This is a genomic window from Burkholderia sp. BCC1996 (assembly GCF_905339955.1).
In the GTDB taxonomy this organism is placed as follows: domain Bacteria; phylum Pseudomonadota; class Gammaproteobacteria; order Burkholderiales; family Burkholderiaceae; genus Burkholderia.
The window spans coordinates 1-113,171 of sequence record NZ_CAJPHM010000023.1 but is presented as its reverse complement, the minus strand read 5'-3'; the positions used below and the strand labels follow the sequence as shown (position 1 = coordinate 113,171).

Annotated in this window: 107 protein-coding genes, 1 other RNA gene and 1 pseudogene; 73 read left to right on the top strand and 36 right to left on the bottom strand. The window is 67.4% G+C overall.

Features of this window, described 5'->3' with window-relative positions; all coding sequences use genetic code 11:
• Positions 1-21 precede the first annotated feature (21 nt).
• Positions 22-462: a GNAT family N-acetyltransferase gene (locus U4Z64_RS28745; protein ID WP_044843655.1), complete on the top strand. Its 441-nt coding sequence runs from the start codon at positions 22-24 to the stop codon at positions 460-462.
• Positions 463-490: 28 nt separating this feature from the next.
• Here the strand turns inward: U4Z64_RS28745 and U4Z64_RS28740 are convergent, their stop codons facing one another.
• Together U4Z64_RS28740 and U4Z64_RS28735 are read right to left on the bottom strand one after the other, a co-directional pair.
• Positions 491-1,336 (bottom strand): NRDE family protein, encoded by an 846-nt coding sequence (locus tag U4Z64_RS28740; RefSeq protein ID WP_124520189.1) that lies wholly within the window; start codon positions 1,334-1,336, stop codon positions 491-493.
• A gap of 76 nt (positions 1,337-1,412) precedes the next feature.
• Positions 1,413-2,447: a folate-binding protein gene (locus U4Z64_RS28735; RefSeq protein WP_321821732.1), complete on the bottom strand. Its 1,035-nt coding sequence runs from the start codon at positions 2,445-2,447 to the stop codon at positions 1,413-1,415.
• Between the two features lie 77 nt (positions 2,448-2,524).
• Between U4Z64_RS28735 and mltG the strand changes: the two genes are divergently transcribed.
• From mltG to U4Z64_RS28690, 9 genes are all read left to right on the top strand, one after another.
• On the top strand, positions 2,525-3,544 hold the full coding sequence (mltG, locus tag U4Z64_RS28730) for an endolytic transglycosylase MltG (protein ID WP_044843652.1): 1,020 nt from the start codon (positions 2,525-2,527) through the stop codon (positions 3,542-3,544).
• Entirely contained in the window at positions 3,544-4,164 is a 621-nt protein-coding gene (gene tmk, locus U4Z64_RS28725) for a dTMP kinase (RefSeq protein ID WP_321821731.1), read from the top strand. The genes mltG and tmk overlap by 1 nt, the downstream gene beginning before the upstream one ends.
• Before the next feature lie 19 nt (positions 4,165-4,183).
• Complete coding sequence (locus U4Z64_RS28720; RefSeq protein ID WP_321805516.1) at positions 4,184-5,212, top strand: DNA polymerase III subunit delta'; 1,029 nt, start codon at positions 4,184-4,186, stop codon at positions 5,210-5,212.
• A 79-nt stretch (positions 5,213-5,291) separates the two neighbouring features.
• Positions 5,292-6,071 (top strand): TatD family hydrolase, encoded by a 780-nt coding sequence (locus U4Z64_RS28715; RefSeq protein ID WP_124486262.1) that lies wholly within the window; start codon positions 5,292-5,294, stop codon positions 6,069-6,071.
• 43 nt (positions 6,072-6,114) lie between these two features.
• On the top strand, positions 6,115-6,825 hold the full coding sequence (locus U4Z64_RS28710; RefSeq protein WP_321809175.1) for an ankyrin repeat domain-containing protein: 711 nt from the start codon (positions 6,115-6,117) through the stop codon (positions 6,823-6,825).
• Positions 6,826-6,944: 119 nt separating this feature from the next.
• On the top strand, positions 6,945-7,301 hold the full coding sequence (locus tag U4Z64_RS28705; RefSeq protein ID WP_044843647.1) for a Rap1a/Tai family immunity protein: 357 nt from the start codon (positions 6,945-6,947) through the stop codon (positions 7,299-7,301).
• Positions 7,302-7,395: 94 nt separating this feature from the next.
• Entirely contained in the window at positions 7,396-8,568 is a 1,173-nt protein-coding gene (locus tag U4Z64_RS28700; protein WP_044843646.1) for a mechanosensitive ion channel family protein, read from the top strand.
• A gap of 31 nt (positions 8,569-8,599) precedes the next feature.
• Entirely contained in the window at positions 8,600-9,778 is a 1,179-nt protein-coding gene (locus tag U4Z64_RS28695) for an AAA family ATPase (RefSeq protein ID WP_321821730.1), read from the top strand.
• A 273-nt stretch (positions 9,779-10,051) separates the two neighbouring features.
• On the top strand, positions 10,052-11,116 hold the full coding sequence (locus tag U4Z64_RS28690) for a glycosyltransferase family 4 protein (protein WP_321821729.1): 1,065 nt from the start codon (positions 10,052-10,054) through the stop codon (positions 11,114-11,116).
• Positions 11,117-11,215: 99 nt separating this feature from the next.
• On the opposite strand, the gene U4Z64_RS28685 is transcribed toward U4Z64_RS28690, so the two are convergent.
• The 3 genes from U4Z64_RS28685 to U4Z64_RS28675 form a co-directional block, all read right to left on the bottom strand.
• Positions 11,216-11,803 (bottom strand): YSC84-related protein, encoded by a 588-nt coding sequence (locus U4Z64_RS28685; protein ID WP_044843643.1) that lies wholly within the window; start codon positions 11,801-11,803, stop codon positions 11,216-11,218.
• Between the two features lie 230 nt (positions 11,804-12,033).
• Positions 12,034-12,492 (bottom strand): hypothetical protein, encoded by a 459-nt coding sequence (locus tag U4Z64_RS28680; RefSeq protein ID WP_124833182.1) that lies wholly within the window; start codon positions 12,490-12,492, stop codon positions 12,034-12,036.
• A gap of 320 nt (positions 12,493-12,812) precedes the next feature.
• Entirely contained in the window at positions 12,813-13,103 is a 291-nt protein-coding gene (locus tag U4Z64_RS28675) for a PsiF family protein (RefSeq protein ID WP_044843641.1), read from the bottom strand.
• Positions 13,104-13,366: 263 nt separating this feature from the next.
• Between U4Z64_RS28675 and U4Z64_RS28670 the strand changes: the two genes are divergently transcribed.
• Positions 13,367-14,389, top strand: a complete 1,023-nt coding sequence (locus tag U4Z64_RS28670) for an asparaginase (protein ID WP_321821728.1) — start codon at positions 13,367-13,369, stop codon at positions 14,387-14,389.
• A gap of 119 nt (positions 14,390-14,508) precedes the next feature.
• Here the strand turns inward: U4Z64_RS28670 and lysM are convergent, their stop codons facing one another.
• From lysM to gcl, 4 genes are all read right to left on the bottom strand, one after another.
• Positions 14,509-14,979 carry a peptidoglycan-binding protein LysM gene (lysM, locus tag U4Z64_RS28665; RefSeq protein WP_044843639.1) on the bottom strand — a complete coding sequence of 157 codons (471 nt, stop codon included), beginning with the start codon at positions 14,977-14,979 and terminating at the stop codon, positions 14,509-14,511.
• Between the two features lie 460 nt (positions 14,980-15,439).
• On the bottom strand, positions 15,440-16,333 hold the full coding sequence (locus U4Z64_RS28660) for a 2-hydroxy-3-oxopropionate reductase (protein WP_124486267.1): 894 nt from the start codon (positions 16,331-16,333) through the stop codon (positions 15,440-15,442).
• Between the two features lie 41 nt (positions 16,334-16,374).
• Complete coding sequence (gene hyi / locus U4Z64_RS28655; protein WP_011657073.1) at positions 16,375-17,184, bottom strand: hydroxypyruvate isomerase; 810 nt, start codon at positions 17,182-17,184, stop codon at positions 16,375-16,377.
• A gap of 44 nt (positions 17,185-17,228) precedes the next feature.
• Entirely contained in the window at positions 17,229-19,004 is a 1,776-nt protein-coding gene (gene gcl / locus U4Z64_RS28650) for a glyoxylate carboligase (protein ID WP_044843636.1), read from the bottom strand.
• A 171-nt stretch (positions 19,005-19,175) separates the two neighbouring features.
• On the opposite strand from gcl, the gene U4Z64_RS28645 reads away from it, so the two are divergent.
• From U4Z64_RS28645 to U4Z64_RS28600, 10 genes are all read left to right on the top strand, one after another.
• A complete protein-coding gene (locus U4Z64_RS28645; RefSeq protein ID WP_321821727.1) occupies positions 19,176-20,087 on the top strand; it encodes a LysR substrate-binding domain-containing protein in 912 nt (303 codons plus the stop codon).
• A gap of 162 nt (positions 20,088-20,249) precedes the next feature.
• A complete protein-coding gene (locus U4Z64_RS28640; RefSeq protein WP_044843634.1) occupies positions 20,250-20,891 on the top strand; it encodes an RNA polymerase sigma factor in 642 nt (213 codons plus the stop codon).
• Positions 20,881-21,789, top strand: coding sequence for a zf-HC2 domain-containing protein (locus U4Z64_RS28635; protein WP_321821726.1), 909 nt, complete (start codon positions 20,881-20,883; stop codon positions 21,787-21,789). The genes U4Z64_RS28640 and U4Z64_RS28635 overlap by 11 nt, the downstream gene beginning before the upstream one ends.
• Before the next feature lie 241 nt (positions 21,790-22,030).
• Positions 22,031-22,405 (top strand): 30S ribosomal protein S6, encoded by a 375-nt coding sequence (gene rpsF / locus U4Z64_RS28630; protein ID WP_006755436.1) that lies wholly within the window; start codon positions 22,031-22,033, stop codon positions 22,403-22,405.
• A gap of 40 nt (positions 22,406-22,445) precedes the next feature.
• Entirely contained in the window at positions 22,446-22,745 is a 300-nt protein-coding gene (gene priB / locus U4Z64_RS28625; RefSeq protein WP_031399239.1) for a primosomal replication protein N, read from the top strand.
• A gap of 4 nt (positions 22,746-22,749) precedes the next feature.
• A complete protein-coding gene (gene rpsR / locus U4Z64_RS28620) occupies positions 22,750-23,025 on the top strand; it encodes a 30S ribosomal protein S18 (protein ID WP_004193360.1) in 276 nt (91 codons plus the stop codon).
• Between the two features lie 27 nt (positions 23,026-23,052).
• A complete protein-coding gene (gene rplI, locus U4Z64_RS28615; protein WP_059449913.1) occupies positions 23,053-23,505 on the top strand; it encodes a 50S ribosomal protein L9 in 453 nt (150 codons plus the stop codon).
• Positions 23,506-23,640: 135 nt separating this feature from the next.
• Positions 23,641-25,023, top strand: coding sequence for a replicative DNA helicase (locus U4Z64_RS28610; protein WP_044847233.1), 1,383 nt, complete (start codon positions 23,641-23,643; stop codon positions 25,021-25,023).
• A 146-nt stretch (positions 25,024-25,169) separates the two neighbouring features.
• A complete protein-coding gene (locus U4Z64_RS28605) occupies positions 25,170-25,796 on the top strand; it encodes a DUF47 domain-containing protein (protein WP_044847234.1) in 627 nt (208 codons plus the stop codon).
• A gap of 10 nt (positions 25,797-25,806) precedes the next feature.
• Positions 25,807-26,817 carry an inorganic phosphate transporter gene (locus U4Z64_RS28600; RefSeq protein WP_044847235.1) on the top strand — a complete coding sequence of 337 codons (1,011 nt, stop codon included), beginning with the start codon at positions 25,807-25,809 and terminating at the stop codon, positions 26,815-26,817.
• A 121-nt stretch (positions 26,818-26,938) separates the two neighbouring features.
• On the opposite strand, the gene U4Z64_RS28595 is transcribed toward U4Z64_RS28600, so the two are convergent.
• Entirely contained in the window at positions 26,939-28,012 is a 1,074-nt protein-coding gene (locus U4Z64_RS28595; protein WP_321821725.1) for a C40 family peptidase, read from the bottom strand.
• 238 nt (positions 28,013-28,250) lie between these two features.
• Complete coding sequence (locus U4Z64_RS28590; RefSeq protein ID WP_044847237.1) at positions 28,251-30,071, bottom strand: PhoH family protein; 1,821 nt, start codon at positions 30,069-30,071, stop codon at positions 28,251-28,253.
• On the opposite strand from U4Z64_RS28590, the pseudogene U4Z64_RS28585 reads away from it, so the two are divergent.
• Positions 30,021-30,214, top strand: a pseudogene (locus U4Z64_RS28585) (hypothetical protein). The gene U4Z64_RS28590 and the pseudogene U4Z64_RS28585 sit on opposite strands and share 51 nt — an antisense overlap.
• Before the next feature lie 192 nt (positions 30,215-30,406).
• Here U4Z64_RS28585 and U4Z64_RS28580 read toward each other — a convergent pair.
• The 9 genes from U4Z64_RS28580 to U4Z64_RS28540 form a co-directional block, all read right to left on the bottom strand.
• Positions 30,407-30,868 (bottom strand): peroxiredoxin, encoded by a 462-nt coding sequence (locus tag U4Z64_RS28580; protein ID WP_006756046.1) that lies wholly within the window; start codon positions 30,866-30,868, stop codon positions 30,407-30,409.
• A 103-nt stretch (positions 30,869-30,971) separates the two neighbouring features.
• Positions 30,972-31,868, bottom strand: a complete 897-nt coding sequence (locus U4Z64_RS28575; protein ID WP_124486273.1) for a polysaccharide deacetylase family protein — start codon at positions 31,866-31,868, stop codon at positions 30,972-30,974.
• A gap of 12 nt (positions 31,869-31,880) precedes the next feature.
• Entirely contained in the window at positions 31,881-32,936 is a 1,056-nt protein-coding gene (locus U4Z64_RS28570) for a bifunctional UDP-4-keto-pentose/UDP-xylose synthase (RefSeq protein WP_124486274.1), read from the bottom strand.
• On the bottom strand, positions 32,933-33,880 hold the full coding sequence (locus U4Z64_RS28565; RefSeq protein WP_321821724.1) for a formyltransferase: 948 nt from the start codon (positions 33,878-33,880) through the stop codon (positions 32,933-32,935). Before U4Z64_RS28565 ends, U4Z64_RS28570 begins: the two co-directional genes overlap by 4 nt.
• Entirely contained in the window at positions 33,877-34,899 is a 1,023-nt protein-coding gene (locus U4Z64_RS28560) for a glycosyltransferase (protein ID WP_321821723.1), read from the bottom strand. The genes U4Z64_RS28565 and U4Z64_RS28560 overlap by 4 nt, the downstream gene beginning before the upstream one ends.
• Positions 34,900-34,905: 6 nt before the next feature.
• A complete protein-coding gene (locus U4Z64_RS28555) occupies positions 34,906-36,057 on the bottom strand; it encodes a DegT/DnrJ/EryC1/StrS family aminotransferase (RefSeq protein WP_044847241.1) in 1,152 nt (383 codons plus the stop codon).
• Between the two features lie 139 nt (positions 36,058-36,196).
• Complete coding sequence (locus tag U4Z64_RS28550; protein ID WP_044847242.1) at positions 36,197-36,568, bottom strand: EamA family transporter; 372 nt, start codon at positions 36,566-36,568, stop codon at positions 36,197-36,199.
• Between the two features lie 13 nt (positions 36,569-36,581).
• Positions 36,582-38,258, bottom strand: coding sequence for a glycosyltransferase family 39 protein (locus U4Z64_RS28545; RefSeq protein WP_321821722.1), 1,677 nt, complete (start codon positions 38,256-38,258; stop codon positions 36,582-36,584).
• Between the two features lie 135 nt (positions 38,259-38,393).
• Positions 38,394-38,768: an Mth938-like domain-containing protein gene (locus U4Z64_RS28540; protein ID WP_006754746.1), complete on the bottom strand. Its 375-nt coding sequence runs from the start codon at positions 38,766-38,768 to the stop codon at positions 38,394-38,396.
• A gap of 315 nt (positions 38,769-39,083) precedes the next feature.
• On the opposite strand from U4Z64_RS28540, the gene U4Z64_RS28535 reads away from it, so the two are divergent.
• The 6 genes from U4Z64_RS28535 to U4Z64_RS28510 all read left to right on the top strand — a co-directional run bounded on the left by U4Z64_RS28535 (position 39,084) and on the right by U4Z64_RS28510 (position 45,671).
• Positions 39,084-40,322 carry a pyridoxal phosphate-dependent aminotransferase gene (locus U4Z64_RS28535; protein ID WP_124486277.1) on the top strand — a complete coding sequence of 413 codons (1,239 nt, stop codon included), beginning with the start codon at positions 39,084-39,086 and terminating at the stop codon, positions 40,320-40,322.
• Positions 40,323-40,376: 54 nt separating this feature from the next.
• Positions 40,377-41,705: a homoserine dehydrogenase gene (locus U4Z64_RS28530; protein WP_124486278.1), complete on the top strand. Its 1,329-nt coding sequence runs from the start codon at positions 40,377-40,379 to the stop codon at positions 41,703-41,705.
• Between the two features lie 14 nt (positions 41,706-41,719).
• Complete coding sequence (gene thrC / locus U4Z64_RS28525) at positions 41,720-43,171, top strand: threonine synthase (RefSeq protein ID WP_257771370.1); 1,452 nt, start codon at positions 41,720-41,722, stop codon at positions 43,169-43,171.
• 292 nt (positions 43,172-43,463) lie between these two features.
• Positions 43,464-44,711, top strand: a complete 1,248-nt coding sequence (gene glp, locus U4Z64_RS28520) for a gephyrin-like molybdotransferase Glp (protein ID WP_321821721.1) — start codon at positions 43,464-43,466, stop codon at positions 44,709-44,711.
• A gap of 19 nt (positions 44,712-44,730) precedes the next feature.
• Positions 44,731-44,988 (top strand): molybdopterin converting factor subunit 1, encoded by a 258-nt coding sequence (gene moaD, locus U4Z64_RS28515; RefSeq protein ID WP_006758354.1) that lies wholly within the window; start codon positions 44,731-44,733, stop codon positions 44,986-44,988.
• Between the two features lie 206 nt (positions 44,989-45,194).
• Positions 45,195-45,671 carry a molybdenum cofactor biosynthesis protein MoaE gene (locus U4Z64_RS28510; protein WP_124486280.1) on the top strand — a complete coding sequence of 159 codons (477 nt, stop codon included), beginning with the start codon at positions 45,195-45,197 and terminating at the stop codon, positions 45,669-45,671.
• Between the two features lie 69 nt (positions 45,672-45,740).
• Here U4Z64_RS28510 and U4Z64_RS28505 read toward each other — a convergent pair whose 3' ends face one another.
• Positions 45,741-46,301, bottom strand: coding sequence for a group III truncated hemoglobin (locus U4Z64_RS28505; RefSeq protein WP_321809164.1), 561 nt, complete (start codon positions 46,299-46,301; stop codon positions 45,741-45,743).
• A 265-nt stretch (positions 46,302-46,566) separates the two neighbouring features.
• Between U4Z64_RS28505 and U4Z64_RS28500 the strand changes: the two genes are divergently transcribed.
• Together U4Z64_RS28500 and clpB are read left to right on the top strand one after the other, a co-directional pair.
• On the top strand, positions 46,567-47,085 hold the full coding sequence (locus U4Z64_RS28500) for an Rrf2 family transcriptional regulator (protein WP_321821720.1): 519 nt from the start codon (positions 46,567-46,569) through the stop codon (positions 47,083-47,085).
• 156 nt (positions 47,086-47,241) lie between these two features.
• The gene (gene clpB, locus U4Z64_RS28495) at positions 47,242-49,839 is read left to right on the top strand and encodes an ATP-dependent chaperone ClpB (RefSeq protein WP_044847251.1); all 2,598 of its coding nucleotides are present in this window, start codon (positions 47,242-47,244) and stop codon (positions 49,837-49,839) included.
• A 121-nt stretch (positions 49,840-49,960) separates the two neighbouring features.
• Here clpB and U4Z64_RS28490 read toward each other — a convergent pair whose 3' ends face one another.
• Positions 49,961-50,392 (bottom strand): YidB family protein, encoded by a 432-nt coding sequence (locus tag U4Z64_RS28490; protein ID WP_124486282.1) that lies wholly within the window; start codon positions 50,390-50,392, stop codon positions 49,961-49,963.
• An 88-nt stretch (positions 50,393-50,480) separates the two neighbouring features.
• A complete protein-coding gene (locus tag U4Z64_RS28485) occupies positions 50,481-51,110 on the bottom strand; it encodes a ComEA family DNA-binding protein (RefSeq protein WP_321821719.1) in 630 nt (209 codons plus the stop codon).
• Between the two features lie 286 nt (positions 51,111-51,396).
• On the opposite strand from U4Z64_RS28485, the gene U4Z64_RS28480 reads away from it, so the two are divergent.
• Both U4Z64_RS28480 and U4Z64_RS28475 read left to right on the top strand, forming a co-directional pair.
• Positions 51,397-51,858, top strand: a complete 462-nt coding sequence (locus tag U4Z64_RS28480) for a MerR family transcriptional regulator (protein WP_321821718.1) — start codon at positions 51,397-51,399, stop codon at positions 51,856-51,858.
• The gene (locus U4Z64_RS28475) at positions 51,842-52,276 is read left to right on the top strand and encodes a carboxymuconolactone decarboxylase family protein (protein WP_321821717.1); all 435 of its coding nucleotides are present in this window, start codon (positions 51,842-51,844) and stop codon (positions 52,274-52,276) included. The genes U4Z64_RS28480 and U4Z64_RS28475 overlap by 17 nt, the downstream gene beginning before the upstream one ends.
• Positions 52,277-52,322: 46 nt before the next feature.
• Here U4Z64_RS28475 and U4Z64_RS28470 read toward each other — a convergent pair whose 3' ends face one another.
• Complete coding sequence (locus U4Z64_RS28470) at positions 52,323-54,254, bottom strand: sigma-54-dependent Fis family transcriptional regulator (protein ID WP_321821716.1); 1,932 nt, start codon at positions 54,252-54,254, stop codon at positions 52,323-52,325.
• A gap of 523 nt (positions 54,255-54,777) precedes the next feature.
• Here U4Z64_RS28470 and U4Z64_RS28465 point away from each other — a divergent pair.
• From U4Z64_RS28465 to lipA, 6 genes are all read left to right on the top strand, one after another.
• Complete coding sequence (locus tag U4Z64_RS28465) at positions 54,778-55,836, top strand: ATP-NAD kinase family protein (RefSeq protein ID WP_044847258.1); 1,059 nt, start codon at positions 54,778-54,780, stop codon at positions 55,834-55,836.
• A 59-nt stretch (positions 55,837-55,895) separates the two neighbouring features.
• Positions 55,896-56,672: an SDR family NAD(P)-dependent oxidoreductase gene (locus U4Z64_RS28460; RefSeq protein WP_044847259.1), complete on the top strand. Its 777-nt coding sequence runs from the start codon at positions 55,896-55,898 to the stop codon at positions 56,670-56,672.
• A gap of 76 nt (positions 56,673-56,748) precedes the next feature.
• Complete coding sequence (locus tag U4Z64_RS28455; RefSeq protein ID WP_321821715.1) at positions 56,749-57,732, top strand: thiamine pyrophosphate-dependent dehydrogenase E1 component subunit alpha; 984 nt, start codon at positions 56,749-56,751, stop codon at positions 57,730-57,732.
• A 70-nt stretch (positions 57,733-57,802) separates the two neighbouring features.
• Positions 57,803-58,807, top strand: coding sequence for an alpha-ketoacid dehydrogenase subunit beta (locus U4Z64_RS28450; RefSeq protein ID WP_044847261.1), 1,005 nt, complete (start codon positions 57,803-57,805; stop codon positions 58,805-58,807).
• 4 nt (positions 58,808-58,811) lie between these two features.
• Positions 58,812-59,927, top strand: a complete 1,116-nt coding sequence (locus tag U4Z64_RS28445) for an acetoin dehydrogenase dihydrolipoyllysine-residue acetyltransferase subunit (RefSeq protein ID WP_124570126.1) — start codon at positions 58,812-58,814, stop codon at positions 59,925-59,927.
• Between the two features lie 2 nt (positions 59,928-59,929).
• The gene (lipA, locus tag U4Z64_RS28440) at positions 59,930-60,895 is read left to right on the top strand and encodes a lipoyl synthase (protein ID WP_321800987.1); all 966 of its coding nucleotides are present in this window, start codon (positions 59,930-59,932) and stop codon (positions 60,893-60,895) included.
• A 15-nt stretch (positions 60,896-60,910) separates the two neighbouring features.
• On the opposite strand, the gene U4Z64_RS28435 is transcribed toward lipA, so the two are convergent.
• From U4Z64_RS28435 to trxA, 8 genes are all read right to left on the bottom strand, one after another.
• Positions 60,911-62,275, bottom strand: a complete 1,365-nt coding sequence (locus U4Z64_RS28435; protein ID WP_044847264.1) for an MATE family efflux transporter — start codon at positions 62,273-62,275, stop codon at positions 60,911-60,913.
• A gap of 2 nt (positions 62,276-62,277) precedes the next feature.
• Complete coding sequence (locus tag U4Z64_RS28430) at positions 62,278-64,035, bottom strand: glycosyltransferase family 39 protein (RefSeq protein WP_321821714.1); 1,758 nt, start codon at positions 64,033-64,035, stop codon at positions 62,278-62,280.
• 248 nt (positions 64,036-64,283) lie between these two features.
• Positions 64,284-64,544, bottom strand: coding sequence for a type B 50S ribosomal protein L31 (locus U4Z64_RS28425; RefSeq protein ID WP_044847266.1), 261 nt, complete (start codon positions 64,542-64,544; stop codon positions 64,284-64,286).
• A 161-nt stretch (positions 64,545-64,705) separates the two neighbouring features.
• Positions 64,706-65,536: a M90 family metallopeptidase gene (locus U4Z64_RS28420; protein WP_321821713.1), complete on the bottom strand. Its 831-nt coding sequence runs from the start codon at positions 65,534-65,536 to the stop codon at positions 64,706-64,708.
• A gap of 38 nt (positions 65,537-65,574) precedes the next feature.
• Positions 65,575-67,131, bottom strand: a complete 1,557-nt coding sequence (locus tag U4Z64_RS28415) for an MFS transporter (RefSeq protein WP_321821712.1) — start codon at positions 67,129-67,131, stop codon at positions 65,575-65,577.
• Positions 67,128-67,628 carry a MerR family transcriptional regulator gene (locus tag U4Z64_RS28410; RefSeq protein ID WP_321800997.1) on the bottom strand — a complete coding sequence of 167 codons (501 nt, stop codon included), beginning with the start codon at positions 67,626-67,628 and terminating at the stop codon, positions 67,128-67,130. The genes U4Z64_RS28415 and U4Z64_RS28410 overlap by 4 nt, the downstream gene beginning before the upstream one ends.
• Positions 67,629-67,761: 133 nt before the next feature.
• Entirely contained in the window at positions 67,762-69,024 is a 1,263-nt protein-coding gene (rho, locus tag U4Z64_RS28405; RefSeq protein ID WP_006478662.1) for a transcription termination factor Rho, read from the bottom strand.
• Positions 69,025-69,219: 195 nt separating this feature from the next.
• Positions 69,220-69,546 carry a thioredoxin TrxA gene (gene trxA, locus U4Z64_RS28400; RefSeq protein WP_006402348.1) on the bottom strand — a complete coding sequence of 109 codons (327 nt, stop codon included), beginning with the start codon at positions 69,544-69,546 and terminating at the stop codon, positions 69,220-69,222.
• Between the two features lie 425 nt (positions 69,547-69,971).
• Here trxA and ffs point away from each other — a divergent pair.
• The 10 genes from ffs to U4Z64_RS28350 all read left to right on the top strand — a co-directional run bounded on the left by ffs (position 69,972) and on the right by U4Z64_RS28350 (position 79,545).
• An RNA gene (gene ffs, locus U4Z64_RS28395) (signal recognition particle sRNA small type) lies at positions 69,972-70,070 on the top strand.
• A gap of 127 nt (positions 70,071-70,197) precedes the next feature.
• Complete coding sequence (locus U4Z64_RS28390; RefSeq protein ID WP_321821711.1) at positions 70,198-72,573, top strand: DNA polymerase III subunit gamma/tau; 2,376 nt, start codon at positions 70,198-70,200, stop codon at positions 72,571-72,573.
• Positions 72,574-72,667: 94 nt separating this feature from the next.
• The gene (locus U4Z64_RS28385) at positions 72,668-72,994 is read left to right on the top strand and encodes a YbaB/EbfC family nucleoid-associated protein (RefSeq protein WP_006755698.1); all 327 of its coding nucleotides are present in this window, start codon (positions 72,668-72,670) and stop codon (positions 72,992-72,994) included.
• Between the two features lie 31 nt (positions 72,995-73,025).
• Positions 73,026-73,622, top strand: coding sequence for a recombination mediator RecR (gene recR, locus U4Z64_RS28380; protein ID WP_124646350.1), 597 nt, complete (start codon positions 73,026-73,028; stop codon positions 73,620-73,622).
• 48 nt (positions 73,623-73,670) lie between these two features.
• Positions 73,671-74,876 (top strand): CaiB/BaiF CoA-transferase family protein, encoded by a 1,206-nt coding sequence (locus U4Z64_RS28375; protein ID WP_321821710.1) that lies wholly within the window; start codon positions 73,671-73,673, stop codon positions 74,874-74,876.
• Positions 74,877-75,093: 217 nt separating this feature from the next.
• Complete coding sequence (surE, locus tag U4Z64_RS28370; protein ID WP_124486298.1) at positions 75,094-75,855, top strand: 5'/3'-nucleotidase SurE; 762 nt, start codon at positions 75,094-75,096, stop codon at positions 75,853-75,855.
• Positions 75,852-76,781 (top strand): protein-L-isoaspartate(D-aspartate) O-methyltransferase, encoded by a 930-nt coding sequence (locus tag U4Z64_RS28365; protein WP_321821709.1) that lies wholly within the window; start codon positions 75,852-75,854, stop codon positions 76,779-76,781. Before surE ends, U4Z64_RS28365 begins: the two co-directional genes overlap by 4 nt.
• Positions 76,782-76,786: 5 nt before the next feature.
• Positions 76,787-77,668 carry a peptidoglycan DD-metalloendopeptidase family protein gene (locus tag U4Z64_RS28360; RefSeq protein ID WP_044848976.1) on the top strand — a complete coding sequence of 294 codons (882 nt, stop codon included), beginning with the start codon at positions 76,787-76,789 and terminating at the stop codon, positions 77,666-77,668.
• 11 nt (positions 77,669-77,679) lie between these two features.
• The gene (rpoS, locus tag U4Z64_RS28355; RefSeq protein ID WP_321821708.1) at positions 77,680-78,765 is read left to right on the top strand and encodes an RNA polymerase sigma factor RpoS; all 1,086 of its coding nucleotides are present in this window, start codon (positions 77,680-77,682) and stop codon (positions 78,763-78,765) included.
• 3 nt (positions 78,766-78,768) lie between these two features.
• On the top strand, positions 78,769-79,545 hold the full coding sequence (locus tag U4Z64_RS28350) for a 3'-5' exonuclease (RefSeq protein WP_044848977.1): 777 nt from the start codon (positions 78,769-78,771) through the stop codon (positions 79,543-79,545).
• A 27-nt stretch (positions 79,546-79,572) separates the two neighbouring features.
• Here U4Z64_RS28350 and U4Z64_RS28345 read toward each other — a convergent pair whose 3' ends face one another.
• Entirely contained in the window at positions 79,573-80,433 is an 861-nt protein-coding gene (locus tag U4Z64_RS28345; RefSeq protein ID WP_321821707.1) for an endonuclease/exonuclease/phosphatase family protein, read from the bottom strand.
• A gap of 228 nt (positions 80,434-80,661) precedes the next feature.
• Here U4Z64_RS28345 and rlmD point away from each other — a divergent pair, with 228 nt between their 5' ends.
• A complete protein-coding gene (gene rlmD, locus U4Z64_RS28340; protein WP_321801009.1) occupies positions 80,662-82,059 on the top strand; it encodes a 23S rRNA (uracil(1939)-C(5))-methyltransferase RlmD in 1,398 nt (465 codons plus the stop codon).
• 62 nt (positions 82,060-82,121) lie between these two features.
• Here the strand turns inward: rlmD and U4Z64_RS28335 are convergent, their stop codons facing one another.
• Positions 82,122-82,820 carry a Bax inhibitor-1/YccA family protein gene (locus tag U4Z64_RS28335; protein WP_006761414.1) on the bottom strand — a complete coding sequence of 233 codons (699 nt, stop codon included), beginning with the start codon at positions 82,818-82,820 and terminating at the stop codon, positions 82,122-82,124.
• Positions 82,821-83,070: 250 nt separating this feature from the next.
• Between U4Z64_RS28335 and ndk the strand changes: the two genes are divergently transcribed.
• The 17 genes from ndk (at position 83,071) to U4Z64_RS28250 (ending at position 101,788) form a co-directional block, all read left to right on the top strand.
• A complete protein-coding gene (gene ndk / locus U4Z64_RS28330; protein ID WP_006478674.1) occupies positions 83,071-83,496 on the top strand; it encodes a nucleoside-diphosphate kinase in 426 nt (141 codons plus the stop codon).
• A gap of 55 nt (positions 83,497-83,551) precedes the next feature.
• Positions 83,552-84,691, top strand: coding sequence for a 23S rRNA (adenine(2503)-C(2))-methyltransferase RlmN (rlmN, locus tag U4Z64_RS28325; protein ID WP_044848980.1), 1,140 nt, complete (start codon positions 83,552-83,554; stop codon positions 84,689-84,691).
• A 163-nt stretch (positions 84,692-84,854) separates the two neighbouring features.
• Positions 84,855-85,874: a helix-turn-helix domain-containing protein gene (locus U4Z64_RS28320; protein ID WP_321821706.1), complete on the top strand. Its 1,020-nt coding sequence runs from the start codon at positions 84,855-84,857 to the stop codon at positions 85,872-85,874.
• Between the two features lie 106 nt (positions 85,875-85,980).
• A complete protein-coding gene (ispG, locus tag U4Z64_RS28315) occupies positions 85,981-87,285 on the top strand; it encodes a flavodoxin-dependent (E)-4-hydroxy-3-methylbut-2-enyl-diphosphate synthase (RefSeq protein WP_027787235.1) in 1,305 nt (434 codons plus the stop codon).
• A gap of 21 nt (positions 87,286-87,306) precedes the next feature.
• Positions 87,307-88,647, top strand: a complete 1,341-nt coding sequence (gene hisS / locus U4Z64_RS28310) for a histidine--tRNA ligase (protein WP_044848982.1) — start codon at positions 87,307-87,309, stop codon at positions 88,645-88,647.
• Positions 88,648-88,702: 55 nt separating this feature from the next.
• The gene (locus U4Z64_RS28305) at positions 88,703-89,332 is read left to right on the top strand and encodes a tetratricopeptide repeat protein (RefSeq protein ID WP_044848983.1); all 630 of its coding nucleotides are present in this window, start codon (positions 88,703-88,705) and stop codon (positions 89,330-89,332) included.
• Between the two features lie 40 nt (positions 89,333-89,372).
• On the top strand, positions 89,373-90,518 hold the full coding sequence (bamB, locus tag U4Z64_RS28300; protein ID WP_044848984.1) for an outer membrane protein assembly factor BamB: 1,146 nt from the start codon (positions 89,373-89,375) through the stop codon (positions 90,516-90,518).
• A 247-nt stretch (positions 90,519-90,765) separates the two neighbouring features.
• Positions 90,766-92,103: a ribosome biogenesis GTPase Der gene (der, locus tag U4Z64_RS28295; RefSeq protein WP_044848985.1), complete on the top strand. Its 1,338-nt coding sequence runs from the start codon at positions 90,766-90,768 to the stop codon at positions 92,101-92,103.
• 141 nt (positions 92,104-92,244) lie between these two features.
• Positions 92,245-92,484: an RNA chaperone Hfq gene (hfq, locus tag U4Z64_RS28290; RefSeq protein ID WP_006399927.1), complete on the top strand. Its 240-nt coding sequence runs from the start codon at positions 92,245-92,247 to the stop codon at positions 92,482-92,484.
• A gap of 72 nt (positions 92,485-92,556) precedes the next feature.
• Positions 92,557-93,732, top strand: coding sequence for a GTPase HflX (gene hflX / locus U4Z64_RS28285; RefSeq protein ID WP_321821737.1), 1,176 nt, complete (start codon positions 92,557-92,559; stop codon positions 93,730-93,732).
• Between the two features lie 47 nt (positions 93,733-93,779).
• A complete protein-coding gene (gene hflK / locus U4Z64_RS28280; protein WP_321821705.1) occupies positions 93,780-95,147 on the top strand; it encodes an FtsH protease activity modulator HflK in 1,368 nt (455 codons plus the stop codon).
• A gap of 15 nt (positions 95,148-95,162) precedes the next feature.
• Positions 95,163-96,062: a protease modulator HflC gene (locus U4Z64_RS28275; protein ID WP_321821704.1), complete on the top strand. Its 900-nt coding sequence runs from the start codon at positions 95,163-95,165 to the stop codon at positions 96,060-96,062.
• Positions 96,063-96,098: 36 nt separating this feature from the next.
• Positions 96,099-96,290, top strand: coding sequence for a DUF2065 domain-containing protein (locus U4Z64_RS28270; protein ID WP_009687995.1), 192 nt, complete (start codon positions 96,099-96,101; stop codon positions 96,288-96,290).
• Positions 96,291-96,391: 101 nt separating this feature from the next.
• Entirely contained in the window at positions 96,392-97,540 is a 1,149-nt protein-coding gene (locus tag U4Z64_RS28265) for an ATP phosphoribosyltransferase regulatory subunit (protein ID WP_044848882.1), read from the top strand.
• A gap of 113 nt (positions 97,541-97,653) precedes the next feature.
• Positions 97,654-99,000, top strand: coding sequence for an adenylosuccinate synthase (locus U4Z64_RS28260; protein WP_044848883.1), 1,347 nt, complete (start codon positions 97,654-97,656; stop codon positions 98,998-99,000).
• 8 nt (positions 99,001-99,008) lie between these two features.
• Entirely contained in the window at positions 99,009-99,605 is a 597-nt protein-coding gene (locus U4Z64_RS28255) for a phosphoribosyltransferase (protein WP_044848884.1), read from the top strand.
• A 269-nt stretch (positions 99,606-99,874) separates the two neighbouring features.
• Positions 99,875-101,788, top strand: a complete 1,914-nt coding sequence (locus U4Z64_RS28250) for a potassium transporter Kup (RefSeq protein WP_321821703.1) — start codon at positions 99,875-99,877, stop codon at positions 101,786-101,788.
• A 114-nt stretch (positions 101,789-101,902) separates the two neighbouring features.
• Here the strand turns inward: U4Z64_RS28250 and U4Z64_RS28245 are convergent, their stop codons facing one another.
• Entirely contained in the window at positions 101,903-104,230 is a 2,328-nt protein-coding gene (locus U4Z64_RS28245) for a Tex family protein (protein ID WP_321821702.1), read from the bottom strand.
• Between the two features lie 158 nt (positions 104,231-104,388).
• Between U4Z64_RS28245 and U4Z64_RS28240 the strand changes: the two genes are divergently transcribed.
• From U4Z64_RS28240 to U4Z64_RS28230, 3 genes are all read left to right on the top strand, one after another.
• Positions 104,389-105,141 (top strand): hypothetical protein, encoded by a 753-nt coding sequence (locus U4Z64_RS28240; protein WP_044848887.1) that lies wholly within the window; start codon positions 104,389-104,391, stop codon positions 105,139-105,141.
• Between the two features lie 77 nt (positions 105,142-105,218).
• A complete protein-coding gene (locus tag U4Z64_RS28235; protein WP_006755091.1) occupies positions 105,219-105,434 on the top strand; it encodes a YdcH family protein in 216 nt (71 codons plus the stop codon).
• A gap of 55 nt (positions 105,435-105,489) precedes the next feature.
• Positions 105,490-107,727, top strand: coding sequence for an ATP-dependent DNA helicase (locus U4Z64_RS28230; protein WP_321821701.1), 2,238 nt, complete (start codon positions 105,490-105,492; stop codon positions 107,725-107,727).
• Between the two features lie 82 nt (positions 107,728-107,809).
• Here U4Z64_RS28230 and U4Z64_RS28225 read toward each other — a convergent pair whose 3' ends face one another.
• Positions 107,810-108,634 carry an outer membrane protein assembly factor BamD gene (locus U4Z64_RS28225; RefSeq protein WP_044848889.1) on the bottom strand — a complete coding sequence of 275 codons (825 nt, stop codon included), beginning with the start codon at positions 108,632-108,634 and terminating at the stop codon, positions 107,810-107,812.
• Between the two features lie 41 nt (positions 108,635-108,675).
• On the opposite strand from U4Z64_RS28225, the gene U4Z64_RS28220 reads away from it, so the two are divergent.
• The 4 genes from U4Z64_RS28220 to phaC all read left to right on the top strand — a co-directional run bounded on the left by U4Z64_RS28220 (position 108,676) and on the right by phaC (position 112,982).
• Positions 108,676-109,884 carry an RluA family pseudouridine synthase gene (locus U4Z64_RS28220; protein ID WP_124570098.1) on the top strand — a complete coding sequence of 403 codons (1,209 nt, stop codon included), beginning with the start codon at positions 108,676-108,678 and terminating at the stop codon, positions 109,882-109,884.
• 6 nt (positions 109,885-109,890) lie between these two features.
• Positions 109,891-110,730 (top strand): peptidoglycan editing factor PgeF, encoded by an 840-nt coding sequence (gene pgeF / locus U4Z64_RS28215; RefSeq protein ID WP_321821700.1) that lies wholly within the window; start codon positions 109,891-109,893, stop codon positions 110,728-110,730.
• Positions 110,727-110,975: a hypothetical protein gene (locus U4Z64_RS28210; RefSeq protein ID WP_135801101.1), complete on the top strand. Its 249-nt coding sequence runs from the start codon at positions 110,727-110,729 to the stop codon at positions 110,973-110,975. The genes pgeF and U4Z64_RS28210 overlap by 4 nt, the downstream gene beginning before the upstream one ends.
• A 132-nt stretch (positions 110,976-111,107) precedes the next feature.
• On the top strand, positions 111,108-112,982 hold the full coding sequence (phaC, locus tag U4Z64_RS28205; protein WP_044848892.1) for a class I poly(R)-hydroxyalkanoic acid synthase: 1,875 nt from the start codon (positions 111,108-111,110) through the stop codon (positions 112,980-112,982).
• Positions 112,983-113,171: the final 189 nt, after the last annotated feature.

The window sequence follows — 113,171 nt, the reverse complement described above, 5'->3', positions numbered from 1 at the left end:
CGGCGCCGCGCGGAGGAAGCGATGACCGACGGCTGGGTGGAAACGGGCGACTGGGCCGTGCTGGGCGGCGATGCCGCACGGATTCGCGATGCGGTGTTCGTGCGCGAGCAGCGGATTCCGCCGGAATGGGAACTGGACGACGAGGATCCGCTGTCGTTGCACGCGGTTGCCTACCGGGTCGATGCGGCGACCGGCGCACGCCGCGCGGTCGCGACGGGACGGCTGCTGCGCACCGGCACGATCGGCCGCGTCGCGGTGCTGGCCGACGCGCGCGGGCAGGGCGCCGGATCGGCCGTGCTGCATGCGCTGCTGGACGCGGCGCGGCATCGCGGCGAGCCGGTCGTGCGGCTCTACGCGCAGGATGCCGCGGTGTCGTTCTACGTGCGGCACGGCTTCGCGGCAATCGGCGAGCCGTTCGTCGAAATCGGCGTGCCGCACGTCGAGATGGCGCGCGCGCCGTAGCGCCGCCCGCGCCGCTCCCGCCGCTGGCTCAGCGCGGCGGCGTCGCGTCGATGTCGAACGTGAACGCACGCTCGAAACTGCCCGGGCGAACGGTGCGGTGCGAGCCGTCGTCGTCGCAGCGTTCCTTGATGTCGACTGTCAGCCGTACACCTTCCTTCATCGTCACGCGCAGCGCGGTCGTGCCGCGCGTGCCGTATTCGGGTGTCTCGATGAACGCGGCCGACAGTGCGCGCTCGCGCTCGATCGGAATGCCGGTGTGCGGCAGCGCGTCGTCGTCCGCGACATGCGGATCGCGCATCAGCTCGATCAGCTCGTCGAGCGACGGGGCCGGGTTGTCGGTCAGCAGCGTGCCGAGTTCCGCGCGCTTGCGCACGACTTTGGGCCAGGGCGTATCGAGCCGGGCATTCGACAGCGCATGCACGCCGGCGGCGATCGCGACCGGCGCGGCGACGCGGGTTTCGCCTTCGGCCGCGCGGTTGCAGAACCACGCGAGCTCGCGCCGCTTCCAGTCGCCGACCAGCAGGTTGAAGCCGTTGTACACGGCCGCGTGCTCGGCCAGCTCGCCGAGATAGTCGAGCGGCGCGACGGACGGGCCGCGGAGGAAATCGGACACGAGCTTGCCGCGGGTCGGCGCGCCCGCGCGAATGTCGAACGGCGCGCGGTAATTGGTCAGCGCCGCGAAGCGGCCGTCGCGCGATACGCCGAGCCACGTGCCGCCCGCTTCGAGATCGCGGCCGGCCAGCACGCCCGGCACATCCTCCCACCACGAAAGCGGCGCACTCGTACGGCGAAAGAACTCGTCGCGGTTGGCGGTCAGGGTAAAGACGGGACCGGCGGCGGCATCGGGCTGCCAGTCGAAGGCAATCAGACACATCGGGCGAATCTCTCGCAGGAAACATCGGGCGCCGGCTGCATCGTGCGAGCCGGCGTGCGACCGGGTTGTCAGTGCGTCACGCTTCCGTCGGCCACGCGTACGGCAACGCGTCGAACGCGAGTGCCGGACCGTCGGCCGAACCGAGGTGCACGGTGCCGCTGTCGAGCGCGGCCAGCTTGATCTCGACCAGCGTGTCGACGCCGCCCGCGGGCGCGGCCGCCGCGTTGACGATCATCCCGCACGGCTGGCCCGGGTCGTCGCTGTGGAACAGCTCGACGCCGGCATGCACGGTGTCGGTCTCGCCGGCGACGTGCGCGAGCGCGGTACGGCGCTTGATCGTGCCGCGGTACTGGCTGCGCGCGACGATTTCCTGGCCCGGGTAGCACCCCTTCCTGAAGTTAACGGCGCCGATCACGTCGAAGTTGACCATTTGCGGCACGAACTGTTCGACGGCCGGCTGCGTGATGCGCGGCTCGCCCGCGCGCACGTCGAGCCAGTCCCAAACGGCCGGCGACACGACCGGCAGCGTGCCGGCGAGCGCGGCGAGACGCGCGTCGACTTCCGCGCGCGGCCCGATCCACAGGTAGCGCTTGCGGCCGGCCGCGTCCGGGACGCGGATCAGCGCCCCGGCCGGGCCGTCGACCTTCACGTGCACGCCGTCCGGCAGCGCGTCGAAGATGCCCGACAGCGCTTCGCGCACGTCGCCCGCGAAGCCGACCACCGCGAGCGTGTCGCTCGCGTCCGTCAGTTTCGCCTTCGCGCGCAGCACGAACATCGACAGCCGTTTCTGCACGGCGGCCTGGACGTCCTTCGAGACGAGCAGGCGCACGCCGTGACCGGCGCGCCAGGCGAGGAACGACGCGAGCAGGCGGCCCTTCGGCGAGCAATAGCCGGACAGGCGCGCGCTCGCGGCATCGAGATGCTCGATGTCGTTGGTGAGCTGGGTGTGCAGGAACGTCGCGGCGTCGTCGCCGGCCACGTCGATCACGCCGAACTGCGCAAGCGGCATGCAGGCGCCCGGCGCGTCGAAATCGGCGGCGGACGGGCGGGGGAAAACGGGGAGCGAGACGGGTGCGGGCTGGGCAGCCGGTGAAGCGAATGGTGTGCTCATGGAATGAGGGAACAGTCAACCCTGACTTTGACGGAGGCGAGCAAGTATTATATGGGTCTTACCTGAGTCTCGTTTCCATGTCCCTACTGAAGAAATGCGCCGCGACGGTCGTGGCGCTGGCCGTCGTTGTGGCCGCTGCCGGCGCGGGCGGCGGGTATTACTGGGCGACCCGGCCGCTGCTGCTGGGCGCCGCAACGCTCGACGTCACGATCAAGCCGCGCAGCAGCGTGAAGAGCGTCGCGCTGCAGCTCAAGCACGGCGGCGTGCCGGTCGAGCCGTTCGGCTTCGTCGCGATGACGCGCCTGCTCGGGCTGTCGAGCCGACTGAAGTCCGGCAACTACGAATTCAAGACCGGCATCACGCCGTACGACGTGCTGCAGAAGATCGCGCGCGGCGACGTGAACGAGTACGTCGCGACGGTGATCGAGGGCTGGACCTTCAAGCGGATGCGCGCGGAACTCGACGGCAATCCCGATCTCGCGCACGCGACGGCCGGCATGAGCGACGCCGAGCTGCTGCGCGCGATCGGCGCCCCCGACAACGCGATCCAGCGCGGCAGCGGCGAGGGGCTGTTTTTCCCCGACACCTACCTGTTCGACAAGGGCACGAGCGACCTGAACATCTACCGGCGTGCCTACCACCTGATGCAGACGCGCCTCGACGAAGCATGGGCCGCGCGCGCGCCGGGGCTGCCGTACAAGACGCCTTACGAAGCGCTGACGATCGCGTCGATCGTCGAAAAGGAAACGGGCCATGCGGCCGATCGCGCGTTCGTCGCGGCGGTGTTCGCGAACCGGCTGCGCATCGGGATGCCGCTGCAGACCGATCCATCGGTGATCTACGGCCTCGGCGACGCGTACGACGGCCGCCTGCGCAAGCGCGACCTGCAGGCCGACACTCCTTACAATACCTATACGCGCCGCGGCCTGCCGCCGACACCGATCGCGCTGCCGGGCGTCGCCTCGCTGCAGGCGGCGATCAATCCGGCGCCGACGAGCGCGCTCTATTTCGTCGCGAAGGGCGATGGCACGAGCGTGTTCTCGGACACGCTCGGCGATCACAACAAGGCCGTGGACAAGTACATACGAGGTCAATAATGCCGAGCGGTAAATTCATCACCTTCGAAGGCATCGACGGGGCGGGGAAGACCACCCACCTGCAATGGTTCTGCGAACGCCTCCAGGCGAGGCTGGCCGCGAGCGGCCGGCAGGTCGTCGTCACCCGCGAGCCGGGCGGCACGCAGCTCGGCGAGAAGCTGCGCGAGATCCTGCTGAACCAGCCGATGGATCTCGAGACGGAGGCGCTGCTGATGTTCGCCGCGCGTCGCGAGCATCTCGCGCTCGTGATCGAGCCGGCGCTCGCGCGCGGCGACTGGGTTGTGTCCGACCGCTTCACCGACGCGACCTTCGCCTACCAGGGCGGCGGCCGCGGGCTGCCGCGCGACAAGCTCGAGACGCTCGAGCGCTGGGTGCAGGGCGGTTTCCAGCCCGACCTGACGGTGCTGTTCGACGTCGCGCCGCAGGTGGCGAGCGAGCGCCGCGGCGCCGCGCGCATGCCCGACAAGTTCGAAAGCGAATCGGACGCGTTTTTCTCGCGTACCCGCGCCGAATACCTGCGGCGCGCGGAAGAGGCGCCGCACCGCTTCGCGATCGTCGACGCGACGCAGTCGATTCCCGAGATCCGCCAGCAGCTCGAACGCGTGCTCGCCGCGCTGTAACCCGCAAGGAACGCACCACATGATCTATCCGTGGCAGACCGACGACTGGAACCGCCTGCAGCAACTGCGCGCGCAGTGGCCGCATGCGCTGCTGCTGCACGGCCAGGCCGGGATCGGCAAGCTGCAGTTCGCGCAGCATCTCGCGCAGGGCTTCCTGTGCGAGGCGCCGCAGCCGAACGGCGAGCCGTGCGGCACCTGCGCGGCCTGCACGTGGTTCGCGCAGGGCAACCATCCGGACTACCGGATCGTGCTGCCCGAGGCGCTCGCGGGCGAAGCGCCGGGCGCGGCCGACGACGCGAAGCCGGCCGACGCGGACGAAGGCGGCAAGAAGACGCGCGCGCCGAGCAAGGAAATCAAGATCGAGCAGGTGCGTGCGCTGCTCGACTTCTGCGGGGTCGGTTCGCACCGCGGCGGCGCGCGCGTCGTCGTGCTGTACCCGGCCGAGGCGCTGAACGTCGCCGCGTCGAATGCGCTGCTGAAGACGCTGGAGGAGCCGCCGTCCGGCGTCGTGTTCCTGCTGGTGTCGGCGCGCATCGACCGGCTGCTGCCGACCATCATCAGCCGCTGCCGGCAGTGGCCGATGACCGTGCCGGCGCCCGATGCGGCCGCGGCGTGGCTCGCGGCGCAGGGCGTCGACGATGCGCGCGCGCTGCTCGCCGAAGCCGGCGGCGCGCCGCTCGCCGCGCTGGCGCTCGCGAGCGACGAGAACCGCCCGCTGCGCGATTTCACGCTCGGCCAGCTCGCCGCCGGCGCCGCGTGCGATCCGTTCGCGTGCGGCGAGACGCTGCAGAAGCTGCCGGTGCCGCTGGTGCTCGGCTGGCTGCAGCGCTGGCTGTACGATCTGCTCGCGCAGCGGATGGCGGGCGCGCCGCGCTACTTCCCGATGCAGGCGGCCGCGCTCGCGCGTTGCGCGGAAGCCGTCGACGCGAATGCGTTCGCACGCTTCATGAAGGCCGTGACGCGCCAGCGGACGGTCGAGAACCATCCGCTCAACGCCCGGCTCGTCTTCGAGGAACTGTTTCTCGGTTATCGGGAAATGTTCGCGTGAGCGCGTATTGTTTCCTTGAAGAGGGGAAACGGCTGCCGGCGAGCGCATGAGCGCCCGCCTTACGTATTCAGGAAACACGATGTTCGTCGATTCTCACTGCCACATCAATTTCAAGGGTCTCGCCGACCGCCTGCCGGCCGTGCTGGAGAACATGCGCGAGCACGACGTCACGCATGCGCTGTGCGTGTCGGTCGACTTCGAGACGCTGCCCGACGTGCTCGCGATCGCGCAGGCGCACGACAACGTGTACGCGTCGGTCGGCGTGCATCCGGACCACGAGGACGCACGCGAGCCGACGCTCGCGGAACTGATCGAGCTGGCCGCGCACCCGAAAGTCGTCGCGATCGGCGAGACGGGCCTCGACTACTACCGCCTCGAAGGCCGCTCGATCGCCGACATGGAATGGCAGCGCGAACGCTTTCGCACGCATATCCGCGCGGCGACCGCGACGATGAAGCCGCTGATCATCCATACGCGCTCGTCGTCGGAAGACACGCTGCGGATCATGGCCGAGGAACGCGCGGACGTGCCGGGCGGCGTGATGCACTGCTTCACCGAGCCTTGGCCCGTCGCCGAGCAGGCGCTCGCGCAGAACTTCCATATCTCGCTGTCGGGGATCGTCACGTTCAAGAACGCGACCGACGTGCAGGACGTCGCGCGGCGGGTGCCGCTCGAGCGGCTGCTGATCGAGACCGACTCGCCGTACCTCGCGCCGGTGCCGTATCGCGGCAAGCCGAATGAACCTGCGTACGTCAGCCATGTCGGACGCTTTATCGCATCCGAGCGCGGCATCCCCGTCGAGGCGCTGGCCGATGCGACGACCCAGAACTTTTTCCGGCTGTTCAAGATCGCCCGCTAACGACGCGCGCCCAGCCGACAACCCAGGGAAGGAGCCCACAACAATGACGAAGCCGACCACATACCTGCCCAAGCGCGCCCTCGTCGCCGCCGCGCTCGTCGCGAGCGGCCTGTTTGCCGCCGCCGGCGCGCATGCCGAGTCGCTCGACGCGATCGTCAAGGCGGTCAAGTTCGACGACATCGCCGACATCGGCAAGCAGCTCAAGAGCGGCAAGCTCGATCCGAACACGATCGCACCGAACGGCGACCCGCTGCTCGTGATCGCCGCGCGCGAGAAGTCCGACAAGGTCGCCGCGGCGCTCGCCACGACGCCGAACGTCGACCTCGAGAAGGAAGACAAGGCCGGCGAGAACGCGCTGATGCTCGCGTCGCTGAACGGCGACGTCGGGCTCGTCAAGCTGCTGATCGACAAGGGCGCGGAAGTCAGCAAGAAGGGCTGGGCGCCGCTGCACTACGCGGCCACCAACGGCCAGGACGAGGTCGTCAAGGTCCTGCTCGACCATGACGCGTATATCGACACCGCGTCGCCGAACGGCACGACGCCGCTGATGATGGCCGCGCGCGGCAACCACGCGTCGACGGTCAACCTGCTGCTCGACCAGGGCGCCGATCCGCAGGTGAAGAACCAGCTCGGCATCACCGCGCTCGAGTTCGCGCAGCACTACAAGGCGCCGGATGCGATCGACATCCTGAGCAAGCGGACGGTGCGCGTCGGTGCATCGGCGCCGGCAGATGCGCAAAAGAGTGCAAAATGACGGTTTCGGCGCGGTGGCGCAGCGCCCGGCCGGCCGCAACCCGGCCGGCAGCGGGCGTCCGGCCGCCGCGCCGGTCAGCGCAGCAAGCGGCCCGAGGCCGCATTGACATAAGGAACACCATGTTGCGGGCTATGTTTTGTGCCGCGGCGTTTGCCGTGCCGTTGTCGGCGGCGGCTTTCACGGGCGCGGATCTCGACCGGCTGTGCGCGAAGACGGACGTCAAGTCGCGGGCGTCGTGCGCGGCCTACATCGAAGGCGCCGCCGATGGCGTCTACAACACGATCGACGCGATCGGCGGCACCACCGGGCCGCGCGTCGGGCAGTATTTCTGCCTGCCGCCCGACATCCGGGCGCAGCAGATGACCGACGCGGTGCGCAAGTACATCGCGGAGAACCCGAAGCTGGCCGACTACAACGCGAGCACCGCGGTGTCGCTCGGTCTCGGCAAGGCATTCCCCTGCAAGGGCGGCAGTTGATCTGACACCGGGTCCGGGTGCGCGCTGCCCGGACGTCGCCGACGCATCCAGGACGAGGCCGCCGCGCCTCATAACCGAAGCATCCCGGGCGCCGATGAATTCAATCGAGGAATTGCAGCGCATCGCCGATGCGCCGTTGCATTCGTGGTCCGGCACGCTGATCGTGTCGGTCATGGTCGTGCTGGTCGTCGTGATCGTGCACCGTCTCGGCGCACGCATCGTCAAGCGCATCGCGCAGCCGTATCCGCTGATGAGCGTGATCCTGCGCTACATCGACAAACCTTCGCTCGTCACGCTCGCGCTGCTTGCGCTCGAATTCCTGTGGATCCAGACCGACGAAGGCATGTCGTTCGTGGGCGGGATGCGCGCCGCGGCCGCGGTCGGCTCCATCGTATCGCTGACCTGGCTGCTGGTGCGGCTCGCGGCCGGCGTCGGCGACGCGATCATCCAGGCCCATCCGATGGATGCGGCCGACAACCTCCACGCGCGGCGCGTCCACACGCAGGCCAAGGTGCTCGTGCGGACCGTCATGGTGCTGATCGTCGTCATCGGCACGGGCGCCGCGCTGATGACGTTCCCGAACGTGCGCCAGGTCGGCGCGAGCCTGCTGGCGTCGGCCGGCGTCGCCGGCCTCGTCGCCGGTATCGCCGCGCGGCCGGTGCTCGGCAACCTGATCGCCGGGCTGCAGATCGCGCTCACGCAGCCGATCCGGCTCGACGACGTCGTCGTGATCCAGGGCGAGTGGGGCCGCATCGAGGAAATCACCGGCTCGTTCGTGTCGGTGCGGCTGTGGGACCAGCGCAGGCTGGTCGTCCCGTTGCAGTGGATCATCGAAAACCCGTTCACGAACTGGACGCGCCACAGCTCGGAGATCATCGGCACGGTCTACCTGTCGGTCGACTACCGCACGCCGCTCGCGCCGCTGCGCGAGGAACTCGCGCGGCTCGTCCATGCGGCGCCCGAGTGGGACGGCCGCGTGCAGGTGCTGCAGGTGACCGATGCCACCGAGCGCACGATGCAGTTGCGCGCGCTCGTCAGTGCGGCCGACTCGTCGGCGTGCTGGGATCTGCGTTGCCGCGTGCGCGAGGGCTTGATCGCGTACCTGCAGGCGCGTTTCCCGCAATGCCTGCCGCGCAGCCGGATGGAACTGTATCCGCACGATTCGGCGCCGGGCGAGCCGAGCCCCGAACGGCCGCACGCGCGGCCGCCCGCCGCCAGCACGGCGGCCAACACCGCGGCCGATCCGAAGGCCACCGAAGGCCGCTGAACGCGCGCCGGTACCTGCTGCCATCACCTCCATGACCGCGCTGAAGACGCTTGCCATCGCCAACTACCGCTCGCTGCGCGAGCTGATCGTGCCGCTCGCGGCGCTCACCGTCGTCACCGGGCCGAACGGCAGCGGCAAGTCGAGCGTGTACCGTGCGCTGCGGCTGCTTGCCGACACCGCGCAGGGCCGCGTGATTCCGTCGCTCGCGCGCGAAGGCGGGCTGCCGTCGACGCTGTGGGCCGGCCCCGAGCGCTTTTCGCGCGCGATGCTGAGCGGCGACACGCCGGTGACCGGCACGGTGCGCAACGGACCCGTGAGCCTCAAGCTCGGCTTCGCCGGCGACGATTTCGGTTACGCGATCGATCTCGGCCTGCCGGTGAAGAACGATGCGTCGATGTTTCGTCTCGATCCGGTCGTGAAGCGCGAATGCATCTGGGGCGGCGCGCTGCTGCGGCCGTCGACGCTGCTGGTCGACCGCCAGGGCGCGCAGATTCGCGCGCGCAGCGGGTCGGGCGACTGGCACACGGTGCCGCAGCCGGTCGCGAGCTTCGACAGCATGATGACCGAGTTCGCCGATCCGGTCGGCGCGCCGGAGATGATCGCGGTGCGCGAGCGGATCCGGTCGTGGCGCTTCTACGATCATTTCCGGACCGATGCGCAGGCGCCGGCCCGGCAGTCGCAGATCGGCACCCACACGCCGGTGCTGGCGGACGACGGCGCCGACCTGGCCGCCGCGCTGCAGACGATCCGCGAAATCGGGGATGCCGCCGCGCTCGACGCGGCGGTCGACGACGCGTTCCCCGGCGCATCGATCGACATCGACAATCCGGGCGGGCGCGGCCGCTTCGACGTGCTGATGCGCCAGCCGGGGCTGCTGCGGCCGCTGTCGGCCGCCGAACTGTCGGACGGCACGCTGCGCTACCTGCTGCTCGCGGCCGCGCTGCTGACGCCGCGGCCGCCCGCGCTGATGGTGCTGAACGAACCGGAGACGAGCCTGCACCCCGATCTGCTGCCGGCGCTCGGCCGCCTGATCGCGCAGGCTGCGCAGCATTCGCAGGTGCTGGTCGTGTCGCACGCGGCGCGGCTCATCGCGACGCTCGAACGCGAGGCCGGCTGCGAGTCGCTGGTGCTCGACAAGCAGCTCGGCGCGACCGTCCTCGTCGATGCGGACACGCGCGACCTGCCGCCGTGGAAGTGGCCGTCGCGCTGACGGGCAACGCGGTGCGCGCGCGGCCGCGTCGGCGGCATGCCGCCGGCAGCCCGCCGTCGGGCCCGCGGCGCCGATGCAGGACCGGCGGCCTGCGGCGCGAATGTATCCTGTCTGTAACAACACCCATAAAATGAAAGCCCGGTGCTTTCCGGGCATCGGGATCGCGAATAATAATGAGATATCCGGCCGGCGCGATGCCGGCCGTGTGCTGCACGGAGGGGATTGTGCGCCAGCCCCCGTGCCGGCCGACCGAGGACACAGGAGACGTGGACCATGAGAATTGCCCAGATCGCCCCGCTGACCGAATCCGTGCCGCCAAAGCTGTACGGCGGCACGGAGCGCGTCGTGTCCTACATCACCGAGGCGCTCGTCGACCTCGGCCATGACGTGACGCTGTTCGCCAGCGGCGATTCGACGACCCGGGCCAGGCTCGAACCGGTATGGCCGCGCGCGCTGCGGCTCGATGCGTCGATCCGCGACCGCGTCGCACCGCACATGCTGCTGATGGAGACGGTCGCGCGCCGCGCGAAGGACTTCGACGTGCTCCATTTCCACATGGACTACTACTCGTTTTCGGTCTTCAACCGGCAGGACACGCCGTTCGTGACGACGCTGCACGGCCGGCTCGACCTGCCCGAGCAGCAGCCGGTGTTCGACACGTTCAACACCGCGCCGGTGATCTCGATCTCGAATTCGCAGCGCCAGCCGCTGCCGCAGGCGAAATGGCAGACGACCGTGTACCACGGGCTGCCCGACACGCTGTACCTGCCGCAACCCGTCGAGCCGCGCTATCTCGCGTTCCTCGGCCGCATCTCGCCGGAGAAGCGGGTCGACACCGCGATCCGCATCGCGCACCAGTGCGGGCTGCCGATCAGGATCGCCGCGAAGATCGACGCGGCGGACCAGGAGTACTTCGAACGGGAGATCAAGCCGCTGTTCGCGCTGCCGCACGTCGAATACATCGGCGAGATCGCCGACCACGAGAAGGCAGAATTCCTGTCGGGCGCGCATGCGCTGCTGTTTCCGATCGACTGGCCGGAGCCGTTCGGGCTGGTGATGATCGAGGCGATGTCGTGCGGCACGCCGGTGATCGCGTTCAATCGCGGCGCGGTGCCGGAGGTGGTGGACGAGGGCGTGTCGGGCTTCATCGTCGAGGACGAGATCAGCGCGGTGGCCGCCGTGAACCGGCTGCACCTGCTGCCGCGCACGCGCGTGCGGCGGCGCTTCGAGGAGCGCTTCACGTCGCGGCGGATGGCGCAGCAGTACGTCGACGTGTACCAGTCGCTGATTCGTGCGCAAAAGCGCTCGCGCTTCAAGGTGATCGATTCGACGACCTGACGCGCGGCGGGTGCGGATAAAAGAACGGCGATGTCCGCGAGGACATCGCCGTTTGCACATCGCCCGCGCGCGGTGCGCACGGACGAGGACGCCGCGGCGTCAGATCTTCAGCTTCGTGACCTTCGTGCCGTTGATCGACACGTCGCCCATCAGGCCGGCGTTGGTCAGCACGATGACCTGGACCGGCGCGGTGGCCGTGTTGGAGTCGACCGCGCCGTTCGCGCCCATCTTCACGAGCGCGACGGATGCGCCGGCGCCGGCTGCCCAGCCGTCCGAGCCGCGGAATTCGTCGAGCGCTTCCTGCGTCATGAACAGGAACACGATCGCCTTCGACTGCGCACCGGCCTGCAGGCCGACCGACAGCGACGACGTGTTGTAGTAGCCGACCGTGCTGCCGCCGACGCGCAGCGCGCCGTTGCCCGACTGGCCGCCGACGATGAAGCCGGCCTGCAGCACGTCCGGGAACACGAGCACGCCGCGCGACTTCGCGACGAGTTCACGCGAACCCTTGACCGTGGAATACATGCGCGACAGCGTGGCGTCGACGCTCGAATCGATCGCCTGACGCTTCGACGCGTTGGTCGCGGCGTTGTCGGGCTTGTCGGGGGTAGTGGTGCAACCGGTGAGCGCAAGGCTGCCGACGACGAGCGCAGCGGCGGCTTTCAGCACAAGGTTCCGTTTTTGCATCGTTCTTCTCCATCGGATGACGTTCGGAGTGAGTCTCGCTCACGGAGCGGATCACGTCGGCAGTTATATCACAACGGATTACAACCCCATTTCGTGCGCGCATGAAAAGGCGCCGAATCGGTTTGCGGTGTCGCGGCGCACCAACGGACGGACCGGCGCGCGCACGGCGATATGTCGCTACATCGCGCGACGGCCGGGGTCGGCGGAAAGGCGGTGCGGGCAGGTGCAGGTCAGTGCGTGACGGGCGGCGCCGGCGGGGTCGGCGGCTTGATCGGCGGGCGCCGCAACGCGCGGCGGATCAGCGCGATCACGACCCCGCACGCGAACAGGAACGCGGCCGGCACGACCCAGTAGCCGACGAACGCGTGCCACAGATAACCGGCGAGCGTGTTGCGGCGCACGACGTATTCGTCGCGGGCCGCCTGCTGGCGTGCCGCGTTGGCGGCCAGCACGTCGGCCGGGCAGCCGGCCGCGCGCGCCGCGTCAGGATCGCCGTGGCACTTCGCGGCGGCGCCGGCCGCCTGCTGCGCATCGGTGAGCTGCCAGGTGGTCAGCGCGAGTTGCAGGTCGGCCTTGTTGTACGCCATTTCCTCGCGGATCTCGCGCACGGCGACGATCGCGACGGGCACGGCCCAGAACACGATCACGATCAGCCAGCGGCGGAACCAGCGGTGTTGTCTCCATGCCATCCATGCCTCCGTTTGACGCGGTGTGCGCGTCCGTCTCGAGGGCGGCCCGATGGCGCTTCTTGTACTTGGGTGGGCCGCGTTGCAGCCATCATAGAAGAAATCGCGGCGAATTGCCGCACCATGTGGCGGCATTTGTACGGCGTGCTGGGGAAGCGGGGCGGGCAGGCGGCGCAGCAGGTCGCGACGACGGCAGCGACGGCGCCGCCGGCCGGCGCGGCGACGCATTCCACGTCATCGCGTGCGTCGATGCGCGTGCAACGAAAACAAAAATGCCGCGCCCGCCGAAGCGGTGCGCGGCATTCGTGCGGGAGCGCCGGAACTCAGGCGGCCGGCTGGCTGCTCAGGCAGCTCTTCATGAACGCCTTGCGGTCGTCGCCCTTCTTGTCGGCGGCCTGCGTGTTGCACGCCTTCATCTTTTCCTGCTGCGACATCTTCTTCGCGGGCTTGGCCGACAGGCAGTCCTTCATGAACGCCTTGCGTTCATCGCCCGTCTTGCCGGCGGCCTGCGTGTTACAGGCCTTCATCTTGTCCTGCTGGCTGTTCGCCGCGAAAGCGGGGGAAGCCAGCATGCCGCCGAGAAGCACTGCGGCTACGAGCGATTGGATTTTCATTTCGACACTCCCATGGGGTGAATTGCGTTTTATATCGACGCCGTCACGAAGCCCGGCGCAACGGGAACAGGGCCACATCACGCCGCGCGCTCCGATTATGGCAAATCAATGTGAAAACACCAAAACGGCATTCCTATAACGCGGCGGGCGACGTGGCCGTTGACGGCGTGCGTCCCGCGGCGATCGGGACTAACCATGATGCGCAGCGTCCGGTGCCGGTCGTATCTACCGGATGCCGGCCGCGAGCCATTACAATCGCGGCCATGAATACTCCGAACCCCGCATCCCCTTCGTCCGCGCCGGCCCTGCCGCGCATCGCCGTACTCGCCACCGGCGGCACGATCGCCGGCGCCGCGCCCGACGCCGCCAGCACGGCCGGCTATCAGGCCGGCGCGCTCGGCGTCAATTTCCTGCTCGACGCGGTGCCGGCGCTCGCGTCGGTCGCACGCATCGATGCCGAGCAGGTCGCCAGCATCGACAGCAAGGATCTCGCGCTGCCGCTGTGGAATACGCTCGCCGCGCGCATCGACGCGCTGATGGCCGATCCGGCGATCGACGGCATCGTGATCACCCACGGCACCGACACGCTCGAGGAAACCGCCTACGCGCTGCATCTGGTCGTGACCGGCGACAAGCCGGTCGTGCTGACGGCCGCGATGCGGCCGGCCACCGCGCTGTCGTCCGACGGCCCGCTGAACCTGCTGAACGCGGTGACCGTCGCCGCTCACCCGGCCGCGCGCGGGCAGGGCGTGCTCGTCGCGTTCAACAACCGGATCCACGGCGCACGCGACGTCGTGAAGACGAGCACCTACGCGGTCGATGCGTTCCAGTCGCCGGAACTGGGCGCGCTCGGCTGGGTGCAGGACGGCCGCGTCGAATTCGCGCGCCGCGTGACGCGCGCGCCCGATGCGCGACTGGCGATCGCCGCGGCGTGGCCGCCGGTCGAAGTCGTCGCGAGCTATGCGGGCGTGACGCGCACGGCCGTCGATGCGCTCGTCGCGGCCGGCGTGCGCGGCCTCGTCGTCGCGGGCACCGGCAACGGGTCGATCCATGCGACGCTGCAGGCGGCGCTCGCCGATGCGGTGAAGGCGGGCGTCGCCGTGGTGCGTGCGTCGCGCGTCGGCTCGGGGCACGTGATGCGCAACGGTGCTGCGAACGACGACGCGCTCGGTTTCGTGAGCGCCGGGTCGCTGAGCCCGTTCAAGGCACGCGTGCTGCTGATGCTCGCGCTCGCGAACGGGATTCACGAGCGCGACGCGCTGCAACGCGCATTCGACACGCTGTGACCGCTGGCCGCCGATCGATTCCAGAAAGACGAAACCCCACGCTCCGAAAAACGTGGGGTTCGTCAGCAGTCCGGGCAGGCCGTTGGCCTGCCTTTTTTGCGTCAGTGCCGCGCGAATGCTCAGGACTGCGGCGGAATCACGAGCTTCTGGCCCGGATAGATCCGGTCCGGGCTCGACAGCATCGGCTTGTTCGCCTCGAAGATCGCCGGGTACTTGTTCGCGTCGCCGTACACTTCCTTCGCGATCGCCGACAGCGTGTCGCCCGGCTTCACGTCGTGGTACTGAACTTCCTGATCGTCCGGCTGCAGGTCGTCGTCGTTGACGCCCGCGACGCCTTGCACGTTGCCGGCCGCGACCTTGACCTTCGCCTTCGTGTCGAGATCGGCGACGCTGCCCGACAGCGTGACGGTGCGCGACGCGCCGTCGAACGCGACGCTCAGGTTCGACGTGTCGAGACCTTGCGTGCCGATGTAGTTCTTGATCGCGTCGGCCGCGGTCTGGTTCGCGGCATTCGGATCTTCCGCTGCTTGCGCATCGGCGTGACCCAGCAGTTTTTCACCCGCCTCTTTGATAAACGAAAGAAGACCCATCGCTGCACTCCCTAGGTGGTTGAAAAGAAAACGCGCCGTGAAGTGGCGAAAAAAACACCGCGCTGGGCGCGCTCACCGGAGCGAGCGCCAAGCGCGGCGGTTTTCTCGAAAGGCGTGGCGAAAGTGTAGGCGTTCAGCGCGACGATTGCATGAAAAATCGCGCGCTTGAACGTAAAGAAATGTAATACGCGAAATCCGACAGGCGGACACCCGACGACGACGTCTGACCGACCAAGGCTTCCCCGGCGCCGCCGGGTGCCGCTGCGGACCCCACCACGCCGCTCTCAGCCCAGAGCGGCGTTTTTCGCCCCGTCGCGCACGCGTTTCGGCGATACGCGGCGGGGCGCCCCACCGTGATGCGCGCATCGTCGCGCATCGATGCGACCGGCCGTGACCGGATCGCGTGTATTCGTCGCGCGCGTTCCGCCGTTGCAGCGAAACGCGCGCCGTTGCGTCCGCGTTACGCGGCCGGCGTCTGGCCGATCTCGAAGTTCGACATGATCTCGAGCGCACGCACGAGTGCCGAGTGATCCCATGCCTTGCCGCCGTGCGAGGCGCACACGCTGAACAGCTGCTGCGCGCTCGCCGTGTGCGGCAGCGCGAGGCCGAGCTTGCGTGCGCCGTCGAGCGCGAGGTTCAGGTCCTTCTGGTGCAGCTCGATGCGGAAGCCCGGATCGAACGTGCGCTTGGTCATGCGCGCGCCGTGTACTTCGAGGATGCGCGAGGCGGCGAAGCCGCCCATCAGCGCCTGGCGCACGCGCTCCGGATCGGCGCCCGAGCGTGCGGCGAACAGCAGCGCTTCGCCGACCGCCTCGATGTTCAGCGCGACGATGATCTGGTTCGCGACCTTGCAGGTCTGGCCCGCGCCGTTCTCGCCGACGAGCGTGATGTTCTTGCCCATCTTCTCGAACAGCGGCTTCGCGCGTTCGAACGCCTTCTCCGGGCCGCCGACCATGATCGTCAGCGTCGCTTCGCGCGCGCCGACTTCGCCGCCGGACACCGGCGCGTCGAGGTAGTCGCAGCCGAGCGCGTTGATCTGCTTCGCGAATTCCTGCGTGTCGAGCGGCGAGATCGAGCTCATGTCGATCACGAGCTTGCCGGCGCTCAGGCCCTTCGCGACGCCGTCGTCCGCGAACAGCACGTTACGCACGTCGGGCGTGTCCGGCACCATCGAGATGATGATGTCGGCGTGCTGCGCGACTTCGGTCGAGTTCGCGACGACCTTCGCGCTCGCGCGCAGGTCGTCTGGAATCGGGAACGCACCGTTCACGACGAGCTGATGATCGCCCTTGAGCAGGTTGCGCGCCATGTGCGCGCCCATGATGCCGAGGCCGATGAAACCGATGGTTGCCATGTGAAAGTCTCCTATAGGGCTGAAAACGGGAAGAGCGGATCTCAGGCGGCGCGACGCGCCGAGCCCGGTGCGCAGCCGGCGACGCTTTGCAGCCAGCCGAGCCCTTCCGTCGTGGTGGTGCGGGGCTTGTATTCGCAGCCGACGTAGCCGGCATAGCCGAGCCGGTCGAGCAGCGCGAACAGGAACGCGTAGTTGATCTCGCCCGTGCCCGGCTCGTTGCGGCCCGGATTGTCCGCGAGCTGGACGTGGCCGATCGAGGCGAGGTTGCGTTCGATCGTCGCGGCCAGTTCGCCTTCCATGCGCTGCATGTGATAGATGTCGTACTGCAGGAACAGGTTGTCCGAGCCGACCGCGCGGATCACGTCGAGCCCTTCGGACGAGCGGTTCAGCGCGAAGCCCGGGATGTCGAAGCTGTTGCACGGCTCGACCAGCAGGCGGATGCCTTCGCGCTTCAGTGCGTCGGCGGCGAAGCGCAGGTTGTCGACGATCGTGACGAAGGTCTTGTCGCGCGCGGTGCTCGCCGACGGGATGCCGACGAGGCAGTTCAGTTGCGGCACCTTGAGCGCCTTCGCGTACTCGATCGCACGGCCGACACCTTCCTGGAACTCGCCGACACGATCGGGCAGGCACGCGATGCCGCGCTCGCCCTGGTCCCAGTTGCCGGCCGGCAGGTTGTGCAGCACGAGGCGCAGGCGGTGCGTCTCGAGCCGCTCGGCGAGTTCCTCTTTCGCGTACGGGTACGGGAACAGGAACTCGACGGCGTCGAAGCCCGCGTCCGCGGCCGCCTTGAAGCGGTCGAGGAACGGCACTTCGTTGAACAGCATGGTCAGGTTTGCAGCAAACTTCGGCATGAGCTAAGCCTCTTCGGTCGGTCAGTCAAAAAATGGCGTGCGGATCAGTCGAGCATCGAGATCGCGGTCGGTGCGTGCTCGGCCTTTTCGGCGAGTTCCTCGAATTCGTTGATCGCGTCGATTTCGGTGCCCATCGAGATGTTCGTCACGCGCTCGAGGATCACTTCGACGACCACCGGCACGCTGAATTCTTCCGCGAGCGTTTGCGCCTGGCGCAGCGCCGGCTCGATCTCTTCCGGCTTGAACACGCGCAGCGCCTTGCAGCCGAGGCCTTCGGCCACCGCCACGTGATCGACGCCATAGCCGTTCAGCTCCGGTGCGTTGACGTTGTCGAACGCGAGCTGCACGCAGTAGTCCATGTCGAACGCGCGCTGGGCCTGGCGGATCAGGCCGAGGTACGAGTTGTTCACGACGACGTGCACGTACGGCAGCTTGAATTGCGCGCCGGCGGCCAGTTCCTCGATCATGAACTGGAAGTCGTAGTCGCCCGACAGCGCGACGATCGGACGGCGCGGGTCGGCCGCACGCACGCCGAGCGCGGCGGGGATCGTCCAGCCGAGCGGGCCGGCCTGGCCGCAGTTGATCCAGTTGCGTGCCTTGAACACGTGCAGGAACTGCGCGGCGGCGATCTGCGACAGGCCGATCGTGCTGACGTAGCAGGTATCGCGGCCGAACACCTTGTTCATCTCTTCGTACACGCGCTGCGGCTTGACCGGCACGTTGTCGAAATGGGTCTTGCGCTGCAGCGTCCGCTTGCGTTCCTGGCACTCGGACACCCACGCGCTGCGGTCCTTCAGCTTGCCGGCTGCCTTCCATTCCTGCGCGACCGCGACGAACAGCTCGAGTGCGGCCTTCGCGTCGGACACGATGCCGAGATCCGGGCCGAACACGCGGCCGATCTGCGTCGGTTCGATGTCGACGTGCACGAACTTGCGGCCCTTCGTGTAGACCTCGACGCTGCCCGTGTGGCGGTTCGCCCAGCGGTTGCCGATGCCGAGCACGAAGTCGGACGCGAGCATCGTCGCGTTGCCGTAGCGATGCGACGTCTGCAGGCCGACCATGCCGGCCATCAGCGGGTGGTCGTCCGGAATCGCGCCCCACGACATCAGCGTCGGGATCACCGGCACGCCGATCGTTTCGGCGAATTGCACGAGCAGGTCTTCGGCCGCTGCGTTGAGCACGCCGCCGCCCGACACGATCAGCGGCTTGTCCGCGTCGTTGAGCATCGCGAGCGCCTTCTCGATCTGCGCGCGGGTCGCCGCGGGCTTGTAGACCGGCAGCGGTTCGTACGTGTCGATGTCGAACTCGATTTCGGCGAGCTGCACGTCGATCGGCAGGTCGACCAGCACCGGGCCCGGACGGCCCGAGCGCATCAGGTGGAACGCCTGCTGGAACACGCGTGGCACGAGCGCCGGCTCGCGCACGGTGACGGCCCACTTGGTGACGGGCTTCGCGATCGACTCGATGTCGACGGCCTGGAAGTCTTCCTTGTACAGGCGCGCACGCGGCGCCTGGCCCGTGATCGCGAGGATCGGAATCGAGTCGGCCGACGCGGAGTAGAGGCCGGTGATCATGTCGGTGCCGGCGGGGCCCGACGTGCCGATGCACACGCCGATGTTGCCCGGTGCGGCACGCGTGAAGCCTTCGGCCATGTGCGACGCGCCTTCGACGTGGCGCGCCAGCACGTGGCTGATGCCGCCCGACTTGCGCATCGCGGAATAGAACGGGTTGATTGCTGCGCCCGGCACGCCGAACGCGGTCTGGATGCCTTCCTTCTCGAGCACGAGTACGGCTGCGTCGACGGCTCTCATCTTGGCCATGAATGTCTCCTTGGATAGTTGGATCTTGCGAATCGGTCTGTTGGGAACACTTTAGGGACGCAAGAAAGGTTTGATAAGATCAGCCGAAGTCGCTTATTTCGAAACTAAAAGTATGGAATGACGGCCGGACGGGGCTTCCCGCCGGTGTCGGAGCCGGGACGGAGACGGGAAATGGATCGTTTCAAGCAGATCGAGACGTTCGTGCGGGTCGCGGACGCGGGCAGCCTCGCGGCGGCCGCGCTCGAGGAGGGCGTGTCGCCGGTGGTGCTCGGGCGGCGCATCGACGCGCTCGAGAAGCGCCTCGGCGTGAAGCTGATGTATCGCTCGACGCGCCGGCTGGTGGTCAGCGAGGAGGGCGCCGCGTTCCTCGAGCGCTGCCGCGGGCTGCTGTCCGAATGGGACCAGGCCGAGAACGAGCTGGCCGCCGGCCGGCGCGCGGTCAGCGGGCACCTGATCGTGTCCGCGCCGGCCGCGTTCGGCCGCAAGCACGTCGCGCCGCACGCTCCCGGTTTCCTCGTCGACAAGCCGGAAATGCAGCTGTCGTTCAACCTGACCGACCGCGTCGTGGATCTCGTGCGCGAAGGCTACGACCTGTCGATCCGGATCGGCGGCTCGGTCGATCCGAATTTCGTCGCGGTGAAGCTCGCGTCGAACCGGCGCGTCGTGTGCGGCACGCCCGCGTATTTCCGCAAGCACGGCCGGCCGAAGTCGCTCGACGACCTGCTGAAGCACAACTGTCTCGCGTTCAACCTGCAGGGCGGCCAGAACCGCGGCTGGTATTTCGAGCGCCACGGCAAGATCGTGACGATGCGGGTGGCCGGCAATCTCGACTGCAACGACGGCGAGCTGCTGCATCGCTGGGTCGCGGAAAGCCTCGGGCTCGGCTGGCGCTCGACCTGGGAAATCGCCGCGCAGCTCGAAACGGGCGAACTCGAAACCGTGCTCGACGAATTCGCGCTGCCGGACTACGACATCCTCGCGGTCTATCCGCAGCAGCGCTACGTGCCCGCGCGCGTGCGCTACTTCATCGACTACCTGCGCGAAGCGTATGCGCGCCCCGGCTACTGGAACAGCACGCCGTAACGGGCGCGGCGGTTTCCGGCATTTTTTTGCGCATCATCGGCTTCGTGCGGGAATAAACTCGACGCAGCGGCGGTAAGGTCATCGAGAGCGCCCGCTGCCGGTCTGTCCGGGCACCGGACGCGGAACGGGCGCGGCTTCGGCCGCCGGGACCAGGGAGGTCATGTGGGGCAAGCCGGACAGGCGGTCGACGAACGGGCGGAGGACGACGCGGTCGCGCGCGGCGAACGGTTTCGCGTGCTCGTGCTGCCGCATCTCGACGCCGCGTACAACCTCGCGCGCTGGCTGAGCGGCAATGCGGGCGACGCGGACGATGTCGTCCAGGACGCGTGCATGCGCGCGCTGCGTTTCGTCGACTCGTGCCGCGGCGACAACGCGCGGCCGTGGCTGCTGACGATCGTGCGCCACACCTGGTACACCGAGTGGCGCCGCCGCGCCCACGCGCACGAGGTCGCGCTGCCCGACACGCTCGACGACACGGAGGTGCCGGACGACTGGCAGCCGGCGACGGAGGATCCGCTCACGCACCTGTTGCGCGGCGAGAACGTTCGGCTGGTGAACGCGGCGCTCGCGAAGCTGCCGCCCGAATACCGCGAGGTGCTGGTGCTGCGCGAGATGGAGGATCTGAGCTATCGCGAGATCGCGGCGATCGCCGACGTACCGGTCGGCACCGTGATGTCGCGACTCGCGCGCGGCCGGCGTCGGCTCGCCGCGCTGCTGGCCGGCACGCAGGCGCCGGCACCCGAACCCGCGCCGGGACGTGCGTCGGCAAGCGGAACCGCATCGGAGGCGATCGATGGACTGTAACGAAGCGCGCGCATTGCTGGACGCGGACGTCGACCGCGAGCTGTCGGCGCCCGATGCGTTGCGCGTCCAGCGGCATGTCGAAGGCTGCGACGCGTGCCGCCGCGAACGCGAGCGGATCGTCGCGCTCGGGCGCGTCGTGCGGCAGGCCGATTATCACCGCGCGCCGGAGGCGCTGCGCGCGAGCATCCTCGCGGCGCTGCCGGCGGCGGCCGGCGCGAAAGCGCACGGCCAGGCCCGCGTGGAACCGGCGCCGGACGACGCGGCGGCGCGGCCGCGGGCCCAGCCTCGGCCGACCGGTCGCCGCTGGTTCGCGTGGCTGGGCGGGCGCGGCGCAGCGGCTCGCCCGGCGTCGGCCGGACCGGGGGCGGGCGTCGCCGCGCTGCCCGGGCTCGGCTGGGGCGTCGCGCTGCTGGTCGCGCTCGCGGCGGCGGCCGGGATGGCGCTGTCCGCCCGCCACGCCGCAACCGACCAGACGGTCGACGAACTGGTCGCGAGCCACGTGCGCGCCGGCCTGTCGGCGCGCGACATCGACGTGATCTCGACCGACCGGCATACGGTCAAGCCTTGGTTCAACGGCCGGCTCGACTATGCGCCGCCGGTCGAGGACCTGTCGGCGAGCGGCTTCCCGCTCGCGGGCGGCCGGCTCGACTACGTCGGGCGGCGCCGCGTCGCGGTGCTCGTGTACCGATACCGGCAGCACGTGATCGACGTGTACGTGCAGCCGGCAGGCGTCGGGCGGGAGGCCGCGCCGTACGCGACCGTGTCGCAGGGCTACGCGCTCGACCGCTGGGAGGCGGCCGGGATGACGTGGTGGGCCGTGACCGACGCCGAGCCGTCGGCGCTGGCCGCGTTCAGGACGGCGCTCGACGCGCGGCTGGGCGGGGCGCGCGTCGAGTGACGGCGGGCCGCGTCGCCGGCCCGCAGGCACGCGCCCGACACTCCGCCCCCATTTCCGAACGGTCGCGCCGACGGCGGCTTCAGCTGCCGGCGCCATTCAAGTCGTTGAAAACATGGCCGAATCCGGTCGGAAATCGTCGATCGGTATTGCACGCGCCCCGTATCCGGGTTAGAATCTTCGGCTTCTCACTTGCCACACCGGTTCAGACGCCCGGGTGGCTTTAATCCACAAGGAGTGTGTAATGCGTCATTACGAAATCGTATTCATCGTGCACCCCGATCAGAGCGAGCAAGTGCCCGCGATGATCGAGCGTTACAAGACCACGATCACGACGCACGGCGGCCAGATCCACCGTGTCGAAGACTGGGGCCGTCGCCAGCTGGCCTACATGATCGAGAAACTCGCGAAGGCTCACTACGTCTGCATGAACATCGAGTGCGACCAGACGACGCTCGACGAACTCGAACACGCGTTCAAGTTCAACGACGCCGTGCTGCGCCACCTCATCGTCAAGATGAAGAAGGCCGAGACCGGCCCGTCGCCGATGATGAAGGAAGTTCAGCGCGAAGAAGCCAAGAAGGCGGCTGCAGCTCAGCCGACCGAAGCGCAGGCTTAAGTTCGTCACTCATTAAGCCATCAAGGAGCGCGTCACTCACGTGAACAGGTTGCAATTGACGGCGAGCGTCGTCGAACGCGCACCGGTGCGATATACGCCGGCGGGTGTTCCGATCGCAAGCGCCACGTTGCATCACCGCACGGAAGTCGTCGAAGCAGGCATTCCCCGTCAGGTCGAAATGACGATCGAGGCGGTGGCGGCCGGTGAGGCGAGCGGCAAGCTGGAGCGTCGTGAAATGGGCGTCGAAACGCTGTTCACGGGCTTCCTGGCAAAGAAGAGCCGCAACGCGAGAACCTTGGTGTTTCACATCACTGCATTGCAGGACATAGGAAAGGACTGAAATCATGGCCCGCCCGACTGGTAAGAAATTCGACAAGCGTCGTCAGCAACAAAACCCGCTCTTCAAGCGCAAGAAGTTCTGCCGTTTCACGGCTGCCGGCGTCGAGCAGATCGACTACAAGGACACGGAAACGCTGAAGGACTTCATCGGCGAAAACGGCAAGATCACGCCGGCGCGTCTGACGGGTACGAAGGCGCACTATCAGCGTCAGCTCGACACGGCAATCAAGCGTGCGCGTTTCCTCGCGCTGCTGCCGTACACCGATCAGCACAAGGCGTAACTCGGCGACGCCATAAGGAGAATTCGAATGCAAATCATTCTGTTGGAAAAAGTCGCCAATCTGGGCAACCTGGGCGATATCGTCAAGGTCAAGGACGGTTACGCTCGCAACTTCCTGATCCCGAACCGCAAGGCTCGCCGTGCAACGAAGGAAGCGATCGCCGAATTCGAAGTTCGCCGCGCTGAACTCGAAAAGATCGCTGCTGAAAAGCTGGCAGCATCGCAGGCAGTCGGCGAGAAGCTGAACGGCCAGTCGTTCGAAATCACGCAGAAGTCGGGCGTCGACGGCCGTCTGTTCGGCTCGGTCACGAACGGCGACGTCGCGGAACTGCTGAAGAAGGCAGGTTTCGAAGTCGAGAAGCTGCAAGTTCGCATGCCGGAAGGCCCGCTGAAGATGATCGGCGAGCACGTCGTTCAGATCGCGCTGCACACGGACGTCGTCGTCGACGTCACGATCAACGTGATCGGCGACCACGCGTAAGCGTATGCAAGCTTTCCGGGCGGCTTCCGCCGTCCGGACAAGGGCAGGCGCCCGGGCAACCGGGGCCTGCCTTTTTTATTGCCCGATCGCCGGAGCGGTAGCGCTGCTGCGATCTATTCGCGATAATCCCAACCCATGAACGCGCCGCAAGATCCTCAAATCGAATCGCTGAAAGTCCCGCCGCATTCGGTCGAAGCCGAGCAGTCGGTACTCGGCGGCCTGTTGCTCGACAACGCGGCATGGGACCGGATTGCCGATTTCCTGTCGCAGGGCGACTTCTATCGCTACGACCACCGGATCATCTACGAGCACATCGGCCGGCTGATCGCGTCGACGCGCCCGGCCGACGTCGTGACCGTGTACGAAGCGCTGACCACGTCCGGCAAGGCCGACGACGTCGGCGGCCTCGCGTACCTGAACGCCCTCGCGCAGAACACGCCGAGCGCCGCGAACATTCGCCGCTACGCGGAAATCGTGCGCGACCGCGCGGTGCTGCGCCGGCTCGTGTCGGTCGCCGACGAAATCTCGGCCGACGCGTTCAATCCGCAGGGCAAGGAAGTTCGCCAGCTGCTCGACGAGGCCGAGTCGAAGGTGTTCTCGATCGCCGAAGAGGGCGCGCGCGGCAACCAGGGCTTCCTCGAGATCGGGCCGCTGCTCACGCAGGTCGTCGAGCGCATCGACACGCTGTATCACACCGCGAACCCGAGTGACGTCACGGGCACGCCGACGGGCTTCGTCGACCTCGACCGGATGACGTCCGGGATGCACGGCGGCGAACTGATCATCGTTGCCGGAAGACCGTCAATGGGAAAAACGGCCTTTTCCATGAACATCGGCGAATACGTCGCTGTCGAGTACGGGCTGCCGGTCGCGGTGTTCTCGATGGAAATGCCGGGCACCCAGCTCGTGATGCGTATGCTCGGCTCGATCGGGCGGCTCGACCAGCACCGGATGCGTACCGGCCGCCTGACGGACGAGGACTGGCCGAAGTTGACGCACGCGGTGCAGAAGATGAGCGAGGCGCAGCTCTTCATCGACGAGACGGGCGGCCTGAACCCGATGGAATTGCGCTCGCGCGCGCGGCGTCTCGCACGTCAGTGCGGCAAGCTCGGCCTGATCATCGTCGACTACCTGCAGCTGATGTCGGGTTCGTCGCAGGGCGAGAACCGTGCGACCGAAATTTCCGAAATCTCGCGATCGCTGAAGAGCCTGGCAAAGGAGCTGGACGTGCCGGTGATCGCGCTGTCGCAGCTGAACCGCGGGCTGGAGCAGCGTCCGAACAAGCGTCCGGTGATGTCGGATTTGCGTGAATCGGGCGCAATCGAACAGGATGCGGACGTGATCCTGTTCATCTACCGTGACGAGGTCTACAACCCGGACAGCCCGGACAAGGGCACGGCCGAAATCATCATCGGCAAGCAGCGTAACGGCCCGATCGGGCCCGTTCGGCTCACGTTTCTGGGTCAATACACGAAGTTCGACAACTTTGCGGGGGCGCAGAACTTCTACGGCGAGTAACACTTCTACGCCGGTTGTAAACCCTTATTTCGCCAAGCGTTGTATCCAATCCCGGCGCGCGCATATGCGCGCGTCGCGGCGCAACCGAAAACGGTACAATATCGCCCGTTTTCGTGACAGTCGTTTGACAATCTCTCAGGAATCCCATGTTCGGTCGATTCATGCCCACCGAGGGCAAGTTCTTTGAACTCTTCAACGCGCACGCGAAGCACATCGTTTCCGGTGGCCGCGAGCTCGAACTGCTGATCGACAATCTCGCCGACGCCGAGATTCACAAGCAAAACGTGCAGACCGCCGAGAAGGCCGCTGACAAGCTGACGCATGAAGCGATCGATCTGCTGCACAAGACCTTCATCACGCCGCTCGATCGCGACGAGATCCACAAGCTGATCACGACGATGGACGACATCCTCGACCTGATGGAAGACGTCGCGACGGCCGTGTCGCTGTACGACGTGCAGTCCGTCACGTCCGAGGCGAGCCAGCTCGCGCACATCGTCACGCAGTCGGCGCAGCACGTGCAGCAGGCCGTCGGGTTGCTGTCCGACATGAAGCAGTCGGCACAGATCCTCAAGCAGTGCGAGGAGATCGACCGCTGGGAGTCGGAGGCCGATCGCGTGCTGCGCGCGGCGATGTCGAAGCTGTTCCGCGAGGAAGACGACGTGAAGACGCTCATCAAGCTGAAGGCGATCTACGAACTGCTCGAAGAGATCACCGACAAGTGCGAGGACGTCGCGAACATCATCGAAGGCATCGTGCTGGAAAACGCCTGAGCGGACCACGATGCATTCGATACAACTCGCCCTATGGATGGTCGCGACGCTGGTGCTCGTCGCGCTCGTATTCGACTTCATGAACGGCTTCCACGACGCGGCGAACTCGATCGCCACCGTCGTGTCGACCGGGGTGCTGAAGCCCCAGCAAGCCGTGGTGTTCGCGGCCGCGTTCAACGTCATCGCGTATTTCATCTTTCACCTGAAAGTCGCCCAGACTGTCGGTAAAGGCACGATCGATCCCGAGATCGTCGACCACTATGTCGTGTTCGGCGCGCTGGTCGGTGCGATCGGCTGGAACGTGATCACGTGGTACTACGGGATTCCGTCGAGCTCGTCGCACGCGCTGATCGGCGGCCTCGTCGGCGCGGCGCTCGCGAAGTCGGGCTGGAGCTCGCTGAACATCGACGGTCTGCTGAAGACGATTGCGTTCATCTTCATTTCGCCGCTGCTCGGCTTCATCCTCGGCTCGCTGTTCATGCTCGGCGTGTCGTGGCTGTATTTCCGCACCGCGCCCAGCAAGGTCGACCGGCGCTTCCGGCGGCTCCAGCTGCTGTCGGCCGGCCTGTACAGCCTGGGCCACGGCGGCAACGACGCACAGAAGACGATCGGCATCATCTGGATGCTGCTGATCGCGTCGGGCTATGCGTCGGCGACGTCCGATGCGCCGCCCGCGTGGGTGATCGGCGCGTGCTACCTGTCGATGGGGCTCGGCACGCTGTTCGGCGGCTGGCGCATCGTGCGCACGATGGGCCAGAAGATCACGAAGCTCAAGCCGGTCGGCGGATTCTGTGCCGAAAGCGGCGGGGCGATCACGCTGTTCATCGCGTCGTTCCTCGGCATTCCGGTGTCGACCACGCACACGATCACCGGTGCGATCGTCGGCGTCGGCGCCACGCAGAAGCTGTCGGCCGTCCGCTGGGGCGTCGCCGGCAACATCGTCTGGGCGTGGGTGCTGACGCTGCCGGCGGCCGCGCTGTTCGCGGCCGGCGGATGGTGGCTCGGGCACCAGATCTTCTGATATCGACGCTGTCGGGTCGACACGCGCAATGCGCCGCACACCGAAAGGTTGCGGCGCATTTTCTTTGCGCGGTCGGGAAAGGGGCGGCGCACGGCGGGGCCACCGCCGGGGATGCGCCGGATCAGTAACTGCCGTTCGCGAAGCGGGCGATCGGATCGTCGGCGGTGGCGGTGCGCGGGCTGACCGGCGCGGATTGCGTCGAAGCGCGCAACACCTGCACGGGCTCGGTGTCGCGCAGCGACGGCGCGGCGGCCGCGGGCGGCGGTTCCGCGTCGAACGCGGCAGCCTGGGCGGCCGTCAGCGCGGTGGTCGGAATCTGCGTGCCGGTCTCGGTGGGGCCGGCCGGCCCCGGATTCGCCGTCGTAGCGGTCATGTCGCCATTCACGGACGTTGCCTGCTGCTGCGCGGTCAGCACGCGCGGCGGCGGTTCGTACGGATCGGCGGCGGGGGCGGTTGCCGCGGCCGTCGGGGCAACCGCCGCGGTCGAGACGACCGGAGCGGCTTGCGTGACCGCCGCGGGTGACGGCGCGACGCCCGCCTGAGACGCGGCATACGCAGAGGCAGGCCGCCGCGACGCGGCTGCCGCGACGACAGGCGCCGCCGCCGGCGCATCGCGCCGAGCCTCGTAGGTCGGCGCATCGAACGGCCCGGGCGCACCGCGCGGCGGCGCGACGCGGCGAATGCCGTCGAAGCGCTTGGCCCAGTACGGGTTCGTCAGGTAGTCGAGCCGCACGGTGCCACCGGTCGACGGCGCGTTGACGAAACGCAGCTTGCCGACATAGATGCCGACGTGCGAATGCGGGCGTCCGGTCGTATTGAAGAAGATCAGGTCGCCCGGCGCGACCTGGTCGGGGTCGATCGACACGCCGCGGCTGCTCATGTCGGCGGTCGTGCGCGGCAGGTCCACGTCGGCCGCGCGGCCGATCACGTAACGCACCAGGCCGCTGCAGTCGAAGCCGCTCGTCGGCGTGTTGCCGCCCCAGCGGTACGGCACGCCGACGAGGCTCATCGCCTGGATCGAGATCTCTTCCTGGCCGACGCTGTGGTCGACGAATTTCGGGAAATTGGCGGGTGCCGGGAAGGCGCGCGGCGTCGTGATCTTCATGCCGGAGGTGCGCGAGGCCGACTGCGGCGGCACGCTGGAGCAGGCCGCGAGCAGTGAAACGACGGCGACGGGAACCCAGATTCGAAGCATGACAAGGCGGACGAGCGCAGCGCGCTCGCGAATCGTATGACAACAGACAGACCCGATGGTAGACGTTCCGGCGGGGCTTAGGCAACCATTCCTGAGAATTTACTTGAAGTTTCGCGTGTAAGTGAGGTGGTTGCGTAACGCAGCATGACCAACGTTTCAGACCCCAAAAATGAAAACGGCGCTCCGGAAACCGGAGCGCCGCGTGGCGTCGGAGGCCGGCGGCAGCCGGCGTATCGCGTTACAGGATGTCCGACGCGTAGTCGGCGAGCCGCGAGCGTTCGCCGCGCGCGAGCGTCACGTGGCCGCTGTGGCCCCAGCCCTTGAAGCGGTCGACGACGTAGGTCAGGCCCGAGCTGCCTTCGGTCAGGTAAGGCGTGTCGATCTGCGCGATGTTGCCGAGGCACACGATTTTCGTGCCCGGGCCCGCGCGCGTCACGAGCGTCTTCATCTGTTTCGGCGTCAGGTTCTGCGCTTCGTCGATGATCAGGTACTTGTCGACGAACGTGCGGCCGCGCATGAAGTTCATGCTCTTCACCTTCAGGCGCGAACGGATCAGCTCCTGCGTCGCCGCACGGCCCCATTCGCCGGCTGCGTCGTCGGTTTTCTGCAGCACTTCGAGGTTGTCGTCGAATGCACCCATCCACGGCTGCATCTTCTCTTCCTCGGTGCCGGGCAGGAAACCGATGTCCTCGCCGACGGGCACGGTCGCGCGCGTCACGATGATCTCGTTGTAGCGCTTGTCGTCGAGCACCTGCGCGAGGCCGGCCGCGAGCGCGACGAGCGTCTTGCCGGTGCCGGCCTGGCCGAGCAGCGTGACGAAGTCGATCTCGGGGTTCATCAGCAGGTTCAGCGCGAAGTTCTGCTCGCGGTTGCGCGCGGTGATGCCCCACACGTTGTTCTTGTGATGGCTGTAGTCGCGCAGCGTCTGCAGCAGCGCCGTCTTGCCGTTCAGCTCGCGCACGATCGCGTGGAACGTCGGCTCGCCGTTCTGCGGCTCGAGATAGACGAACTCGTTGACGAGCATCGACCCGCAGAGCGGGCCCGTCACGCGATAGTACGTGGTGCCCGTCTTCGTGTCCTGCCAGCTCTCCATCCCCTTCGCGTGTTTCGTCCAGAAGTCCTGCGGCAATTCGCGCACGCCGCTATAGAGGAGATCCTTGTCCTCGAGGACCTGGTCGTTGAAGTAGTCTTCCGCGGGCAGGCCGAGCGCATGCGCCTTGATGCGCATGTTGATGTCTTTCGACACCAGCACGACCTGGCGGTCCGGCCGGTCGCGCTGCAGCGCGCGCACGACGCCGAGGATCTGGTTGTCGGCCTTGCCTGCGGGCAGGCCTTCGACCGGCGCGATGTCCGCGAGCCTGGTCTGGAAGTAGAGGCGGCCGAGCGCCTCGCGGCTGCCGAGACGCGACAGCGGAATGCCGTCGGAGATCGGGCCGCCGTCGGCGACCAGCGCGTCGAGCGTGCGGCTCACCTGGCGCGCGTTGCGCGCGACTTCGGACATCCCCTTCTTGTGGTTGTCGAGTTCCTCGAGCGTCATCATCGGCAGATAGACGTCGTGTTCCTCGAAGCGGAAGAGGCTGCTCGGGTCGTGCATCAGCACGTTCGTGTCGAGCACGAACAGCTTCTGCAATTCGGCTTCGGCCGGCTTGCGGCTGCGCGACTTCGTCGCGGCGCCGGCATCGCGTGCGCTCGCGGTGGTCGGCTTGCCGGCCGCGGGCTTGTCGTTGCGTGCGACGACCGGCGCGGCAGGGGCGGCGGGGGCCGCCGGTTCGACCGGTGCCGGCATCGGCTGCAGCAGCGCGGCCGTCTGTCTGGTCTTGCGACCACGGGCGGGCGTGCCAGCGGCTTCTTGCGTCGACGCCGCGACGGCGCGCAGCGGCGCGGCCGTGTTCGCGGCTTCGGTCATCGGTTGGGCCACGCTGGCCGGGCCATATTCTCCGGCTGTGGAGGCGTCCCCTTCGGCGGATTTCTTCGCGGCTTTCGCGGGCCGCGCTTTCGCCTTGTATTCATCGGGCGGCAGCAGGCTGCCGAGCTTGCTGGGGGCAGTAGGCAAAGGCATGGTGTCCCTCGGGAGGAATCGTGTCGCATGGCGTGCGCCGCTGATCGCATCCTGCGTGACGTGGAAGGTGCATGCAGTTTGCGCGCGGTGGCGCACAGGAAATTCGTCTAGCCGGTTCGCCTAAGTGTCGATCAGCTCCTTGACGGGGTGAGGGGCCGGACCGAGAGCCGGCGCGCAGTCCATAAAAAAAGCCGCTGCCCCGTGGACCGGGACATGCGGCTGGCTGATACCGTCGTGATGCGCGTCAGGTGCCGGAAAGCATCGCAACGGGCACCGGCGCAGCTACGAGAAATATGGAGCGAACTGGCATTCATTGCGGCCCAATATAACGCGCCTCAAAGCGCTTGTACAGCACTTAGCACGTCGTCCACGTGACCGGGTACCTTGATGCCGCGCCATGCCTGGCGAAGCACACCGTCGGCGTCGATCAGGAACGTCGAACGCTCGATTCCGCGCACTTCCTTGCCATACATTTTCTTCATCTTGATGACATCGAACAGCGCGCACAGCGCTTCGTCGGCATCGGAAATCAGCGGGAACGGCAGTTCGAGCTTCGCCTTGAAATTGTCATGCGAGCGCAGGCTGTCGCGCGACACGCCGATCACTTCGGCGCCGGCCTTCTTGAACTTCGGATAGAGATCGCGGAACTGCAGGCCTTCGGTGGTGCAGCCCGGCGTGTTGTCCTTCGGATAGAAATACAGGACGAGCTTCTTGCCCTTGAGGTCGGACAGCGAAATGTCGCCGCCCGTCGCCGGTGCGGTGAAATCGGGAACTTGACGGTCAACTTCGACGGACACGTGTTTCTCCTGTTGTTATGGAAAGGCGCCGCTCGGGCGGCGCGGTTCGGCGGGGCGTCGCGGCGGCACGCCGCAAGGGCAGGCGGCGCGGGCGCGCGCGAACTCAGTCGGGCTGGACGATCAGCTCGCCGGAGCGGCCGGGAATCTCGCCCCACGTGACAGGGTACGATGGCAGCGAGTCGCGGTCCAGCGTCGCGTGGTAGTCGCCCATCGTCGCAAACGTATGGCCCTGTGCGCGCCAGCCGGCGAGCAGCTGCTCGAATACCGGCGCGAGCTTCTGGCCTTCCAGTTCCGCATGCAGCGTGAACACCTGGTCGTGCGGATTGGTTTCCGTGAACTTCAGGATGTGCGCGGCGACGTTGTGCGTGTCGATGCCGTCGATGCCGAGCACTTCGTCGAGGGTCGGCAGCGTGGTCGGCATCTGCACGTGCGACAGCGTGCGGCCGCCGACCACGGGCAGGTACGGCGAATGGCCGCGACCGTCGGATGCGTAGCGCATCCCCCACGCGTCGATCTGCTCGAACGCCGCGTCGTTCATCTGCCAGCCGGCCGCGCCGTGCGTTGCGGGCGGCGCGCCGAAGACGTCGACGAAGCGCGCGTGGCTCTTCTGCATTTCACGCGCGGTCCAGTCGCGATCGCGCACGCGCACGTTGTCCTGCCAGTACACGTGATCCCACGTATGGATCCCGCATTCGAAGCCGGCCTCGTGGATCGCGCGCATGTCGGCGATCGCGCGGCGGCCGATGTCGGGGCCCGGCAGCAGCACGCCGTACATCAGCTGCTTCACGCCGTAGTGCTCGACCACCGACGTGCGCGACACCTTCTTCAGGAAGCCGGGGCGGAACACGCGCCGCAGCGCCCAGCCCGTGTGATCGGGCCCGAGGCTGAAGAGGAAGGTCGCGCGCGCGCTGAAGCGGTCGAAGATGCGCGCGAGGTTCGGCACGCCTTCGCGCGTGCCGCGCAGCGTGTCGACGTCGATCTTGAGGACGATACGAGCCAAGCGAGCGTCCCGTCAGTTCTGCTGCTCGACCAGCGCGCGCGCATCGGCGACATGGCCGCGATACGCTTCGAAGATCTTGCGCAGCGCGTCGTCGAACGTCGATTGCGGCGCCCAGGCGAGCTCCTGCATCGTGTTGTCGATCTTCGGCACGCGGTTCTGCACGTCCTGGTAGCCATTGCCGTAGTAGGCGCCCGACGTCGTTTCGACGAGTTGCACCTGCTTCGCGGAGCCGGCGTATTCCGGGTATTCGGCGGCCAGTTCGAGCATCTTGTGCGCGAGTTCGCGAACCGAGAAATTATTCTTCGGATTCCCGATGTTGTAGATCTTGCCCGACGCGACGCCGTTCTTGTTGTCGATGATCTTCATCAGCGCGCTGATGCCGTCGTCGATGTCGGTGAACGCGCGCTTCTGCGAGCCGCCGTCGACGAGGCTGATGTTCTCGCCGCGCACGATGTGGCCGAGGAACTGCGTGACGACGCGCGAGCTGCCTTCCTTCGGCGTGTAGATCGAGTCGAGGCCCGGGCCGATCCAGTTGAACGGACGGAACAGCGTGAAGTTCAGGCCTTCCATCCCGTAGCCCCAGATCACGCGGTCCATCAGCTGCTTCGAGCAGGCGTAGATCCAGCGCGGCTTGTTGATCGGGCCGTAGGTGAGCGCCGATGCATCCGGGTCGAACTGCTCGTCCGAGCACATGCCGTAGACCTCGGAGGTCGACGGGAACACGAGGTGCTTGCCGTACTTGACGGCCGAACGCACGATCGGCAGGTTCGCCTCGAAGTCGAGCTCGAACACGCGCAGCGGCTGCTGGACGTAGGTCGCGGGCGTCGCGATCGCGACGAGCGGCAGGATCACGTCGCACTTCTTCACGTGATACTCGACCCACTCCTTGTTGATCGTGATGTCGCCTTCGAAGAAGTGCATCCGCTCGTGGTTGACGAGGTCGCCCAGCCGATCGGTCTGCATGTCCATGCCGAACACTTCCCAATCGGTGGTTTCAAGAATGCGCTTCGACAGGTGATGGCCGATGAAGCCGTTCACACCCAGGATCAGGACTTTTTTTGCTTTCATGAATGACGGGAAGAATGAATGAACTGCGCGAATTCCGCGGGCGTCACGACGGTTTCGCTGCCGTCGCGCTGCTGCCACAGCTCGAGAATGGATAGGGCGCGGCTGTCGCCGCAGACGCCGAATAGCGCATTATCGCTTACGTGCAGGCCGGGCGGCAAATCCGCTGCGGCCACGGCGGCGGCGCTGCCGGGCGCCGCGAGGCGCGCGCGGGCGATCACGAAACGCGTGCCGGCGACGTCGGTGAACGCGCCCGGATACGGGGGCGCGACCGCGCGTACCAGGTTGTAGACCTGCGCGGCCGGCTTCGACCAGTCGACGCGGCCGTCCTCCGGCTTGCGCCCGCCGTAGTAGCTGCCGTTCGCGAGATCGTTCGGCAGGTGCGGCGCCTCGCCCGCGAGCAGCGCGGGCAGCACGCGCCAGAGCGTCTGCTCGGCGGCGACCGTCACCTTGTCGAACACCTGCGCGGCCGTGTCGTCCGGCAGGATCGGCACGGCGGTCTGGCCGATGATCGCGCCCGCATCGGGCTTCGCGGCCATCTCGTGCAGCGTCGCGCCGGTTTCCGTTTCGCCGTTCAGCACGGCCCAGTTGGTCGGAACCCGACCCCGGTATTTCGGCAGCAGCGAACCATGCATGTTGTACGCGCCGCGCGGCGCGATCGCGAGCAGGTCCACCGGCAGCATGTGGCGGTAGTAGAACGAGAAGATGAACTCGGGCCGCGCGTCGGATACCGCGCGGCGCAGTGCCGGATCGGCGGGGTCGGCCGGCGTGACGACCGGGATCCCGTGCTCGGCGGCCACCGATGCGACGCTGCCGAACCAGATGTTCTCGTTCGGGTTGTCCTCGTGCGTGACGACGAGCGCGACGTCGACGCCGCGTGCCAGCAGCACCTGCAGGCAGCGCACGCCGACGTTGTGATACGCGAAGACGACGGCGCGCGGCTTCATTGCGACGTCTCCGTCCGGCTCGCGGGGGCCGGCACCGCCGGCATGCCGTCGTGCTGTTCGAGCACGGCCTGGATCAGGTAGCGCGGCCGTGCACGCACCTGCTGGTAGATGCGGCCGACGTATTCGCCGAGCAGGCCGAGCGCGAAGATGATCACGCCGAGCAGGAAGAACGTGATCGCGAACAGCGTGAACACGCCTTGCACTTCCGCGCCGACGATGAAGCGGCGCACGAGCAGCAGCACGAACAGCGCGGCGGAGCCGAGCGACAGGATCACGCCGATGAACGACAGCCACTGCAGCGGCACGACCGAGAAGCCCGTCACGAGGTCGAAGTTCAGCCGGATCAGGCTGTACAGCGAGTACTTCGACTCGCCCGCGAAGCGTTCCTCGTGCGCGACCTCGATTTCGGTCGGTTTCTGCGCGAACGTGTAGGCCAGCGCGGGGATGAACGTGTTGACTTCGCCGCACACGTTGATCGTGTCGATGATGCGGCGGCTGTACGCGCGCAGCATGCAGCCCTGGTCGGTCATCTTGATCCGGGTGATGCGCTCGCGCAGCCGGTTCATCATCTGCGACGCCTTGCGGCGCCACAGGCTGTCCTGACGCTGCTTGCGGATCGAGCCGACGTAGTCGTAGCCTTCGCGCATCTTCGCGATCAGCTTGCCGATTTCCTCGGGCGGGTTCTGCAGGTCGGCGTCGAGCGTGATGACGATCTCGCCGCGCGACTGCGCGAAGCCGGCGAGGATCGCCATGTGCTGGCCGTAGTTGCCGTTGAGCAGCACGACACGCGTCGTGTCGGGGCGCACGTGGAACTGGTCCGCCAGCATCGCGGCCGAGCGGTCGCGGCTGCCGTCGTTGATCAGGATCACTTCGTACGACGTGCCGAGTGCGTCGAGTGCCGGGTAGAGCCGCGCGAACAGCGCGGCCAGGCCGTCTTCCTCGTTGTACACGGGGATGATGACCGATACCTCCGGGTTCGCGGCCCCCGGATGCCCGGCGCGTGCTTCAAGGTGATTCATGTACGCTTATTTTCCGTATTGTTCGCAAATCTGGTTGATGGCGTCGGCCACGCGACGCACGTCGTCTTCCGTCATCTGCGTGAAGAGCGGCAGCGTGACGGTCGATGCGCCGTATCGTTCGGCGTGGGGGAACATGCCCTCCTTGAAGCCGCGCGCACGATACAGCGTGAAAAGATGGATGGCCGGGTAGTGGACGCCCGTGCCGATGCCGCGCTCCTTCATCTGCGCCATGAAATCGGCGCGCGAGATCGACAGCCGGTCGAGCGGCAGCGTGACCTGGAACATGTGCCAGTTGCTGTTCTCGAAATCGGCGACGGGCAGGCCGAGCCCGAGCTGCACGGCCGCACCGCCGTCGAGCGCGGCGAAATACGCGCGCGCGAGTGCGCGGCGCTGCGCGGTGAAGCGCTCGAGGTGCGGCAGCTGGCCGAGACCGACGCGCGCGGCGACATCGGTCAGGTTGTACTTGCCGCCGAGCACGTCGCAGTCCATCCCGTCGAAGCCGGTGCGCGTGATGCCCTGCAGCCGGTACTTCTGCGCGAGCGTCGCCTCGTCCTCGTTGTTCAGCACGAGCGCGCCGCCTTCGATCGTCGTCAGGTTCTTGTTCGCGTGGAAGCTGAACGACACGATGTCGCCGATCGCGCCGATGCGCTTGCCTTGCCACGTCGAGCCGAGCGCCTGCGCGGCGTCCTCGATCACGCGCAGGTTGTGTGCGCGCGCAATCGCGTACAGGCGGTCCATGTCGACCGGCAGGCCGGCCAGGTAGACCGGGATGAGCGCCTTCGTGCGCGGCGTGATCGCCTGCTCGAGCTTGTCGAGGTCGATGTTGCGCGTGACGGGGTCGATGTCGGCGAACACGGGCGTCGCGCCCGTCTCGAGGATCACGTTGCTGGTCGACACCCACGACGCCGGCGTCGTGATCACCTCGTCGCCGGGGCCGACGCCCGCGATGCGCAGGCCGATCTCGAGCGTGCAGGTGCCCGAATTGAACGCGCGGACCGGACGGCCGCCGCAGTACTCGGACAGCGCGGCTTCGAACTTCTGGCTCTGCGGGCCGGTGGTGATCCAGCCCGAGCGCAGCACGTCGACGACGCCCTGGATGGTTTCCTCGTCGATCTCGGGCCGGGTGAACGGCAGGAACGGAGCGGTAGTCTGGCTCATGAACACTTTGCCTGTAATGGCGTGTAATAAAGGGGGCGGGCGATCCGGCCCGAAACCGGCATTAAACACCGGTTGCCGGATTCGTACCGTGATTTTTTGTAGGCGGACGCTTAATGCCCGCCGGGCCGGCCGGGCGCGCTCAACTGCGCGCGAGCACGAGCACGCCGATCAGGATGATGCCGATGCCGACCAGCCGCTGGACCGACAGCACCTCGCCGAACAGGTACCAGGCGGCGAACGCGTTGACCACGTAGCCGAGCGACAGCATCGGGTAGGCGATCGACACGTCGACCCGCGACAGCCCGACAATCCAGACGACGACGCTCAGCACGTAGCAGCCGAGGCCGCCGATGATCGGCAGCTGGGTCGCGATCTTCAGGCCGACCGGCAGGATGTTCGCACGGCTGAATTCGAAGTGTCCAACGGCGTTGACGCCGGCTTTCAGCAGAAGTTGCGCACAGGCGTTGAGCATCACGCCGGTGATGATGCAGACGAACGAAACGGGATTCATGCGGCGGGCGTCCTTACGATTGCGGTTTCTCGACGATCACGCGGCGGTTGTCGCGCGCGATCACGCGCATCGGCACGCCTTGCCTGACCAGCGTGTCGTACTGGCCGGGCGGCATGATCGCGAGCGCATGGGTGTCCTGCTTCCAGCGTTCGATCCATTGGTCGACGGTCGGGATCCACTTGTCCGGCTCGACCGAGATGCCGAATGCGAGCTCGTCCTGGCGCTGGACCATGATCGTCGTGTGGCCCATATAGAACGGGAACGTGTGATCGAGCATCTCGATCGAGTAGAACGGCGTGTCGGGCGGCAGCTTCGCCAGTTCGGCGCGCACGGCGGGCGCGAGCAGCGCGCCCGAGCTGTAGCGGCCGAATTCGTCGTGACCGGTGCCGCCGATCGTGCCGAACGCGAGCCACGCGGCGCCGAACGCGGTGATCGCGGCCGCGACGCCCACGCGGCGGTTCAGCCAGGCGGCCGCGAGCGTCAGCGCGCCCGCGACCGCGAGGCCCGCGTACAGCCACACCTGGAACGCACGATACAGCGCGTTCGGCGTGCGGGCGTCGCCCTGATACGCGAGGAAGATGATCCCGAACGCCGCGACGACGAAGAACACGAGGTAGCCGAGCAGGTGGCGGCGGAACCGGTCGGCGCTCATCAGCGGCAGGTACGCGCCGATGATCAGCGCGAGCGCCGGCGCGACCGGCAGCACGTACGAGATCAGTTTCGAGTGCGACGTGCTGAAGAACAGGAAGATGAACGCGCTCCAGATCAGCAGCACGAGCATCGGCGAGAAGCCGTTCGGCTGGCGCGGCATCCGCAGCGCATGGCGGATGCTCTGCCACGCGACCGACAGCCACGGCAGGAAGCCGACCAGCAGCACCGGCACGAAATAGTAGAACGGGCCCGGGCGGTTCTGTTCCGGGGTCAGGTAGCGGCGGAACTGCTGGACGATGAAGAAGAAGTTGAAGAACTCGGGGTTGCGCTGCTGGACGAGCACGAACCACGGCGTGACGATCGCGAAGAAGATCACGAGGCCGCTGACCAGGTAGAGCCGCTTCCACAGCGCCCAGTCGCGGGCGATCAGCGTGTAGAGCACGAGCACGGCGCCGGGCAGGATCAGGCCGACGAGGCCCTTGGACAGCACGGCGAACCCCATCGCGGCCCAGCACGCCCACATCCAGCCGCGCACCGCGCCCGCCGGCAGCCCGGGCCGCTGCGCGAGCAGCAGCGAGCAGAGCGACAGCGCCATCCAGAACGCGAGCCCCATGTCGAGCGCGTTGAAGTGGCCCATCAGGTTCCAGTACGGCGAGCACGCGAGCACGATAGCCGCGAGCAAGCCGGACAGCGGGTTGAACAGGCGCGCGCCCGTGAAGCCGACCAGCAGCACGCCGGCGAAGCTGGCGAGGCCCGTGTACAGGCGCGCCTGCCATTCGCCGATGCCGAACCAGGCGAACGTCAGCGCGTTCAGCCAGGTCTGCAGCGGCGGCTTCTCGAAATACTTGTAGCCGTTGTAGCGCGGCGTGATCCAGTCGCCGGTGACGAACATTTCCCGCGCCATTTCCGCGTAGCGGCCTTCGTCGCTCGGGATCAGGTGGCGCAGCCCGAGCGGCGCGAACCAGACGATCGCGAGCGCGACGAGCAGGAGGACGAGCGTGATGCGATTGAGCGGTAGCCTCGACGGCGTATCGTTCATGAATTTTCAGCCTGTTGGTTGTTGTAAGCGCCACCGGCGGGTCGCGCCGGCGGCGGCCGGCTTGCCGGTTGCCGATCCGCGTGATGATCCGGGGATCGACCCGGTGTGCCGGCCCGAGTTTTACCGCATCGGGGATTAACGTTCAATTAAGAGCGCGGCGGCCACTTTGCGGCCCTCGGCCATCAGGATGTTGTAGGTCCGGCAGGCGGCCTGGAAATCCATCGTCTCGACGCCGATCCGCTTGGCCGTCAGCGCGGCCACGAGGCGCGGGTGCGGGAAGCGCAGCCGCGCGCCGCTGCCGAAGATCACGAGTTCGGGGGCCGGGTCGAGCAGCATCGCGAAATGCTCGGGCGCGAGCGCGTCGAACGACGATACGGGCCAGTCCCGCACCGGTGCGCCGGGCAGCACGATGACGCTCCCTTCGTGGCGTTGGAGGTTGACGTCGACATAATCGGGGCCGTAGCCGGTGACGGTGTTGAGCGCGCCGCTCGTGTCCTGGTGCAGTTTCAAATCGGTATTCCGCGGTTCCGTGGAGGGAAGGTCTGGCAAGGGCCGCACGGGCCCGGGCGGCCGTTTCGCGACCGGCGCACGCGGGACGCCTGACGGCGCGGGCCCGGAGCGGCCATGGTGCATTGCGAAAGTTGGCCAAAATCCGCTAAATTATAACTTTTTGGTCGCCCCCGGGCGCCACTTGCATCGTGCGTCGCCACAAGCCGCGTCCGACTGCCCGCATTTTCCCCAGTCTAGACAGCGCGCATAGACCAGCCGCTCTCCAGTTTTGATCCCGTCCCCCGGCCGCAAGGCCAACCCAGGAACCGTGTCGTCGTGAAACCGATTCAGAAGTCGAACAAGCTGCTCAACGTCTGCTACGACATCCGTGGCCCGGTGCTCGAGCACGCGAAGCGCCTCGAGGAAGAAGGCCACCGCATCATCAAGCTGAACATCGGCAACCTCGCGCCGTTCGGTTTCGACGCGCCGGACGAAATCATCCAGGACATGATCCGCAACCTGCCGGCGTCGTCCGGCTATTCGGATTCGAAGGGCGTGTTCTCGGCCCGCAAGGCCGTGATGCACTACACGCAGCAAAAGGGCGTCGTCGGTGTCGGCCTCGACGACATCTACATCGGCAACGGCGCGTCCGAGCTGATCGTGATGGCGACCCAGGCGCTGCTGAACGACGGCGACGAAGTGCTGCTGCCGGCGCCCGACTACCCGCTGTGGACGGCCGCCGTGAGCCTGTCGGGCGGCACGCCCGTGCACTACGTGTGCGACGAGCAGAACGCGTGGATGCCCGACCTCGACGACATCCGCCGCAAGATCACGCCGAACACCAAGGCGATCGTCGTGATCAACCCGAACAACCCGACCGGCGCGCTTTATTCCGACGAATTGCTGCTCGAGCTGCTCGAGATCGCGCGTCAGCACGGGCTGATCGTGTTCGCCGACGAGGTCTACGACAAGATCGTCTACGACGGGCTCGAGCACACGGCGCTGGGCTCGCTGTCGGAAGACGTGATCACCGTCACGTTCAACAGCCTGTCGAAGAGCTATCGCTCGTGCGGCTACCGCGCGGGCTGGATGGCCGTGTCGGGCCTCGGCGGCGACAACCGCCGGCGCGCGAAGGATTACCTGGAAGGCCTCGGGATCCTGTCGTCGATGCGCCTGTGCGCGAACGTGCCCGGGCAGTTCGCGATCCAGACCGCGCTCGGCGGCTACCAGAGCATCAACGAGCTGATCGTGCCGAGCGGGCGCCTCTTCAAGCAGCGCGAGCTCGCATACGACATGCTCACGTCGATTCCCGGCGTGACCTGCGTGAAGCCGCAGGCCGCGCTGTACATGTTCCCGCGCCTCGATCCGAAGCTTTATCCGATCCAGAACGACCAGCAGTTCATCCTCGACCTGTTGCTCGAGGAACGCGTGCTGCTCGTGCAGGGGACGGGCTTCAACTGGGCGGCGCCAGATCACTTCCGCGTGGTCTTCCTGCCGAACCTCGACGACCTGACCGATTCGATCAACCGGATCGCGCGCTTCCTCGACGGCTACCGCAAGCGTCATTCGGTCTGAGCGGACAGCGTCCCCCGGCATTCATTCAATTCTTACTCATCGATCACACGCAGCATGGAACCGATCAAAGTTGGCCTGTTGGGCTTCGGCACCGTCGGCAGCGGCACCTTCACGGTGCTGCACCGCAACCAGGAAGAAATCAAGCGACGCGCGGGGCGCGGCATCGAGATCGCGCGCATTGCCGTGCGCAATCCGGCCAAGGCGCAGGCCGCACTCGGCGGTAACGCCGGCGCCGCGCAGATCACCGACGATTTCAACGCGGTCGTCGACGATCCGTCGATCTCGATCATCGCCGAGATGATCGGCGGTACGGGCATCGCACGCGAGCTCGTGCTGCGCGCGATCGCGAACGGCAAGCACGTCGTGACGGCGAACAAGGCGCTGCTCGCGGTGCACGGCACCGAGATCTTCGAGGCCGCGCGCGAGAAGGGCGTGATGGTCGCGTTCGAGGCGGCCGTCGCCGGCGGCATCCCGATCATCAAGGCGCTGCGCGAAGGCCTGACCGCGAACCGCATCCAGTACATCGCCGGCATCATCAACGGCACGACGAACTACATCCTGTCGGAAATGCGCGACCGCGGCCTCGACTTCGCGACCGCGCTGAAGGCCGCGCAGGAGCTCGGCTATGCGGAAGCCGATCCGACCTTCGACATCGAAGGCGTCGACGCCGCGCACAAGGCGACCATCATGAGCGCGATCGCGTTCGGCGTGCCGGTCCAGTTCGACCGTGCCTACGTCGAAGGCATCAGCAAGCTCGACGCGACCGACATCCGCTACGCGGAAGAGCTCGGCTACCGGATCAAGCTGCTCGGCATCGCGCGCCGCGCCGAAAACGGCATCGAGCTGCGCGTGCACCCGACGCTGATTCCGGAGAAGCGCCTGCTCGCGAACGTCGAGGGCGCGATGAACGCGGTCGTCGTGCACGGCGACGCGGTCGGCACGACGCTGTACTACGGCAAGGGCGCGGGCGCGGAACCGACCGCGTCGGCGGTCGTCGCGGATCTCGTCGACGTCACGCGCCTGCACACGGCCGACCCCGAGCATCGCGTGCCGCATCTCGCGTTCCAGCCGGACAGCCTGTCGAACACGCCGATCCTGCCGATCGAGGAAGTGACGAGCGGCTACTACCTGCGCCTGCGCGTGGCCGACCAGACCGGCGTGCTCGCGGACATCACGCGCATCCTCGCCGCCACGGGCATCTCGATCGACGCGCTGCTGCAGAAGGAATCGGAGCAGGTCGACGACGCGAACGGCGAAACCGACATCATCCTGATCACGCACGAGACGCTCGAGAAGCACGTGAACGCGGCGATCGCGCAGATCGAGAGCCTCGCGACGGTGGTCTCGAAGGTGACGAAGCTGCGCATGGAAGCGCTGAACTGAGGACCAGGAACGACATGAACTACATCTCCACGCGCGGCGCCGGCATCGGCGAGCGCCACACGTTCTCCGACATCCTGCTCGGCGGCCTTGCGAAGGACGGCGGGCTGTACCTGCCGGCCGAGTACCCGCAGGTGTCGGCCGACGAACTCGCGCGCTGGCGCACGCTGCCGTACGCGGATCTCGCGTTCGAGATCCTGTCGAAGTTCTGCGATGACGTGCCGGCCGACGACCTGCGCGCGATCACGCGCCGCACCTATACGGCCGCCGTATACAGCAACACGCGCCACGGCGAGAACGCGTCCGACATCACGCCGCTGAAGACACTCGGCACCGAGAACGGCGCGGCGCTGTCGCTGCTCGAACTGTCGAACGGCCCGACGCTCGCGTTCAAGGACATGGCGATGCAGCTGCTCGGCAACCTGTTCGAGTACACGCTCGCGAAGCACGGCGAAGCGCTGAACATCCTCGGCGCGACGTCGGGCGACACCGGCAGCGCGGCCGAGTACGCGATGCGCGGCAAGGCAGGTGTGCGCGTGTTCATGCTGTCGCCGCACAAGAAGATGAGCGCGTTCCAGACCGCCCAGATGTTCAGCCTGCAGGATCCGAACATCTTCAACCTCGCGGTCGAAGGCGTGTTCGACGACTGCCAGGACATCGTGAAGGCCGTCTCGAACGATCACGCGTTCAAGGCGCAGCAGAAGATCGGCACGGTCAACTCGATCAACTGGGCGCGCGTCGTCGCGCAGGTCGTGTACTACTTCAAGGGCTATTTCGCGGCGACGACGTCGAACGACGAGCGCGTGTCATTTACGGTGCCGTCGGGCAACTTCGGCAACGTCTGCGCGGGTCACATCGCGCGGATGATGGGCCTGCCGATCGCGAAGCTCGTGGTCGCCACCAACGAGAACGACGTGCTCGACGAGTTCTTCCGCACCGGCGCATACCGCGTGCGCAGCGCGGAAAACACCTATCACACGAGCAGCCCGAGCATGGACATCTCGAAGGCGTCGAACTTCGAGCGCTTCGTGTTCGACCTGCTCGGCCGCGATCCGGCTCGCGTGATGCAGCTGTTCCGCGACGTCGAGGAGAAGGGTGGTTTCGATCTCGCGGCGAGCGGCGATTTCGCGCGCGTCGCCGAGTTCGGCTTCGTGTCGGGCCGCAGCAGCCACACGGACCGGATCGCGACGATCCGCGACGTGTTCGCGCGCTACGACACGATGATCGATACGCACACGGCCGACGGCGTGAAGGTCGCGCGCGAGCATCTCGACGCGGGCGTGCCGATGGTCGTGCTCGAGACGGCCCAGCCGATCAAGTTCGGCGAGACGATCCGCGAAGCGCTCGATCGCGAGGCCGAGCGGCCCGCCGCATTCGACGGGCTCGAGGCGCTGCCGCAGCGTTTCGAGGTCGTGAAGGCCGACGCGCAGCAGGTGAAGGACTTCATCGTCGCGCATACGGGCGCATGACGTAGCACCGGGGTAGCACCGTGCCGCGGGGTCGCAAGCCCGGCGGCGCAGCACGGCCGGAATGCCGATTCGTCGCACGGATCGGGGTTCCGGCCGTTTTGTTTGGGTTGGGCGGCGGCCGCGCACGGGCGCGCCGTCCGACGGCGCGCGAATCGAAACAAGTAAATCGAAACGAGTGCCAGTGCCGCGTGTTCGCGCCGATCACAGTTGCCGCATGTCCGGCATATCGCGCGTGGGCGCGACGGCGTCGCTACAATGACGTATTGACTCCAACGTTTCCCCGATTCCATCGATGTCGAACCCGAATCCCGCGGCGCCGCGCGCGCCGATGCTGTCGACCGCCGAGGCGCTGGCCGCGCTGCTCGAAGCCGCGAAGCCGTTGCCCGGCGCCGAAACCGTCGCCACGCTCGATGCGCTCGGCCGCGTGCTGGCGGCCGACGTGAGCTCGCCGCTCGACGTGCCGCCGATGCATACGAGCGCGATGGACGGCTACGCGGTGCGCGTCGCCGACCTGCTGCACGGCGAGCGGCGCCTGCCGGTGTCGCAGCGGATTCCGGCCGGCCATCCGGCCGCGCCGCTCGCGGCGGGCACGGCCGCGCGGATCTTCACCGGCGCGACGGTGCCGGCCGGCGCCGACGCCGTCGTGATGCAGGAACAGACGTCGGCCGACGGCGATGCGGTCGAGATCCTGCACACGCCGAAGGCCGGTGAATGGATCACTGCGCAGGGCGCGGACATCCGCCAGGGTTCGGTGATCCTGCCGTCCGGCACGCGGCTCACGCCGCAGGCGCTCGGGCTGGCCGCGTCGGTCGGCTGCGCGCGGGTGTCGGTCGCGCGGCGGATTCGCGTCGCGGTGTTCTTCACCGGCGACGAACTGACGATGCCGGGCGAGCCGCTGAAGCCCGGCGCGATCTACAACTCGAACCGCTTCACGCTGCGCGGGCTGCTCGAGCGGCTCGGCTGCCACGTGACCGATTACGGGATCGTGCCCGACTCGCTCGCGGCGACCCGCGACACGCTGCGCGAGGCCGCGCGCGATCACGACGTGATCCTGACAAGCGGCGGCGTATCGGTCGGCGACGAGGATCACGTGAAGCCGGCCGTCGAGGCCGAAGGGCGGCTCGCGCTGTGGCAGATCGCGATGAAGCCGGGCAAGCCGCTCGCGTTCGGCGCGGTGCGTCGCGGCGACGCGCGTCCCGACGCCCATTTCATCGGGCTGCCGGGCAACCCCGTGTCGAGCTTCGTCACGTTCCTGCTGTTCGTGCGGCCGTTCCTGCTGCGCCTGTCCGGCGTGCGCGACGTCGCGCCGCGTGCGCTGTCGCTGCGCGCGGACTTCTCGCAAGGCAAGGGTGACCGGCGCAACGAATTCCTGCGCGCGCGCGTCAACGCGGCCGGCGGCCTCGACCTGTTCCCGAACCAGAGCTCGGCGGTGCTGACGTCGACGGTCTGGGGCGACGGCCTGATCGACAATCCGCCGCAGCACGCGATCAGCGCGGGCGAGACCGTGCGTTTCATTCCGTTTTCCGAACTGCTGTCGTAATACGACGGCTTCCCGACCTATGAAGATTCAGCTGAAATTCTTTGCAAGCGTGCGCGAGGCGCTGGGCGTGTCCGACGAGCAGGCCGACGTGCCGGACGGCGTGACGACCGTCGGCGACGTGCGCGCCTGGCTGCGCCTGCGTGGCGGCGCGTGGGCCGAAACGCTCGCCGAAGGGCGCGCGTTGCGCATGGCATGCAATCACGAGATGACCGATCCCGATACGCGGCTCACCGACGGTTGCGAGGTCGCGTTCTTTCCGCCGGTGACGGGCGGTTGAGCTTGGGATGGGACCGGAGTAGGTGCTAAAGCGCCAACTCTGGTCGACCGCGAAGCATCGGACTAGAGCAAGCACTAAAGCGCTAACTCTGGTCGACCGCAAAGCATGGGACCCGAGTAAGCGCTAAAGCGCTAACTCTGGTCGACCGCGAAGCATGGGACCAGAGTAAGCGCTGAAGCGCTAACTCTGGTCGACAGAGGCAGATGATGGCAACGATACGAATCCAGACCGACGACTTCGACCTGAACACCGAAGTCGCGGCACTGCGCGCGCGCAACCCGAAGATCGGCGCGGTCGCATGCTTCGTCGGCACCGTGCGCGACCTGAACGAAGGCGATTCGGTCGCCGCGATGGAGCTCGAGCACTATCCGGGGATGACCGAGAAGGCGCTCGAGAAGATCGCCGCCGAGGCCGGCCGGCGCTGGCCCGGGATCGACGTCGCGATCGTGCACCGCGTCGGCCGGCTGCTGCCGCTCGACCAGATCGTGATGGTCGCGACGGTCGCGTCGCATCGCGGCGACGCGTTCGCGTCGTGCGAATTCGTGATGGACTACCTGAAGACCGAGGCGCCGTTCTGGAAGAAGGAAACGACGCCGGACGGCGAGCGCTGGGTCGATGCCCGCAGTACCGACGATGCGGCGCTCGCGCGCTGGGGCGTCGAATCGGGTAACACGCCGCGTTGAGCGCGGCGTTCGCATTGTGCGGCGATGTGCCGCAGGCGCTCGAGGGTTCGAGCGCCGCGAATCGTCGTGTCAGGCGTCCGGATCCGTGCCGCGTCCGATGATCCTCGTCGGAAACGGCTCGCCGCGGGCGCGTGACGGCAGCGCATGCGGATCGTCGCCCGTGTCGCGGCGGCGCGGCGCGATCGCATCGAGCAGCGCCTGCTGCTCGGGCGGAATCGGGTAATCCCAGCCGAATCGGCTCAACTGCAGGCTCTGCGCGATCCGCAGCGCAGGCTCCATGAAGCGGATGGCCGCGGGCGGCGTGTAGCGGCCCTCGACGGTCTTCAGGAACAGCGACAGCCAGCGGCTGAAATGCGCGGGCTCGATCCCGTCGAGCGGCTGGTGCGCCTGCTGCACGTTGCCGCGATAGCCCTTGGTGCCGAGCACGAGGCTCGACCAGAAGCTCACCATCTTCGGCAGATGGTCGTCCCAGCGGCCGTCCAGCTTCGCGTCGAACACGGGGCCGAGCAGCGGATCGGCGCGCACGCGGTCGTAGAACGCGTACACGAGGTCGCGGATGTTGTTTTCGGTCGGTTCGGCGTCGCGCAGGCGGGCCGGAGCGGTATCGGGCGTGGCGGGCAGGGCGGTCATGGCAAAAAAGGGCCGGGAAATTCAGGGCATCGGTGACGTGTCGGCGGAACGGCGGCGTGGGCAACGCGCAGGACGCCGACGGAATTTTGACGCAAAATAGCGTCCACCCCTGCCTGAAAAATGCGCAGATGTCATGCATCTTATTGCGCGCAGGCCGTCCCGGCAACCCGGCGTCGTCGGTGGCCTCGACAGCCGCCCCGGCGCGCGTTCCGATCGACCCGCTTCGCCCGAGCGGGGCACGATCGACGATTTTCCGTATCTGCTCATGAGACTCACCGACTACACCGACTACTCGCTGCGCGTCATGCTGTATCTCGCCGTGCGCGGCGAGGGGCTCGCGACGATCCAGGAGATCTCGGACGCCTACGGCATCTCGAAGAACCATCTGATGAAAGTCGTGCAGCAGCTCGGCGAGCTCGGCTGGGTCGACACCGTGCGCGGCCGCAACGGCGGGCTGCGGCTGTTCCCCGAATCGCTGAAGCTGACGGTCGGCCAGGTGGTGCGCGCGACCGAGAACGATTTCGCGCTGGTCGGCTGCTTCGTGGCCGACGGCGACGAGGCGCGCGGCTGCGTGATCGAGCCGCAATGCCGCCTGAAGGGTGTGCTGGCGGCCGCGCGCGACGCATTCTTCGCCGAGCTCGACCGCCACACGCTCGGCGAGCTGAGCGTGCCCGCGTCGCCGCTCGCCGCGCTGCTGGGCATTCGTCCGGTCGCGCGGGTGCGCGCCGAACCGTCCGGGGATGACGCGCCGGCGGCCGCCGAATCGTCGTCGAGGGGTGACTGACACGCCGGCGCCGTCCCCGCCGTCCGCGCGGTGGCCCGCCCACAGGCCGCCGCGTCGCCGCCCGGCGATTTTTGCGTTGAATCAACCCGAATTTCGCTTGAAACCCGTATAACCATCCTCATCTTGGTGTTAATCGAAAATTGGAGGTCTCACCAAATGAGAATCGACAAGCTCACCACCAAGTTCCAGGAAGCACTCTCTGACGCGCAAAGCCTCGCGGCAGGCCGCGACAATCAATACATCGAACCCGTTCACGTGCTGGCGGCGCTGGTCGCGCAGCAGGACGGCTCCGCCCGCTCGCTGATGTCGCGCGCGGGCGTTCACGTGCAGGCGCTGCAAGGCGCGCTGAACGAAGCCATTTCGCGCCTGCCGCAAGTGACGGGCACGGGCGGCGACATCCAGATCGGCCGGGAGCTGGCCGGGCTGCTGAACCAGGCCGACAAGGAAGCGCAGAAGCTCAACGACACGTTCATCGCGAGCGAGATGTTCCTGCTCGCCGTGTCCGACGACAAGGGCGAAGCCGGCAAGCTGGCCCGCCAGCACGGCCTCACGCGCAAGGCGCTCGAAGCCGCGATCGCCGCGGTGCGTGGCGGCTCGCAGGTGCACAGCCAGGACGCGGAAAGCCAGCGCGAGGCGCTGAAGAAATACACGGTCGACCTGACCGAGCGCGCCCGCGCGGGCAAGCTCGATCCGGTGATCGGCCGCGACGACGAAATCCGCCGTTCGATCCAGATCCTGCAGCGGCGCACCAAGAACAACCCGGTGCTGATCGGCGAGCCGGGCGTCGGCAAGACCGCGATCGTCGAAGGGCTCGCGCAGCGGATCGTCAACGGCGAAGTGCCCGAGACGCTGAAGGGCAAGCGCGTGCTGTCGCTCGACATGGCCGCGCTGCTCGCCGGCGCGAAGTATCGCGGCGAGTTCGAGGAGCGCCTGAAGGCCGTGCTCAACGACATCGCGAAGGACGAAGGCCAGACGATCGTGTTCATCGACGAGATCCACACGATGGTCGGTGCCGGCAAGGCCGAAGGCGCGATGGACGCGGGCAACATGCTGAAGCCGGCGCTGTCGCGCGGCGAGCTGCACTGCATCGGCGCGACCACGCTCGACGAATACCGCAAGTACATCGAGAAGGATGCCGCGCTCGAGCGCCGCTTCCAGAAGGTGCTCGTCGACGAGCCGAGCGTCGAGGCGACGATCGCGATCCTGCGCGGGCTGCAGGAGAAGTACGAGCTGCACCACGGCGTCGACATCACCGACCCGGCGATCGTCGCCGCGGCCGAGCTGTCGCATCGCTACATCACCGATCGTTTCCTGCCGGACAAGGCGATCGACCTGATCGACGAGGCTGCGTCGAAGATCAAGATGGAAATCGATTCGAAGCCCGAAGAGATGGACAAGCTCGATCGCCGGCTGATCCAGCTGAAGATCGAGCGCGAGGCCGTGAAGAAGGAGCAGGACGAAGCGTCGCAGAAGCGCCTGCAGCTGATCGAGGAAGAGATCGAGCGCCTTGGTCGCGAATATGCTGACCTGGAAGAGATCTGGACCGCCGAGAAGGCCGCGGTGCAGGGCAGCGCGCAGCTCAAGGAAGAGATCGAGAAGGTGCGCGCCGACATCGCGCGTCTGCAGCGGGAAGGCAAGCTGGAGAAGGTCGCCGAGCTGCAGTACGGCAAGCTGCCGCAACTCGAGTCGCGACTGAAGCAGGTCACGCAGGCCGAAGAGCAGGAGCAGCACAACCCGACGCGTCCGCGGCTGCTCCGCACGCAGGTCGGCGCCGAAGAAATCGCGGAAGTCGTGTCGCGCGCAACCGGGATTCCGGTGTCGCGGATGATGCAGGGCGAACGCGAGAAGCTGCTGCACATCGAGGAAAAGCTGCACGAGCGCGTGGTCGGCCAGGACGAGGCGATCAGCGCGGTCGCGGATGCGATCCGTCGTTCGCGCGCGGGTCTCGCCGATCCGAACCGTCCGTACGGCTCGTTCCTGTTCCTCGGCCCGACGGGGGTCGGCAAGACCGAGCTGTGCAAGGCGCTGGCGTCGTTCCTGTTCGATTCCGAAGAGCACCTGATCCGCATCGACATGAGCGAGTTCATGGAGAAGCACAGCGTCGCGCGGCTGATCGGCGCGCCGCCGGGCTACGTCGGCTACGAGGAAGGCGGCTACCTGACGGAAGCCGTGCGCCGCAAGCCGTACAGCGTGATCCTGCTCGACGAGATCGAGAAGGCGCATCCGGACGTGTTCAACGTGCTGCTGCAGGTGCTCGACGACGGCCGCATGACCGACGGGCAGGGGCGTACGGTCGACTTCAAGAACACGGTGATCGTGATGACGTCGAACCTCGGCTCGCAGGTGATCCAGGCGATGACGGGTTCGCCGCAGGAAGAGATCAAGGACGCCGTGTGGCTCGAAGTGAAGCAGCACTTCCGTCCGGAGTTCCTGAACCGGATCGACGACGTCGTCGTGTTCCACGCGCTCGATCGCAGCAACATCGAGTCGATCGCGAAGATCCAGCTCGCGCGCCTGCACGACCGGCTCGCGAAGCTCGACATGGCGCTCGACGTGTCGCCGGCGGCGCTCGAACAGATCGCGAAGGTCGGCTACGATCCGGTGTTCGGCGCGCGGCCGCTGAAGCGCGCGATCCAGCAGGAGATCGAGAACCCGGTCGCGAAGCTGATCCTCGCGGGCCGCTTCGGTCCGAAGGACGTGATCCCGGTCGACGTCAACGACGGCCAGTTCGTGTTCGACCGCGTCGTGCACTGATCGCCGGCCATCGGCCGCGTGTCCGGTTCGCGCCGGGCACGCAAAAACAAACACCCCGCTCAGGCGGGGTGTTTGCATATGGGCGGCCGAAACCGCCGCCGAGGCCGTCAGCCGGCGCGGCTCAAGCCTGCTTGTTGCCGCCGAACATGCCGGCGAGCTGCGTGAGCGTACCGAGCACGTTCGACGTGTCGATCTGGCCGCCGGCCGGCACTTCGCCGTTCGGCGTCGCGCTGTTGACGACGTGCGGCAGCACCTGCGCGAGGATCGACGAGGCCTGGCCCGGATCGATGCCGATCTTGCTGGCGAGCGAACCGACGACGTCCGAGCCGAGCACGTTCTGCAACGTGTCGGGCGAGATCGGCTGGTTTTCGCCGGTGCCGACCCACGAGCCGATCACGTCGCCGGCGCCGCCTTTCTGGAACTTCTCGATCAGGCCGTTCAGCCCGCCCGGCTGGTTGTTGATGAATTCGAGCGCGGTCGCGATCAGCGCGCTTTGCGAGTTGCCGCCGGCCTGGCCGCCGAGCAGACCGCCAACGATATCGAGGAGACCCATGGTTCTTCACCTTTACTGAAAAGGGCGCCGTGACGACGGCGCCCGTTGATCGAATGCCGCGCGCACGCCATCGCGCACGCGGCGCACATCAGGCGCCCGACGCCGCGGCGGCGGAGGCTGCCTTGTCCTTCTTGCTCTTCTTCTTCGAACCCTTCGTCGCCTTCGTGGACGACGCTGCGGCCGGCGCGCTCGCGCCCGCGCCCGCGTCGGCGGAGGCCGCCGCGGCTGCGGCCGCCTTGTCCTTCTTCGAGGCGCGCTTGCCCTTGGCCGGCTTGGTCGCCGCTTCCGGAGCGCTCGCGGCCGGTGCAGGTGCCGTCGCCGTCGTGCCGGCCGTCGCGGTCGTCGACGTCGGAGCGATGCCTGCCGGCGTCGTGGCCGGCGTGGTCGACGGGGTCGTCGCCGGCGTCGTCGCGGCCGGCTTCGACAGCTTCACGCCCTTCGGCGGCGTCGACGAGCCGCCGATCGTCAGGCCGTTTTCCTCGAGATGCCCGACCGACTTCGTGCCGAGACCCTTCACGCGGTTCGCGAGATCGTCCGCGTCCTTGAACGGGCCGTTCTTGGTGCGTTCGTCGATGATCGCCTTCGACTTCACGGGGCCGAGGCCCTTCACCGATTCGAGCGCGGCCTGGTCGGCCGTGTTGACTTCGACGGCCGCGGCGAGGCCGGCGGCAAGCGACAGCGATAGCGCGACGAACAGCATCAGCAGCTTTTTCAGCATGGCAAAGGCTCCCTGGTTCTGACGGATGAATGGCTGTTGCAACGGACGGCGGGGCGAGACCTGGCCGGGCGTCGCCGTTAAGCATAGGACAAATGCGTGCCCTTTTTGAGACAGGCTGACCGAATCTTGCTGAAGGCTTGCGTCGCTGTAAAGACGGAAAGCCGCGTCGGGCGGCGGTTTTGACCATTCTTTACGGTGTCCGCGGCGGTGATTCCAAATTGTTGTACTTGGCCGTGCGACAACGCTTGACTTAGAGTGAACTCTAACTCCTAACCTTGTTCCTGCCATGTCGAAAACCGTATCCAGACCTTCCGCCGCCGGTCCGCTCACGATCGGGCAAGTCGCCGAACTGACCGGCGTGTCGACGCATACGCTGCGGTATTACGAGCAGGCCGGCCTGCTGCGCGCGATTTCGCGCACGGCAGCCGGGCACCGGCTCTACGCGCCGGCTGATCTTGACTGGCTGGACTTCGTGATGCGCCTGAAGGCGACCGGCATGCCGATCGCGCAGATGCAGCAGTTCGCGGCGCTGCGTGCGCAAGGCGAGTCGACGTTCGGTGCGCGGCGGCACTTGCTGGCCGCGCATCGCGACGCGGTGCGCGCGCATATCGCGGAACTGCAGGCGAGCCTCGACGCGATCGGCGACAAGATCACGTACTACGAGACGCAGGAACGCGAGACGGAACGACGGGCGAACCCTACTCACTCATTCTCGGAACAGGACGGACACCATGGAACAACGCGTTGACGACCGCTATGCGCGGGGCTGGGACAAGCTGAAGGAAATCGACGGCGAAGCGGGCGAGCGCGTGATCACCGCGCTCGCGTCGATCGCGCCGGATTTCGGCCGGATGTTGATCGAATTTCCGTTCGGCGACATCTACAGCCGGCCGCAGCTCGACCTGAAAGCGCGCGAGATCGCAACGATCGCCGCACTGGCCGCGCTCGGCAACGCGCAGCCGCAGCTGAAGGTGCATATCGAGGCTGCGCTGAACGTCGGCTGCACCCGCGACGAGATCGTCGAGGTGTTCATGCAGATGGCCGTCTACGCGGGCTTTCCGGCCGCGCTCAATGCGTTGTTCGCCGCGCACGAGGTGTTCACGCGGCGCGACGAAGCGGCCGGCCGGGACGGCGGCACGACCGAAGCGGTCGCGCACGCCGCGTGATGCGACGCGTGCCGGTGCGTCGGATGAACCGGATGCATCAGATGCTTCAGAGGCGGTGCGGCGCGACGATCCGGTGTTTCGCGATCCGCCGGTACAACGTCGCGCGCGAGATGCCGAGCGCCTGCGCGGCAGCGTCCGGCCGCCAGCGATGCGCGGTGAGCGCCGCGACGATGCGGCCGCGTTCGTCGTCGGGCAGTGCGCCGGCCGGGCCCGCGCCGAGCTGCGCGGCGAGATCGGCGGGCAGGTCGCGCCGCGTCACGCGTGCGGCGTCGCACACCGCGCACGCATAGCGCAGCACGTTGCGCAGCTGCCGCACGTTGCCGGGCCACGGATACGCGGCGAGCTGCTCGGCGAGCGTCGCGTCGAGCGTGAGCACATGGCCGGTCGCCTGCGCTTCCTCGGCGAACACCGCGGCGATCACGTTGCTCACGTCCGCGCGCTCGCGCAGCGGCGGCAGTTCGAACGTCGCGCCGCTCAGCCGGTAATACAGATCCTCGCGGAACGTGCCGTCGGCCACCATCCGCGCGAGATCGCGGTGCGTCGCGCAGATCACGTCGAGATCGACGCGCACCGGCGTATCGCTGCCGAGCGGCACGACCTCGCCGTCGGCGAGCACGCGCAGCAGGCGCGTCTGCAGCGTGAGCGGCATGTCGCCGATTTCGTCGAGGAACAGCGTGCCGCCGTCGGCGAGCGCGATCTTGCCGCGCGCGCCGTGCTTGCGCGCACCGGTGAACGCACCGGCCGCATAGCCGAACAGCTCGCTTTCGATCAGCGCCTCGGGCAGCGCGCCGCAGTTGACCGCGACGAACGGCCGTGCGCGTCGCGCACCGGCGTCGTGGATCGCGCGGGCGAACACTTCCTTGCCCGCGCCGGTTTCGCCGAGCACGAGAATCGGCAGCCGCTTGCTCGCGACACGCAGCGCGAGTTCGGCCTGCTGCGCGACGCGCGCGTCGCTGCTGTGCAGGAACGGCGTCAGCGCGCCGACGTGGCGCTGCGCGGTGCCGGGGCGGCGCGATGCCGGGGCGGCCCGTGCCGTGCCGGTTTCGCGGCCGGCGCGCCGTAGCGGCGCGCGCAGCCGCGCGTAGAGCGGGGCGCCGGTCGCGCGCAGCCGCAGCGCGACGATCGCGTCGAGCCGCGCGGCGTCGCGCAGCGGCATCTCGGTCGCATCGAAGATCTCGTCGATATGGCGCGGCTCGCGCAGCGCCGGCAGCGCGTCGCGCGCCGTCCGGTTCGCGGCGACGATATTGCCGCATTCATCGAATGCGATCAGCCATTCGGGCTGCGCCTCGACGTAGTGACGATTCGGATGCCCGAACAATATCCAGTGCTGCGCGGTGCTGTGCACGAAGTAGCCATCCTCGATCAGCGCCGCGCTCTGCCGCACGAGCTGGTACACGAGACGCTGGCTGTCGCGGCCGTCCGGCGACTGGACGGCCGACGCATCGAGCACGCCGATCAGTTCGCCGCCCGGCGCGAAGATCGGGGCCGCGCTGCAGGTGAGCGTGGTGAACGCCGCGCGGAAGTGGTCGGTCTTGTGCACGGTGATCGGCGCGAGATCGGTCAGCACGCTCGCGACGCCGCAGGTGCCTTCCTCGCTTTCCGACCAGCACGAGCCGATGTGCAGCCCCGCATGACGGAAGTCGTTGCGGCGTTCGCGGTCGATCCGGTAATCGATCGTCACGCCGTGCGCGTCGGTCAGCATCACGCAGTAGTCGGCGACACGAATCATGTCGTGCAGGCGCGTCAGGCACTGGCCCGATGCGCGCAGGAAGGCCTCCTCCTTGTCGCGCACCTCGCGCAGCTCGGCCGCGGTCAGCACGCGCGGGCCGATCGACGACGCCGGGTCGAGCGCGTAGCGCTCGAGCGAGCGCTGCCACGACGACACGAGACGCGCGGAATCGGCCGGCGCGGGCAGGCGTCCGGCGAGCGCGCCGAGCACACGGTCGGCGTGCTGGGCCTGGGGGACTGCGTAGGGCATGATCGGCTCCGGTTCCGTACGGCGGGGAATTCGATGTTCTTGTAGCACATCCGCTTGCGCGGATCACATTGCATCGCAGCACGCGCGCGGCGTGAGACGTTCGTCTCAGCGGTATCTCAGCCGGTCTCGCGCGGCTGAGACGCGCGGGCAGGCCGCGCGCAACGGTGGGCCGGCGCACGGCGGTGCGCGCCGCGCCGCGAGCCGCGTGGCTTGCCGGCGAAATTGCGGTCCGGATGAAGGCGCCGAAACCGGCGCGCCAGGAGATCGACCGCGTGAGACGCACGGGCGCTTTCGCGGGGCGTCGGGCGCTCGCGGCAGCAGATGCCGATGCCTGGCGTACCGGCCGAGCCAGTCCGCACGCGGGTTTCGCGGTCATTGTACACACGGTGGCACGCCGCTTGCAGATGTCACGGGCAAGCCGGCGCAATCGCGTCGGCGACGACGATCCGCTGCCCTCGATGACGGCGGACGACACATGCAAGGCCGGCGCGCGAGCGCCGGCCCACTGGATGGAGACAAGCCCGTGACGACGCCCGTGACCGTCGGCGTGATTGCGAACCCCGCATCGGGGCGCGACATTCGCCGCCTGACGACGCATGCATCCGTATTCCCGACGGCGGAAAAGGCCAACATGGTCGTGCGCCTGCTCGCCGGCCTCGGTGCGATGGGCGTCGAGCGCGTGCTGACCTTGCGCGACAAGACGGGCATCGCGACGCTGCTGATGCGTGCGCTCGATACGCATCGCGCGGTCGCGCCGCACGAGCGCTGGCCCGACGTCGAATTCGTCGACCTGCCGATCTCGGACACCGTCGCCGACACGCAGGCCGGTGCCGCCTACATGCGACGGATGGAAGTCGCGCTGATCGTCGTGCTCGGCGGCGACGGCACGCATCGTGCGGTCGCCGCGCATTGCGGCGCGACGCCGCTCGTCGCGCTGTCCACCGGCACCAACAATGCGTTTCCCGAACATCGCGAAGCGACCGTCGCGGGCGTCGCGGCAGGACTCGCCGCGACCGGCGCCGTGCCGGCGGAGGTCGCGTTCACGCGCAACAAGCGGCTCGTCGTGCGCTGCGCGGCGGGCGCGAACGCGGGCCGCGAGGAGATCGCGCTCGTCGACGTGTGCGCGGCCCGCCAGCGCTTCATCGGTGCGCGCGCGATCTCGGGGCCCGACGACATCGACACGCTCTACCTGACGTTTGCGGAGCCGGACGGCATCGGCCTGTCCGCGCTCGGCGGCGCGTGGGCACCGCTCGAGCGCAGCGCGCCGCACGGGCTCGCGATGCGCTTCGCCGCCGACGGCAAGACCGCCGGCACGCCGCTCGTCGCGCCGATCGCACCCGGCCGCGTCGATCGTGTCGTGATGCGCAGCTGCGAGCGGCTCGAGCCGAATGCGTGGCAGACGATCCCGTTCGAGCACGGCACGCTCGCGTTCGACGGCGAGCGCGAGATCGAGGTCGCGCGCGGCGAGCGCTACGAGATCGCGCTCGACTGGCGCGGGCCGTTGACGGTCGATGTCGGCCGCACGCTGCGTTACGCGTCGTCGCGGCGGTTGTTGCGCGATGCCGGCGCGTGGCGTGGTTGAGCATCCGTCGTCCCGAACGGTATTTCGGCGTCCATAACGATCATCAAGGAGACATTGCCATGAAAAACCCGCTCGAAGGACAGGTCGCCATCGTGACCGGCGGCGCGCGCGGCATCGGCCGCGGCATTGCGCTGACGCTCGCCGGCGCGGGCGCCGACATCCTGCTGGCCGATCTGCTCGACGACGCCCTCGACGCGACCGCCCGCGAGGTGCGCGCGCTCGGCCGCCGCGCGGCGATCGCGAAGGTCGACGTCACGCAGGCCGCGCAGGTCGACGCGATGGTCGCGCAGGCGCGCGCCGAACTGGGCCGGCTCGACATCCTCGTGAATTGCGCGGGCGTGATCAGCATTCATCCGGTCGAGGCGCTGACCGAGCGCGACTGGGATTTCGTGATGGACGTGAACGCGAAGGGCACGTTCCTCGGTTGCCGCGCGGCGCTCCCGCATCTGAAGGCGCAGGGGCGCGGCCGGATCATCAACGTCGCGTCGATCGCGGGCAAGGAAGGCTTTCCGAATCTCGCGCATTACAGCGCATCGAAATTCGCGGTCGTCGGCTTCACCAACGCGCTCGCGAAGGAGCTAGCGCGCGACGGGGTGACCGTCAACGCGATCTGCCCCGGCATCGTCCGTACCTACATGTGGGACCGGCTGTCCGACGAATGGAAGACCGACGGCGAATCGGTCGAGGAATCGTGGCAGCGGCACCAGTTGACGCTGATCCCGCAGGGCCGCGCGCAGACACCGGAAGACATGGGCCGGCTCGCGCTGTTCTTCGCGACGATGGACAACGTGACCGGCCAGGCCGTGAACGTCGACGGCGGCTTCACGTTCCATTGACGGCGCACGCCGTGCAATCCGTCGCCGCAGCATTGCCGCGGCGGCATTCGCAGTCAGACCTATCCAGGAGACACACATGACCGTTTCGACACAGCTCAGCAGGGACACGCTGCTGGACGCCTACCGGCTGATGCGCACGATCCGCGAATTCGAGGAGCGCCTGCACGTCGAGTTCGCGACCGGCGAAATCCCCGGCTTCGTTCACCTGTACGCGGGCGAGGAGGCTTCCGCGGTCGGCACGATGCTGCATCTCGGACTTGCAGACTACGTCGCCACCACGCACCGCGGGCACGGCCACTGCATCGCGAAAGGCGTCGACGTGCACGGGATGATGGCCGAGATCTACGGCAAGAAGACGGGCGTCTGCCACGGCAAGGGCGGCTCGATGCACATCGCCGACCTGGCGATGGGGATGCTCGGTGCGAACGGGATCGTCGGCGCGGGCGGCCCGCTCGTGTGCGGCGCGGCGCTCGCGGCCAAGCACAAGAAGACCGGCGGCGTCGGCGTGTGCTTCTTCGGCGACGGCGCGTCGAACCAGGGCGTGATCTTCGAATCGATGAACCTCGCGTCGGTGTGGCGCCTGCCGGCGATCTTCGTGGCCGAGAACAACGGCTATGCGGAAGCGACGTCGTCGAGCTGGTCGGTCGCGACCGACAACATCGCCGACCGCGCGAACGGCTTCGGGATGCCGGGCGTGATCGTCGACGGCTTCGACTTCTTCGCGGTGCACGAGGCGCTCGGCGAAGCCGTCGCGCGCGCGCGCAACGGCGGCGGCCCGACGCTCGTCGAGGTGAAGTTCACGCGCTACTTCGGCCATTTCGAAGGCGATGCGCAGACCTACCGCGCGCCGGGCGAAGTGCAGAAGCTGCGCGACGAGAAGGATTGCCTGAAGCATTTCGAAGCGCGCGTCGTGCGTGCCGAGGTGCTGACGACCGACGATCTGCGCGCGGTCGATGCGCAGGTGAAGGCGCTGATCGACGATGCGGTCGCGCAGGCGAAGGCCGCGCCGCTGCCCGACGCGGCCGACCTGCTGGCCGACGTGTACGTGTCGTACCCGTGAGCGCGCTCTGACATAGCCGCCGGCGGCCGGCGCGGCCGGCACGGCGAACCGAATATCCCAGGAGACAGACATGGCAAGGAAGATCACTTATTCGCAGGCGATCAACGAGGCGCTCGCGCAGGAAATGGCGCGCGACGACAGCGTGATCGTGATGGGCGAGGACAACGCGGGCGGCGCGGGTGCGCCGGGCGAGGACGACGCATGGGGCGGCGTGCTCGGCGTGACGAAGGGGCTGTTTCACAAGTTTCCGGGCCGCGTGCTCGATACGCCGCTGTCGGAAGGCGGCTACATCGGCGCGGCGGTCGGCGCGGCCGCGTGCGGGATGCGGCCCGTCGCGGAGCTGATGTTCATCGATTTCATGGGCGTGTGCTTCGACCAGATCTTCAACCAGGCCGCGAAATTCCGCTACATGTTCGGCGGCAAGGCCGTGACGCCGGTCGTGATCCGCGCGATGTACGGCGCGGGCCTGCGCGCGGCCGCGCAGCATTCGCAGATGCTCACGTCGCTGTTTACGCACATTCCGGGGCTGAAGGTCGTGTGCCCGTCGACGCCTTACGACGCGAAGGGGCTGCTGATCCAGTCGATCCGCGACAACGATCCCGTGATCTTCCTCGAACACAAGCTGCTCTACACGCGCGAAGGCGACGTACCTGAGGAATCCTATGCGATTCCGTTCGGCGAGGCGAACGTCGTGCGCGAAGGCGACGACGCGACGATCGTCACGTACGGCCGGATGGTGCATCTCGCGACCGACGCGGCCGCGAAGCTCGCGAAGGACGGCATTCACGTCGACGTGATCGACCTGCGTACGACGTCGCCGCTCGACGAGGAAACGATCCTCGAAAGCGCGGCACGCACCGGGCGCGTGGTGGTGGTCGATGAAGCGAACCCGCGCTGCTCGATCGCGACCGACATCGCCGCGCTCGTCGCACAGCGCGCGTTCCGGACGCTCAAGGCGCCGATCGAGCTCGTCACCGCGCCGCATACGCCCGCGCCGTTCGCCGGCGTGCTGGAAGACCTTTACATCCCGTCCGCCGACGCGATCGCGCAGGCGGTACTCAAGACCAGGAGCTGACACGATGTCGATTCACATGATCACGATGCCCAAGTGGGGGCTGTCGATGGAGCAGGGGCAGGTCAACGGCTGGCTGAAGGCGATCGGCGAGCGCGTGACGAAGGGCGACGAAGTGCTCGACGTCGAGACCGACAAGATTTCGTCGGGCGTCGAGTGCGCGTTCGACGGCACGCTGCGCCGGCAGGTCGCGCAGGAGGGCGAGACGCTGCCGGTCGGCGCGCTGCTCGGCGTGGTGGCCGCGGCCGAGGCGAGCGATGCCGACATCGACGCGGCGATCGCCGAATTCCAGCGCGATTTCGTGCCGGCCGCGGCCGCCGACGACGCGGCCGGCCCGCAGCCCGAGAAGGCGCAGATCGGCGGACGCACGGTCCGGTTCCTGAAGCTCGGCGACGGCTCGGGCACGCCCGCCGTGCTGATCCACGGCTTCGGCGGCGACCTCAACAACTGGCTGTTCAACCACGCGGAGCTCGCCGCGCACCGGCCCGTCTGGGCGCTCGATCTGCCGGGGCATGGCGAGTCGGGCAAGGCAGTCGACACCGGCAGCCTCGACGAACTGGCCGATGCGGTGCTCGCGCTGCTCGATGCGCAGCACATCGAGCGCGCGCACCTGATCGGCCATTCGATGGGCGGAGCGGTGGCGATGACGTTGGCCGACAGCGCGCCGGAGCGCGTCGCATCGCTGACGCTGATCGCGAGTGCTGGGCTCGGCGCCGACATCAACCGCGATTACATCGACGGCTTCGTCGCCGGCAACAGCCGCAACACGCTGAAGCCGCACCTCGGCGCGCTGTTCGCGGACCACGCGCTCGTCACGCGGCAACTGGTCGAGGATCTCGTCAAGTACAAGCGGCTCGAAGGCGTGCAGGCCGCGCTGGAGAAGATCGCGAGCGCCGCGTTCGACGGTGCGGCCCAGCGGCGCGTGTTCCGCGACCGCGTCGGGTCGCTCGCGCCGCGCACGCTCGTGATCTGGGGCGAGCGTGACCAGGTGATTCCGGCGCAGCACGCGCAGGGCTTGCCGGACGGCGTGCGTGCCGAGGTGATCGCCGGCAGCGGCCACATGGTGCAGATGGAGGCGGCTGCCGACGTGAACCGCCTGATCGTCGCGTTCCTCGGAGACTGACGATGACCGCCGCGCTCGAACGACCCAGCCTCACCGCGCTCGGCCAGCCGGGCGCGCGCAGCCGCGACAAGCTCGCGCGCATTCCGGTGCGCGTCGAGCCCGCGGGCGGCGCGGCGCTGCCGAAGCCGCCGTGGCTGCGGGCGCGGCCGATGATGAGCGGGGCGGTCGCCGACATGGCGGCCGTGCTGCGCGAGCATCGGCTGCATTCCGTCTGCGAGGAGGCGATGTGCCCGAACATCGGCGAATGCTTCGCGCAGCGCACCGCGACCTTCATGATCATGGGCGGGCTGTGCACGCGGCGCTGCCCGTTCTGCGACGTCGCGCACGGCCGTCCCGAGCCGCTCGATCCCGACGAGCCCGCGCGGCTCGCGGCCGCGGTCGCGGCGCTCGGGCTGCGCTACGTCGTGATCACGTCGGTCGATCGCGACGACCTGCGCGACGGCGGCGCCGCGCATTTTGCCGCCTGCATCGCGGCGGTGCGCGCGAGCGTGCCGGGCATCGGCGTCGAGGTGCTGACGCCCGATTTCCGCGGCCGCGTCGCGCGTGCGCTCGATGCGTTGTCGTCGGCGTGGCCGGACGTGTTCAATCACAACATCGAGACGGTGCCGTCGCTGTATCGGGCGGCGCGGCCGGGCGCCGACTATCGCGGCTCGCTCGAACTGCTCGCGCACGCGAAGGCCGCGCGGCCGACGCTCGTGACGAAATCGGGCTTGATGCTCGGGCTCGGCGAGTGCGACGACGAGGTGCGGGACACGCTGCGCGACCTGCGCGCGCACGAGGTCGACGTGCTGACGCTCGGCCAGTATCTCGCGCCGTCCGCGCACCATCTGCCGGTGCGACGCTACGTGAGCCCCGATGCGTTCGCCGCGTGGCGCGACGAGGGGCTGGCGCTCGGTTTCAGGGAAGTCGTTGCCGGACCGCTCGTGCGGTCCTCGTACCACGCGGCCGACGTGCTGGAGGACGCGTAGGCCGCACGCTGTGCGTCATGCGCCAAATGCGCCGACGGCCGGTTGCGCGCGGCTGACGCGGCGCAGGTAGAGCGCGAGGCCCGCGCCCGCCAGCATCAGGCTGATCGTGTTCGCGAACCAGAAGCCGCGCGCGCCGGTCAGCCAGGCGGGGGCGAGGCCGCCGACGTCGAAGCCGAGCACGTAGCCGCCGCCGAGTCCGACGCCCCACAGCGCGACCGCATAGATCACGGTCGGCACGACCGCGACCTTGTACGCGCGCAGCACGAAGGCGGACGTGATCTGCAGCGCGTCGAAGAAGTGGTAGCAGGTGACGATCGCGACCAGCGGCAGCGCGGCGGCGGCCACGGCCGGATTCGGCGTGTAGCCGCTGACGATCAGCGGACGCAGCGTGAACACGAGCACGCCGTACGCGGCCGCGATCCCGCACGCGAGCATCACGCTGTGCCGGCCGAGCAGCCGCGCCTCGTCCGGGCGGCCGGCACCGAGCGCGCGGGCCACCAGCGTCGACGCCGCGACCCCGATCGACAGTGGCGTCATGTACAGCACCGCGCCGATGTTGCCGGCGATCTGGTGGCCGGCGAGCGTCGTCGTGCCGAACTGCGCGATGAAGAGCGCCATGCACGTGTACGACGTGACCTCGATCAGGTACGACAGGCCCATCGGCACGCCGAGCTTCAGGATCGCCTTCTGGCGCGCCCAGACGGGCCAGCAAAAGCGCGAGAAGATCGAAAGCGGCGAGAACACGTCGAGCTTCGCGAGCAGCGTGAAGCCGATCAGCGCGAGCGCCCAGTTGATCAGCGTACTGGCGAGCCCGCAACCGGGGCCGCCGAGGGCCGGCACGCCGAGCCCGCCGAAGATGAACCACACGTTGAGCGGAAACTTGAGCAGCAGCGCGCCGACCTGCAGGATCATCGCGAGGCGCGGCTTGCCGGCCGCGTTGGTCAGCGCGTTGTAGATCCGGAACACGAGGCTCGCCGGCAGGCCGTACGACAGGATTCGCAGGTAATCGACCGTGCGGTCGTGCAACGCGGACGGCGCGTGGGCGATGTGCAGCAGCGGTTCGGGAAAATGCAGCAGCAGGAAGCCGGGCACCGCGAGCATCAGCGCGAGCCACAGCGCCTGGCGGACTTCCTCGCCGATCTCGGCGTAGCGCCGCGCGCCGTACAGCTGCCCGGTGATCGGCTGCAGCGCGGACAGGATGCCCGTCAACCCGATGTAGACCGACACGTAGATCGACGAACCGAGCCCGAGCGCGGCGAGGTCGATGGCAGAGTAGCGGCCGACCATCGCCGTGTCGATCACGCCGAACGCGATGATCGCGAGCTGGCCGACGAGCACCGGCCACGCGAGGCCGACGATCCGGCGGATGTCGGCGAACATCGTCAATCGACCACCCGGTGGCGCGGGCCACGGCGCTTGACGGGCGCCGCCGGCCGCTCGATGCGCTCGTACAGGCGGAAGCGCTCGTCGCGGTCGGCCACGCGGCGGCCTTCCCATACGAGGCGCCACACGTATTGCGACATCGCGCTCGGCTCGCCGAAGTCGGAGCGGTCCTGGCGCAGGATCACGTCGCAGTCGCCCGAGAATTCGAAGTGCATGTCGCCGAAATACGCGAAGGTCGCGATCTGCGCATCGCCGAGCCGCACGGGCGAGATGCACTCATAGTCTTTCGGCAGGTGTGACGCGATCTGTTGCGCGACGTCGCTGTAGGTCCGGCCGTAGTTGACGATCGGCAGCCACAGCGTCATCAGCAGCACCCACATCAGCGTGGTGCCCGCACCCGACAGCACGACGCTGCGCCACAGCACCTTCGGCTGGCGCGACACGCGCCAGCGCGCGAGCAGGCACCAGCACACGGTGACGATCACCGCGCAGACGAACGACAGGATCTTGAAGTGCGGTTCGTAGCCCGGCACGAGGCGCGCGAGGTTGCGCGCGAGTGGATGCGGGAAGCCGGTGAGCGACGCGAGCCACACGAGCCACACGAAGGTGCCGAGGATCGTGAAGCTCAGCACCGCGAACCAGTCGAACGCGTTGATCGCGCCGCGCTTGAGGGTCGGCAGCGCGAAGGTGGCGAGCACCGCGAGCGGCGGCAGCAACAGCATGTACATGCGGTTCGACTGCTGGCTCTGCAGGATCACGAGCGCGACGAGCGGCACCACGACCGACAGTGGAATCGCGATGTGGGCGCGGCGGCGCATGCCGGCCCAGCTCCACCAGGCCCAGATCGCGAGCGGCCATGCGGGCCACGTAAACAGCGGCAGGTTCTTTGCCGCATACGCGAGCACCGCGGTCGGCGGGCCCGAGAAGCGCATCAGGCTGCCGTGGATCCACTGATTGAAGAACCATGCGGCGTCGTCCGGCGCTGCCTGGAAGGCGGCGAGCGGCCACAGCGCGAAGATCGCGGCCGCGAGCGGCAGGCCGATCAGCGGCAGGCGCAGGTTGCGCATCTCCGGCGTGACGAGCCACAGCGCGGCCGTGCCGGCGAGCAGCGCGATGACCAGCACCGGGTTGCCGGACAGCGCGACGAGGCCGATCGCGGCGCCCCACCACAGCGCACCCTGCAGCGGCTTGTCGATGCCGCGCACGATGCCGTACACGAACATCGCGATCCACGCGAACTGCGCGAGCTGCGGCGTCGTTTCGTGGCCGCGCTCCGCGAGCCCGAAGCATGCGACGAGGACCAGCAGCGCGCCGTCGGCGAGCGTGCGGCCGTAGTCGCGCGGCTCCGGCTCGCCGCCGAATGCGTACTTGAACGGTTGGACCTCCGCACGCCGGCCGAGCAGATAGGCCGCGTACCAGACGAACGCGCACGCGACGCAGAACAGCACGCCCGTGTCGACGCGCGACGCGTTGCTCGCGTCGACCCACGGCGCCAGCGCGCGGATCGACAGCGCGCCGAGCCAGTAGGCGAGCGGCCCGTCGGTCGTGATGAACTTGCCGACGAGATTCGGCAGCAGCCAGTCGTGCCAGCCGCCGGTGGCCATCGTCCACATCACGCCGAAGCCCGCCGCGTCCTCGTTCTTCCACGGGTCGCGGCCGAACAGGCCGAACGCCGCGTAGACGAGGCAGAGCGTGAGCAGCAGCCAGCGCGGCAGCGCGCGCGTGGCGGAGGCGGTGAGGCGAACGACAGGCTTCATGCAGATGAGCGATTTGTTATGAGCGGGCGGCCGGTGCGGTCATGCGCCGACGGCGCGGATTCGAGCATCCGGCATTGTAGACGCGCCGGCCGTTGCGCGTCAGACGATTGCCCGGCCCCGGCCCCGGCCCCGGCCCCGGCCCCGGCCGCCGTGCGGCGTTGTCCCGGCGAGCGGCGACAAAAAAGGGCAGCCTGGGCTGCCCTTTCGTGCGGTACCGGTGCGTTGCAACCACCGGAACGGTGCGAAGCTTACTTCGCCTTGCCGTTGGCGCGAACGCCGAACTTGTTCTTGAACTTCTCGACACGGCCTGCCGTGTCCATGATCTTTTGCTGACCCGTGTAGAACGAGTGCGATTCCGACGACACTTCGATCTTGGCGAGCGGGTAGGTCTTGCCTTCGTGTTCGATGGTTTCACGCGTCTGGATCGTCGAGCGCGTGATGAATTTGAAGCCGTTCGACATGTCTTGGAAGACGACTTCGCGGTAGTCCGGGTGAATGCCAGGTTTCATGATGTTCCTTGGTGAGAGCGGTAGCCAACCCGCCGCTTGCCGTGCCGGACCGCACACATTTGCGCGATTTCAGCCGACGTCAAGCCCGGCGCGAGCCACTTGCCTAAGGTCGAAAAACGGCGATTATGCCAGAAAATCAGACGGTTGACGAATAATTTTCATCACGTGTCGAGGGCGCCCGTGCGGGCCGGATCCTGCCGGTAATAGCGGGCGAGCAGCCGGTAGAGCTCCGGAAATTCGGACTCGAACGCGCGCGGTCGCACGAACAGCGCCTCGCTGCACACTGCGAAGAACTCCGACGGGTGATCGGCCGCATAGGGATCGATCAGCGAGTCGCGCTCGAAGCGCGCCCACGCGCGATCCGGCACCGCATCGACGCGCGCGCAGAACTGGTCGTACGCGTGCTCGAACACGTCGGCCCACGCCTGCGCGTCGAGGTGCGGCGCGTGCCAGCGGCGAAAGAGGGGCGGATAGCCGTCGGCCTCGCCGTTGACCATGTCGATCTTGTGCGCGAACTCGTGGATCACGACGTTGTACGCGTCGCGGCCGTCCGTCATCTGCGCGTCTTCCCACGACAGGATCACCGGCCCGCCTTCCCACGCTTCGCCGCTCGCGTCCTGCTCGACTTCATGGACGACGCCGTCCTCGTCCTGCACGGTCTTGCGGATCACGAATTCGCCCGGATACACCACGACGCCGACCCAGCCGTCGTACAGCGACAGATCGAGATTCAGCACGGGCAGGCACGCCTGCGCGGCGATCGCGACGATCATCTCGTCGGTCAGCTCGAGCCCGTGCGCGGTCGAAAACGATTTCTTCGCGATGAACAGGCTCGTCAGCTCGCGCAGGCGGCCCAGGTCGCCGGGCGTCAGCGCAGCGAGGAACGGCAGGCGTGCGACGGTGTCCTGCCACAGCGCATCGGGAATCGGGTGGCTGCGCAGCGCGCGGTCGCGGCGGCGGTCGTCGAACCAGCGGGTCAGTTTCGAGAGCATGGAAGCAGCGCGGGGAAATCCAAAGCCTGTCTTTTAACTCAATCGATCTCTTTTTGCCATGCCGCGAACAGGCCGCCGACCAGCGCGACACCCGCGAGGAAATAGAAACCGTCGAGCGACGCGAGGAACGACGCCTGTTGCGCGACCATCCGCGCGATCGATGCGATCGCGAGGGCGTGCGCGTCGTTCAGTGCATGGCCGGCGGCCGCATAACCGCGCGTGAGGGCGTCGACGGTCTGCTGGAACAGCGGATCGAACACGTTCGCGCGCTCGACGAGCCGCGTCTGGTGCAGGGCCAGCCGGTGTTGCTCGACGATGATCACCGACGACGTCGCGAACGAGATCGTCAATTGCCGCACGATGTTCTTCAGCCGATAGCCGTGCGTGTATTCGTCGATCGCGAAGATGCGGAACGTCAGGTTCGCGACCGGCAGCACGATGAACAGCAGCAACAGCCCGCGCAGCAGCAGTGGGACGATCAGCGCGGCCTCGCCGACCTGGGGCGTCATCCGCGTCATCCACAGCGCGGCCGTGACCGCGATCGCGAACCCCGGCACGACGAACCACTTCTTGTGCGTGACGCGCTTCGCATGGCGCAGGTAGGCGAACAGCGCGGTGGCCGAGATCAGCGACATCGTGCCGACCAGGCGCCCGGCGTTCTCGACCGGGTAGCCGAGCCCGCCTTCGAGCAGGCGGGACGTCAGGTAGCTGAAGCCCGTCGACTCGTAGTAATAGAACATGTACAGCAGCAGCCCGACCTGGAACGTGCGTTCGCGAAACGCGTGCAGCCGCACGAGCGGCGTCGGATGGTTCCACTGGTGATAGGCGAACCACGCGAGCGCGCCGAGGCCGGCGATCGTCAGCAGGATCAGCATCGGCGAGCCGCTGTAGAGCTGGTAGTGCACCTGCTGCAGCACGATCTGCAGCGCGCCTTGCGCGAGCGCGAACACGACGTATGGCCAGAAATGCCCGGAGCCGCGTTCGTCGTCGGGCGTCCTGCCGGAATCGGGGAGCGTGAGCAGCGCGAGGATCGCGAACGCGATGCCCGCGGGCGCGGTGCAGGCGAACAGCGCGCGCCACGTCGAATGTGCGACGAGCAGCCCGCCGACGATCGGCGCGAGCGCGCTGCCGAGCAGGATCATGATCAGGAACGCGCGCGTGGCGGGCGGCCGCTCCTGCGGCTTGAAGCTGACCTGGATCAGGATCCGGCAGGCACCCATCATCGGGCCGATGAAATAGCCCTGGAAGCCGCGCGCGAACGCGAGTTCGAGCGACGTGTCGGCGAGCGCGGCCGCGATCGCGCCGAACGAGAACATCAGCATGCAGCCGGCGACGTAGCGGCGATGCCCGAGCCGGTCGACCCACCATTGCTGCTGCAGGATGCCGAGCACGGCCGTGGCCGCATACGCGCTCGACGACCACACGAGTTCGTCGGGCGATGCGTTGACGCCGCCCGCGATGTAGCTCGCGAAGAACGAGAAGGCCGCGTTGTCGAAATAGTCGATGCCGGTGACGAGCGCGAGCGCCCACGGGAACAGGTCCGCGCGCAGGTTCGCGCGGCTCCAGAGCGGCGAGCGACCCGGCGCGACGTTCATTCGCGGTCCTTGCGCGTACGCCGCGCGCCGGCCTCGGCCTGCCGTTGCGCGATCAGCGCGTCGGGGTTTTCGCCGGCGAGGCGCCGTTCGACGTAGTCGATGTCGTGCTGCAGTTCCTTGCGCAGCGCGACCGCTTCCTTCAACTCGCGCTGGACGGCCGCGATCCGCTCATCGAGCGTGTCGATCTGTTCGGCGAGCCCCGCGCGGATCTCGCGCAACGATGCGTCCGAATAGCGGCGCCGGCCGTCTCCCGTTTCTTCCAGCGGGCGCTTGAGCATCTCGGTGATGCCGTGCAGCGAAAAGCCGAGCGCGCGCAGCCGCAGGATGCGGGCGAAGCGTTCGAGATCGGCTTCGTCGTACAGGCGATAGCGGCCGCCGCTGCGCGACGGCGTGACGAGTCCGCGCTCTTCGTAGTACTTCAGCGTGCGCGGCGTGACGCCGAGCCGCGACGCGGCGTCGCTCACGGTCAGCAACGAGGGGGAGGCGTCGTTCGGCATCGGGGTGGCAGGGGCTTCGGTCGGGACGATGGCGCGATTATAGATCAACCTGTACGTTCACGTACAGGTTGGCGCGAAAAAACGGCCGCCGGGCGAAACGCGCGGGCGGCCGTTCGGTGCGGGGCGAGGGCGATTAGCCGCCGCGGCGCATCAGGTCGAAGAACTCGGAATTGCTCTTCGTCTGGCGGATCTTGTCGAGCAGGAACTCCATCGCCTCGACTTCGTCCATGTCGTGGATGAATTTGCGCAGCACCCAGATCTTTTGCAGGATCTCGGGCTTGATCAGCATTTCTTCGCGGCGCGTGCCCGACTTGTTCAGGTTGATCGACGGATAGACGCGCTTTTCCGCGAGACGGCGCTCGAGGTGCACTTCCATGTTGCCGGTGCCCTTGAACTCTTCGTAGATCACGTCGTCCATGCGGCTACCGGTCTCGATCAGCGCGGTGCCGATGATCGTCAGCGAGCCGCCTTCCTCGATGTTGCGCGCGGCACCGAAGAAGCGCTTCGGGCGCTGCAGCGCGTTCGCGTCGACACCGCCCGTCAGCACCTTGCCCGACGCCGGGATCACGGTGTTGTATGCGCGTGCGAGACGCGTGATCGAGTCGAGCAGGATCACGACGTCGTGCTTCATTTCGACGAGGCGCTTGGCCTTCTCGATCACCATTTCGGCGACCTGCACGTGACGCGTGGCCGGTTCGTCGAAGGTCGATGCGATCACTTCGCCGGCGACCGAGCGCTGCATTTCGGTCACTTCTTCGGGGCGCTCGTCGATCAGCAGCACGAACAGGATCACGTCCGGATGGTTCTGCTTGATCGCGTGCGCGATGTGCTGGAGCATCACGGTCTTGCCCGACTTCGGCGACGCGACGAGCAGGCCGCGCTGGCCCTTGCCGATCGGCGCGATCATGTCGATGATGCGGCCCGTGACGTTTTCTTCGCCGCGCATTTCGCGTTCGAGCGACAGCGGCTTGTTCGGGTGCAGCGGCGTGAGGTTCTCGAACATGATCTTGTGTTTCGAGGCCTCGGGCGGCTGCCCGTTGACTTTGTCGACCTTCACCAGCGCGAAGTAGCGCTCGCCGTCCTTCGGCGTGCGGACTTCACCTTCGATGGTGTCGCCGGTGTGCAGGTTGAAGCGGCGGATCTGCGACGGGCTGATGTAGATGTCGTCGGTGCTCGCGAGGTACGACATTTCCGGCGAGCGCAGGAAGCCGAAGCCGTCCGGCAGCACTTCGAGCGTACCGTCGCCGAAGATCGTCTCTCCCGTCTTGGCGCGCTTTTTGAGAATGGCGAACATCAGCTCCTGCTTGCGCAGGCGGTTCGCGTTTTCGATCTCCAGGCCATTGGCCATTTCGATCAGTTCGGACACGTGCAGAGACTTGAGCTCGGATAAATGCATACGGAGAACCCGCCAGGGAGGAGAAGCGACGAAAAGAAATAAGGGAGGAGGGGCGAGCGGAGGCGCTCTGAGACTTAATGCGTCTTGTAGACGTTTTTTGATTCTAGCATACGCCGATTCGCGCCTGAGCGGCCGATCGGCGGCTTGACGGCGGACGTGTTGTCGGTTGACAACACGTCCGCGGAACGGCCGGTATTACAGGTGGCTGTCCAGGAATGCGGTGAGTTGCGACTTCGACAGCGCACCGACCTTCTGTGCGGCGGCCGCGCCGTTCTTGAACAGGATCAGCGTCGGGATGCCGCGCACGCCGAACTTCGCAGGCGTTGCCTGGTTGTCGTCGACGTTGATCTTGGCGATCTGCAGCTTGTCGCCGTAGTCCTTCGCGACTTCGTCGAGGATCGGGGCGATCATCTTGCACGGGCCGCACCATTCGGCCCAGAAGTCGACGAGCACGGGCTTGTCGGATTTGACGACGTCCTGTTCGAACGATGCGTCGCTGATGTGTTTGATCTGTTCGCTCATTGGGTCAATACCTCTTACGGTTCGGGGACTGCCTGCTTGGCGCGTTGCGGCGCTCCGGCGGCCTGTCGGCTGCCGGCCGCTGCGGCAGGTCACTCCGCTCCCCGGAAGGAGGGGCGTAAGCGCTGCTTGGCGCGGCTCGCGGGTCGTTCGGGCGTCATATTAGCCTAAATTGCTATCTGCTGCGGGCGGCGATAGTAGCCGCTACGCGAGTAGGGGTACGACGCGCCGTTCGACCGTTGTGATCCGAACGTGGAGGCCGCCTCGCAAAATACAAGAGCCGCGGTCTCTATCGCGGAATCTGTCCACCTGTTCGCGCCTGTTCGCGCCGGATCGACGGGCCCGTACGCGCGCCGGTTCGCTCGATCGTGCGCATTGTTGCGAACAAACGGTCGCATTTGGCCGGAAGCGGTGATAGAATATGCCGTGACGGGCCTCCTCGCATGGTGGGGCGGTGAACCTGGTCAGGTCGGGAACGAAGCAGCCACAATCGTTTTCTGCCAGTGCCGAGGGTCGGGCTCGTCACCTTTCCTCTCGCCCCGTTCGCCGGGCGTTTTTTATTTCTGCGTCATTCTCCGTTTTACCTGCGTCTTGCTCGTTTTCCGCACCGTTTCGCGTGTCGGCGCGACGCAGCGTTACTGATACAATTTCCCGATGACCTATCAAGTTCTCGCACGCAAGTGGCGTCCGAAGGATTTCGCTTCGCTCGTCGGCCAGGAGCACGTCGTCAGGGCGCTCACGCACGCGCTCGACGGCGGGCGTCTCCATCACGCCTATCTGTTTACCGGAACCCGCGGCGTCGGCAAGACGACGCTGTCGCGGATCTTCGCGAAGGCGCTCAACTGTGAAACCGGCGTCACGTCGCAGCCGTGCGGCGTGTGCCGCGCGTGCCGCGAGATCGACGAAGGCCGCTTCGTCGACTACGTCGAAATGGATGCCGCGAGCAACCGCGGCGTCGACGAAATGGCCGCGCTGCTCGAGCGCGCGGTGTACGCGCCCGTCGATGCGCGCTTCAAGGTCTACATGATCGACGAAGTGCACATGCTGACGAACCACGCGTTCAACGCGATGCTGAAGACGCTCGAGGAGCCGCCGCCGCACGTCAAGTTCATCCTCGCGACCACCGATCCGCAAAAGATTCCCGTCACCGTGCTGTCGCGCTGCCTGCAGTTCAACCTGAAGCAGATGCCGGCCGGGCACATCGTGTCGCACCTCGAACGGATCCTCGGCGAAGAGCGGATCTCGTTCGAGCAGCAGGCGCTGCGTCTGCTCGCGCGCGCCGCGCAGGGCAGCATGCGCGATGCGCTGTCGCTGACCGACCAGGCGATCGCGTACTCGGCGAACGAAGTGACCGAATCGGCAGTGTCGGGCATGCTCGGCGCGCTCGACCAGACTTACATGGTGCGCCTGCTCGATGCGCTCGCGGCCGGCGCCGGCCCGGAGATCCTCGCGATCGCCGACGAGATGTCGCTGCGCAGCCTGTCCTTTTCCACCGCGCTGCAGGATCTCGCCAGCCTGCTGCACCGGATCGCCTGGGCGCAGTTCGCGCCGGGGTCGGTGCTCGACGAATGGCCGGAAGCGGCCGATCTGCGCCGCTTCGCGGAGACGCTGAGCCCCGAGCAGGTTCAGCTGTTCTATCAGATCGCGACGGTCGGGCGCGCGGAGCTCGGCCTTGCGCCGGACGAATACGCCGGCTTCACGATGACGTTGCTGCGGATGCTCGCGTTCGAGCCGGCCGTCGGCGCCGGCAGTGCGCCGGGCGGTCAGCCGGCCGTGCCGCGTGCCGTGCCTGCACCAGCATCCGCGCCGCGTGCGGCCGCTGCCGTTGCGTCGGCTGCGGCACCCAGGTCGTCGGCGCCGCAGCCGGCAGCCGTGGCGGCCGCACGTCCGCAAGCGGCTGCGCCCGCTGCGCGTCCGGCAGCGGTCCAGTCCGACGATGCGGCGATTGCGCCGGCAGTGAAGGCTGTTTCGACACCGGCATCTGAATCTGCATCCGCGGCAACATCGGCTGCGACCGCAGCGCCGGCCGCACCGCAGCCGCAAGCGATCCCGGCACCTCAGGCGGTACCGCCGAGCGATGCACCGCCGGCCGTCCGCAACGAACCTGAACCGCCGGTTGCCGCCGCCAAGCGCAACGACGAACCTGCGCTGCCTGCCGAACCGGCGCCGCGTGCTGCGCCGGCCGAACCCGCCGCGCGCCCGTCTGCCCGCGGCGGTGCAGCTGCTGCACTCGACGTGCTGCGCAACGCCGGCATGCGCGTGTCGTCCGACCGCGCGCGTGCGGGTGCCGCGCCCAAGCCGGCGGCGGCCCAGCCGGCCGCCGAAAAGCCGGCGGCATCACGTCCTGCCGTGCAGGTACCGACGCCGCGCGCGGCGGCCCGCGCGCCGCAGGCTGCCGACACGCGCCAGGCCCCGCCGCCGTGGGAAGACATTCCGCCGGACGAATATGTGCCGCTCAGCGCCGACGAGATGTTCGGCGGTGCGGCGGACGACGGCTTCGTGCCCGTGTTCGACAGCGGCCCCGACGACGTGCGCATTGCGCCGAAGGCAGTGGAGTCCCGTCCGTCCGCGCCGGTCGACACGCGCCCGCTGCCGCCCGCGATCGCGCTCGACCCGGTCGGCTTCGACGGCGAATGGCCGGCGCTGGCCGCGCGGTTGCCGCTGAAGGGCGTCGCGTATCAGCTTGCATTCAACAGCGAGCTGACGGCCGTCGACGCGACGACGTTGAAACTGTCCGTGCCGGTGCCGCAGTATGCGGATGCCGCCCAGGTCGCGAAACTGAAGGCGGCCCTGGCCGATGCGCTCGGCAAGGCCGTCGAGGTCGCGGTCGAGGTCGGGCCCGCGCGGCGCACCGCGGCGGCACTCGATGCGGCTGCACGTGCGGCACGCCAGCGCGAGGCAGAGCAGGACATCCATGGCGATCCGTTCGTCCAGCAGCTCGTGCGTGACTTCGGCGCGCGTATCGTCGAAGGCTCGGTGCGGCCGCTCGCCGATCCGGCGCCGGACGGCACGCCGCCGACGCTGCATTGAACGAATCGCACTGCGACAGGCACAATCACGCCCGCACACATTGACCGGCACGCGCCGCGTGCCGGTTTTCACACGATCAAGAAGGAGTATTCCCATGTTGAAAGGCAACCTCGCCGGACTGATGAAGCAAGCGCAGCAAATGCAGGAAAACATGAAGAAGATGCAGGAGCAGCTTGCGCAGATCGAAGTCGAAGGGCAGTCGGGCGCCGGCCTCGTCAAGGTGACGATGACCTGCCGCAACGAAGTGCGTCGCGTGGCGATCGACCCGAGCCTGCTCGCGGACGACAAGGACATGCTCGAGGATCTGGTCGCGGCCGCGTTCAACGATGCGGTGCGCAAGGCCGAAGCGACGTCGCAGGAAAAGATGAGCGGCATGACGTCGGGCCTGCCGCTGCCCCCGGGTTTCAAGCTGCCGTTCTGAGCGCAGCCTCCGTTCAGCTTTCAGCCGCCGTATGAAACAGCCGTCCGCCCTGTCCGCGCTCGTCGAAGCGTTGCGCGTATTGCCCGGCGTCGGGCCGAAATCCGCGCAACGCATGGCGTACCACCTGATGCAGCACGATCGGGAGGGCGCGGAACGGCTCGGCCGGTCGTTGCTGTTCGCGACCGAGCACCTGCAGCACTGCGAGAGGTGCAATACCTTCACGGAGGCGCAGATCTGCGAGGTGTGCAGCGACGAGGAGCGTGATCCGACGCTGCTGTGCGTCGTAGAGACGCCGGCCGACCAGATCATGCTCGAGCAGACGATGACGTACCGCGGGCTGTATTTCGTGCTGATGGGGCGGCTGAGCCCGCTCGACGGGATCGGCCCGAAGGAAATCCATTTCGACCGCCTCGTGCGGCGTGCGTCCGACGGTGTCGTCAAGGAGGTCGTGCTCGCGACCAACTTCACGAACGAGGGCGAAGCCACCGCGCACTACCTCGGCCAGACGCTGAAGGCGCGCGGGCTCGCGGTCACGCGCCTCGCGCGCGGCGTGCCGGTGGGCGGCGAACTCGAATACGTCGACGCGGGCACCATCGCCCGCGCGATGCTCGACCGCCGCACGATGTAAGCCGGGCGCCGCCGGCCGGCGGCGCCGTTCCTCATGCCAGGGAGACACATGAGCACCAGCCAGGGCCCGCTCGCGGGCGTCAAAGTGCTCGAATTCGGGACGCTGATCGCGGGGCCGTTCGCGTCGCGCCTCTTTGCCGAATTCGGCGCGGAAGTCATCAAGATCGAGGATCCGAACGGCGGCGACCCGCTGCGCAAGTGGCGCAAGCTGCATCCGGAGCAGGGCGGCACGTCGCTGTGGTGGTCGGTCCAGGCACGCAACAAGAAATCGGTCACCCTCAACCTGAAATCCGATGCCGGCAAGGCGATCGCGCGGCAACTCGCGCGCGAGGCCGACATCGTGATCGAGAACTTCCGCCCGGGCCTGCTCGAGAAGCTCGGGCTCGGCTACGACGTGCTGTCGGCCGACAACCCCGGGCTCGTGATGGTGCGCCTGTCCGGTTACGGGCAGACCGGCCCGTACCGCGACCGGCCCGGCTTCGGCGCGATCGCCGAATCGATGGGCGGCTTGCGCCACATCACCGGCTATCCCGATTTGCCGCCGCCGCGCATCGGCATCTCGATCGGCGACTCGATCGCCGCGCTGCACGGCGTGATCGGCGGGATGATGGCGCTCCACCACCGCAACGTGAACGGTGGCGCGGGGCAGGTGGTCGACGTTGCGCTGTACGAGGCGGTGTTCAACATGATGGAAAGCGTGGTGCCCGAGTACGGCGTGTACGGGATGGTGCGCGAGCGCACCGGCGCGTCGCTGCCGGGCATCGTGCCGTCGAACACCTACGCGTGCCGCGACGGCAGCATCGTGATCGGCGGCAACAGCGACCCGATCTTCAAGCGGCTGATGAAGGCAATCGAACGCGACGACCTCGCCGACGATCCCGCGCTCGCTCGCAACGACGGACGCGTGCCGCGCACGCAGGAGATCGACGACGCGATCGCCGCTTGGCTCGCGCCGCGCACGATCGACGACGCGCTGGCGGTGCTCAATGCGGCCGACGTGCCGGCCGGGCGCATCTACAGCGCCGCCGACATGTTCACCGATCCGCAGTTCATCGCGCGGCAGATGATCCAGCGTTTCAAGCTGGCCGACGGCACCGACATTCCGTTGCCGAACATCACGCCGAAGCTGTCCGGCACGCCGGGCGAAACACGCTGGCTCGGGCCGGAACTCGGCGAGCATACGGACGAGGTGCTGCACAGTCTCGGCTACGACGCGCAGGCGATCGCCGCGCTGCGCGAGGCCGGCGCGATCTGAGCGCCGCGCACTCGACGCTGCGCGTCAGGTTTGCCGAACGGGCATCTCGTCACGGCGGCCCTTCGAGGGGAAAACCCGGGCGGCACCGCGTTTTCCCGAACCTGCAAACGCCGCCGCGCGATGCGACGGCGCACCGCGCGCGCGTCGTGCGTGCGGGCCTGTCCGCACCCGCCGGACTGTCGCTCTCGCGCCATCTTTCCTCGGTTACAATCGCCGGATGCGAATCCTACTCAGCAACGACGACGGCTATCTCGCCCCCGGTCTCGCCGCGCTCAGCGACGCGCTGCAGCCGCTTGCCGACCTCACGGTGATCGCGCCCGAGCAGAATTGCAGCGGCGCGTCGAATTCCCTGACGCTGTCGCGGCCGCTGTCGGTGCAGCGCGCGACGAATACGGGTTTCTTCTACGTGAACGGCACACCGACCGATTCGGTGCACGTCGCGCTGACCGGGATGGCCGACGCGCGGCCCGACCTCGTCGTGTCCGGGATCAACAACGGCCAGAACATGGGCGAAGACACGCTCTATTCAGGGACAGTTGCGGCCGCCACCGAAGGCATCATGTTCGGCGTGCCGGCCATCGCGTTTTCGCTGGCCGACAAGGGCTGGGCGCATCTGGCGGATGCGGCGCGCGTCGCCGCGGAAATCGTCGAGCACTTTCTCGCGCATCCGCTGCCCGGTCAGCCGCTGCTGAACGTCAATATTCCGAATCTGCCGTACGACGAACTGAAAGGCTGGCAGGTCACGCGCCTCGGCAAGCGTCACCCGTCCCAGCCGGTGATTCGCCAGACCGACCCGCGCGGCGAGCCGGTCTACTGGATCGGTGCCGCGGGTGCGGCGCTGGACGCGAGCGAAGGCACCGATTTCCACGCCGTCGCAAACGGTTTCGTCTCGATCACGCCGCTGCAGCTCGATCTCACGCATACGCAAATGCTGCCTGCAACGCGCGAATGGGCGCGCGCAGGAGGGCGTGCTTCATGAGCGGCGAGCGCGCGAAGCGGTTCCCGCTCGCGCTCGAAGATCTCAAGCGAGCGCCACGCAAATCGGACGGCCGGGCCGGTGAACGCCATGCGGCGAGCGCGGTGCCGAAGGCCGTCGACAAGCCCGCTGCCGTGCTGAAGCCGGTGGCGGTGAAGGCGGGCGTCGCGCGCACGGTGCCCGGTGCGGCCGCCGCGAAGCCGGCGAGCGCACCGAAGCCGACCGCGCTGAAGCCCGCGATGCCGAAGCCGGCGGCGCCGAGCGTCGCGCCGGCCGGTGCATTCGCGTTGACGTCGGAACGTGTGCGCGAGCGCATGGTCGAACGCCTGCGCGCGAACGGCGTGACCGACGCGCGCGTGCTGGATGCGATGGCCGCGGTGCCGCGCCACCTGTTCGTGGATCCCGGGCTCGCGACGCAGGCGTACGAGGATGCCGCGTTGCCTATCGGCCACCAGCAAACGATTTCAAAGCCGTCGGTCGTCGCGCGCATGATCGAGCTCGCGATGGCCGGCCGCACGCTCGAGCGCGTCCTCGAGATCGGCACCGGTTGCGGCTACCAGGCCGCGGTGCTGAGTCACGTGGCACGCGACGTGTATTCGATTGAACGCATCAAGCCGCTCTACGAGCGCGCGAAGCTGAACCTGCGGCCGCTGCGCGTGCCGAACATCCGTCTGCATTACGGCGACGGGCGTGTCGGCCTGCCGTCCGCGGGCCCGTTCGACGCGATCGTGATCGCGGCGGCGGGGCTCGACGTGCCGCAGGCGCTGCTCGAGCAGCTCGCGATCGGCGGGCGGCTCGTCGCGCCGGTCGGCGCGCAGAGCGGGCAGCCTCAGGTGCTCACGCTCGTCGAGCGCGTCGCGCACGCGCAATGGCGGGAGTCCCGGCTTGATCGCGTTTTCTTTGTCCCTTTAAAATCCGGAGTGATTTGAAACCGATGAGTATGTTGCGCGCGATGCAAAACAACCGAACCAGGGAACCGCTCACGTTCGCCCAGCGCGCGATCTGTGTGGCTGCGTTCTCCACGCTGCTGGCCGCCTGTGCGACGCGGCTCGACAACGCGCCCGTCGTCGACCGCTCCGGATCGCTCGGCACGACCGCCGCCGCGCAGCCGGCAGTGCCGCTCGGCCCGCCGCCCCCCGGCTTCTACCGTGTGAAACCGGGCGATACGCTGTACCGGATCGCGCTCGAGAACGGGCAGAACTATCGCGACATCGCCACCTGGAACAACCTGGCGAACCCGAATCAGATCGAAGTCGATCAACTGCTGCGTGTCGCGCCGCCGGGCGGTGCCGCGCTTGCCGGCTCGCCGGCTGCCGCACCGATCACCGGCGCCGCCGTCGCGACCGCGCCGCTCAGCAGCGGTCCCGCGACGCCGGCCGCGGGCTCGTCGTCCGCGAGCACGCCGCCGGCTGCCGCTGCATCGAGCGATACGGCAGCCGCGCCGAGCGGCCCCGTGACGTTCGCATGGCCCGTGCGCGGTCCGGTGCTGAACGGTTTCGACGACGCGAAGAACAAGGGCGTCAATATCGGCGGCACGTCCGGCGAGGCCGTGAAGGCGGCGGCCGACGGCCGCGTCGTCTACTCGGGCAACGGCCTGCGTGGCTATGGCAACCTCATTATCATCAAACACGATGCAACTTACCTCACGGCGTATGCACACAATCGCGCTTTGATGGTAAAAGAGGGGGACGCGGTAACGAAGGGGCAGAAGATCGCCGAGATGGGTAATAGCGATGCCGACCGCGTGATGCTGCATTTCGAGGTTCGCCGGCAGGGTAAACCTGTCGATCCGCTGAAGTATTTGCCGCCTCAATAACCGAGACGACCATGCCGAAATCGAAGCGCCACGAGCCGCAAGCCGAATCTGAGAAGATCAGTCGTGCCACGCAAGCATCGGTGGAGCGAGCTGGCGCTTCGACGGACGACGAAGACGACGTCGCGGAAAACGAACGTGATCTCGAGGCACGCGACGCCGAAGCGGACGGCGACGACGAGCACGAAGGCCGGGCGGAAGCCACGCCCGACGTCGACGATTTCCGCGCATTGCTGCAGGCCGAACTCACGGCCGACACGATCCAGCATTACCTGAACCGTATCAGCGTGAAGCCGCTCCTGACCGTCGAGGAGGAGCAGCGCTATTCGCGTCTTGCGAAGGCCGGCGAATTCGAGGCGCGGCAGGTGATGATCGAGCGCAACCTGCGTCTCGTCGTCAGTATCGCGAAGGGTTACCTGAACCGCGGCGTGCCGCTGCTCGACCTGATCGAGGAGGGCAACCTCGGCCTGATGCACGCGATCGAGAAATTCGATCCGACGCGTGGCTTTCGGTTCTCGACCTACGCGACGTGGTGGATCCGGCAGAGCATCGAACGGGCGATCATGAACCAGGCTCGCACCGTGCGTCTGCCCGTGCACGTGATCCGCGAACTGAACCAGGTGCTGCGCGCGAAGCGCCACCTCGAAAAGAATTCGATGTCGACGGGCGAGGCGGCCGAGCGCCGTGAAGCCAGCATCGACGACATCGCCTATCTCACCGGCAAGACCGCCGAGGAAGTCACCGACATCCTCGCGCTCAACGAGCACACCGCGTCGCTCGACGCGCCGCTCGATCTCGACCCCGCGAGCAGCCTGCTCGACCTGCTGCCCGACGACCAGAGCCAGTCGCCCGACGCGGAGGTGCAGCACCGCGAACTCGAGACGCTCACGCGCGCATGGCTGTCGCGGCTGTCCGACAAGCATCGGCACGTGATCGAGCGCCGCTTCGGCCTGAACCACATCGAACCGGCCACGCTCGAGGAGCTGGCCGACGAGATGGGGCTCACGCGCGAGCGCGTGCGGCAGATCCAGCAGGAAGCGCTGGTGCGCCTCAAGCGGTTCTTTGCCTCCAATGGCGTGCGCAAGGACGCCGTTCTGTAACTGATGACACCGATTCTCGTTTTTGACATCGAGACCATTCCCGATGTCGACGGCATTCGCCGTCTTGAAGACCTGCCCGCGACGCTGGACGATGCTGCGGTGGCCGAACATGCGTTCGCCGCGCGCCGCGAGAAGACCGGCAGCGATTTCCTGCCGCATCACCTGCAGCGCATCGCGGCGATCTCGTGCGTGTTCCGCGACAACAACGGTTTCCGCGTTCGGTCGTTGGGCACACCCCAGGACAATGAGGCGACACTGGTCCAGTCGTTCTATCGCGTGATCGAGAAATACACGCCGCAGCTCGTGTCGTGGAACGGCGGCGGCTTCGATCTGCCGGTGCTCCATTACCGTGCGCTCGTGCACGGGATCCCCGCGACGCGCTACTGGGATCTGGGCGAGGACGACCGCGAGTTCAAGTGGAACAACTACATCTCGCGTTATCACTCGCGGCACACCGATCTGATGGACGTGCTCGCGATGTATCAGGCGCGCGCGAATGCGCCGCTCGACGCGCTCGCGAAGCTGTGCGGCTTCCCGGGCAAGCTCGGAATGGACGGCAGCCAGGTGTGGCCGGCGTTCCAGGATGGCCGGATCGAGGAGATCCGCAACTATTGCGAAACGGACGTCGTCAATACCTACCTGCTGTATTGCCGGTTCCAGCTGATGCGCGGCGGCCTGACGCCGAGCGAATATGCGGACGAGATCCTGCTCGTGAAGAATTCGCTCGCGCAGGAGCCCGCGTCGCACTGGGCCGAATACCTGGCCGGTTTCGACGCGTGACGCGGGCGGCCCGCATGGCGGCCGCGATCAATTTCGATCGAGTTCGAGCACGACCGGCTGGTGGTCCGATTCGCGCGCGTCGCCGTCGATTTCGCAGCGCGTGACGCGCGCCAGCAGCGTATCGGTCACGAACACGAAGTCGCATGCGAGCGGCCCGTCGGACCATTGCGCCGTGTCGTAGACGCCGGCGGTCGGCGGCGGCGTGCGGCCCGGGTGCCGGGCGATCCACGCATCGACGAACGACGGTGCGTCGGCGATCGGCTCGAGCATGCGCCGGTACGCGTCGCTGCCGAACGCGCTGTTGAAGTCGCCGCAGAGGATGGCATCACGCGGCTGGCCGGTCTCGCTGAACGGCCCCGTGGCATTTTCGGCCGGCGCAGGCTGGTCGGCATGCGCACACGCTTCGCGGTGCCGGGCGCGCAATGCGTCGACCTGCGCGAGTCGCTGGCGCGCCGAATAGAATTCCAGATGCGTCGTGACGACCCGCAGCCGACCCGACGGTAACACCAGTTCGACGTCGAGCGCGACGCGCGGCATGGAAGGCGCGTCGGCGTCGGCCGGCCACGGCAGCAATTGGCGCAGCACGCGCCCGATCGGCAGCCGGGTCGCGACCGCATTGCCGAACTGGCGGCGCGGTGCGCCGGGTTCGAGCGGCGGCAGGTCGGCGCCGACCGCCTCGACGATCGTATAACCGGGCAGCAACGCCGCCAGTTCGGCGAACTGGTCGGGGCCGGGCTGGCCGGGCAGTGCGCCGAAACCGCGCGTGACTTCCTGCAGGCACAGCACGTCGAAGTCGCCGAGCCGGCGAGCGGCGGCGATCGTGCGCGGCAGGTCGACGACGCCGTCCGCGTCCCGACCCCATTGGATGTTCCAGTCGATCAGTCGCATGGTCGATTCTCCCGAGTCTTCTGAGTCTGTTGCGAGCAGAACGTGTGCCGCCGGCTGAGCTCGCGAGAGGCCGCGCATGCGGGTCGGCGGCGGGCGGCCTGCAGGTCGTTCCCGCATGACGCGGCGCGGCAGAGGCGTCAGTATCGACGCTTGCGCCACGAAAGCGGGCGACGCGGGCTTTCGTCGTCTACAATCTCGCCTTCTTCAACGTTTTGTCAGGAAAAGCTGGTGTCCGAAGCCGTCCCCACTTCTGCGCGCAAATCGAAAAATGCGCCCGTCGCGCCCGGGCCTGCCCCGGTTCTCGAGATCGAATCGCTCGACATGGAAGCGCGCGGTGTCGGCCGCACGGCGACCGAGGACGGCACGCCGGGCAAGGTCATCTTCGTCGAGGGTGCGCTGCCCGGCGAGCGCGTGACCTATTCGAGCTACCGTCGCAAGCCGAGCTACGAGCAGGCGACCGTTGTCGACATTCTGCGCCCGAGCGTGCTGCGCACGCAGCCGAAGTGCGCATTCTTCGGCACCTGCGGCGGCTGCTCGATGCAGCACCTCGACATGCGCGCGCAGGTCGCGATCAAGCAGCGCGTGCTCGAGGACAACCTGTGGCACCTGTCGAAGCTGCGCGCCGAGACGATGTTCGCGCCGATCCACGGCCCGTCGTGGGGCTACCGTTATCGTGCGCGCCTGACCGTGCGCAACGTCGCGAAGAAGGGCGGCGTGCTGGTCGGGTTCCATGAAAAGAAGAGCAGCTATGTCGCCGACATGACGAGCTGCGAAGTGCTGCCGCCGCACGTGTCGGCGATGCTCGTGCCGCTGCGCCGGCTGGTCGAGGGGCTGTCGATCCGTGACCGGATGCCGCAGATCGAGCTCGCGGTCGGTTCGCAAGTCACGGCACTGGTGCTGCGCGTGCTGGAGCCGATCAATGCGGACGACGAAGCGCTGCTGCGCGCGTTCGCCGACGAGCACAAGGTGCAGTTCTGGCTGCAGCCGAAGGGCCCGGACACGGTGACGCCGTTCTATCCGCTCGACGTGCCGCTCGACTATACGCTGCCGGAGTTCGGCATCCGCATGCCGTTCAAGCCGACCGACTTCACGCAGGTCAACCATCAGATCAACCGCGTGCTGGTGGGTCGCGCGTTGCGCCTGCTCGCGCCGTCGCGCGACGATCGCGTGCTCGACCTGTTCTGCGGGATCGGCAACTTCACGCTGCCGCTCGCGCGGCTGTCGCGCGAGGTGATGGGCATCGAAGGCAGCGAGACGCTGACGACCCGCGCGCTCGCGAATGCGCGCGAGAACGGCGTCGACGGCCATACGACGTTCGCGTGCCGGAACCTGTTCGAGGTGACGGGCGACGACCTGCGTGCGCTCGGCGCCTTCGACAAGTTCCTGATCGACCCGCCGCGCGAAGGCGCGCTCGCGGTGTCGAAGGCGCTGGCCGAAATCGCGCAGAGCGGCGAGGGCCCGCTGCCGAAGCGCATCGTCTACGTGTCGTGCAACCCGTCGACGCTCGCGCGCGACGCAGGCCTGCTCGTGCACGAGGCCGGCTACCGGCTGAAGGGCGCCGGCGTCGTGAACATGTTTCCGAATACGTCGCACGTCGAATCGATCGCGCTGTTCGAGCGCGACTGAGCGGGCGGCGGACGTAAAAAAACCGGCCCGAGGGCCGGTTTTTTCATCGGGTACGGCGAACGTCAGTTGCGGTTGCCGCCGAAGATGCCGAGCAGCGCGAGCAGGTTCGTGAACACGTTGTACAGGTCGAGGTAGATCGCGAGCGTGGCCGAGATGTAGTTCGTCTCGCCGCCGTTCACGACGCGCTGGACGTCGAACAGCATGTAGGCCGAGAAGATCGCGATCGCGAGCACCGACACGGTGAGCATCAGCGCCGGCAGTTGCAGGAAGATGTTCGCGACCGAGGCCAGCAGGATCACGATCACGCCCATGAACAGCCATTTGCCGAGCCCGGAGAAGTCGCGCTTGCTGACCGTGGCGATCGTCGCCATCGCGGCGAAGATGATGCCGGTGCCGCCGAACGCGAGCATGATCAGCGACGGTCCGTTCGAGAAGCCGAGGATGAAGCTCAGCAGGCGCGACAGCATCAGGCCCATGAAGAACGTGAAGCCGAGCAGCACGAACACGCCAGCTGCGCTGTTTTTCGTCCGCTCGATCGCGAACATGAAGCCGAACGCGATTGCGAAGAACGCGAGCAGGCTCATCATCGGGCTCGTGGCCGCGAACAGCGAGAAGCCCGTCGCGACGCCGACCCATGCCCCGAGCACCGTCGGCACCATCGACAGCGCGAGCAGCCAGTACGTGTTCCGCAGCACGCGATTGCGAACCTCCGCGGTGCTGACGGAGCCGCCGCGGCCGAAATTGTACGGATAGTCGTTCATGGTTTCTCCTAACATTGAACGCGTGGGCGTCCGGGGCCGGTTCGGCGCGCGCGGTGTGCGGCGCAGCAAACCGGAGCAGCTATGGCTAAGATACGTTCCGTGCCGCGAGGTTTCAATGCCGGGCGGCGCAAAAAACATATGGATTTGGAACCTTTCACTCGTGTAAGGGTTCAATCGCAATGATACACGGGATCGTGCTACAATAGCGGATTCATTTGAACCTGTAACTTCTTAATTTCTTGGAGTTTTTATGGCAATCGAGCGCACCCTGTCGATCATCAAGCCGGATGCGGTGGCAAAGAACGTGATCGGCCAGATCTACAGCCGTTTCGAAGGCGCCGGCCTGAAGATCGTCGCATCGCGCATGGCACACCTGTCGCGTGCGGACGCAGAGAAGTTCTACGCAGTTCACGCAGCACGTCCGTTCTTCAAGGACCTCGTCGACTTCATGATCTCGGGCCCGGTGATGATCCAGGTTCTGGAAGGTGAAGGCGCGATCCTGAAGAACCGCGACCTGATGGGCGCGACGGATCCGAAGAAGGCGGAAAAGGGCACGATCCGCGCCGACTTCGCCGACAGCATCGACGCGAACGCCGTGCACGGCTCGGACGCAGCCGAAACGGCCGCGGTCGAAATCGCGTTCTTCTTCCCGGAAATGAACGTCTACTCGCGCTAAGCCCTGGCTGGCAACAAGTAGGCAGGATTCAGCGCACGCGGCAAGGCAGCACATCATGACGAGCGAAACTTCCGTCAATCTTCTCGACTTCGATGCCGAGGGTCTTGTCGCGTACTGCGGCAGCCTCGGCGAGAAGCCGTTCCGCGCCAAGCAGTTGCAGCGCTGGATCCATCAGTACAACGCCGGCGATTTCGACGGCATGACCGATCTCGCGAAGTCCCTGAGAGAAAAGCTCAAGGGCCGCGCGTCGATCGTGATGCCCGATATCGTCAGCGATCACGTTTCCACCGACGGCACGCGCAAGTGGCTGATCGACGTCGGAAACGGCAATGCGGTCGAAACCGTTTTCATCCCGGAAGAGACGCGCGGCACGCTGTGCGTGTCTTCGCAGGCCGGGTGCGCGGTCAACTGCCGCTTCTGCTCGACGGGCAAGCAGGGCTTCTCCCGCAACCTGTCGACAGCCGAAATCATCGGTCAGCTCCGGATGGCCGAGTTTGCGCTGCGTGCGTCGCTGGGTCGCGCACCCGGTCCGAACGGCAAGGCCGAACGGGTCGTCACCAACGTGGTGATGATGGGCATGGGCGAGCCGCTGCTGAATTACAGCGCGGTCGTGCCCGCGATGCGGCTGATGCTCGACGACAACGCGTACGGCCTGTCGCGCCGCCGCGTCACGTTGTCGACGTCCGGCGTGGTGCCGATGATGGACCGCCTCGGCGCCGAATTGCCGGTCGCGCTCGCCGTTTCGCTGCACGCGCCGAACGATGCGCTGCGCGACGAACTGGTGCCGCTCAACAAGAAGCATCCGCTTCGCGAACTGATGGCCGCGTGCCAGCGCTATCTGAAAGTCGCACCGCGCGACTTCATTACTTTCGAATACTGCATGCTCGACGGCGTCAACGACACCGAAGCGCATGCGCGCGAACTGCTGGCCGTCACGCGTGACGTGCCCTGCAAGTTCAACCTGATCCCGTTCAATCCGTTTCCGGAATCGGGCCTCATCCGCTCGAAGCCGGAGCAGATCAAGCGCTTTGCACAGGTCCTCATCGACGCGGGTGTCGTCACGACCGTGCGCAAGACGCGCGGCGACGACATCGACGCCGCGTGCGGCCAGCTGGCCGGCGCCGTGAAGGACCGCACGCGCCTGGCGGAGCGAACGGGCGCAGCAGCAAAAATCATCGAAGTTCGGGCGATCTGACGGGGACGCCTGGTCGGGGCCGCATGGGTGCGGATGCCTGGACTTCTTGCGGTACAACACGCGAATAGCGATCGGTCGCGGCGCCTCGGCGCCGCGCATGATGTGGACAGTTGCGGGAGCCGGCGGCGCCCGCCAGTGAAGAAGAATCGACGCGAGGACAAGGATGAGTGAGCCGCAGCCGACCAACGGCGCAGAGACGAATGCCGCGAAGCCGGCACCGGCGGGGCTTGAAACGCTGGCGGCCGTCGGCAGCCGGCTGGCGCAGCTCCGGGAGGCGAAGGGCTGGACGGTCGACGACGTGTCGGCGCGGCTCAAGGTCGCTCCGCAGAAGCTGCGTGCGCTCGAGGCTGGCGACATCAGCCATTTGCCCGGTGTGACGTTCGCGCTCGGCGTCGTGCGCAGCTACGCGAAGATGCTCGGCGTCGATCCGGAGCCGTTCGCCCATGCATTGCGCCGCGAGCGTGGCGTGCAGGAAGTCGATCTGTCGATGCCCGCGTCGTCGGGGACGGATCTGCCGCGCGGCCGCGTGTCGATTCCGCTTGGCGGGTCGTCGCACCATCATCCGTGGCTGTGGGGGACGGCGATCGTCGTCGTCGCGGTGATCGCGGTACTCATGTGGCACACTGGCGGCGATTCGTCGAGCTGGCTCGCGCGCTTCAAGGGCGGCGCCACGGAACACGCATCGGCGGCCAGCGCGCCGGCGGCGTCTTCCGTCGAAGCGGCAGCCGCGGGCGGCGCGTCGGCGGCAGCCGTCAACGAAGCCCCGGCGCAGGTTGCGGCATCCGCCGTGGCGCCGCAGGCCGTTGCGTCGGCTGCTCCGGCTCCGGCCTCGGCCCCGACGGCCGCCGTGCCCGCGTCGCAACCGGTCGTCGCGCCGGCCGCGGCGAGCAGCGCGGCCGTGCCGGCCCAGCCCGCGAGCGTCGCGGTCGCGGCAGGCCAGTCGATGGTCGAACTGAAGGTCAAGCAGGATTGCTGGTTCAGCGTGCGCGACAAGAGCGGCAAGGAACTGTTCTCGGCGCTGGTGCGGGCCGGCGAGACGAAGCAGGTCGCCGGCGACGGTCCGTTCAAGGTCACGATTGGCAACAAGGCAGGCCTTGATACGGTCGCGTTCGACGGAAAGCCGGTCGATCCGGCAAAATATTCGGCAGCGCGGGGTAACGTGGCGCGGTTCACGCTGCCCTGACGTCAAGCGCCGTGGCGCAGGCCTGTCCTGGACGGGCCGCGAGGGCACGGCGCTTTTTCAATTCATGCGCCGCCTCGCGGCGCATTCCGCGTAAATGGATCTATCGATGCAATCCGAAGCTCAATCCCCACGCAGCAGTCAGATTTGTTCAACCGAGCCGGTGTTCGGCGGGCATCAGCCGCGTCGCGTGTCGCATGCGGTGGATGTTCGTTGGGGCGGGCAGCTCGTGACGATCGGCGGTGATGCGCCGGTGCGCGTGCAGTCGATGACGAATACCGACACGGCCGACGCGATCGGCACGGCGATCCAGATCAAGGAACTCGCGAACGCGGGCTCCGAACTGGTGCGCATCACGGTCAATACGCCGGAGGCCGCGGCCGCCGTGCCGGCGATCCGCGAGCAGCTCGACCGGATGGGCGTGACCGTCCCGCTCGTCGGCGATTTCCACTACAACGGCCACCTGCTGCTGCGCGACTACCCGGGCTGCGCGGAGTCGCTGTCGAAGTACCGGATCAACCCGGGCAACGTCGGCCAGGGCGCGAAGCGCGACACGCAGTTCGCGCAGATGATCGAAGCCGCGGCGAAGTACGACAAGCCGGTGCGGATCGGCGTGAACTGGGGCAGCCTCGACCAGGATCTGCTCGCGCGCATGATGGACGAGAACGGCGCGCGCTCGCAGCCGTGGGATGCGCAGAGCGTGATGTACGAAGCGCTGATCCAGTCGGCGATCGGCTCGGCCGAGCGCGCGGTCGAGCTGGGCCTCGGCCGCGATCGCATCGTGCTGTCGTGCAAGGTCAGCGGCGTGCAGGACCTGATCGCCGTGTACCGCGAACTCGGCCGCCGCTGCGGCTTCGCGCTGCATCTCGGGCTGACCGAGGCCGGCATGGGCTCGAAGGGCATCGTCGCGTCGACGGCCGCGCTCGGCGTGCTGCTGCAGGAAGGGATCGGCGACACGATCCGCATTTCGCTGACGCCGGAACCGGGTGCGTCGCGCACGGGCGAAGTGATCGTCGGCCAGGAAATCCTGCAGACGATGGGCCTGCGCTCGTTCGCGCCGATGGTGATCGCGTGCCCGGGTTGCGGACGCACCACGAGCACGCTGTTCCAGGAACTCGCGATGCAGATCCAGACCTACCTGCGCGAGCAGATGCCGGTCTGGCGCAAGGAGTATCCGGGCGTCGAGAAGATGAACGTCGCGGTGATGGGCTGCATCGTCAACGGCCCGGGCGAATCGAAGCACGCGAACATCGGCATCAGCCTGCCGGGTTCGGGCGAGAACCCGGCCGCGCCCGTCTTCATCGACGGCGAGAAGGTCAAGACGCTGCGCGGCGAGCGGATCGCCGAGGAATTCCAGCAGATCGTCAGCGACTACGTCGCACGCAATTACGGCCGTACCGAGGCCCTGAACTAAATTCGTCCACACACACGAACGATGACTGAACAGAAACGCAAGATCGAGAAGCTCACCGGCGTCAAGGGCATGAACGACATCCTCCCGCAGGATGCCGGCCTCTGGGAGTTCTTCGAAGCTACCGTGAAATCGCTGCTGCGCGCGTACGGCTACCAGAACATCCGCACGCCGATCGTCGAACACACGCAGCTCTTCACGCGCGGCATCGGCGAAGTCACGGACATCGTCGAGAAGGAGATGTACAGCTTCACCGATGCGCTGAACGGCGAGAACCTGACGATGCGCCCGGAGAACACCGCGGCGGTCGTGCGCGCGTCGATCGAGCACAACATGCTGTACGACGGCCCGAAGCGCCTGTGGTACATCGGCCCGATGTTCCGTCACGAGCGTCCGCAGCGCGGCCGCTACCGCCAGTTCCACCAGGTCGGCGTCGAGGCGCTCGGCTTCGCGGGCCCGGATGCGGATGCCGAGATCATCATGATGTGCCAGCGCCTGTGGGACGACCTCGGCCTAACCGGCATCAAGCTCGAGATCAACTCGCTCGGCCTCGCGGAAGAGCGTGCCGCGCACCGCGTCGAACTGATCAAGTATCTCGAGCAGTTCGCCGACGTGCTGGATGAGGACGCGAAGCGTCGCCTGTATACGAACCCGCTGCGCGTGCTCGACACGAAGAACCCGGCGCTGCAGGAAATCGCGCAGAACGCGCCGAAGCTGATCGACTTCCTCGGCGACGAGTCGCGTGCCCACTTCGAAGGGCTGCAGCGCCTGCTGCTCGCGAACAACATCCCGTTCAAGATCAACCCGCGTCTCGTGCGCGGCCTCGACTACTACAACCTGACCGTGTTCGAGTGGGTGACCGACAAGCTCGGCGCGCAGGGCACGGTCGCGGCCGGCGGCCGCTACGATCCGCTGATCGAGCAGCTCGGCGGCAAGCCGACCGCCGCGTGCGGCTGGGCGATGGGCATCGAGCGCATTCTCGAACTGCTGAAGGAAGAGGATCTCGCGCCCGAGCAGGAAGGTGTCGACGTGTACGTGGTGCACCAGGGCGAGACGGCGCGCGAACAGGCGTTCATCGCGGCCGAGCGTCTGCGCGATACGGGCCTCGACGTGATTTTCCACTGCAGCGCCGACGGCGGCCCGGCAAGCTTCAAGTCGCAGATGAAACGGGCCGACGCGAGCGGTGCCGCGTTCGCGGTGATCTTCGGCGAAGAAGAGGTCGCGAACGGCACGGTGGGCGTGAAAGCGCTGCGCGGCGCGGGCGAGGACGGGGAAAAGAACGTTCAGCAGACCGTACCGGTCGAAAGCTTGACCGAATTCCTAATCAATGCGATGGTTGCATCCGCCGAAGACGGCGACGACTGATCGCGCTGGCATTCGCTCGACAAGAAAAGCCTGAAATGGAAGGAATCGCTCGCCGATGAGTTATCACGACGAACAAGAATCGATTGAAAGTCTGAAGGCGTGGTGGGCCCGCTGGGGCAACCTCACGACGTGGATCGTGCTCGCGGCGCTGGTCGTCGCGGCCGGTTTCAACGGCTGGAATTACTGGCAGCGCCGTCAGGCCGCCGAGGCTTCCGGGTTGTACGAGCAGGTGCAGAAGGCCGCCGCCGCGAACGACAAGGCGACGATGGCCCGTGCGGCCGCCGACATGGAAGACAAGTTCGGCAGCACGCCGTATGCGCAGATGACCGCGCTCACGGCGGCGAAGACGTTGTACGCGGCCGGCGATGCCGCCGGCGCGAAGGCGCAGCTGCAATGGGCCGCCGATCACGCCAAGGACGACGAGTACAAGCAGATCGCGAAGCTGCGTCTCGCGTCGCTGCTGCTCGACGAGAAGGCGTACGACGCGGGCCTCGCGCTGCTGTCCGGCACGCCGGTGGATGCATTCAAGGGCCTCGTGGCCGATCGCCGCGGCGATCTGCTCGCGGCGCAAGGCAAGACCGACGATGCGCGCGCCGCGTACAAGCTCGCGCTCGCCGGCCTGTCGCAGGACGACCAGTCCGCGCGCCAGCTCGTGCAGTTCAAGCTCGATGCGCTCGGCGGCTGATCGCGGCCCCCTCAACCTCTTAACTCTGCTTCGCTAACCGATGAATTTGCTGAAACGTTACGCTGTGCCCGTAGCCTGCGCGGCGGCTGTCCTGGCATTGGCGGCCTGCTCGTCGTCGAAGGACGCGCGCCGCGTGCCGACGCCGCTCACCGAGTTCAAGCCCGTCTTGGACGTGCAACAGGTCTGGAAGGCGAGCGTCGGCAAGGGCGGGCGCTACCTGTTCTCGCCGGTGGCCGTGGGCGACGCCGTCTACGCGGCGGGCGAGAACGGTTCGGTCGAGAAGATCGACGCGAAGACGGGCCAGACGCTGTGGCGCTCGAAGGTCGGTTCGGACCTGTCGGCCGGGGTCGGCAGCGACGGCAACCTGACCGCCGTCGGCGCGCTCAAGGGCGGTGTGTTCGTGCTCGGCCCGGACGGCAAGCAGCTGTGGAAGACGAGCGTGCAGGGCGAGATCTTCTCGCCGCCGCTGGTCGGCAACGGCCTCGTGATCGTGCGCACGATCGACGGTCAGGTGATCGCGTTCAACGGGCAGACGGGCGAGCAGAAGTGGAACTACCGCAACCGTGCGGTGCCGCTGAACCTGCGCGTGTCGGCCGGCATGACGTTCGCGGGCGATGCGGCCGTGCTGGCGGGCTTCCCCGGCGGCGGTCTGGTCGCGATCAACCTGCAGACGGGCGAGCCGTTCTGGCAGACGCCCGTGTCGTTCCCGAAGGGCGTGACCGAAGTCGAGCGCATCAACGACGTCAGCGGTCCGCCGACGCTCGTGGGTGCCCAGGCGTGCGCGGTCACGTTCCAGGGCCAGCTCGGCTGCTTCGACGCGAACTCGGGCCGTCCGCTGTGGGAAAAGGCGTTCTCGAGCCGCAGCGGTCTCGCGCAGGACGATTCGGTCGTCGCCGGCGGCGACGACTGGTCGGTCGTGACGGCCTACGACGCGGCGAGCGGCAACCCGCTCTGGCGCAACGACAAGCTGAAGAGCCGCGACGTCGGCGTGCCGTACCTGCTCGGCCATGCGGTTGTGATGGGCGACTACAAGGGCTTCGTGCACTTCCTGTCGCGCGAGGACGGCAGCTTCATCGCCCGGATGAAGACGGACGGCAGCGCGATTACCGCGGCGCCGGTCCTGGCGGGCAATACGCTCGTCGTGCAGACCAAGGACGGTGGCCTGTACGGATTCCGTCCGCGCTGACGCGCACGCAACAGGCGCAATCGCGGCGCGGCGGGCCTGTCCCGCGCGCTGCGGTCGCGCGACATGAAGGCGGCCGGTGTCCCCGGCCGCTCGGTATTTGAAAGGCAGTTCGCAACGAAAGACGACGGCGCGCACCGCGCGCCCGGCGCGCGCATCCGGCGCGGCGCGAATTCGTGATATTTTCATTCAGCGCAGCCGCCCGCAGCAGCGGGCCTCCCGCTGCTGCGCATCACCGTAGAAAACACAGATGAAACCGGTCATTGCCCTCGTTGGGCGCCCCAATGTGGGGAAATCCACGCTGTTCAACCGGCTCACGCGCTCGCGCGATGCGCTGGTCGCCGACTTGCCGGGCCTGACGCGCGATCGCCATTACGGCGAAGGGCGCGTCGGCGCACGGCCGTACCTGGTCGTCGATACCGGCGGCTTCGAGCCCGTCGCGAAGGACGGCATCCTGCACGAGATGGCGCGCCAGACGCGGCAGGCCGTCGAGGAAGCGGACGTCGTCGTGTTCATCGTCGACGGTCGTAACGGGCTCGCGCCGCAGGACAAGTCGATCGCCGACTACCTGCGCAAGACCGGCCGGCCGATCTTCCTGGTCGTCAACAAGGCCGAGGGGATGAAGTACACGGCGGTCGCGACCGACTTCTACGAGCTCGGCCTCGGCGATCCGCGCGCGATCTCGGCCGCGCACGGCGACGGCGTGACCGACATGATCAACGAGGCGCTGGAAGTCGCGTACGCGGGCCAGCCCGAGGAAGCGGACGAGGACGACCCGTCGCGCGGCATCAAGATCGCGATCGTCGGCCGCCCGAACGTCGGCAAGTCGACGCTCGTGAACGCGCTGATCGGCGAGGACCGCGTGATCGCGTTCGACATGCCGGGCACGACGCGCGATTCGATCTACGTCGACTTCGAGCGTAACGGCAAGAAATACACGCTGATCGATACCGCGGGCCTGCGCCGCCGCGGCAAGGTATTCGAGGCGATCGAGAAGTTCTCGGTCGTGAAGACGCTGCAGTCGATCTCCGACGCGAACGTCGTCATTCTTCTGCTGGATGCGCAGCAGGACATTTCCGACCAGGACGCGCACATCGCCGGCTTCGTCGTCGAGCAGGGCCGCGCGCTCGTGATCGGCGTCAACAAGTGGGACGGTCTCGACGACCACGCGCGCGATCGTGCGAAAGCGGATTTGACCCGCAAGCTGAAATTCCTCGACTTCGCGAAGTCGCACTACATTTCGGCCGCGAAGAAGACCGGCATCGGCGCGCTGATGCGTTCGGTCGACGACGCGTACGCGGCGGCGATGGCGAAGCTGCCGACGCCGAAGCTCACGCGCGCGCTGATCGAGGCCGTCGAGTTCCAGCAGCCGCGTCGTCGCGGCCCGGTGCGTCCGAAGCTGCGCTACGCGCACCAGGGCGGCCAGAATCCGCCGCTGATCGTCATCCACGGCAACGCGCTCGACGCGGTGACGGAAACCTACAAGCGTTACCTCGAAAACCGATTCCGCGAAACTTTCTCACTGACCGGGACTCCATTGCGCATAGAGTTCCGTTCGTCGAACAACCCGTACGCGGACAAGGGCTGAAGCAGGTCCTGCAAGGGATAGGCCGCATGGCCTACGCCCGGGCGGGGCAGGCAAAATCAGCTATAGTGTAGCGATTGGCGCCGGATCTCTTTTTCTTCGTCGCCAATCCAGATCAACCTGCAAAAAAAGATGGAGTACGCCATGAGCAACAAAGGGCAATTGTTACAAGACCCGTTTTTGAACGCACTGCGCAAAGAGCACGTTCCCGTTTCGATCTATCTCGTCAACGGCATCAAGCTGCAAGGGAACATTGAATCGTTCGACCAGTACGTCGTGTTGCTCCGTAATACGGTGACCCAGATGGTCTACAAGCACGCCATCTCGACGGTCGTGCCGGCGCGCCCGGTGAATTTCCACCCGGACGCGGAAGCCTCGTCCTAACCCATCGCAGCGGCCGGCATCCGGTCGCCGCGAGCGACCGATGCCAGCCGCCTTATCTTGACACCCGATAATTTGATCAACGCAGCGCTCGTCGGCATCGACTTCGGCAAGACCGATTTCGAAGCCAGTCTCGAAGAACTCAGTCTTCTCGCCTCCAGTGCGGGGGCCCGTCCCGCCGTCACCCTCACAGGTCGTCGCGCCAGCCCCGATGCCAAGATGTTCATCGGCAGCGGCAAAGCCGAAGAATTGCGGCTTGCCTGCGACGCGCACAACGTCGAAATCGTCATCTTCAATCACGCACTGGCACCGGCCCAGCAACGTAATCTGGAGCAGGCGCTTAACAGGCGGGTGGTCGACCGCACGAGCCTCATCCTCGACATCTTTGCGCAGCGCGCCCGCAGTCACGAAGGCAAGCTGCAGGTCGAGCTCGCGCAGCTGCAATACCTGTCGACCCGGCTGATTCGCGCGTGGACCCACCTGGAGCGGCAAAAGGGCGGTATCGGCCTGCGCGGCCCCGGCGAAACCCAGCTCGAAACCGACCGCCGGCTGATCGGCGAGCGCATCAAGATGCTGAAGTCGCGGCTCGACCGGCTGCGCCGGCAGCACAGCACGCAGCGTCGCCAGCGCGCACGCAGCGGCACGATGTCGGTGTCGCTCGTCGGCTATACGAACGCGGGCAAGTCGACGCTGTTCAATGCGCTGACGAAAGCGCAGGCCTATGCGGCCGACCAGCTGTTCGCCACGCTCGATACGACGTCGCGACGCGTGTACCTCGGCGACGAGGCCGGTCAGATCGTCGTGTCCGATACGGTCGGGTTCATTCGCGAACTGCCTCACCAGCTGGTTGCCGCGTTCCGCGCGACCCTCGAGGAAACGATCCATGCGGATCTGCTGCTGCACGTGGTCGACGCGTCGAGCGCGGTGCGGCTCGAACAGATCGAGCAGGTGAACGGCGTGCTGCACGAGATCGGCGCGGACACGATCCGGCAGGTGCTGGTGTTCAACAAGATCGATGCGGTGCCTGAGCTGGCGGCCCGCGGCGACGCGGTCGAGCGGGACGAGTATGGTAATATTTCGCGCGTCTTTTTGAGCGCACGCACCGGTCAGGGTCTTGACGCGTTGCGTGCCGCCATCGCCGAGATCGCCTCCGCGGAACACCTTACCGGCGCGACGTTACCCAACGTCGCGCTCGACGGCGCACCCGCTGAACCGCACGAAGACCACGCGATTTCCGAACACGGGCGCTAACCGGTCCCGGCCGGTTCGCCGGCGTCTAATCTGGTGAACAAACTCTGGTGAACGAATACAACGAGCGGAGTACCTGGCGGCGGATGCGCGCCTTGCTGTCGATCAACGATCCCCGCTGGGGACGCGGCGAAGGCAAGGGCAACGACGGATCCCGTCCGCGTGTGAACGAATCGAAGCGTCCGCCCGGTGGCGACGGTGACGGTCCGCCCGATCTCGACGAGATGTGGCGCAACTTCAACCGGCGTCTGAGCGGCCTGTTCGGCGGCAAGGGCGGCAACGGCTTCCGGCCCGACAACGGCCGGGCCGCGCGTGTCGGCGTCGGCATCGTGATCGGCGTGCTGGTCGCGGTCTACGCGGGCAGCGGGCTGTTCGTCGTGCAGGAAGGCCAGACGGGCGTCGTGCTGCAGTTCGGCAAGCTGTCGGGCACGGTCGGCCAGGGCGTGCACTGGCGCGCGCCGTATCCGTTCGCGTCGCACGAGATCGTCGATACGTCGCAGGTCCGTTCGATCGAGATCGGCCGCAACAACGTCGTGCGTCTCGCGAACGTGAAGGAAGCGGCGATGCTGACGCGTGATGCCGACATCGTCGACGTGCGTTTCGTCGTCCAGTACCGGATCCGTTCGGCAACCGATTACCTGTTCCGCAGCGTCGATCCCGAGCGCAGCGTGTCGCAGGCCGCCCAGGCCGCGGTGCGCGCGATCGTCGGCACGCGCAGCGCGGCCGACATGCTGAACCAGGACCGCGACGCGCTGCGCGCGCAGCTGTCCGCCGCGATCCAGCGCGATCTCGATCGCTACCAGTCGGGGCTCGAGGTGACGGCCGTCACGATGCAGAGCGTCGCGGCGCCCGAGCAGACGCAGGCTGCGTACGCCGAAGTCGCGAAGGCGCGCGATGATCGCGAAGCCGCGAAGCGTGCCGCGCAGGCCTACGCGAACGATCTGCTGCCGAAGGCGCAGGGCGACGCCGCGAAACTTGCCGACGAAGCGAAGGCGTATGCCGATCGCGTGGTCACGCAGGCCGAAGGCGACGCCGACCGGTTCAAGCAGGTCTATGCACAGTATTCGAAGGCGCCCGCGGTGATCCGTGAGCGGATGTACCTCGAGACGATGCAGGAAATCTATTCGAACGCGACGAAGGTGTTCGTCGGCAACAAGGGCGGCAACAGCGTCGTGTACCTGCCGCTCGACAAGCTCGTCGAGCAGGGGCGACAAAACGCCGCAAATGCGACGAATGCGACGAATGCCGCGACGCCCGCCGGCGCAGCCGCGCCCGACGCGATGTCGGCGCCGGCCGCCGCCGCGGCGAGCGCACCCGCGAGCGCGGCTTCGGCTGCGGCGGCGCCCGCACCGGGCAGCGACGTGCTGCGGTCGCGCGAAGCGTTCCGCAGCCGCTCGCGTGAAGACGATACGAAGTAACGGGGAGCGCAGAACATGAACCGAATCATTGCGCTCGTCGTCGCAATCGTGATCGCCGCTTTCGCGGCGTCGTCGACCGTCCTCACCGTCGATCCGCGCCATGCGGCCGTGCTGTCGGGCCGCGACGGCGCGCAACCCGAACTCGCGGGCCCCGGCATCCATTTCAAGCTGCCGCCGCCGCTGCAGACGGCGACGCTGATCGACACGCGCCTGCAATCGCTCGAGTCGTCGGATCCGCTGCAACTGGCGACCGAAGACAAGCACGACCTGCTCGTCGCGTATGCGGTCAAGTATCGGATCAGCGATCCGATGAAGTATTTCGCGGCGACGGGCGGTGACCCGGCGGCGGCCGCCGACCGCCTGGCCGGCGCGCTGAAGAGCGCACTCGGCGACGCGTTCGGCAAGCGCGCGCTCGACGACGCGCTCGGCGGGCAGCGCGAGATCGCCAATGCGGCGCGCGACGGGGTGCGCGCGACGGCATCGGGCTTCGGCGTCGACGTGGTCGACGTGCAGTTGACGCGCGTCGACTTGCCGGCTGCGCAGACGGATGCCGTCTATCAGCGGATGATTGCCGCGCTGCGCGACCAGGCCGCACAGGTGCGCGCGGATGGCGCCGCCGATGTCGAGCAGATCAAGGCCGACGCGGAACGCGAACAGCAGGCGGTGCTCGCGAATGCGTACAAGTCCGCGCAGACGATCAAGGGCGAGGGCGACGCGAAGGCCGCGTCGATCGCCGCCGATGCGTTCGGCCGCGATCCGCAGTTCTACCAGTTCTACGCGAGCCTGCAGGCTTACCGGAATACCTTCAAGCGCAACGACATCATCGTCGTCGATCCCGACAGCGAGTTTTTCCGTTTCATGCGCAGCCCGACGGGCGGTGCCGCACCGGCGGCACCCGCTCCCCGCAAACACTGACCTTGGGGCGCCGCGTCGAGCGGCGCCGTCGCTCGCATGGACCTGGCTGGCTCGTTGTTGCTCGCGGTAGCACTGATGCTGATCATCGAGGGGGCGTTCCCCTTCGTGTTTCCCGTCGCCTGGCGCGACACGTTTCGTAGAATAGCGGAGCGGCCGCCGCATCATATCCGGATCGGCGGGCTCATCGTGATGGCGCTCGGGCTCGTCCTGCTGCTGCTCGCCACCTGATCCGGACGGCGCACCCGCCGTTCGTTCCGCCCGAATGCCGATTTCCGATTCATTTCGCGGCGCGCATGTCGCGCCCTGTTTCCCGTCGTAGGACCGTACCGATGTCGACCTGGTTACTTCCCGAGAATATCGCCGACGTGCTGCCGTCGGAAGCGCGCAAGATCGAGGAGCTGCGCCGCAGGCTGCTCGACCGCTTCCGTTCGTACGGCTACGAAATGGTGATGCCGCCGTTGCTCGAATACCTCGAATCGCTGCTGACGAGCGGCGGCAACGACCTGCGCCTGCGCACCTTCAAGCTGGTCGACCAGCTGTCGGGCCGCACGCTCGGCCTGCGCGCGGACATCACGCCGCAAGTCGCGCGCATCGACGCGCACCTGCTGAACCGCCAGGGCGTGACGCGCCTCTGCTATGCCGGCCACGTGATGCATACGCGTCCGCGCGGGCTGCACGCGACGCGCGAACAGATCCAGATCGGCGCCGAAATCTACGGGCACGCCGGGCTGGAAGCCGATCTCGAGATCCAGCAGCTGATGCTCGACGCGCTACACCTCGCGGGGTTGTCGCGCATCCGCCTGGACCTGTGCCACGCGGGCGTGCTCGCGGCGCTGCTCGCGCGCGATGCGCAGGCTGCCGAGCGCGGCGAGGCGCTGTACGACGCGCTGTCGGGCAAGGACGTGCCGCTGCTGAACGAACTCACCGACGATCTCGGCGCCGACACGCGCGCGGCGCTGCGTGCGCTGCCGCATCTGTACGGCGACGCGAGCGTGCTCGACGAGGCGCGTGTGCGCCTGCCGGTGCTGCCCGAGATCACGCGTGCGCTCGACGATCTCGCGCAGCTTGCGGCGCAGGCAAGGGGCGTCGAGGTGGCGATCGATCTCGCCGATCTGCGCGGCTACGCGTACCACAGCGGCGCGATGTTTACGGCGTACATCGACGGCGTGCCGAACGCGATCGCGCGCGGCGGCCGGTACGACCACGTGGGCCAGGCCTACGGCCGCGCCCGTCCGGCGACGGGCTTCTCGCTCGACCTGCGCGAGCTCGCGCGGATTTCGCCGGTCGAGGCGCGCGGCACCGCGATTCTCGCGCCGTGGGCGCAGGACGACGCGCTGAGCGCGGCCGTGGCGGCGCTGCGCGACGCGGGCGAGGTCGTGATCCAGGCATTGCCGGGACACGACCACGTGCTCGACGAGTTCGCCTGCGACCGTTCGCTCGTCGAGCGTGACGGCGCATGGGTGGTCGAACCCCGTTAAACAGGCGTTCGCGGGCCGTCGTTCGGCATGCATATCGTTGAAGCGAAACGGAAAAATTCGGAATCGCCCGCGAACATAGGTAGAATACGTTTTTAACCAGCTAACGAATCAACATGTCTGCCAGCGCAGTGAACGTGACTCCCGGGCGCAATGTCGTCGTCGTGGGAACGCAATGGGGTGATGAAGGCAAGGGCAAGATCGTCGACTGGCTGACGGACCACGCTCAGGGCGTCGTGCGTTTCCAGGGCGGTCACAACGCCGGCCACACCCTCATCATCGGCGGCAAGAAAACCATCTTGCGCCTGATTCCGTCGGGCATCATGCGTGAAGGCGTCGCCTGCTACATCGGCAACGGCGTCGTCCTGTCCCCCGAGGCACTGTTCAAGGAAATCGGCGAGCTGGAAGAGGCCGGCGTGAACGTGCGCGATCGCCTGTTCATCTCCGAAGCCACGACGCTGATCCTGCCGTACCACATCGCGATCGACCAGGCGCGCGAAGCGCGCAAGGGCGCGGGCAAGATCGGTACGACCGGCCGCGGCATCGGCCCGGCGTACGAAGACAAGGTCGGCCGCCGCGCGCTGCGCGTGCAGGACCTGTTCGACGCGAAGACCTTCGCCGACCGCCTGCGCGAAAACCTCGATTTCCACAACTTCGTGCTGACCCAGTACCTGGGTGGCGCGGCCGTCGATTTCCAGGCCACGCTCGACACGATGCTCGGCTATGCCGATCGCCTGAAGCCGATGGTGGCCGACGTGTCGCGCCGCCTGTACGACGCGAACAACGCCGGTCAGAACCTGCTGTTCGAAGGCGCGCAAGGCACGCTGCTCGACATCGACCACGGCACCTATCCGTTCGTCACGTCGAGCAACTGCGTCGCGGGTGCGGCATCGGCCGGCGCCGGCGTCGGTCCGCAGAAGCTGAACTACATCCTCGGCATCACGAAGGCGTACTGCACGCGCGTCGGCTCGGGCCCGTTCCCGAGCGAGCTGTACGACGCGGACAACCCGCAGCGCCAGGACCAGGTCGGCGTCACGCTCGCGAACGTCGGCAAGGAATTCGGCTCGGTCACCGGCCGTCCGCGCCGCACCGGCTGGCTCGACGCAGCGGCACTCCGCCGCTCGATCCAGATCAACGGCGTGTCGGGCCTGTGCATGACGAAGCTCGACGTGCTCGACGGCCTCGATGAAGTCAAGCTGTGCGTCGGCTACAAGATCGACGGCAAGGACGTGGACATCCTGCCGCGCGGTGCGGCCGACGTCGCGCGTTGCGAGCCCGTGTACGAAACGTTCGCCGGCTGGAAGGAAAGCACCGTCGGCATCAAGACGTGGGACGCGCTGCCGGCGAATGCGCAAGCCTACCTGACCCGCGTGCAGGAAGTGGCCGGCGTGCCGGTCGACATGGTTTCGACGGGGCCGGATCGCGACGAGACGATCCTGCTTCGCCATCCGTTCAAGGTGTAATTCTCAGCATGACGCAGCAAATCACGATGACGGCGGCAGACTTGATGACCGATCCGCGCAACGACGACAAGAACCTGTGGGTAGGCTGGGACGAATACCATCGTCTGATCGAGCTGCTCGCGCTGCAGGTGCATGAATCGGGCTGGAAGTTCGACCAGATCCTGTGCCTTGCGCGCGGCGGCCTGCGCGTCGGCGACCAGCTGTCGCGCATCTACGACGTCCCGCTCGCGATCCTCGCGACGAGTTCGTACCGCGAAGCGGCCGGCACCGAGCAGGGCGAGCTCGACATCGCGCAGTACATCACGATGACGCGCGGCAGTCTCGCGGGCAACGTGCTGCTGGTCGACGATCTCGTCGATTCGGGCGTCACGCTCGCGCGCGTGCAGGAGCACCTGAAGGAGCGCTATCCGTCGGTCACGGCCGTGCGTTCGGCCGTGCTCTGGTACAAGGGCTGCTCGAAGGTCAAGCCGGACTATCACGCACAGTATCTGCCGACGAATCCGTGGATTCATCAGCCGTTCGAAGAGTGGGACACGGTTCGTCCGCACAACCTCGAGGCATGGATCAAGCGCGGTCGCGCGCAGCGCGACGGCTCGGGCGCGTAAGCGGCCGGCCGATCGAAGGAAAGCCTTGTACGGCGCCGCTTGCGGCGCCGTTTTTTATTGGTGCGCCGTGGCCGGCGGGCACGGCGATCGGCGTGGTAGGCAGATGGCGCGGCCCCGGCTATGATGGCAGCCCTGCCACAGCTTGCGCAGGATTGCATGCGCAGCGTGGATCACGTGGTTTAAGGGCAACAAGGCAGGACGGTTTTTCAGGGGGGCGCGAGTAGAATAGCGCTCGTTTTGTCCGACCGGACCCGATTATTACGCTTCATATGAACGACACGATCCAGGCGACCGACGCAGCCCATGCGCATTCGACGCACCAACACTCGATGCGGGCGCTTGCGATAGCGGCCATCGGCGTCGTGTTCGGCGACATCGGCACGAGCCCGCTGTATTCGCTGAAGGAGGCGTTCAGCCCCGCACACGGCATTCCGCTCACGGAAGGCTCGATTCTCGGTGTGATCTCGCTGCTGTTCTGGGCGATCATCCTGGTGGTCGGCATCAAGTACCTGCTGTTCGTGATGCGGGCCGACAACAACGGCGAGGGTGGCGTGCTCGCGCTGATGGCGCTGTCGCTGCGACCGCTCGACTCGAAAACCCGCGTCGCGGGCGCGCTGATGGCGCTCGGGATCTTCGGCGCCTGCATGTTCTACGGCGACGCCGTGATCACGCCGGCGATTTCCGTGATGTCGGCGGTGGAAGGCCTCGAGATCGCGACGCCGCACCTGTCCCATCTCGTGATGCCGATCACGATCGTGATCCTGATCGCGCTGTTCTGGATCCAGCGCCACGGCACCGCGCTGGTCGGCAAGCTGTTCGGGCCGATCATGGTGCTGTGGTTCGTCGTGATCGCGGCACTCGGCGTGTATCACATCGTGCGCGTGCCCGGCATCGTCGCGGCGATCAACCCGTATTACGCTGCGTCGTTCATGTCGGAGCACCTGCTGCAGGCCTACGTCGTGCTGGGTTCGGTCGTGCTGGTGCTGACCGGTGCGGAAGCGCTCTACGCGGACATGGGCCATTTCGGCGCGAAGCCGATCCGCCTCGCCGCGTACGGGCTCGTGATGCCGTCGCTCGTGCTGAACTATTTCGGCCAGGGCGCGCTGCTGATCCAGAATCCGAAGGCGATCGAGAACCCGTTCTTCCTGCTGGCGCCGGAGTGGGCGCTGCTGCCGCTCGTCGTGCTGTCGACGGTCGCGACCGTGATCGCTTCGCAGGCCGTGATTTCCGGCGCGTATTCGCTGACGTCGCAGGCGATCCAGCTCGGCTACGTGCCGCGCATGAAGGTGCTGCACACGTCCGAGCTGGCGATCGGCCAGATCTACGTGCCGGTCGTGAACTGGCTGCTGCTGTTCGTGATCCTCTGCATCGTGATCGGCTTCAAGAGCTCCGACAATCTCGCCGCCGCGTACGGCATCGCGGTGACGGCGACGATGGTGATCACGACCGTGCTCGCTGCCGTCGTGATGGTGAAGGTGTGGAACTGGAACCGGCTGCTCGTCGGCGCGATCATCGCCGTGTTCCTCGCGGTCGACCTGGGCTTTTTCGGCGCGAACCTGCTGAAGGTCGCGCAGGGCGGCTGGCTGCCGCTCGGCATCGGCGCGCTGCTGTTCTTCCTGCTGATGACCTGGTACAAGGGCCGCCATATCGTCAAGGAGCGCACGGCCGCCGACGGTATCCCGCTCGAGCCGTTCCTGCAGGGGCTGCTCGCGCATCCGCCGCACCGCGTGTCGGGTACCGCGATCTACCTGACCGGCAACGACAAGCTCGTGCCCGTCAGCCTGCTGCACAACCTGAAGCACAACAAGGTGCTGCACGAGCGGACCATTTTCCTGACGTTCGTCACACGCGACATTCCGTACGTGCGCGACGACAAGCGCCTGAGCTCGCGCGACGCGGGCGGCGGCCTGTACATCGTCAAGGCCCAGTACGGCTTCAACGAGACGCCGGACGTGAAGGCCGTGCTCGAGGAATTCGGCCGCACGCACGACATGACGTTCGAACTGATGGACACGTCGTTCTTCCTCGCGCGCGAAACGGTCGTGCCGACGCATCTGCCCGGCATGTCGATCTGGCGCGAACGCGTGTTCGCATGGATGCACCAGAACGCGGCGAAGCCGACCGACTTCTTCTCGATCCCGGCGAACCGCGTCGTCGAGCTCGGTACCAAGATCGAGATCTGACCGGCGCGCATTGGCCGCGCATGCGGCCCATGCCGATCTGGCTGCGCGCTCGCTGAAGCAATAAAAAACCCGCCTTTCGGCGGGTTTTTTTATACGTCAACAGCCTTCGCTTGCTCAGCGCTTCAGCTTCGCGAACGCCGCGGCCATCGCGCCGGCCGGTTCCGGTTCGCGCGAACGCTGCGGACGGGCGCTGCCGCCGCGGCCGGCGTTGCCGCGATCCTGGCCGCCGCGCGGCGCCATGCCGGGCGCGGCCGCTTCGTCGTCGAGGCGCATCGTCAGCGCAATGCGCTGACGCTTCACGTCGACGTCGAGCACCTTGACCTTGACGACCTGACCGGCCTTCACGACTTCGTGCGGATCCTTGATGAACTTCGTCGACATCGCGGACACATGGACGAGGCCGTCCTGATGCACGCCGACATCCACGAACGCGCCGAATGCGGCAACGTTCGTCACGACCCCTTCGAGCAGCATGCCGGGCATTAGGTCGGACACCTTCTCGACGCCGTCGCGGAACGTTGCCGTCTTGAATTCGGGACGCGGGTCACGACCCGGTTTTTCGAGTTCGGACAGGATGTCGCGCACGGTCGGCAGGCCGAAACGTTCGTCAACAAATTCGGTCGGCGACAGGCCGGCCAGCGCGTCGCGGCTGCCGAGCACGTCGTCGATCCGCTTGCTGATCTTCGCGAGGATGCGTTCGACGACCGGGTAGGCCTCCGGGTGGACCGACGAGCGATCGAGCGGATTCTCGCCGCCGTTGATGCGCAGGAAGCCGGCTGCCTGTTCGAAGGTCTTGTCGCCGAGGCGCGGCACCTTGCGCAGGTGGTCGCGCGACGGGAACGGCCCGTTCGCGTCGCGATAGTCGACGATGTTGCGGGCGAGCGTGGCGTTCAGGCCCGAGACGCGCGCGAGCAGCGCGACCGACGCGGTGTTCGCGTCGACGCCGACCGCGTTCACGCAATCCTCGACCACCGCGTCGAGCGAGCGGGCGAGTTCGCGCTGGTTCACGTCGTGCTGGTACTGGCCGACGCCGATCGCTTTCGGCTCGATCTTCACGAGCTCGGCGAGCGGGTCCTGCAGGCGGCGGGCGATCGACACGGCGCCGCGCAGCGACACGTCGAGTTCCGGGAATTCCTTCGCGGCCAGCTCGGACGCCGAGTAGACCGACGCGCCGGCCTCCGACACGACGATCTTCTGCAGCCGCAGTTCGGGATGCTTCGAGATCAGCTCGCTCGCGAGCTTGTCGGTTTCGCGCGATGCGGTGCCGTTGCCGATGCTGATCAGCTCGGCCTGCGTCTGCGCGGCGATGCGCGCGAGCTTCGCGAGCGAGCCGTCCCAGTCGCGGCGCGGCTCGTGCGGGTAGATCGTATCGGTCGCGAGCAGCTTGCCGGTGCGGTCGACCACGGCGACCTTCACGCCCGTGCGCAGGCCGGGGTCGAGACCGATCACGGCCTTCGGGCCGGCCGGTGCGGCCAGCAGCAGGTCCTTCAGGTTGCGGGCGAACACGCGGATCGCTTCGGCTTCCGCCGTTTCGCGCAGTTGCGTGAGCAGTTCGTTCTCGATGTGCGGCTGCACCTTCACGCGCCAGCACCAGCGGCACACGTCGGACAGCCACTTGTCGGCCGGGCGGCCCTGGTTCGCGATCCCGAAATGGCGCGCGATCATCGCTTCGCCGGGATGCGGGACCTGCGCGTCGAGTTCTTCGCCGAGGCCGAGCTTGACGGTCAGCACGCCGGCGTTGCGGCCGCGGAACAGCGCGAGCGCGCGGTGCGACGGCACGGTCCGGATCGTTTCCGCGTAGTCGTAGTAGTCGCGGAACTTCTCGCCTTCCTCGTTTTCCTTGCCTTCGACGACCGCCGACGACACGACGCCCTGGCTGTGCAGGTAGTCGCGCAGCTTGCCGAGCAGTTCGGCGGTTTCGCCGAATTGTTCCGACAGGATGTCGCGCGCGCCGTCGAGCGCGGCCTTCACGTCGGCGACGCCCTTGTCGGCATCGACGTAGGCGGCGGCTTCCGTCTGCGGGTCGAGCAGCGGATTCGCGAGCAGCGCCTGCGCGAGCGGCTCGAGGCCGGCTTCGCGGGCGATCTGCGCGCGCGTGCGGCGCTTCGGCTTGTACGGCAGATAAAGGTCTTCGAGCACCTGCTTGCTGTCGGCCGCGTCGATCGCGGCGCGCAGTTCGTCGGTCAGCTTGCCCTGTTCGTCGATGCTCGACAGGATCGCCGCGCGGCGATCCTCGAGCTCGCGCAGGTACAGGAGCCGTTCCTCGAGCTGGCGCAGCTGCGTGTCGTCCAGGTTGCCGGTCACTTCCTTGCGGTACCGGGCAATGAACGGAACGGTCGAGCCTTCGTCGAGGAGTTGCACTGCCGCCGCGACCTGGCGCGGCTGGACGGACAGTTCGGTGGCGATGCGCTGTACGATCTTGAGTGCTACGGTTTCCGTCATGTCGTGGATGATCTGCCTGCTGAAATCGCGGCGCGGGCCGGCAGACCGCGCGGCGGGCTGCGAGACGGGCCCGCCGGACCAGATGCCGCGGGTGAGTGAAGCGGGGCATTTTGCCATAAATGGCGGAGCGTCCAGCCGGGGGTGATAGAATTTGACACATGTCCCGCAGCTTTCCTACGACGTTGCCAACTTCCCGCATTTCTCTCGTCGCGCTCGGCGCAGCGCTTGCCGCGGCTTTGTCCGCCGGGTCCACCGTCGCGTACGCACAGGCATCGGGCGCAACCGCGCCGGACGCCGCTGTCGCTGCGCCCGTTGCAGCCTCCGCCACGCAGGATTTCGACGCCCGTCAAAAAGTGCTCAATCAACGTTCCGCGGAAAACGATTATCGTTATGCCGTGGCGGAGCACGATTGCTACAGCAAGTTCTTCGTCAATCACTGTCTCGGCGTGGCGCGCGACCGGATGCGCGAGGAGCGGGCGAGCATCCGTCAGGAGCAGCTCGCGCTCGACGACGAGCAGCGCGCGGTGCGGGCGCAGCAACGCGACCAGCAGCAGGCGTTGAAGCAGGCGCAGAATGCGGCGGAAGCGCCGCAGCGCGCGGCGAACGATGCGGCGAACGCGGCTGCGTTCCGCGACAAGCAGGAGCAGAATGCACTGAAGCGGGCGCAGCGTGGCGCGGAAGGGCCGCAGCGCGCCGCGAACAAGCAGGCATACGACCAGAAGCAGGCGGATTTCCAGCACAAGCTCGACCAGGCGCGCCAGCAGGGCGCGCAGAAGGCGCAGGAGCGGGCGGACAACGCCGCGCGCTACGAGCAGAAGCAGAAGGAAGCCGCCCAGCACAAGGCCGATGTCGAACGGCGTCAGCAGGAAGCGGCCGACAAGGCCAAGCAGCAGCAACAGCAGGGGCAGTAACGTGTTGGATTGATCCGGAGTCAGTCTCGTGCGTGCCGGCACGCCAGTCGGCGCGCTGCTTCGATGAGGAGGCGCATATGCAAAACCGTCCCACGGAACAGCAGCAGGAATTGCACAACCGTTTGGCAGCATTGCAGGAGCAGCACCAGCAGCTCGCTCGGGAGATCGAGCTGAAGGAAGGACACTCCGACATCGACGACATCACGCTGCACCGGCTGAAGAAGGAAAAGCTGGCGGCCAAGGACAAAATCATTTTGCTGCAATCGCAGCTGGAACCGGATAAGCGCGCCTGAGCGCGGCCTGGCAAGCGCCGGCGCCGCCTGGGCGCTGGACACAGGAACGCTTGCCTTGAATTCACCGCTTGAAGCCAACCCCGATGCCCGGCGTGACGCGTCGTCCGCCGGGCGCGTTCGTGCGCCCGAAGGCACCTTCGAGCTGAGCCGCAAGCGCGTCGACGAACTCGACACGATTTTCGGCGAAGGCGGACTGCTTGCGCGCGCGCTGGACGGCTATCACCCGCGCCAGTCGCAGATCGAAATGGCGCGCGCGGTCGCGTCCGCGATGGAGGCGTCCGCGCGCCGGATGCCAGAGCCGGAAATCTTCGAGACCCGCAAGCGGCCGGCGCGCCGCCTCGGCGAAGGCGACCAGGCGGCCGAGTCCGCCGCGGACGGCGCAGCCGCCGACACCGACGCCGGCGACAACACGCTGATCGTCGAGGCCGGCACCGGTACCGGCAAGACCTATGCATACCTGGTGCCCGCGATGCTGTGGGGCGGCAAGGTGATCGTGTCGACCGGCACGAAGCACCTGCAGGACCAGCTGTTCCAGCGCGACATCCCGACGGTGCGCAACGCGCTCGCGGTGCCGGTGACGGTCGCGATGCTCAAGGGCCGCTCGAACTATCTGTGCCATTACTACCTGCAGCGCACGGCCGACAACGGCCGCCTGCCGTCGCGGCAGGACACCGCGTACCTGCAGGAAATCGTCCGCTTCGCGAAGATCACGAAGAGCGGCGACAAGGCCGAGCTCGCGAGCGTGCCGGAGACGGCGCCCGTGTGGTCGATGGTCACGTCGACGCGCGACAACTGCCTCGGCCAGGAGTGCCCGCATTACAAGGAATGTTTCGTGATGCAGGCGCGGCGCGAGGCGCAGCAGGCCGACGTCGTCGTCGTCAACCATCACCTGTTCTTCGCGGACATCATGCTGCGCGACACCGGGATGGCCGAACTGCTGCCGAACGCGAACACGGTGATCTTCGACGAAGCGCACCAGCTGCCGGAAACGGCCACGCTGTTCTTCGGCGAGACGCTGTCGACCACGCAAATCCTCGAACTCGCGCGCGACACGGTCGCCGAGGGCCTGAGCCATGCGCGCGATGCGGTCGAGTGGGTGAAGCTCGGCGGCGATCTCGAACGTGCGGCGCGCGACCTGCGCCTCGCGTTCGCGAACGACCAGATCGTGCGCATGTCGCTCGCGCAACTGGGCGACGATCATCCGATGTTCGGCGCGCTCGATGCGCTCGACGTGGCGCTCGATGCGCTTGCCTCGGCGCTCGCGAGCCAGGCCGAACGGGCGGAATCGCTCGGCGCGTGCCTGCGGCGCGCCCGCGAACTGCAGGACCTGCTCGCGGGTTGGGTCGCGCCCGGTGCGGCGGAAGCGGCCGCGAAGGCCGATGCCGCCGCAGCAGGCGACAAGGCGGGCGCCGACGACCCGAACGAGAAGGTGCGCTGGGTCGAGGTGTTCGCGCATACCGTCCAGCTGCACGAAACGCCGCTGTCGGTCGCGCCGATTTTCGCGAAGCAGCGCGCCGGCGTGCCGCGCGCGTGGGTCTTTACGTCGGCGACGTTGTCGGTGCGCGGCGACTTCACGCACTACGCGGCCCAGATGGGGCTCAGCTCGCGGCGCTCGATGACGCTCGCGAGCCCGTTCGACTATCAGACGCAGGGCCTGCTGTACGTGCCGCGCAACCTGCCGCAGCCGTCGTCGCCGGCGTTTACCGACGCCGTGTTCGATGCCGCGCTGCCGGCGATCGAGGCATCGGGCGGTGGTGTCTTCATGCTGTGCACGACGCTGCGCGCGGTCGACCGGATCGCGTCGAAGCTGCGCGACGTGATCGAGTCGCGTGGCTGGAACATGCCGCTGCTGGTGCAGGGCGACGCCAGCCGCACCGAGCTGCTCGACCGCTTCCGTTCGTACGGCAATGCGATCCTCGTCGGCAGCCAGAGCTTCTGGGAAGGCGTGGACGTGCGCGGCGACGCGCTGTCGCTCGTCGTGATCGACAAGCTGCCGTTCGCGCCGCCCGACGATCCGGTGCTGGCCGCGCGGCTCGACGCGCTGACCAAGAAGGGCTTGAGCCCGTTCGCGGTTCACCAGCTGCCGCAGGCCGTGATCACGCTGAAGCAGGGTGCGGGGCGCCTGATTCGCGCGGAGACCGATCGCGGCGTGCTGATGATCTGCGACACGCGGCTCGTCGACAAGCCTTACGGCCGCCGGATCTGGCAGAGCCTGCCGCCGTTCAAGCGCACCCGCGAGATCGCGGTCGTGCAGGACTTTTTCGACGAGCACCGCGCGGAAAAACGCGCATGACCGCACCGCCGCCTGCTACGGGCCGCGCCAATAAAAAACCCGGCTCGATGGCCGGGTTTTTTTGTTGATGCACGGGCGTCGCTCAGAACTGCCACCACGACTTCTTCGTGCCGGGGCGCGAGTGGCCGGTGATGTACGGGCTGTCCGGGAAAGTCCCCGCGAGCACGCGCTTCGTGTCTTCCGCGAGCTCCGGCTGGTTCAGCTTGCCGTACGACAGGATCATGATGTGCAGCGCGTCCTCGATCGCCGGCGCGCCCTTGTAGTCCTTGATCGCGAGCTGCGCGCGGTTGATCGCCGCGACATAGGCGCCGCGCCGATAGTAGTAGTCGGCCGCGTGCACTTCGTGCGACGCGAGCGCGTTGACGATGTAGCGCATCCGGGCGGCGGCGTCCGGCGCGTACTTGCTCTTCGGGTAGCGGTCGACGACGACCTTGAACGCGTCGTACGATTCGCGCAGTGCCTGCGGATCGCGCTCGCTCATGTCCTGGCCGGAGAAGCGGCCGAACAGGCCGAGATCGTCGTTGAAGTGGATCATCCCCTTCAGGTAGTACGCGTACGGGATATCCGGGTGATCCGGGTGCAGCTGGATGAAGCGGTCGACGGCCTGGTCGGCGGCTGCCGCTTCGTTGTCCTTCCAGTTGCAGTACGCGACGTTGATCTGCGCCTGTTGCGCGAAATGGCCGAACGGATCGCGGCCTTGCAGCGATTCGAAATATTTCGCGCACTTGCCCCAGTCGCCGCCGGACAGTGCGTCCTGGGCCTCTGAGTATAATTTGTTGTTCGACCAGGTAGCCGTCTCGTCCTGCTTCTGCGGCAAGCCGTGGCAGCCGGCGATGAGGGCCGCGGCCGCTACCACCGCGGCTCGGGCGGCGACGGTTTTGGCCGTACGTTTGGTCGAATTCATCATGCTCGCATGTCCTAGCTTCAAGTCTCGGTGACCCAGTCTAAATGACCCGTTCAAGTTCGCAGAATGCCCCGCGGGGCAAGTCAAATCGCGAAGATTATAGCCCAAGCGATCGGCCCGCCGACGCTGCCTCGGGGGATTCCCCCGATGACGATCTGGCTGCAGGCGCGATGCAGCCGCCTGTGGTGCCGTCCGCGGCGGCCGACGAGGCGCCGCGCGTCGTCGAAGTGCCGCTGTCGCTGGCGGGTGAACGCCTCGACAAGGCGCTCGCCCAACTGTTCCCCGAATTCTCCCGCAGCCGCCTGCAGAGCTGGATCGAGGCGCAACGCGTGCTGGTCGACGGCGCGCCGGCGAAGATCCGCCAGCCGGTGCCGCTCGGCGCCAGGATCGAGCTCGTGCCCGACCTGCTGCCGGAGCAGCTGGCGTTCACGCCGGAGCCGGTGCCGCTCGACGTGATCTACGAGGACGACGCGCTCGTCGTCATCAACAAGCCGGCGGGCCTCGTCGTCCACCCGGCCGCCGGCAACTGGAGCGGCACGATCCTCAACGGCCTGCTGCACCGCTACGGCGACGCGGCGGCCGGCCTGCCGCGCGCGGGCATCGTGCACCGGCTCGACAAGGAGACGTCCGGCCTGATGGTGGTTGCGCGCACACTCGCCGCGCAGACCGACCTCGTGCGCCAGCTGCAGGCGCGTACGGTGAAGCGCCGCTATTTCGCGCTCGTGTGGGGCACGATGCCCGAGGACGGCACGATCGACGCGCCGATCGGCCGCGATCCGCGCGAGCGCACGCGCATGGCCGTCGTCACCGGCGCGTCGGGCAAGCCCGCGCGCACGCATTTCCGCACGGTTGACACATGCATGTGGCAACGTCAGCCGGTGTCCGCGATCCAGTGCGACCTCGAAACCGGCCGCACGCACCAGATCCGCGTGCACTGCTCGCATGTCGGGCATCCGCTGCTCGGCGATCCGGTGTACGGGCGCGCGCGCGGCAAGCGCTCGGTCGCGCCGCTGCCGGACGGGTTCGCGCGGCAGGCGCTGCACGCATGGCGGCTCGGCCTCGTGCATCCGGTCACGGGCAAGACGATGCAGTGGCGTTGTCCGTTGCCGGACGACATGAACGCGCTCGTCGCGGCGCTGGGCTTCGGGCAGGGCGACGAGGAATTCGACGATGAAGACGGTGTCTACGACGATGACGATTTCGCCGGCGATTATCGGGATCACGACGACGATTACGACGATGAGGAGGAGTGAGTGCCGATGACGAACCTGGCGCCGTTGACGTGGCAGGACTGCGTGCAGCCCGACTGGCAGGTGGCGCCGCGCGTGCGCGCGCTGATCACGACGCGCGACGGCGGCGTGAGCGAAGGCCCGTACGGGCGCTGGCAGGACGGCGCCGCGTTGCCGGGCGGGATGAACCTCGGCCTGCATACCGGTGACGATCCGGCCCATGTCGCGGCGAATCGCGCGCGCCTGCTCGCGCTGGCGGGGCAGTCGCGCGCGGCATGGCTCGAGCAGGTTCACGGCGCGCAGGTCGTGCGTGCGGACGAGGTGATCGAGGCCGCGCCGGCTGCCTCGGCGCCCGTGCAGGCCGACGCGAGCGTGACCGACCGCACGGGGGCGGTCTGCGTCGTGATGGTCGCGGATTGCCTGCCGGTGCTGCTGTGCGATGCGCAGGGCCGGGCGGTGGGCGCCGCGCACGCAGGCTGGCGCGGGCTCGCGGCCGGCATCGTCGAGCAGACCGCGGCGCGCGTCGCGGCGCTCGCCAGCGGCGCGACGGATGCGCTGCATGCGTACCTCGGGCCCGCGATCGGCCCGCAGGCGTTCGAAGTCGGCGCCGACGTGCGCGAGGCGTTTCTCGACACCGCTCCGCAGTCGGAGCATGATGAGACGCGGCGAGCGTTCGTCGCGATCGACGGCGCGCCCGGCAAGTACCTCGCCGATCTCCATGCGCTCGCGCGCCTGCGTCTCGCGCGCGCAGGCGTGGCGCACGTGAGCGGCCGGCGCGCGTGCACGGTCACTGAACCCGCGCGCTTCTATTCGTACCGGCGCGATCGCGTGACGGGCCGCATGGCGGCGGCGATCTGGCTGGCCGATTGACGATTGACCGCGGCCCGCCGCGCGTGCTTGCGTGCGCGGTTTGCTGCGTTGCAAAATCGGGTTATCTTGATATTGGCGCGGCAATGCGGCGTTGCATGGACAACCGAATGAATAATCGCGAAGTCAAGTCAATCAAAATGTTTTATGTTTCGCCGGAAGCCTTGTCCCGCCTGTTGCGCGCGGATTATCTTCGAGCAGAAATGTTCGGCGGTTTGACGCAGCGCTTCACATGGGGAAAACGATAATGATAAAAATACCGCACTGCGGCAGAATCTGGAGACGCCTCTCCAGAGCATGACGGCCCGGCTCGCAACCGGCACGCCGCGCGCGAGCAGGATTTCACGATTGACGCTCACGAATCACCGGTAAGGCAGGTAATGACAGCATCGAAAAATTCGTCGACGTCCGCTCAGGCGGGCACTTCCACGGGCAGCACCGGATTCGGCCAGGCTGCCCAGCCGATGCAGCAGATGTTCGAGGCATGGCTGAACGCGTGGCGCGGTTTCGCCGATCCGGCGCGCGCCGCAACGGCGTCGACCAGCGCGAATCCATTCGCCGCATTCCAGTTCCCGACATCGGTTCCGTTCCAGATGCCGTCGATGCCCGATCTGGGCGCCTTCGGTGGCCTGGCGTCGCCGTTCGCGGGGCTGAAGCTGCCGGTAGCCGCGATCCCGCCCGAACGGCTCCAGAAGTTGCAGGCCGACTATGCGCGCGACTGCATGACGCTGATGCAGCAGGCCGCCGCCGCGAAGCTCGAGTCGCCTGAACTGAAGGACCGCCGCTTCAGCGGGGATGCCTGGAAGGCGTCGCCCGCGCATGCATTCGCGGCCGCGTGGTACCTGCTCAACGCGCGCTACCTGCAGGAGCTGGCCGACGCGCTCGAGACCGACCCGAAGACGCGCGAACGCATCCGTTTCTCCGTTCAGCAATGGACGGCCGCCGCGGCGCCGAGCAACTTCCTCGCGCTCAATCCCGACGCACAGAAATCGATCCTCGAGACGCAGGGCGAAAGCCTGCGGCAGGGGATGATGAACCTGCTCGGCGACCTGCAGCGCGGCAAAATTTCGCAGACCGACGAATCGCAGTTCGTGGTCGGCAAGAACCTCGGGTGTACCGAAGGCGCGGTCGTCTACGAGAACGACCTGATCCAGCTGATCCAGTACGCGCCGAAGACGGACAAGGTGTTCGAACGGCCGCTCCTGATCGTGCCGCCGTGCATCAACAAGTTCTACATCCTCGACCTGCAGCCCGAGAATTCGCTCGTCGCGCATGCGCTGTCGAGCGGCCATCAGGTGTTCCTCGTGTCGTGGCGCAACGCCGATGCGTCGGTCGCGCACAAGACGTGGGACGACTACATGAACGAAGGGCTGCTCGCGGCGATCGACGCCGTGCAGCAGGTCAGCGGCCGCGAGCAGATCAACACGCTCGGCTTCTGCGTCGGCGGCACGATGCTCGCGACCGCGCTGTCGGTGCTCGCCGCGCGCGGCGAACATCCGGCCGCGTCGATGACGCTGCTGACCGCGATGCTCGACTTCACCGACACCGGCATCCTCGACGTGTTCGTCGACGAGGCGCACGTGCAGATGCGCGAGCAGACCATCGGCGGCAAGAACGGCGCCGCGCCGGGGCTGATGCGCGGCGTCGAGTTCGCGAACACGTTCTCGTTCCTGCGACCGAACGACCTCGTGTGGAACTACGTCGTCGACAACTACCTGAAGGGCCGCACGCCCGCCGCGTTCGACCTGCTGTACTGGAACAGCGACTCGACGAGTCTGCCGGGGCCGATGTACGCGTGGTACCTGCGCAATACCTATCTCGAGAACAAGCTCCGCGTGCCGGGTGCGCTGACCGTGTGCGGCGAATCCGTCGACCTGTCGCGCATCGACGTGCCGACCTTCATCTACGGGTCGCGCGAGGATCACATCGTGCCGTGGCAGACGGCCTACGCATCGACGTCGATCCTGACGGGCCCGCTGAAGTTCGTGCTCGGCGCGTCGGGTCACATCGCGGGCGTGATCAATCCGCCGGCGAAGAAGAAGCGCAGCTACTGGGTCAACGACAGCGACCTGCCCGCATCGGCGGACGACTGGTTTGCCGGTGCGACCGAGCAGCCGGGCAGTTGGTGGACGACCTGGGTCGAGTGGCTCGACCAGTACGGCGGCCGCAAGGTCGCGCCGCCCGCCAAGCCCGGGAGCGAGCAGTTCCCGGTGATCGAGCCGGCGCCGGGTCGCTACGTATTGCAGCGCGATTGACGAAAACCGGACAGCGGCGCACGCTGTCCGATGCACCGCAGTTTTTTTAACAGGGCCGGTAGCGATGCGCCGTGTCGTGCGGGCCCGGAGGAAACGGAAATGACGGACGTAGTGATCGTATCGGCCGCGCGGACCGCGGTCGGCAAATTCGGCGGCTCGCTCGCGAAGATCGCGGCACCGGAGCTGGGT

Coding starts and splice junctions, on each gene's coding strand:
- U4Z64_RS28745 (WP_044843655.1), top strand. CDS start 22: ATGACCGACGGCTGGGTGGAAACGGGCGACTGGGCCGTGCTGGGCGGC.
- U4Z64_RS28740 (WP_124520189.1), bottom strand. CDS start 1,336: ATGTGTCTGATTGCCTTCGACTGGCAGCCCGATGCCGCCGCCGGTCCC.
- U4Z64_RS28735 (WP_321821732.1), bottom strand. CDS start 2,447: ATGAGCACACCATTCGCTTCACCGGCTGCCCAGCCCGCACCCGTCTCG.
- mltG (WP_044843652.1), top strand. CDS start 2,525: ATGTCCCTACTGAAGAAATGCGCCGCGACGGTCGTGGCGCTGGCCGTC.
- tmk (WP_321821731.1), top strand. CDS start 3,544: ATGCCGAGCGGTAAATTCATCACCTTCGAAGGCATCGACGGGGCGGGG.
- U4Z64_RS28720 (WP_321805516.1), top strand. CDS start 4,184: ATGATCTATCCGTGGCAGACCGACGACTGGAACCGCCTGCAGCAACTG.
- U4Z64_RS28715 (WP_124486262.1), top strand. CDS start 5,292: ATGTTCGTCGATTCTCACTGCCACATCAATTTCAAGGGTCTCGCCGAC.
- U4Z64_RS28710 (WP_321809175.1), top strand. CDS start 6,115: ATGACGAAGCCGACCACATACCTGCCCAAGCGCGCCCTCGTCGCCGCC.
- U4Z64_RS28705 (WP_044843647.1), top strand. CDS start 6,945: ATGTTGCGGGCTATGTTTTGTGCCGCGGCGTTTGCCGTGCCGTTGTCG.
- U4Z64_RS28700 (WP_044843646.1), top strand. CDS start 7,396: ATGAATTCAATCGAGGAATTGCAGCGCATCGCCGATGCGCCGTTGCAT.
- U4Z64_RS28695 (WP_321821730.1), top strand. CDS start 8,600: ATGACCGCGCTGAAGACGCTTGCCATCGCCAACTACCGCTCGCTGCGC.
- U4Z64_RS28690 (WP_321821729.1), top strand. CDS start 10,052: ATGAGAATTGCCCAGATCGCCCCGCTGACCGAATCCGTGCCGCCAAAG.
- U4Z64_RS28685 (WP_044843643.1), bottom strand. CDS start 11,803: ATGCAAAAACGGAACCTTGTGCTGAAAGCCGCCGCTGCGCTCGTCGTC.
- U4Z64_RS28680 (WP_124833182.1), bottom strand. CDS start 12,492: ATGGCATGGAGACAACACCGCTGGTTCCGCCGCTGGCTGATCGTGATC.
- U4Z64_RS28675 (WP_044843641.1), bottom strand. CDS start 13,103: ATGAAAATCCAATCGCTCGTAGCCGCAGTGCTTCTCGGCGGCATGCTG.
- U4Z64_RS28670 (WP_321821728.1), top strand. CDS start 13,367: ATGAATACTCCGAACCCCGCATCCCCTTCGTCCGCGCCGGCCCTGCCG.
- lysM (WP_044843639.1), bottom strand. CDS start 14,979: ATGGGTCTTCTTTCGTTTATCAAAGAGGCGGGTGAAAAACTGCTGGGT.
- U4Z64_RS28660 (WP_124486267.1), bottom strand. CDS start 16,333: ATGGCAACCATCGGTTTCATCGGCCTCGGCATCATGGGCGCGCACATG.
- hyi (WP_011657073.1), bottom strand. CDS start 17,184: ATGCCGAAGTTTGCTGCAAACCTGACCATGCTGTTCAACGAAGTGCCG.
- gcl (WP_044843636.1), bottom strand. CDS start 19,004: ATGGCCAAGATGAGAGCCGTCGACGCAGCCGTACTCGTGCTCGAGAAG.
- U4Z64_RS28645 (WP_321821727.1), top strand. CDS start 19,176: ATGGATCGTTTCAAGCAGATCGAGACGTTCGTGCGGGTCGCGGACGCG.
- U4Z64_RS28635 (WP_321821726.1), top strand. CDS start 20,881: ATGGACTGTAACGAAGCGCGCGCATTGCTGGACGCGGACGTCGACCGC.
- rpsF (WP_006755436.1), top strand. CDS start 22,031: ATGCGTCATTACGAAATCGTATTCATCGTGCACCCCGATCAGAGCGAG.
- rpsR (WP_004193360.1), top strand. CDS start 22,750: ATGGCCCGCCCGACTGGTAAGAAATTCGACAAGCGTCGTCAGCAACAA.
- rplI (WP_059449913.1), top strand. CDS start 23,053: ATGCAAATCATTCTGTTGGAAAAAGTCGCCAATCTGGGCAACCTGGGC.
- U4Z64_RS28610 (WP_044847233.1), top strand. CDS start 23,641: ATGAACGCGCCGCAAGATCCTCAAATCGAATCGCTGAAAGTCCCGCCG.
- U4Z64_RS28605 (WP_044847234.1), top strand. CDS start 25,170: ATGTTCGGTCGATTCATGCCCACCGAGGGCAAGTTCTTTGAACTCTTC.
- U4Z64_RS28600 (WP_044847235.1), top strand. CDS start 25,807: ATGCATTCGATACAACTCGCCCTATGGATGGTCGCGACGCTGGTGCTC.
- U4Z64_RS28595 (WP_321821725.1), bottom strand. CDS start 28,012: ATGCTTCGAATCTGGGTTCCCGTCGCCGTCGTTTCACTGCTCGCGGCC.
- U4Z64_RS28590 (WP_044847237.1), bottom strand. CDS start 30,071: ATGCCTTTGCCTACTGCCCCCAGCAAGCTCGGCAGCCTGCTGCCGCCC.
- U4Z64_RS28570 (WP_124486274.1), bottom strand. CDS start 32,936: ATGAAAGCAAAAAAAGTCCTGATCCTGGGTGTGAACGGCTTCATCGGC.
- U4Z64_RS28565 (WP_321821724.1), bottom strand. CDS start 33,880: ATGAAGCCGCGCGCCGTCGTCTTCGCGTATCACAACGTCGGCGTGCGC.
- U4Z64_RS28560 (WP_321821723.1), bottom strand. CDS start 34,899: ATGAATCACCTTGAAGCACGCGCCGGGCATCCGGGGGCCGCGAACCCG.
- U4Z64_RS28555 (WP_044847241.1), bottom strand. CDS start 36,057: ATGAGCCAGACTACCGCTCCGTTCCTGCCGTTCACCCGGCCCGAGATC.
- U4Z64_RS28550 (WP_044847242.1), bottom strand. CDS start 36,568: ATGAATCCCGTTTCGTTCGTCTGCATCATCACCGGCGTGATGCTCAAC.
- U4Z64_RS28545 (WP_321821722.1), bottom strand. CDS start 38,258: ATGAACGATACGCCGTCGAGGCTACCGCTCAATCGCATCACGCTCGTC.
- U4Z64_RS28530 (WP_124486278.1), top strand. CDS start 40,377: ATGGAACCGATCAAAGTTGGCCTGTTGGGCTTCGGCACCGTCGGCAGC.
- thrC (WP_257771370.1), top strand. CDS start 41,720: ATGAACTACATCTCCACGCGCGGCGCCGGCATCGGCGAGCGCCACACG.
- glp (WP_321821721.1), top strand. CDS start 43,464: ATGTCGAACCCGAATCCCGCGGCGCCGCGCGCGCCGATGCTGTCGACC.
- moaD (WP_006758354.1), top strand. CDS start 44,731: ATGAAGATTCAGCTGAAATTCTTTGCAAGCGTGCGCGAGGCGCTGGGC.
- U4Z64_RS28510 (WP_124486280.1), top strand. CDS start 45,195: ATGGCAACGATACGAATCCAGACCGACGACTTCGACCTGAACACCGAA.
- U4Z64_RS28505 (WP_321809164.1), bottom strand. CDS start 46,301: ATGACCGCCCTGCCCGCCACGCCCGATACCGCTCCGGCCCGCCTGCGC.
- U4Z64_RS28500 (WP_321821720.1), top strand. CDS start 46,567: ATGAGACTCACCGACTACACCGACTACTCGCTGCGCGTCATGCTGTAT.
- clpB (WP_044847251.1), top strand. CDS start 47,242: ATGAGAATCGACAAGCTCACCACCAAGTTCCAGGAAGCACTCTCTGAC.
- U4Z64_RS28490 (WP_124486282.1), bottom strand. CDS start 50,392: ATGGGTCTCCTCGATATCGTTGGCGGTCTGCTCGGCGGCCAGGCCGGC.
- U4Z64_RS28485 (WP_321821719.1), bottom strand. CDS start 51,110: ATGCTGAAAAAGCTGCTGATGCTGTTCGTCGCGCTATCGCTGTCGCTT.
- U4Z64_RS28480 (WP_321821718.1), top strand. CDS start 51,397: ATGTCGAAAACCGTATCCAGACCTTCCGCCGCCGGTCCGCTCACGATC.
- U4Z64_RS28475 (WP_321821717.1), top strand. CDS start 51,842: ATGGAACAACGCGTTGACGACCGCTATGCGCGGGGCTGGGACAAGCTG.
- U4Z64_RS28470 (WP_321821716.1), bottom strand. CDS start 54,254: ATGCCCTACGCAGTCCCCCAGGCCCAGCACGCCGACCGTGTGCTCGGC.
- U4Z64_RS28460 (WP_044847259.1), top strand. CDS start 55,896: ATGAAAAACCCGCTCGAAGGACAGGTCGCCATCGTGACCGGCGGCGCG.
- U4Z64_RS28455 (WP_321821715.1), top strand. CDS start 56,749: ATGACCGTTTCGACACAGCTCAGCAGGGACACGCTGCTGGACGCCTAC.
- U4Z64_RS28450 (WP_044847261.1), top strand. CDS start 57,803: ATGGCAAGGAAGATCACTTATTCGCAGGCGATCAACGAGGCGCTCGCG.
- U4Z64_RS28445 (WP_124570126.1), top strand. CDS start 58,812: ATGTCGATTCACATGATCACGATGCCCAAGTGGGGGCTGTCGATGGAG.
- lipA (WP_321800987.1), top strand. CDS start 59,930: ATGACCGCCGCGCTCGAACGACCCAGCCTCACCGCGCTCGGCCAGCCG.
- U4Z64_RS28435 (WP_044847264.1), bottom strand. CDS start 62,275: ATGTTCGCCGACATCCGCCGGATCGTCGGCCTCGCGTGGCCGGTGCTC.
- U4Z64_RS28430 (WP_321821714.1), bottom strand. CDS start 64,035: ATGAAGCCTGTCGTTCGCCTCACCGCCTCCGCCACGCGCGCGCTGCCG.
- U4Z64_RS28425 (WP_044847266.1), bottom strand. CDS start 64,544: ATGAAACCTGGCATTCACCCGGACTACCGCGAAGTCGTCTTCCAAGAC.
- U4Z64_RS28420 (WP_321821713.1), bottom strand. CDS start 65,536: ATGCTCTCGAAACTGACCCGCTGGTTCGACGACCGCCGCCGCGACCGC.
- U4Z64_RS28415 (WP_321821712.1), bottom strand. CDS start 67,131: ATGAACGTCGCGCCGGGTCGCTCGCCGCTCTGGAGCCGCGCGAACCTG.
- U4Z64_RS28410 (WP_321800997.1), bottom strand. CDS start 67,628: ATGCCGAACGACGCCTCCCCCTCGTTGCTGACCGTGAGCGACGCCGCG.
- rho (WP_006478662.1), bottom strand. CDS start 69,024: ATGCATTTATCCGAGCTCAAGTCTCTGCACGTGTCCGAACTGATCGAA.
- trxA (WP_006402348.1), bottom strand. CDS start 69,546: ATGAGCGAACAGATCAAACACATCAGCGACGCATCGTTCGAACAGGAC.
- U4Z64_RS28390 (WP_321821711.1), top strand. CDS start 70,198: ATGACCTATCAAGTTCTCGCACGCAAGTGGCGTCCGAAGGATTTCGCT.
- U4Z64_RS28385 (WP_006755698.1), top strand. CDS start 72,668: ATGTTGAAAGGCAACCTCGCCGGACTGATGAAGCAAGCGCAGCAAATG.
- recR (WP_124646350.1), top strand. CDS start 73,026: ATGAAACAGCCGTCCGCCCTGTCCGCGCTCGTCGAAGCGTTGCGCGTA.
- U4Z64_RS28375 (WP_321821710.1), top strand. CDS start 73,671: ATGAGCACCAGCCAGGGCCCGCTCGCGGGCGTCAAAGTGCTCGAATTC.
- surE (WP_124486298.1), top strand. CDS start 75,094: ATGCGAATCCTACTCAGCAACGACGACGGCTATCTCGCCCCCGGTCTC.
- U4Z64_RS28365 (WP_321821709.1), top strand. CDS start 75,852: ATGAGCGGCGAGCGCGCGAAGCGGTTCCCGCTCGCGCTCGAAGATCTC.
- U4Z64_RS28360 (WP_044848976.1), top strand. CDS start 76,787: ATGAGTATGTTGCGCGCGATGCAAAACAACCGAACCAGGGAACCGCTC.
- rpoS (WP_321821708.1), top strand. CDS start 77,680: ATGCCGAAATCGAAGCGCCACGAGCCGCAAGCCGAATCTGAGAAGATC.
- U4Z64_RS28350 (WP_044848977.1), top strand. CDS start 78,769: ATGACACCGATTCTCGTTTTTGACATCGAGACCATTCCCGATGTCGAC.
- U4Z64_RS28345 (WP_321821707.1), bottom strand. CDS start 80,433: ATGCGACTGATCGACTGGAACATCCAATGGGGTCGGGACGCGGACGGC.
- U4Z64_RS28335 (WP_006761414.1), bottom strand. CDS start 82,820: ATGAACGACTATCCGTACAATTTCGGCCGCGGCGGCTCCGTCAGCACC.
- ndk (WP_006478674.1), top strand. CDS start 83,071: ATGGCAATCGAGCGCACCCTGTCGATCATCAAGCCGGATGCGGTGGCA.
- rlmN (WP_044848980.1), top strand. CDS start 83,552: ATGACGAGCGAAACTTCCGTCAATCTTCTCGACTTCGATGCCGAGGGT.
- U4Z64_RS28320 (WP_321821706.1), top strand. CDS start 84,855: ATGAGTGAGCCGCAGCCGACCAACGGCGCAGAGACGAATGCCGCGAAG.
- ispG (WP_027787235.1), top strand. CDS start 85,981: ATGCAATCCGAAGCTCAATCCCCACGCAGCAGTCAGATTTGTTCAACC.
- hisS (WP_044848982.1), top strand. CDS start 87,307: ATGACTGAACAGAAACGCAAGATCGAGAAGCTCACCGGCGTCAAGGGC.
- U4Z64_RS28305 (WP_044848983.1), top strand. CDS start 88,703: ATGAGTTATCACGACGAACAAGAATCGATTGAAAGTCTGAAGGCGTGG.
- bamB (WP_044848984.1), top strand. CDS start 89,373: ATGAATTTGCTGAAACGTTACGCTGTGCCCGTAGCCTGCGCGGCGGCT.
- der (WP_044848985.1), top strand. CDS start 90,766: ATGAAACCGGTCATTGCCCTCGTTGGGCGCCCCAATGTGGGGAAATCC.
- hfq (WP_006399927.1), top strand. CDS start 92,245: ATGAGCAACAAAGGGCAATTGTTACAAGACCCGTTTTTGAACGCACTG.
- U4Z64_RS28275 (WP_321821704.1), top strand. CDS start 95,163: ATGAACCGAATCATTGCGCTCGTCGTCGCAATCGTGATCGCCGCTTTC.
- U4Z64_RS28270 (WP_009687995.1), top strand. CDS start 96,099: ATGGACCTGGCTGGCTCGTTGTTGCTCGCGGTAGCACTGATGCTGATC.
- U4Z64_RS28265 (WP_044848882.1), top strand. CDS start 96,392: ATGTCGACCTGGTTACTTCCCGAGAATATCGCCGACGTGCTGCCGTCG.
- U4Z64_RS28260 (WP_044848883.1), top strand. CDS start 97,654: ATGTCTGCCAGCGCAGTGAACGTGACTCCCGGGCGCAATGTCGTCGTC.
- U4Z64_RS28255 (WP_044848884.1), top strand. CDS start 99,009: ATGACGCAGCAAATCACGATGACGGCGGCAGACTTGATGACCGATCCG.
- U4Z64_RS28250 (WP_321821703.1), top strand. CDS start 99,875: ATGAACGACACGATCCAGGCGACCGACGCAGCCCATGCGCATTCGACG.
- U4Z64_RS28245 (WP_321821702.1), bottom strand. CDS start 104,230: ATGACGGAAACCGTAGCACTCAAGATCGTACAGCGCATCGCCACCGAA.
- U4Z64_RS28240 (WP_044848887.1), top strand. CDS start 104,389: ATGTCCCGCAGCTTTCCTACGACGTTGCCAACTTCCCGCATTTCTCTC.
- U4Z64_RS28235 (WP_006755091.1), top strand. CDS start 105,219: ATGCAAAACCGTCCCACGGAACAGCAGCAGGAATTGCACAACCGTTTG.
- U4Z64_RS28225 (WP_044848889.1), bottom strand. CDS start 108,634: ATGATGAATTCGACCAAACGTACGGCCAAAACCGTCGCCGCCCGAGCC.
- U4Z64_RS28220 (WP_124570098.1), top strand. CDS start 108,676: ATGACCCGTTCAAGTTCGCAGAATGCCCCGCGGGGCAAGTCAAATCGC.
- pgeF (WP_321821700.1), top strand. CDS start 109,891: ATGACGAACCTGGCGCCGTTGACGTGGCAGGACTGCGTGCAGCCCGAC.
- phaC (WP_044848892.1), top strand. CDS start 111,108: ATGACAGCATCGAAAAATTCGTCGACGTCCGCTCAGGCGGGCACTTCC.